We start from the raw sequence: 115343 nt of genomic DNA on the forward strand, positions 1-115343 counted from the left end.
AGAAGGCGCATCCGGACGTGTTCGACATCCTCCTGCAGGTGCTCGACGAAGGCCGGTTGACCGACAGCCAGGGCCGGGCGGTGGACTTCCGCAACACCATCCTGATCCTGACCTCCAACCTCGGCGCGGGCGGTGACAAGGATTACGTGATGGCCGCGGTGCGCTCCGCGTTCAAGCCGGAATTCCTGAACCGCCTCGACGATGTGGTCATGTTCCACGCCCTGGACGAGGAGCAGTTGGAGCACATCGTGGACATCCAGCTGGACCAATTGCAGAAGCGGCTGTCCCAGCGCCGGCTGAAGCTGGACGTGTCCGATTCGGCCCGCTTCTGGCTGGCCGTGCGCGGGTACGACCCGGCCTACGGCGCGCGGCCGTTGCGGCGGCTCATCCAGCAGGCCATCGGCGACACCCTCGCCAAGGAACTGCTGGCGGGCGAGGTGCAGGATGGCGACACGGTGAAGGTCAATGTCAGCCCCGACGGTGACACGCTGATCGTCGGCCGGTAGTCGATCCGGCGATTCGCGCCCCGCCCGGGCTTCGGCTCGGGCGGGGCGTTTTCGCGTGCGGGCGCGAAATTCGCCGCCCGGAAATCCACACCGCTCGGTCGAGTTCGCGGCCCGCCCGGGTCCGGCCGCATACCCTGGAGGCCATGACTGATCCGAGCGATCCCTGGTCGCGGCGGCCCGATGGCAATCCGGTGGACGGTCCGACCGAGAAGGTCGGCAAGGCGCCCGGTCCGTTTGGGCACACCTCGGAACCCGGTGAGGCGTACGGATCGGCGGAGACCGTGAACTATCAGGCGCCGACCGAGTATTTCGGTCAGCCGCCCGGTCCCAACCCCACCCAGGTCTTCCCGCAGCACGATGCCGGCTGGGGCGCGTACGACAGCGGGACCGGGTATCCGCCCACGGCGACATACGAATCCGCGCAACCGGGCTACGGCGGCGGTCCGCTGCAGTATCCGCCCGCCCCGGGTGGTCCGGGCGGCTATCAGCCCGCGGGCTTCCCGCAGCAGCCCGGCCCGCAGCCGCCGAAGAAGAAGACCGGCCTGTGGATCGGGCTCGGCCTGGGCGCGATCCTGCTGGTCGCGCTGGTGGGCGTACTGGTGGGAGCCCTGCTCTCGGACAAGGATTCGGCGGACTCGACCGCATCCGGCGGCACCACCTCGAACAATCCGCTGATCATCGTGCCGACCAAGCCCGGCAGCGGCGGCACCTCCTCGCTGCCGCTGCCCAGCGGCATTCCGCAGATCCCGGGCCTCGGCGATATCGACGACCTGGGCGCGAACATGGGCACCATCGCGAGCAATGACGGCAAGACGCTCACCATCACGTCACTGTCGGGCACTACGGTGACCGTGAAAACCGATGACAAGACGCAGGTGATCTCGCTCGGCAGTACGAAGGTGGCCGATCTTCCGGTAGGTGAAATGGTGATGGTGCAGGGCGACAAGAACACTGACGGGTCGATCCAGGCCAAGATCATCATCAGTACTTCGCTGCCCGGCGGAACGCGGTGAGTAAAAAGGCTGGCGCAGCGGGCATTCAGTCCCTCGGCTGGATAGGGTAGGCGGCGATGACGGCAATATGGTTCGGGTTGGCGGCGATCGCGCTGGTGGGTGCGATCGTGCTGCTCTATTTCGATCGGCTGCAACGGCAGCGCACCGGGCACGTCCGGCAGGTCTGGGCGAAATCCCAGGGCTACACCTATGTTTCGGTGGAGCCCGCGCTCGCCTCCACCTGGCGGCGCGGCGCGCTGGCCAAGCTGGGGTACCTGTCCGCCGTGGACGTGGTGTCCGGAAACCGCAAGGGCGAGAAGTTCGTCCTGTTCGATCTGGAGGACGCCGCCACCCTGGTCGCGGTGCGCCGGCAGATCGGCTCGGACATCGATATCGACCTGCGGCTCAAGACCGCGGCCCCGCCCAAGGACCACGATCTGGAACTGCTGGGCGCCATCGGCGACCGGGTGGTGTTCGCCACCAATCCGGATATCGCCCGGCACGCGGTGGATCAGCGCATGGTGGCGTTCATCGAATCGCTGCCCGACACCGTGCAACAGCTGTGGTCCGAAGGCAATTGGACGCTCGGCATGCTGCCGGTCGGCGCCGTCGCCAAGGACTGGGAGATGGCCATCGACGCCGTGCTGCGGCTCTCCGGCCTGCTGCACGTGCTGCCCCCGGTCAACTCCGCCGATCGCGCCCGCGACGAGCTGCCCGAACCCGGCGGCCCGATATCGGTTTCGGACGACGAGGACTACGACGGCCACGACGAGTTCGGCGACTTCGGCGACGAACGCCCGCGCGCGGCGCGCGGTCCCGAACCCGAGGACGCCGCCGACGAATACGGCCCGCTGGTCAACGACATCGCGGGCGAGGACGCTGAGGAGCCCGAATCCTGGCGTCCCGCACTGAAAGTCGTCCCCGATCCGCGAAACCGCCCGCGTCGCAACTGGCCTCCCGCCCCCGAGGACGAGGAGGACCTGGACGACGAGGACCGCGATCGCCCCGCCCGCCCGCGCGGGGACGACTGGGACGAACGCGCCGAATGGCGGGACGAGGAACCCGAGGACGATCGCGAGCCCGAGGAGGGCTGGCGCAAGGATCAGGGCCGCAGCGCCCCGCCCGGCGGGCCCTTCCACCCGGGCTTCCGCCCGTACCAGGGACCCACGCCCCGGTGACCGGGAGCGTTCCGGCCGCCGCACTTTCCTCGAGTCATCGGGCCGCCCGCCGTCACGGCGGGCGGCCCGCTCTCGCCCGATCGAGCGGCCCCGGAACGCGGGGGCAGGATTCTCCGGCGATTGCGCGTGTATTCACCTCGGCGGTGCGCGCGAAGCACCAGAATGGGTGCGCAGTCTCGGTCATCGGCGACCGTGCCCGTGAGTCCCGAGTGATGGGTTGTCGATGACCGAGAGCTCTCCCGTTTCCCGCCTGCCCGGCGCGCACCGCCCGGTGGCCTTGGTCACCGGTCCCACCTCCGGCATCGGTCTGGGATACGCCTCGCGGCTGGCCTCGCTCGGCTACGACCTGGTGCTGGTGGCGCGCGACGAACAGCGGCTGGCGGCGCTGGCGCACGAGGTGGAGACCAGATACGGGGCGCGAGCGGAGATCATGCCCGCCGACCTCGCGAAAGACGAGGATCGGGAACGCGTCGCGGCTAGACTCGCCGCAGGTGTCGAATTTCTGGTCAACAATGCCGGTTTCGGTACTTCGGGCGAATTTTGGACTCTCGCACCGGAACTCCTACAGTCTCAACTGGATGTGAACGTCACCGCCGTCATGCGGCTCACCCACGCGGCCCTGCCGCCCATGCTGCACGCCGCCAACGGCACCATCGTGAACGTGGCCAGCATGGCCGGGCTCGTCGCGGGCAGGGGATCGACCTACTCGGCCTCCAAGGCGTACGTCGTATCCTTCTCGGAAGGGCTGGCAGGCGGGTTGGCCGGAACCGGAGTCCGGGTACAGGCACTGTGCCCCGGACTCGTGCGCACCGAATTCCACGAGCGCGCCGGACTCGCGACGGCCGGCATGCCCCGGCCGCTGTGGCTGGGCGTGGACGAAGTCGTGAACGGTTCATTGCACGATCTCGAGAAGAACCGGGTGATCAGTGTGCCCGGCCTGCAGTACAAAACGATCGCCGCGGTCACCGGACTGCTCCCGCGGTCCGTGCTGACCCGCCTCAACCAGGGCCTGTTCAACGCACGCGGAAGGACATGAACACAGCAATGCAGGTAACCACGACCGACCGGGACAGACTCGCCGAACTGGTACGCGAACTCGCCGTGGTACACGGCAAGGTCACCCTGTCCTCGGGCAAGGAAGCCGACTACTACGTGGATCTGCGCCGCGCCACCCTGCACCACGAGGCCGCGCCGCTGATCGGCAAGCTGCTCCGCGAACTGGTCGCGGACTGGGACTTCGAATCGGTCGGCGGGCTCACCATGGGCGCGGACCCGGTCGCGGCGGCCGTCATGCACGCGCCCGGCCGGCCGATCAATGCCTTCGTGGTCCGCAAGGCCGCCAAGTCGCACGGTATGCAGCGCCAGATCGAGGGCCCGGACATCGTGGGCAAACGGGTGCTCGTGGTGGAGGACACCACCACCACCGGCAACTCGCCGCTGACCGCCGTGCGCGCGCTGCGCGACGCCGGCGCGATCGTGGTCGGCGTGGCGACCGTGGTGGACCGGGAGACCGGCGCCGACGGCATCATCGCGGCCGAGGGTCTGGAATACCGGTCCATCCTGGGGCTCAAGGACCTTGCGCTGAGCTGAACTCGACGTAGCTGTGGGCTGAACTGGTCACCTGAGTTAGCCTGAGGTGGTCATATTCTTCGATGGTGAAGGGTCGTGTGAGTCACCTGTGGTGAGCATTGCAATCAATCAGGGTCATCAGAATGTTGCGATGCTCGGCATCGGCGCTTACCGGCCCCAGCGCCTGGTCAGCAACGCCGAGGTGTGCGAAACGCTGGACTCCACCCCCGAGTGGATCTTCGATCGCACCGGCATCAACAACCGGCGCTGGATCAGCGGCGACGAGACCCTGCGCAGCATGGCGGTGGCGGCCGGCGATCGCGCGCTGAACAACACCGGCATCGACCGGTCCAAGATCGGCGCGCTCATCCTGTGCACCTCCAGCTGGCTCAAGCTCACCCCGCACGGCGCGCCGACCGTCGCCGCCGACCTGGGCATGAACGGCATCCCCGCCTTCGACCTGACCTCGGGCTGCGGGGGTTTCGGCTACGGCCTGGGCGTGGCCGCCGATATGATCCGCTCCGGTTCGGCCGAGTACATCCTGGTCATCGGCGCCGAGACGATGACCGTGGGCCTGGATCCCACCGATCGCGGCACCGCCATGATCTTCGGTGACGGCGCGGGCGCGGTCGTGGTCGGTCCCGCCGAGGAGAACGGCATCTCGCCGACCGTATGGGGTTCCGACGGCGAGAACGCCGAGGCCATCGCGCAGGACGTGGACTTCCTGCAGTTCATGGAGAAGGCCCAGCGCCTGCAGGGCACCGATCCGGCCGTCGAACCGGTGGGCCGCATGTCGCTGCACATGGAGGGCCCCAAGGTCTTTCGCTGGGCCGCCGTCACGCTGCCGCGCGCGCTCTCGGGCGTGATCGAGAAGGCCGGCGTGGCCAAGGACGATATCGAGGTCTTCATCCCGCACCAGGCCAATGCCCGCATCAACGAGCTCATGAAGAAGAACCTCGGGCTCGCCGACGACATCCCGATGGCCAATGACATCGAGAACACCGGCAACACCTCGGCCGCCTCGATCCCGCTGGCCATGGAGGAGATGCTGGTGACCGGCAAGGCCAAGGGCGGACAGCTGGCGCTGCTGCTCGGCTTCGGCGCGGGCCTGTCCTACGCCGGCCAGATCGCCGTGCTGCCCCCGGCCCCGGCCGAACCCTCCTTCTGATGGCCCGCCCGTTCCGCGCCGCCTTCGTCGGCGCGGCGGCGGTGACGGTGTTCGGCGCCGTCACCGGCCGCGACAGCTTGCAGTGGGCCGCAAAGCCTTTGCTCATGCCGCTGCTGGCGGCCGACGTGGTGGCCAACGGGTCCGAGCTGGATCCGGTGGACCGCGGCGTCCTGCTCGGCGCGCTGACCGCCGCCACCGTCGGTGACGTGCTGCTCATCGAACCGGACAACGATCGCCGATTGGTCGCGGGCGCAACGTCTTTCGCGGTCATGCAGACCGGGTACTCGTGGCTGTGGTTCCGGCGCGGCGCCCGTCCGCGTGCTCAGGTGGCCGCCCCGCGGCTGGCCGCCTGGCTGGGCGCCGGTGCGCTGCTGCGGTTCCGGGCCCCCACGGTCGCCGCGCCCCTCACCGCCTACGGCGCGACACTGGGTACGGCCGCCACGCTGGCGTCCGATCCGGGGCTGGCGCCCGGTGCGAAGAACATCGCGGGCCTGAACTTTCCGGGTCGCGATCCGCGCACGCGGCTCGGCCTGGGCGCAACGCTGTTCACCCTGTCCGACGGCCTCATCGTGCTGCGCCGGATCTTCGCTCGCGGCGAGCGATCCCGGCGCGTCACCGAGGGCGTCATTCTGGGTACTTACGCTGCGGCCCAATACCTGCTGGCCGACCCGCGCGCGCATCGCTGATCAGTTGGTGCTGGTGACGGCGGTGGGATTCCAGTCGCCGTCCACGATCTGCTGATCGGGCCAGTAGGTGCGCAGGGTCAGGTTGAAGTCACCCGACGCGGGGGCGGGCAGCCAGTTGGCTTCCTTGTCCTGACCCGGGTTCTCGCGCTGAATGTAGATGTCGACCGACCCATCGGCATTCTTGGTCAGCCGGTCGCCGCGCACCGCGAAGCGGTTGATCGGGTTCTCGACGAAGAAGCCCTTGCCGTTGTACATGGTGACCGACCAGAAGCCGCGCACCGGCGGGATCTGATCGGCGTCGAAGTGCAGCACGTAGTTGCGGTCCGATTCGAGTTGCGCGTTCTTCTGGTCCACGTAGGTCACCGGGTAGATGGCATCCTGCGGCAGATTCGCGCCCAAGCCGAGGTAGGCGACGAGGGCACGGCTGCTGTAGTCGGTGCCGTAGTCGCCGATATCCTTGCGCTTCGTCTGCCAGCCGTTGACCGGGGTCTCGTGCGGCTTGGTTTCGATCTGGCTCAGGGCCTTCGGCCACGCCTGCTCCCAAGCGGCGGCGTCGGCGCTCGGCAGCTGGGACAGGTCGAGCTTCTTGTCCGGGCTCCAGCCGATTTTCGCCAGCTGCTCGAGCAGCGTCTGATCGCCGGGCCGGGGCTGGGTGTGCGAGAGGCTGGAGTAGTACAGGTCCCAGTATTGCTGCGGGGTCAGGTTGTGGATGTAGTCCGCGACCGGCTGCCGGGCCGGCCAATCCGGATGGATATCGGTGTTCTGCGGTGCGGTGTAAGGCTTTCCGTACGAGCTGAGCGGTACGACGCTCGTCTTCTCCTGCAGGGCAATCACATTCGGCACGTCGTCCGGTCCGTCGACCGAGACGCGCCCGATCATCCAGCCGGCGTCGGTGGGCAGCCGGTACTCGTGCACGCCGGCGGGCAGGGTGCCCTGCCAATGCGGGCCGACGATCGCGAATTCGTAGCCCTTGCCGGCGTCGGGAATGGTGCGGGAGCCGGGAGCGCCGTCGACATTGGTCCACATATCCAGCACCGGGAACAGGTGGTAGCGGTCGCCCATGGCGGGCACGGTGACCACCAGCGGTTCGGCGGCCACGTCGAAGAGCATCGAAGTGTAGAGGGTATCGACATTGGGTTTCACCACCGCGGTGAAATCGGCATCGGGCAGGAAGGCCAAGGGCGCCAACTGATTCAGCGGCGCCATGCCCTTCGTCGGGTCCGGGGCGGCGACGTTCGTCATCATTCGCCGGGTGAGCTCCACCGAGACCAGCGGATAGGTGTAGACGTAAGCGTTCACCATCGCTTCGTCGCTATTGCCGGATGCGGCAGGGGTGGTGGTGGACTTGGTGTCCGAGGAATCCGACGAGCAGGCCGCCGCGGCGGCGGCCACGGCGAGTATCGCGAGCAGCGCGATCGCGGTGCGGGCGTGCGCGAACTTCGATGATCTTGCCAACGCATCCTCCATCAGTTGGTTTCGCCGGAGTGCGACGTGAATCAGCTCACGTATAGCTAATTCTCAGCAAGGCTAGCGTCGGATTGATGAACGACGATTCAATCAATGAAATATTGGCGTGTCAGACCAGTGTTTCGAGGATGGGCAGGGCCTCTGGCGAGTGTGACCACCAGTCGGTATGACCGAGGAAATAGTCCTCGTAGGCAATTTCGGCATTCTTCTGGTTACCGCCGGGAACGACACTCAGGAAGTAGTCGATCTCGGAGAGTTCGTATTCGGCGTGCACCAGCGGCAGCAGGGCGGGCAGGGCGCGGCGCTCCGGTGCGGTGAGGGGACGCACGCGTTCGTACGCTTCCAGCAGGGCGCGCACCTGGTCGGCCCGGACGTGCGCGGGACCGCCGTCGCGAATCGAAATCCAGTCCACGGCACAGCGTTCGACGGCGATGGCCAGGTCGTGCACGGCGGTGGTGCGATCGCACAGCCCGAAGTCGATGACGGCCGACACCTCCGCCGGTGCGGGTGGCGCGGCGGCCGGTCCCGAGCCGTCCTGGTTCGTGCGTTGTTCGCGCCACAGCAGATTGGTGCCGTGCCAATCATTGTGCGTCCACAGCGGTTTCAGGTCGGCGAGCAGCGGAAACAGGCGGTCGTGGGCCGGGAGCTGCACGCGCTCCATCTCCGCCCGCCAGTCCCGGGCGGCCAGAAAGGCGGCGAGAGCCGGACGTTCGGCGGCCCGATCCGCCACCGCCGCAAGGGGATCCACGGCGGCGAAGATCGAGAAACCACCGAGCAGCGGGCGCGGCGGCCGGGCCGGGGCATCGTATCCGGCGGCCGCCAGGTGCAGCCGGGCCAGCATGCGACCGGCCGCCGCCGCGTCGCCGGTCGAGAGGTAGGGCGACCAGGAGAAGACGCCCGCGTACCGGTCCTCGCCGTCGCCGAATTCCTGTACCTCGTAGGTGAATTCACCGAATTCGGTGGTGCGCGGCACGGCGGGGACCGGGATGCCGCGGGCGCGCAGGTGGTCCATGAACCGGTGCTCTTCACCCAGCGCCGCCGCATCGCGCAGGGTGCGGGGCAGGCGTTTGACGATGACCGCGCGCCCGTCCGGCAGCCGCACCCGCGCCGTCGCCGACAGCGGGCGCGGGCTGCGCCATTCGATGACCGCGTCCGCGCCGACCACCTCATCCACTTCCGTGGAAGTCAATGGCGGCCAATCGGGTTCGACCAGCGGGTCGTGGCCCATGCCGTAGACGCGGCCATCGGTCATGGGCGGGTCAGACCTCCCGGCGGCGTCCGGCGACCACGAGTATCGAGGTCACCAGGGCCGCCGACAGGAAGGCGAACAGGGAGGCGGAGGTCCACCAACCCGGATGGAATCCGATGGCGTCCTGCGCCTTCGTCCAGAAGTCCGCCCACCAGCTGATCGAACCCGGATTGCACAGTTGGTACACCACGAACCCGATCGCCCACGGCAGCAACATGATCGGCCGGGCCGGGGAGTTCTGATCGAGGTCCCAGAAGCCGCGCCCGCGCCCCAGGAAATAGTCAACGATGAGCACGGCGCTCAAGGGCACGAACACCGAGCCGATCAGGTACAGGAAGTTGGCGTAGGAGCTGAAATCGTGGACCGGCAGTGCCAGCAGTGTGACGGCGACACCCACCAGCCCGGCCAGGATGCGGCGGTCCACGCGCGGCAGCAGGTTCTGGATGGACATGGCGGTCGAATAGATATTGGCGAAGGACTGATCCGTCTCGCGCAGCACCAATACGGCGAAGAACGCCCAGCCCGCGGTCACGCCCAGGAAGGTGTCGAAGATCTTGTCGGGGTCACCGCCGGCCTGCAGGATGGCGATGATGCCGAGCAGATAGCACCAGCCCTGGCCCACCGAGTAGCCGAGCACGGTGGCCCCGGCGGCGGACTTCACCGAACGCGAATGCCGGGTGTAATCGGCGGCCAGCGGCACGAACGACACGGACACGGCGAGCGCGCTGTCCACGGCGGGGAAGAATCCGCTCCAGCTGGTGCCGGGCATTTCCGGAACCGGTTGCCGCAGTAGCTGAATCGTGAAATACACCAGCGCGATGCCGACCGCTACGGTCACGTACTTGCGCAGAATGTGCAGCACCCGCAGCGGCCAGATGGCCATGACGGTCGAGAGCAGACCCGCCGCGATGATGACCAGCCCGTGCGGGACCTTGCCGTCGGTGAGCGCCGAGACGCCGAGCGCGATGACGGTCAGCTCGAACACGCCCCAGCCGATGCACTGCACGATATTGGCGGCGGTCGGCAGGTAGGACAGCTTCGTCCCGAACAATCCGCGCAGCACCGCCATGGCGGGCGCACCGGTGCGCGCACCGACGGCTCCGGCTCCGGCGACCATCAGAATGCCGACGACCGTGCCGACCGCGGTCGCCAGCAACGCCGCCGCGATCGACAGCGGCGGGTGCCCGACCGGCATCAGTACGGCCGCCGCACCGCTGAACCCGAGCAGGCTGACCCCGATATTCAGCCAGAATGCCGATTGATCGCTGAAGCTCAGCGTCCGCGGCGGCTCGGTGTCGAGCAGCAGCGGGGCTTCCTTGCGCTCGTCGGGTGTCACATCGGCAGTGCTCATGAGCTGTGATGCTACGGCGCGGACCGGACGAAACGGGCGGTCCCTTCCCTTCGGTCCCGGGTGTGCCCGCCGCGCGGTAGCGCGGCGGGCACGAGGTTTTTCGGAGCGGATCAGAGGCAGATGATGATGCGGCGGCGGTCGGCGGGGTCCACGCGAATCGAAATCGTCTTGCCCACGCCGATTTTCGGGCGCGCCACCGGTTCCAGGTCGAAGACGACGCTGCCGTGGTACGTCTCCGACCCCGGCACCACGAGTTCCAGATCCAGCTCGGTCAGCTCGGTCCAATGGTCGGTCGGGCTCAGCGGGTGCACGCCCTCGATGTTCGCCCACCCCTCCAGCCCGTGCCGCAGCAGTTTCCGGTCCGCCCGCGACGGCCGCTGCGCCAGCAGCATCCCGATGCCGAGGAAGCTTCCGAACAGCCCGACCAGGGCAATGCACTGATAGGGCACCGTGCCGGGCGGGCTGTGCTGAACGACGAATCCGAGCCAGAGCCCGAGAGCTATGAGGTACGCGGCGGTGACGCCGAGAATCGTATGGAGCATGCGCCGGTGGTCCATGACAACCTCCACCACGGCTTTTCGGAACTCCAGTTTAGTCCGGAATGCGCAGCGCCGTGAGCGCATCCAGATCGAGATCGAGTTCCATTCCGGCCAATTCGAGCCGCGCGCGCCCGCTTTGGACGCCGGTCACCTCGTAGTAATCCTCGCGCAGCCGATGCGTGGTGATGCGGACCGGATCGTCGGGGTCGATCAGCCAGTACTGCTCGATCCCGACCGCCGCGTACTCGACCAGTTTCATGATGCGGTCGGTGCGCCGCGAGCCCGGCGCCACGATCTCGATGGCCGCCAGCACATCCGCCGGCGCCACCCGCGCCGGATGCGTCGCCCCGGCCGTACCCCCGACGACCAGCAGGTCCGGGGTGCGCACCGTCGGCGGCGTGCCCTCGTCGATCAGCAATTCCACCCGGGCCAGCGCCGCCACCCGGCGCGGCAGCGAGGGTTCCAGCTGTGCCGCCAGCCGCCACACCGCGAGCTGATGCCGCGGCGGCTGCGGCGCCACCACCAGCACCCCGTCCACCAATTCCCGGCAGAGCCGGTTGTCGGCCGGTAGCTGGGACCACTCCGCCAGCGTCAATAGGTGATCAGGCCAGGACGCAACCGTTTTCCGGGCTTCCGCGGAGCTGGACCTACGCATGCGCCCAGTCTTCCACGCCCGGCAACCGCACAGCGATGTTTCAACTCTTCAACCGCAGAACGGCGAGTACCCGCCGATGGTGCGCGTCCGACGGCGGCAGGTCCAGTTTGGTGAAGATATTGCCGATGTGCTTCTCCACCGCGCGTTCGGTGACCGTGAGCGCTTGCGCGATAGCCGAATTGGACAACCCCTGCGCCATGGCCTCCAGCACCTCGCGTTCGCGCGGGGTGAGGCGGGCCAGCGAATCCTGTTGCCGGGAAGCGCCCATCAACTGGCTCACCACCTCCGGATCGAGCGCGGTGCCGCCGGTGGCGACGCGCTGCAGGGCGTCCACGAAATCGCCCACATCGGCGACCCGGTCCTTGAGCAGGTACCCGACGCCGCCCGCGCCGGACGCGAGCAGCTCGGTGGCATAACGGGTTTCGATCCACTGCGAGAACACCAGCACGCCGGTCTCGGGGTGGCTGCGGCGCAGGGCCAGCGCCGCCAGCAAACCCTCGTCGGTGAAGGTCGGCGGCATCCGCACGTCCACCACCGCCACATCCGGTCGCTGCGCGCCCACCACATCGGACAGTCCGGACGCATCGCCCACGGTCGCCACGACTTGGTGGCCGCGCTCGGTGAGCAGGGCGGTCAGGCCGTCCCGCAGAATCGCATTGTCCTCGGCGATCACCACGCGCAGCGGAGCGCTCGTAGCGGGATTCACCGTGTCCTCCATTCCCATCGGCCGTTCACAGCGGCCCCGCGATCGGCAAAGTCATGGTGACCACGGTCGGCCCGCCGGCCGGACTGTCCACCAGCAGATAGCCGTCCACCGAGCGCGCCCGCGCCGCCAGCCCCGAAAGCCCGCCCGCCACAACGGTTTCCCGGGTGCCCGCGACCGGTTGCAGAGCGCCGCCGTGCCCGTTGTCGCGCACGCTCACCGCCAGCGAGCCCGCGCCGGTGGGCAGCACAGACACCCAGATCCGATTGGCTCCAGCGTGTTTCACCACATTGGTCAGCAGCTCCGCCACCGAGAAGTAGGCGATGGCCTCGATCGCGGGGCTCGGCCGGTGCGGCAGGAAGACCCGCAGCTCCACCGGAATCGAGCACCGTGCGGCGAGGGTCTCCAAGGCCGGCTCCAGCCCGAGTTCCAGTGCGGGCGGATGGATTCCGCGCACCAGCTCACGCAGTTCGGTCAGCGCTTCCTTGGAGCTGGCCCGCGCATCGGCGATCAGATCTCGTGCGTCGCCGCCGGCCGCCAGCCGCTCCTCGGCCCGCCCCAACGCCATGGCGATGGTGACCAGCCGAGCCTGCGTGCCGTCGTGCAGATCGCGTTCCAGTCGCCGCAGGGTGGCGGCGGAATCGTCCACGGCGGCCCGGCGGCTCTCCCGCAGTTCGGTGATCTGCAGGTCGCGGTTGGTCGGTCCGAGCAGCGTGGCCGTCAGCCAGCCCTGGACCAGGCACACCGCCCGAACCACCCACGGCATCAGCCACAGCGTGATCCACCCGAGCAGCGAGAAGGCGATCACCTTCGGCCAGGTATCGATGAACACGTCCCCGAACTGGGCGAGCGCGTGATGCTCCACCCCGTCCGCGTCCACCTGGCTCGGATAGCCGATGGCCCACGCGATCGGGGACAACGCCGTGAACGCCGCCACCAGCATGGCCATCAGCACCACGTAGCCGGTGAACAGCGCGATCAAGACCTGCGTGGCCAGGAATACCAGTGCCCGCCATGCGGTCCGATCGGTGAACGCGCTCTTGAAGAACCCGATCAGCCCGGTCGACCGGAACGGCGGCGGCGCGGCCACCGCCCGCCCCAGCAATGTCCGTGCCAGCCCCCGATACACCGTCCCCCACACGCGTCCGCCCAGTAGCACCAGCGCCACCACCGGAATCCCGATGAGGAAGATCGAAAGATAAAGCCCCCCACCCCAACCCAGGAACAGATAGGCGGCCGCCATGCCGCCCAGCACGAAAGTGCAGACCAGATAGGCGAATTCCTTCCACGTCCGAGCCCGGAACGGCGCCGTCAGCATCGCCTTCGCCACCACCGCCGTCCGCTCCGCAGGTGTCACCGCATCCGCGAACCCCGCAGCGCCGGAACCGGGGAACCCACCCGTGCCGAACTCTCCGCCACCACCCGTGCCGAACTCTCCGCCACCGGGCGTGCCGAACTCTCCGCCACCGGGCGCGCCGAACTCTCCGCCACCGGGCGCGCCGAAATCTCCGCCACCGGGCGCGCCGAAATCTCCGCCACCCGTCGCGCCGAAATCTGCACCACCCGGCGCGCCGAACCCTGGCGCACCCACCGCCGGCTCGAAGCCCGCCCACTCCGAACTGTCCACGTCGGGTGTCGCGTCCAGCACCTTCGTCGCTGTCGGCCCAGGTAGCGCACCGCCTTCTGCCCCGCCCAGCACCCGTGTCGGCATCGGCCCCGCAGCTGCCGACGGCTGCCCACCCGGCGGCGTCCCGTACCCGAGCGCCATCGTCGGCTGATACTCGGACCGTGCGCCCGGATCCAACGCGAGGGTCGGATTGCCGCCCACCCCCGCTGTCCCGTGCCCGGATCTCGAACCGCCGCCCCACGGGTTCGGCGCGAGCTCGGCGGCCGGATCGGTCCCGCGCGATACCGCTTCGAGTGCGCGGGGCTGATCGATCGGCGCTGCCGAGTCGACGGTGCGGGTGTCGTTCGCGGCGGTCGCTGGGTCGAGTGCGCGGGTGTCGTTCGTAGCGGTCGCTGGGTCGAGTGTGCGGGTGTCGTTCGTAGCGGTCGCTGGGTCGAGTGTGCGGGTGTCGTTCGCAGCGGTCGCTGGGTCGAGTGTGCGGGTGTCGTTCGCAGCGGTCGCTGGGTCGAGTGTGCGGGTGTCGTTCACAGACGCCGCCGGGGCGAGTTCGCGGGTCGGTTGATCGCCCCGGCTCGCGGACTTCCCGCGGTCCAGGGTGGGTCGGTCGGCCGCAGGGCTGGGGTTTTCCGCCGGTTCGGTCATGTCTCCCATCGTCTTCACCGTACGTCCCGCCCGCGATGGGGCAGCCCGGCGAATCGAGGGTGTGGCTAGCCCCACCCCGGGCGCGCGGCATCGCCCGGGGCGACTTTCCGGTCGCGACCGGGCCGTGCTCCGCGCCGTACCCGAACGCGATTCCCGTTCCGGTCCTCGGCGTCACGAACTCGGTGCGCCGCCCGTCACGTGGTCCGGCGGCTCGGCGCCGCGGCCGCCGCGCTCGGTCCGGCGCCGACGCTGCTCGCCGCGTCGTCCTCGCCCCCTTGCTCGGTCCGGCGTCTGCGGTGCTCGCCGCGCCGTCCACGCTCGCGGGAGCGGGCCCGGGACCTAGCATCGTGTGCATGACGTTCGAATCGTCTCCGCCGGAGGTCCCGCCGCCGGGCTACGGGCAGGTGCCCGGGTACTACCCGCCGCCGCCGGATCATCCGCAAGCCACCGTCGTGCTGGTGCTCGGCATTCTGAGCTTGATGTTCTGCCAGCTGCTGGGCCCGGTCGCCTGGGTGATGGGGCGGCGGGCGCGGGACGAGATCGACCAATCGCGGGGTGCGATGGGCGGGCGCGGCATGGTGATGGCGGGGTACGTGTGCGGCATCGTCGCCACGGTCCTGCTGGTGCTCACGGTCGTCGTGGTGGCCTTCGCGCTGGTGATCATGCTGGTGGCCGGTTCGACCCCGAACTGACGCCACTACCATGACCGGGTGAGTTCCGCCCCGACATCCGACGAACCGCTGGCCCCCGGTCCCACCGAATGGGGTGAGCATCCGCACGGTGTCGGGCCGTGGCGCGCGGAGTTCGGGACCGAGCCGCCGGCCGATCCGCGCTTGGATCCGGAGCTGATCGAGCACGGCGATCGGCGCAATGTGGTGGACGCCTACCGCTATTGGACGCGGGAGGCGATCGTCGCCGATATCGACCGGCGGCGGCATTCGTTCCATGTGGCGATCGAGAATTTCGGGCACGACGCGAATATCGGCACGGTGGTGCGGACGGCGAATGCCTTCGCGGCGGCGGCGGTGCACATCGTCGGGCGCAAACGGTGGAATCGCCGGGGCGCCATGGTGACCGATCGCTATCAGCACATCGAACATCACGCCGAGATCGGCGATCTGCTGCGCTACGCGGCCGAACACGACCTCACCGTGGTGGCGGTCGACAACGTCCCGGGTTCGGTGCCGCTGGAAACCGCACGCCTGCCGCGCAATTGCCTGCTGCTGTTCGGGCAGGAGGGCCCGGGCGTCACCGAGGCGGCGAAAGACGCTGCGGTGCTTACCGTCTCCATCGCCCAGTTCGGGTCCACACGCAGCATCAATGCCGGGGTGGCGGCCGGAATCGCCATGCACGCCTGGGTGCGCCAGCACGCCGATCTCACCCACGCTTGGTAGCGCGGCGAGGTGTGTGAGCTGAAGAGGTAACAAATCAGCCACGAATATGGGCGTCCGACTGGCACGATAAGTCCTATGACTACGCGGACCGGGCGCAACATCGAGCCGAACGCTGCGCTGTGGTCGGAGCGCGCGGACCTGGCGGAGTCGGCCATCGTATCCCGGCATATCCGGACCCTGTGGGCGATTCCCGGAACCCAGCTCGGCGTGGTCGGGTGGCCCGCGACCAAGCGGGAACGCGCCTTCGCGTTCTGGCACTACTGGTGGCAGGCGCACCTGCTGGACGTCGCGGTCGACGCCGCCAATCGCGCGCCCACCCCGGCCCGGCATCGCCGCTTGTGGGCGGTGGCCCAGGCGATCCGGATGCGCAATCTCAGCGGCTGGACCAACAACTACTACGACGATATGGCCTGGCTGGCAATCGCTTTGGAGCGCGCCGAGCGCACCCAGAACGTCACCGAGGTGCGCGGCGGGCTGCTGGCCCTGGAGAAGGAACTGCTGGCCGGGTACGTCCCGGAGTATCACGCCGTCCCGTGGCGCAAGCAGTCCGATTTCTACAACGCCCCCGCGAACGGCCCCACCGGCATCCTGCTGGCCCGGCTCGGCCGCTACGCCTTGGCCGCCGAAATCGCCGATTTCATCGACGACTCCTTGCGGGACAAGGAAACCGGTCTCATCTTCGACGGCATCCACCTGCCCGCCGGCGAGGTCGAGACGCCCGTCTACTCCTACTGCCAGGGCGTCACGCTCGGCCTGGAAACCGAATTGGCCGTGCACACCGGCGAACCCCGGCACGCCGAACGCGCGGTGCGCCTGATCGCCGCCGTCAACGAGCATTTCGTGGCGGGCGGCGTGGTCAAGGGCGAGAGCGGCGGCGACGGCGGCCTGTTCAACGGCATTCTCATCCGCTATCTCGGGCTGGCCGCGGTCATGCTGCCCGGCGACGGCGACGAGCACATCGAAGCCCGCCGCACCGCGGCCACCATCATTCGCGATTCCGCCACCGCCGCCTGGGAGAACCGCCTGGAGGTGGAGGGCGAACCGCTCTTCGGTCCCGACTGGAAACGCCCGGCCCGACTACCCGGGCTGGCCGGAGCCGGTGCGCTGGAAGGCGGTTCGGTGACCGGCTCGCGCAGCCCGGAACGCGATCTGTCCGTGCAGCTTTCCGGCTGGATGCTGATGGAGGCCGCGCACACGGTCACCGCCGCCGGACTCTAGGCGCTGCGCCGCACCTGCGGAATCGGCACCGTGGCGGGTTCCTCGTCGAGGTCGAAATCCTCGGCCGGACGCGACATTTCCAGGCGGTACTGCCGCACGCCCACCAGCGTGCCCAGGATCAGCCCGACCACCAGCGTCCCGATCACCGCGGGCATCAGCCACGAGATGTTCTCGATGAAACTGCCCGCGTAGTACCCGACCAGCAACAGCACCGGCGCCCAGATGATCGCCCCGATGGTCGAGGCCACCGTGTACTTGCGATGCTCCATCCCCGCCGCGCCCGCCACCAGCGGGCACAGCGTGCGCACCCACGGAATCCAGCGCGCCACCAGCACCGCCAGGAACCCGTGCCGGTGCAGCAGCTCCGCCACCCGCGCCAGATTCCGGGTGTTGATGTACTTGCCGTTCTTGCGCGCCACGATGTGATGCCCGGTGCGCTGCCCGACCACGTACCCCACCTGATTACCGGCGATGGCCGCGATCATGGTGCCCACCGACAGCGCCCACACGTGCGCTTCGCCGCCCGCCTGGGAGGCCAGCACCACGCCGGCGGTGATCAGCATGGAGTCACCGGGCAGGAACAGCCCGATGATGAACGCGCACTCCAGGAACACGAAGGTCAGGACGACCGTCCAGACGAGCACCGGCCCGGCTGTCTCGAGCGGCCCGAAGCTGCCCAGTGCGAGGTTTAGCGGGGTGCTGGACACCGTGGGCTCAGCGGTTCGGCTCGTTCGTCGCGGCGACGAACTCGGGGTCTTGCGGGGCCTTGGCGCGGTTGATCAGGTTCTTCACCACGTGGATGATGCCGGGCAGGATCGAGACGAACACGATCAGCAGGAAGATGGCTTCCACGTTCTTGCGGATGAACTCCACATTGCCCAGGAAGTAGCCGAGCACGGTGACGCCGCCGCCCCACAGGATGGCGCCGACGATGTCGAAGGTGACGAACTTGCGGTAGTCCATCTTCGACACGCCCGCCAGCACCGGCATGAAGGTGCGGACGATGGGCACGAAGCGGGCCAGAATGATGGTCTTCGGCCCGTGCTTCTCGAAGAATTCGTGGGTTTCGGTGACGTACCGCTTCTTGAAGAAGCGGGTGTCCTCCTTGTTGAACAGCGCGGGCCCGATGGCCCGGCCGATCCAGTACCCGGACTGGTCGCCCAGGAACGCCACCAGGATGACCGCGGGCAAAAGCACCCAGATGGAAACGACCGGGTTCTCCTGGGCGCTCAGCAGACCGCCAGTGAACAGCAGCGAGTCGCCCGGCAGGATCGGGAAGAGCAGACCGGTCTCGATGAAGACGATCGCCAAGATCGCCGGAAGCACCGCGTTCTTCAACCACGTGTCCTGCAGCAGGTACATGGGGTCGAGAATCTTGGGCATCGACAGGGTGGTCGTCACGGCATCGGATACGGCCAGCAAGGTCACGGCCACCACCCTACCGGTGAAACGGACGTCACACCGAACGTCGAAGCAAGCTCACAAAGTTGTCAGGGATGTGAGGGCATTTGCCCGGCAAAAAGGGGCCTCGCCTATGGTGTGGCTGACAGAATTTGTTGTAGCCAGCACACACCATCGGAGGTCATTGTGCCCATCGCGACTCCGGAGATCTACGCCGAGATGATTGCTCGGGCCAAGGAGAACTCCTTCGCGTACCCCGCCATCAACGTCACCTCGTCGGAGACGATCAACGCGGCCATCAAGGGTTTCGCGGACGCGGGCAGCGACGGCATCATTCAGTTCTCTACCGGCGGTGCGGAATTCGGTTCCGGCCTGGGCGTCAAGAACATGGTCACCGGCGCGGTCGCGCTGGCCGAGTTCGCGAATGTCGTTGCGGCCGAGTACGACGTGACCATCGCGCTGCACACCGACCACTGCCCGAAGGACAAGCTGGACACCTTCGTGCGCCCGCTGCTGGCCATCTCGGCCGAGCGCGTGAAGAACGGTCTCAACCCGCTGTTCCAGTCGCACATGTGGGACGGCTCGGCCATCCCGATCGACGAGAACCTGGAAATCGCGAAGGAACTGCTCAAGCAGGCCCACGCCGCGAACATCATCCTCGAGGTCGAGATCGGCGTCGTCGGCGGTGAAGAGGACGGCGTCGAGAACGCCATCAACGACAAGCTCTACACCTCGCCCGAGGACTTCGAGAAGACCATCGAGGCGCTGGGCGCGGGCGAGAACGGCAAGTACCTGCTGGCCGCCACCTTCGGCAATGTGCACGGCGTCTACAAGCCGGGCAATGTGAAGCTCAAGCCCGAGGTGCTCGCCGAGGGCCAGCGCGTCGCGGCCGCCAAGCTGGGCCTGGGCGCGGACGCGCAGCCGTTCGACTTCGTCTTCCACGGCGGTTCCGGCTCGCTGAAGTCCGAGATCGAGGACTCGCTGCGGTTCGGCGTCGTCAAGATGAACGTCGACACCGACACCCAGTACGCCTTCACCCGCCCGGTCGCCGGCCACATGTTCGGCAATTACGACGGCGTGCTGAAGATCGACGGCGAGGTCGGCAACAAGAAGGTCTACGACCCGCGTTCCTACCTCAAGAAGGCCGAAACCTCGATGGCCGCGCGCGTCGTCGAAGCCTGCAACGACCTGAAGTCGGCGGGACGCTCGATCAGCGCCAAGTAAGGTAACTCCGAGCGGGGAAAACCTCGCGCATGTGCGGCGAGCCTGCCGCGGCGGTCGAAAACCCGTCGCGGCGAGTTCGTTTCGGTGACTTTCGAGGTGCAGGGCATGACTCTCGATGTGCGGGTCCTCGGGCCTGTGCAACTGCTGGTCGACGGCCGTCCGGTTACGGTCGGCGGCCCGAAGCCGCGTGCGTTGCTGGCCGCGCTGACCGTGAACCGGCGGCGCGCCGTGTCGTCGCAGGCATTGGCGGACATCGTCTGGAACGACGAACCGCCCGACTCGTATCAGGCGAGCCTGCAGGTGTTCGTCTCCAATATCCGTAAGACGCTGCGCAATGCGGGCGTCGACTCGGCGGCGGTGCTGCGCACCGAATCCTCGGGATACCGGCTGGAGATCGAGGACGCCGACTGCGATCTGGGCCGGTTCGAGAACATTCGCCGGGCCGGGCAGGAGGCGGTGAACGCCGGCAATCATGCCGCCGCCGCCCGCCTGTACGCGGATGCCTTGGCGGAGTGGACCGGTCGCGCGCTCGACGATCTGTCCGGCCTGTCGTTCGCGGAGAGTTTCGCGACCGCCATGGACGAGGAGCGGCTGCTGGTCGCCTCGGCCCGCATCGACGCCGAGATCGCCTGCGGGCGGGCGTCTTCGGTGGTGGGCGAGCTGGTCTCGATGACCAATGCGCATCCGCTGCGCGAGCCGCTGTGGATGCAGCTGATCACCGCGCTCTATCTATCCGGCCGCCAGGCCGACGCGCTGGAGGCGTGCCGGCGGGTGCGTGGCGTGCTGTCCGACGAACTGGGCATCGATCCGGGTCCGGCGCTGGTGGCCCTGGAACAGAAGGTGTACCGGCAGGAGCCGTTGCAGACCGGGCAGATGGCCGAGGTGGATCGGATCGCCAAGGCCATGACCGAGACGGTGACCGAGATGCCGCGCGCGGTGCGGGCCGGGCAATTGCGGCTGCCGGACGGGCGGATCGCGCCGATCGGGACCCAGGGCATGAAGATCGGCCGGATGACCGACAACGATCTGGTGCTCGACGATCCCAAGGCCAGTCGCTATCACGCGCAGATCATTCCGAGCCGGGCCGGGCTGCTGATCAAGGATCTGCATTCGGCCAACGGCATCTACATCAACGAGGAACCGATCGAGAGCGCCGCGGTGCTCGCCGACGGGAACGAGATCCGGATCGGCACCACGGTGCTGATCTTCCAGGCGCTGCACTGAAATTCTCGGCGAGTACCGGGGATTCGCGGGCGGTCGCGGGTAGGGTCTCGCTCCGGATGTGTCCGGTGTGACCGAATGGCGAGAGGTTGAGGCATTGGCCAAGCGACTGCTGGCCGTGATGGGAGCGGTGGTCTTCACCACCGGCGCGCTGGTATCGGCGTCCCCCTCCACGGTGCGGGCGGAAACTGGTGAATCCGGTGCGGCGCAGGGCGTTCCGGGCGTCGGGCCCTGTAAGAGCGATCCGGCCCCGGTGCACGAATCGATCGTTCCCAAGAATCTCGAGGTGCCGATCTCGTATCCGGCGGTCACCGTCGATCCGGGACCGCCGAAAGAGATCGTCAACCGGGTCGAGATGGAGCTGCCCGCCGATCCGTGCGTGAGCCCGTGCCCCGACCTCACCGACGGCCCGGCCGCCGCGCCGAGCGTCTTCGAACAGCTCGGCCTGCCGCGCCTCTATCTGCGCCCGCAGCCGTTCTATTTCGCCTTCCCCAACCCCAACCCCCAACCGGTGCCGCCCGCCCCGGAGCCGGTGACCCCGGCCGTCGAAGCGGCCGCGCAGGCGCCCGCCCGGCCCATGCCGCAGGTGTCGCGGGTGCGCGAGGTGGCCAAGCTGACCGGCGCCAATTCCATCAACCGCACCGACAAGCGCTGGCAGGTGCAGGGCACCGACCTGGGCATCATGTGGGAGAGCAAGCCGGGCGAGATCGCCATGGCCTTCGGCGACACCGTCGGCGCCAACTTCCATCCGCCGGGCGGCATGGGCGACGACTGGCGCTCCAACTTCCTGGCCTTCAGCACCGACCGCGAGCTGAGCGACGGGGTCACCATCGACCGGATGGTGACCGATTCGCGCTGCCACGCGGTGGAGCTGCTGTCCAGCAAGAAGCTCGACAATGTCGAGATCACCACCATCCCCACCTCGGGGTTCGCGCTCGGCGACCGGCAGTACATGAGCTACATGTCGATCCGCACCTGGAACAGCATTCCGGGCACCTGGTACACCAACTACGGCGGTCTCGCCTACTCCGACGACGGCGGCGAGCACTGGACCAAGGATCCGCATGCCAAGTGGGAGAACATCTTCGGGGTCTCCAACTTCCAGGTGGCGTCGATGGTGCCGCAGGGCGACTACGTCTACATGTTCGGCACCGCCAATACCCGGCTGGGCGCGGTCGGGCTGGCGCGGGTGCCGAAGGATCAGCTCCTCAACACCACCGCCTACCAGTACTGGCGGGACGGGTCCTGGGTGCCGGCGGTGAACGGGTTCGTGCACCTCAGCGAGATCGCCGAGGCGCCGGCGGCGGAACTGTCGGTGCGCTACGACGCCGACCGCAAGGTGTGGCAGATGGCGTATCTGGACACCGCCAAGGCGTCCATCGTGGTGCGCGAATCGGATACGCCGCAGGGCGTGTGGTCACCGGGCGCGCCCATGGTGAGCGCACTCCAATTCCCGGAGCTGTACGGCGGTTTCATCCATCCGTGGTCGACGGGCCAGGATCTGTACTTCACCATGTCGACCTGGAACGACTACAACGTCTACCTGATGCACGCCGAAATGAACTGAGCCGCAGACGAAGAAGGGCGGTCCGCACCGAATGTGCGGACCGCCCTTCGTTTTTCGAGCCTTCGTTTTTCGAGCCTCAGCTCAGGCGCACCTCGGCGATGGCGCGGCCGAAGAGCTTCTTGCCCTCCGAGGTCGCGCCCAGCACGATGGTGGCGGCGCCGGATTCGGCATCCACCGACTTCACCTTGCCGGTGAATTCGACGATGGTCGGGGAGGTGGGCTCCACCGCGACGTAACCGGAGAACCGGACGCTGAACTTGCTCAGCGCGGACGGATCGCCCAGCCATTCCACCAGGTAGCCGGCGGTCAGGCCCATGGTGAGCATGCCGTGCGCCACCACGGTGGGCAGGCCGACCAGCTTGGCGGCGGCATCGCTGAAGTGGATGGGGTTCGGGTCGCCCGAGACGCCCGCGTAGTTGACCAGGTCGCCGCGGGTGACGGGCACCTTGGCGGCGGGCAACTCGGTGCCGGCGGTCAGGGTGGCGGCCTGCGGGGTGGTGTGCACCGGGCGGGCGGGGGCGGGGGCCTGGGGCTCGCCCACCTCTTCCGGGGCCAGCAGGATCAGCCCGGACGGGTCGGTGAGGTCGCGCTCGGCGTCCGCCACATGCCCGTGCATGACCACACCGGCGACCGTCTGCACGGTGGCCGGATCGATCTCGACGCCCTTGCGGGCCACGATGGTGGTGGTGGCGACCAGCACCGGCAGCGCCTCGGCATCGGCCAGGGTGACCTTGATGGTGATGAAGTCGTTGTCGCCGAACGCGCGAATGCTGTCCACCGCGACGTCGACGGCCAGGTGGTCGTCGGCCAGGATCGGGCGGTAGTACTCGAAGATCTGATCGGTCTGCAGGATCTGCGACACGTCGTATTCGGTGAGCACGGTGCCGATCAGCGAGCGCGTGGTGGCGGCGCCGATCACCGAGGCGAAGGTGGGGGAGGCCAGCAGACTCTCGTAACCCAGCTTGCGGGCGTCGGTCTCGTTGTGATGACCCGGATGGTCGTTGCGCACGGCGCGCGCGAACTCGCGGATCTTCTCGCGACCGACGTCATAGTGATCGCGAACTCGAAAGTGCCGGCCGACCAGTGCGGTGGCGGCGGCGGCTTCAGCCGTCTCCGGCATGGTGTTCAGCTCCCTGCAATTCGAAAACCGGTGGGCCCGCGCGGCTTCGGCGACGCACACGACAACACCGGCGAGGTCCCGCCGAGGCGTCGAAAGCCGGAGGGCAGGCCCAGACAATCCGGGCCATGTTACCGACGTGGTGGTCTGTTGACCAGGTGTATGTGATGTTCATCGCGAGGGTGGGCGTCAATGCGTCAGGCTCACAGGAAAGCCACCGGAGACTCCCAGAAATGGGGGGCGGTGGTGTGGCCGGGCGGGCAAAGCCCGCACGAAAAATAGTGGGGTCGCCTCGTCTGCCGTCCCCGGCTGTGGTCCCCCTGTCGGGAGCCGTCGCCTCGCCTTCCGGCGTCGTTCCGGCCGTTGTCGCGTTCCAAAGCCGCGACTCGGGACGAGTGGCACATGAGTGCGGGGATTGTGGGCGTGTTTCCGCGCTCATGTGCCACTGATCTTGGGCGGGGTGGTTTCCCGGGGTGGTGTTTCAGATTGGTGAGGGGTGGGTCAGTTCTGGGGGTCGCAGACCTTCCAGTCGCCGTCGGTTTGGCGGAGGTCGAAGGTGCGGGCGGATTGCTTGCCGGGGTCGGCTTCGGTGTAGACCGTCGCGGAGGCCATGGCGGTGTCGCCGGTGATCTTGATGGCGTCCACGCTCTTCACGACCGGGATGCTCTTCTGTTCCTTCGAGGTCTTGTAGACGCCCGCGAACTGCTCCGCCGAGATCTTCGAATAGAAGTCGTGCTGGGTACCGCAGGTGATCCCGCGCAGCTTCTCCAGATCCCCACTGGACAACCCGTCCGTATAGGTGCTGATCGCCCGCTTGACCTTCGCCTCCGGCGAGTTGTCGGTCCCACCCGACGTCAACCCGACCACAGCCCCGATCACCACGACCACAGCCAGAATCGCCCCACCGATCAACAGCAACTTCTTCTTCGACCCACCGTCCGCAGGAGCATCCACCCCACCCGCCGGCACCCGCTGCGGCTGCGCGATCTGCTCCACCCCAGCGCCCTGCTGCTGCACACCGCCATCACCATCGACCGGCCGCCGCGGCGGCGCACCCGCCTCCCCCGCAGCCGGAATCCGCTGCGGCGGAGCAATAACCCGAGGCTGCGGCCGCCCGACCTGCGGCCCACCCTGGTTCGGGCCACCTTGATTCGGGCCGCCCTGGTTCGGCCCACCCTGGTTGGGGCCACCTTGGTTCGGCCCACCCTGCTTTGGGCTTCCTTGGTTCAGGCCGCCTTGGTTAGGTCCAGCCTGATTGGGACCCGCCTGATTGGGGCCACCCGGCCGACCCGGTCCCTGCGGTCCGCCCTGACCGGGGCCTTGCGGTGCACCCGCCCCGACCCGCTGCGGTCCGACCGCGCGCGGTCCACCCATCGGCGAGACGGGCGCGGTCGGCTGATTGTCGGCGGGCGACGGCGCACTACCCGGCCGCCGTGGCCCCATCGGCGGACGCGGCGGCGCGGGCCGAGTCTCCTCGACACCCGCACCCTTCGAATCCTGAACCGGCGCACCGCTACCCGGCGCACCGCTACCCGGCGCACCGCCCGGCGCGCTGATGCTCGGCACCCCACCCGGCGCGGCCCCACGCGGCCCGGCATTCCGCGGACCGGAGTTCCCACGTGGCGTCACGGGCGGCTTGCTGACCGCCCGCCCCTGCGGCCCGGAAACCCGCATCTTCTCGGTCGGCGCATCCCCGGAGACCACGGGCAGCATCGTCGTGGCCGCATCATCCGCGTTCGGAAGCTTCTGAATAGCAACAGTTTTCGCGTCCTCGGCCCCTGCGGTGCCGCTCACGTCGGTCCGGTCCGCGCCTCCGGATGGCCCTTCGGCCGTCTCGTCCCCAGCGTCCGATCCGCCGTTCGCACCCGCCGGTCCGCCGGTCCGCCGGTCCGAATCACCCTGCGGGCCGGACTGTTCCGGCTTGCTTCCGGCGCCCGGTGCGCCACCAGCCGCCGCCGGTCCGGATTTCGCAGTCGAAGGGTCCGATGCGCCTGCGGTATTCGAAGCTCCGGGCTGCGCGGCCTTCGCGCTGTCCGACGTACCCGGACGCCCCGCAGCCGCGTTTCCGCCCTGCGGCCGGACAGCCTGGAATTGCATGGTGGCATCCGCGTCCGTCACCGCGGACTGCCCTGCTCCGGACTGACCAGTGGACGAGCCGGGCCCCCGCACATCGCCCTGCTGAGTGCCCCCGGTTCGATTGCCCTGCCCGGCGGCCGCATTCGGATTGCCCTGCCCGGTGGCCTGATTGGGATTTCCTTGTCCAGCCGCCGGATTACCCTGCCCTGCCTGGGGAGATTGCCCGGCAGGGGCGGCGGGTCCACGCGCAGCGCCTTGCGCCGGGCCGCCGGAGCGCTCGGCCGGACCTGACGCGGCCTTCGGAGCGCCTTGTCCCGCAGCGGCTCCCGTGCCCTGGCCGGGGCGTCCGCCCAAGCCGGTATTGGGCCGTCCACCGGCCTGCGGCGGTTCGTACTGGATCGTGGCGAATCCGGGCTTGCCCGCCGGACCGGAACCTCCGGTCGCGCCTGCGGCACCGGCTGGGGTCGAACCACCGCCTGCGGCACCGGAATTCGCCGGACCGGAGTTACCGGGGCCTGCGTTGCCGGCATTGCCTTCGGCATTCGGGTTTCCGGGGCCGGACCCTGCCGGATCGCCACCAGTCCTGCCGGTCCCTGCGGGTGCGGCCGGGCCGGCGGTGGGCGGGGTGCCGCCGGTGGGGATCACTTCGGTGGCGGCGGTGGGGGAGACCACGGGGGTTGTCGGCATGGCCGCGGTGGATTCGGCGCGGGTGTCGCGTCGTTCGCCGGGGTTCTTCTGGGCGGCCGTGGAGTCGGCCTTGTCGGTGGGGTGCGCGACAGTGGCGTCGTCGGAGTTGTCGCGGGCCGGGGCTGCGGCGGGCGGGGCCGACACGCCCGGGGTGGCGGGGGTGGCGGTGGTGTCCGGTTCGGCGGCCGCGCCCTGGGCTGCCTTGCGGGCAGAGTCCTGCGGCTGCTGGTCGTCTTTCGGCTCGGACACGCGCTACCCCTCGGTTCGGCTGAACTGTGATTCGACGGTCAGCCTACTGAGCATTCGGGCAGTCGGTGCAGAATGATCGGCATGACCTCCTTCGGTGATCTACTCGGACCGCAGCCGGTATTGCTTCCGGAAAATATCGACGCCGAGGGGGCGTTGCTGGAAAACCAGGATCCGGTGCAGGTCGCGGCACAGTATCCGTCCGCTTCCATCGCCTGGGCCTACCTGGCCGAGGCCGCGTTGCAGCGCGGCGAGAACGAGACCGGCGAGGTCAACCACGACATCATCGCCGCCTACGCGTTCGCGCGCACCGGCTACCACCGCGGCCTGGACCTGTTGCGCCGCAACGGCTGGAAGGGCTTCGGCCCGGTGCCGTGGAACCACGAACCGAACCAGGGCTTCCTGCGCTGCGTGGGCGCGCTGGCTCGCGCCGCCCGCGCCATCGGCGAATCCGACGAGTACGCCCGCTGCCTGGATCTGCTGGAGGACTGCGACCCGCGCGCGGCCGCGGAACTGGGCCTCGACTGAGTCCTGCGGACTTGACGACCGGATTCAGCGACACCTTCGACGCCGCCAAGGAGAGCGGCGCGGCCCGGATGCGCAAAGCCTCGGGCCGGGTGCGCTCGTCCCTGCTGCCGATCGTGCAGTGCGCGATCGGCGCCGGCCTGGCCTGGCTGATCGCGCACGACATCATCGGCCACGAACACCCGTTCTTCGCCCCGATGGCGGCCATGATCTCGATCGGCGTCTCGTTCGGCGCCCGCCTGCGCCGCGCGGTGGAATTGATCGTCGGCGTGGCCGTCGGCATCGGCGTCGGCGACCTGTTCGTCTCCCAATTCGGTTCCGGCGTCTGGCAGATCTCGCTGCTGGTGCTGGCCGCCATGAGCACCGCGGTCTTCCTCGACGGCGGCCCGGTGATCACCATGCAGGCCGCCAGTTCGGCCGTGCTGGTCGCCACCCTCATCCCGCCCAGCAGCGGCGGCTCCGGCCTGCGCATGGTCGATGCCCTGGTCGGCGGCCTGGTGGGCATCATCGTGGTGGCGGCGATTCCGTTGCATCCGGTGCGCCGCGCCCGCCAGCAGGCCGCCGACATCCTGAACGTCATGGGCACCGCCCTGGTCGAATGCGCCGACGGCCTGCTCGAACACGACGCCACCAAGATCAAGAACGCACTGGAGGCGGCGCGAAAGACCCAGGCCCCCATCGATTCCCTGCGCAATACCCTCGAGGGCAGCTCGGAGATCATCCGGATCTCCCCGCTGTACTGGAACTCCCGCACCCGCCTGGACCGCCTGCGCCAAGCCGCCGACCCGCTCGACAATGCCGTCCGCAATGCCCGCGTCCTGCTCCGCCGCGCTCTCACCTCGGTCCGCGACGACGAGGTGCTGGACCCGCGCCTCATCCAAGAGGTAGCGAAACTCGGCCAGGCCGTGGACGTGGTGCGCCGCATGATGCTCGCCGACCCGGGCGATCAGCCCGACGCCGCCGAGGCCACCCGCGTCCTGCGCACGGTCGCGAAGGGCGCCACCAAGGACCTGGTCGACAACGCGGGCGTGTCCGCGCACGTGGTTTTCGCGCAGCTGCGTTCCATCGTGGTCGATCTCATGCAGGTCTGCGGCATGCGCCGGCTCTCCGCCATCGCACTGCTGCCGCCCACCGTCGTCCACCCCTACGTCACCCCCATCGACTGACCCGCGTAGACCCGTCGCCACCTGCGGGATCGCGTACCTGATCAATGAGTAGTGCACTACTCGGGTGTATCCGCCTGTGCCGCTCTACCGTTCGAGATAGTTCGGGCCGGCGAGGGGTTGGTCCGGCTCCGGTTTCGCGGCGGCGGGACGTATCGAACTACAGCCAGAACCGTGTCAGCGTCCCGCCGTAAGCGGGCCAGCGCGAAGGAATTCCGGACAGATCGAACAGCCCGTGCACGGCGTCGAAGAACAGCGCGTTCAATTCCGGCACGAACAGCAGCGCCACCAGGATCAGCACCCCGTACGGCTTGATCTGATCCAGCGACCGTCGCGTCTGATAGCTCAGCGACGGTTCCAGAATCCCGTAGCCGTCGGTCCCCGGCACCGGGATCAGATTCAGCACGGTCGCCGTGATCTGCAGGAACGCAAGGTAACTCAGCCCGAACCAGAACGCGGCATGCTCGTTCGCATCGCCCCAGATCTTGATGATGATCAGCAGGACCACCGCGCACGCGGCATTCGCGGCGGGCCCCGCGGCGCTCAGAATCCGCTGCGTACGCGGGCTGAACGCATGCGAGTGCACGTACACCGCACCACCCGGCAGCGCGAACCCGCCGATCGCGATGAACAGCACCGGCAGCGCGATCGACAGCAGCGGATGCGAATACTTCAACGGGTTCAAGGTCAGATACCCGCGCAGCTCCACCTCGCGATCCCCGGCCCGCCACGCCACATACGCGTGCCCGAACTCGTGCAGGCACACCGAGACGATCCAGCCCGCCACCACCATCAGGAAGACGCCGAGCTCCGCCTGCTTGGACAGCAGTTCCGAATTCCAGGCCAGCACCCCGCCCGCGACGGTCAGCGCGACCACGAGCAGGAAGACCGGCGAGGGCCGCACGGCCCCGGGGGCACGGCGCATCGCGAAATCTTGATTCATCGGACTCCTTGTGTGGGACCCCGGTTTTCGAGCCGCGGGGACGCTGTCAGCGTACGAGCAGCCACGGTTCGTGGTGGCGGTAGAACGTGGAGCGTTTCACCACCCGGTCGGTGGTGATGCCGTCCCGGGTCACCACCGCGCCCGGCGTGCCCAGCTGCATGGCGCGCCCCTCGACCCACTTGCGCTTGCGCAGCCCGCGCGGCACGGTCGCGTGCAGGCCCGGCATCGCCAGGGTGGGGGAGACGTGCAGGGCGCTGACCTTGCCGGTGAACAGCCGTGTGTCGTCCACGTACGCTTCGCCTTCGAGCTTCTGCCCGTTCATGCCGACCAGGGTGGCGCGGCCGATGAGCACCTTGCCGGTGTCGTCGCGGATCAGCGGCGTCTCGGTGGCCTTGCCTTCCAGCGCGCGCTTGGCGGCGGCCGATCCGGTGCCGGTCTCGTAGGCCCGCGAACCGTAGGTGCGATCGACCGGCACGTAGCCGATCTCGACGTGCAACCGTTCGGTCCGCAGCAGATGGGTGAGCACCGCGGCCAATCCGGCGTCCTCACCGAGCACGATCAGGCGCGGCAGGCTGTCGGCGGCCATCACCGGAAGTAGCTCGTCCAATGCCGAAGCCTCGGGGATGGCCGAAGTCTGGGTCAGGGGGAGCGAAGCCAATGCGATCGGAACCGGTGCGCCATCGCAGCGGAGAACATGGGTACTCAACTGCGGTACACCCTCCTCTGACCTGACATGTCGATCGCCTCGCTGCGTTCTCGCGGACCCCCGGCCGGTCCGGCTCCCCGTGCCACCATAACCCTGACGCTTATGGGTCGCTGGCTTCGCTGCTCACCCGTTACGTCGGATTCGCCGGACCCGGACCGCGAACCAGGGGGTATGTGGGCATCGCGTAAACTGTGCCTCCGGCCACCGCCTTCCGACGGCGGGTAGCTGCAGCACCGCAGTGCTGCGCGTCGATCCCGTAGGAGACTTCTGATGCCGGCAATCGTGCTGATCGGCGCCCAGTGGGGCGACGAGGGCAAGGGCAAAGCAACGGATCTGCTCGGTGACAGGGTTAATTGGGTCGTCCGCTACCAGGGCGGCAACAACGCCGGTCATACCGTGGTCCTGCCCAATGGTGAGAGCTTCGCGCTGCACCTGATTCCGTCGGGCATCCTGACGCCGGGTGTGACCAACGTCATCGGCAATGGCGTGGTGGTGGATCCGGGCGTGCTGCTCGCCGAACTGGCCGGTCTGGAAGAGCGCGGTGTGGACACCTCCCGCCTGCTGCTCTCCGCCGACGCGCACCTGATCATGCCGTACCACGTGGCCATCGATAAGGTCACCGAGCGCTTCCTCGGCAACAAGAAGATCGGCACCACCGGGCGCGGCATCGGGCCGTGCTACCAGGACAAGGTCGCCCGCGTCGGCGTCCGCGTCGCCGACGTGCTGGACGAGAAGATCCTCACCCAGAAGGTCGAAGCCGCACTGGAATTCAAGAACCAGGTGCTGGTGAAGATCTACAACCGGCGCGCGCTGGATCCGCAGCAGGTCGTCGACGAGGTGCTGGAGAAGGCCGAGGGCTTCAAGCACCGCATCTCCGATACCCGGTTCCTGCTCAACCAGGCGCTGGAGAACGACGAGACCGTGCTGCTGGAGGGTTCGCAGGGCACCCTGCTGGACGTCGACCACGGCACCTACCCGTACGTGACCTCCTCGAACCCGACCTCCGGCGGTGCGGCCGTGGGTTCCGGCGTGGGCCCCAACAAGATCGGGGTCGTGCTCGGCATCCTCAAGGCGTACACCACCCGCGTCGGCTCCGGCCCGTTCCCGACCGAGCTCTTCGACGAGTCCGGCGCGTACCTGGCCAAGACCGGCGGCGAGGTCGGCGTGACCACCGGCCGCGCCCGCCGCACCGGCTGGTTCGACGCCGTGATCGCCCGCTACGCCACCCGCGTCAACGGCATCACCGACTACTTCCTCACCAAGCTGGACGTGCTCTCCAGCCTCGACACCGTGCCGATCTGCGTGGCGTACGAGATCGACGGCGAGCGCGTGGAGCAGATGCCCACCACCCAGACCGAATTCCACCACGCCAAGCCCATCTACGAAGAGATGCCGGGCTGGTGGGAGGACATCTCCGGGGCGCGCACCTTCGAAGACCTACCGGCCAATGCGCAGGCGTACGTCAAGCGGCTCGAAGAGCTGTCGGGCGCACGGGTGTCCTGCATCGGCGTGGGTCCGGGGCGTGACCAGACCATCGTGCGGCACGACATTCTGGCGTAAACGCCTGAGATAGAACGAAACTCGCGCCCGCTGCTGATGCAGCGGGCGCGAGGTGTTTCGGAGGCGCGAGGTGTTTCGGAGGCGCGAGGTGTTTCGGAGACGCGAGGTGTTTTCGTGAGGCGCGAGGTGTTTCTCGCGACGCGGTTCTGGGGTGTGTCTCCCAACACTTTTCGGGGGTTCGGGGGCGGAGCCCCCGAGAATCTCTCCCTCCCCGGTCAGTAGAGCGGCGCCAGCGGCGCGAGTGGGTCGGCGGCGTGGGGCGTGAGCGCGGCGTAGGCGGCTGCGATCGACTTCACCGCCAAGCGGATATCGGATTCCTCGTGGGTGAAGGGGAGGCGGATGAAGCGCTCGAACGCTCCCTGGACGCCGAAACGTGGTCCGGCGGCGAGCAATACGCCGTGATTCGGGGCGATGGCGGCCAAGGCGGTGGAGACCGGGGCGGGGAGCTGCGCCCACAGGGACATGCCGCCCGCGCCGGGGGAGACACGCCAGTCGGGGAGTTCCTCGGCGATGGATTCCAGCAGGGCATTGCGGCGGGAGAGCAGCTGTTCCCTTCTGGTGGTGAGGATCTGGTCCTCGTGCTGGAGCAGATAGACGGTGGCCAGCTGATCCATCACCGGGGTGCCGAGGTCGACGGTGGAGCGCGTGCCGAGCAGCTTCGCGATCAGCGATTGATTGGCGCGCACCCAGCCGACGCGCAGGCCGCCCCAGAACGATTTCGACGCCGAACCGATGGTCACGATCTCCGAACCGCGGGCGAAAGACGCTGCGGGCGGCATGATCTCGTCGGTCAGGTGGAGATCCACCATGGATTCGTCGACGATCACCGTCATGCGGGTCTCGCGGGCGATGGCGGCCAGTTCGGCACGGCCCTCGGCATTCAGCAGCAGGCCGGTGGGATTGTTGTAGTCCGGCACCAGATACGCCACGCTCGCCGCGGTCTGCCTTGCCGCGCTGCGGATTCCGTCCATATCCCAGCCTTCGGGCCGCATCGGCACCGGGACCGGCCGGGCCCCCACATCGCGAATGGCCTCAATTGCGTTGGGGTAGCTGGGATGTTCGATCAGCACGCGTTCGGCCGGGGTGGTGAGCACATTCAGCAGCAGGCGCAGGCCGTGCTGCGCGCCGAGCGTGACCAGGATCTGTTCGGGATCGGTCGGCAGCCCGCGTTCGGTGTAGCGGCGGGCCAGGGCCTCGCGCAGCATGAGCATGCCGACCGGGTCCATGCCGTGCGTGCCGAGATAGGTCGGAAGTCCTTGCAGCGCAAAGGCGTACGCGTCGGTCATCTCCGCGGGTGCGGACATGGCGGCGAAGGTCATGTCGATGGTCGGCACTTCCGGCTGCGCCATCATGGCGAGCAGGCTGCGGGCCGGTTTGGTGCCGTCGTGCACGACGGTCGGCGGCAGGGCGACGGTGCTGCGCGAGCCCTGCCGGCTGATCAGATACCCGTGCTCGCGCAGCAGCGCGTAAGCCGAGGTCACCGTGGTGCGGCTGACAGCCAGGGTGGTGGCCAGATCGCGTTCGCTGGGCAGCGCCACCCCCAGCGGGGCGCGCCCATCGTGGATCAGCAGCCGGATGCTCTCCGCCAATGCCACGTACGCCGGCCGGGTGGACCGTTTGCTGTCCGCCGCGGCCCCCGGCTCGTCCTGCCGCCACCGGCCCAGGTCGCGCGTGAGGCTGGCCGCGCCGATCACTCGTGTCGCCATACAGTCCAGTATCGGGGCACTGGATATTTTCTTCAACCCCCGACCAGTCCACTATTTCCTCATGATCGCTCTGCTCACCTCCTTCGCGGTGGTCGCGGCCTTCGCCGCGATCGTCTACCTGTTCGCCCCCGCCTCCGGTGAACGCTGGGGCGTGCTGCTCGAGCGTTACCGCCCGCACGCCCCCATGTCGGACTGGTCGGTCGCCGATTACGAAGCGTCCCGCCAATACTCGGACCTGGCGGCCGCCCGATCCCGGCAAGATCCCGAACCCCCTTCCCTCGCCCAACGTCGGTCGGCCGGCTTCCCCGACCTGTCCCGCATCCCCTGCCGTGAGGAAGCAGTCCAGTTCTAGGAAACTGGCCTCAAGCCACCTGGTTGGACTGGACCGCACACCTACCTTCAGGCCGTCGAATGCATCCACCCCACGCCGCCGCGCCCGACCGGGCGCGGCGGCCTCATGCTGCCCGGCCCGCCCCAACCGGCCACGCTGAAACCGGCCACGCCGAAACGCGGGACACCGACGACGCTGGGCCGCAGTCGAACGCGCCCTCGCCGAGGCCGCCGGCAGCGGCGGGGAACGGTCCAGCCGAAACTCGCCGCGCGGATCTGCGGTCCTCGAACTGCGATGAGCGGCCATTGGAGATCGCTCGGGGGCGCGGGCTGTCGGAGGCCACTCGTGCCGGGGCGCACTCGGCGGACGACCGTGGCCGAATGCCGCCGGAAGTTGTCGGACCCGTGGTGCAGACTGGCGTTATGTCCGCACCGGCCCGCCCTTTGGCCTCGGCGGCGCTTTTCGATACCGCGATCGGCACCTGCGCCATCGCCTGGAGCGCCACCGGCGTCCTGCGTTTCGCACTGCCCGATCCGGACGCGGCCACCACTCGCAGCTACATCCTGCGCCGCCACCGGCTCGCCGAGATCCGTGAGGCCGAGCCGACTCCCGTCATCGCCGATGCCATAGACCGAGTCCGCGCTCACCTTGCCGGCGATCTCGACGATCTGCGCGCCATCCCCCTGGACCTGTCCGCGCTAAACGACTTCGACCAGGCCGTCTACCGCATCACCCGTGCCATCGACCCGGGCCACACTCTCAGCTACGGCACCGTGGCCAACCGCATCGGCGCCCCCGGCGGTGCTCAGGCCGTAGGTCAATCCCTGGGCCGCAACCCTATCCCGCTCATCATCCCCTGCCACCGGGTGCTGGCCGCCGACCATGCCCTGCACGGCTTCTCGGCCCCCGGCGGCGTCACCACCAAACAGCATCTCCTGGAAATCGAACGCACCCCCGGCTTCGGCGAACCCACCCTGTTCTGACCGAGCCGATCGCCCCGCGTTCGAAAACCGCAACGTGCTTCGCATAACGTTTCTTCACAGCGAAGGTCACAATTCAGTATTGCCCGAAATTCGCTTTCAAACTCGAACCCCTTGTCGCACACTCGATTCTGTCGACAGCACGAAAGCATCCATTGCGCACGAACGGCCCTCGGCCGGCACGTGCGGCAGCCGAGGTTATGCGCGGCCCCGGCTACCGTCGAAGAATCCGATCGGACCGCCCTGACGGTTCGATCGGATTCCGGCATCCAGGACGCTCCCGCTCAGCCGGCATTCCCTGGAACACCGAAACAGCGCCCGCACCAACATCCGTTGGCGCGGGCGCCCCGCATGCCGGGTGAGGTTCGACCACCGGACGGTCGCCTGGCGACTTAGAACGCGGCGCCGAGGAATCCGCCGACCGCGCCGCCCGCGATACCGCCGGCAACGCCACCGACTACCGCGGCCGGGATGCCGAGGGCGGCAGCACCGGCGGCAGCGCCGACGCCCGCACCGATGAGCCCGCCACCGATCGGTCCACCCACTACGTCGATGGGTGCTGTCCAAGGCGCGACCGCCACACCGGCGGCGCCGAGCGCGGATCCGATGCCCGCGCCGACGGCCGCGCCCACGATGCCGCCCGGTACCGCACCGGCGATCGCCATGGGTACGCCGGCAGCGATCGCACCGCCGACCGCACCGGCCGCGACTCCCGCGATGGTCCCCGCCGCGATCCGATCCGACCGGCTCGGGTTGATGCCGATCGAGTTGAACCCGGTAGCAATGGCCGCTTCGGTATTCGCGGCCGCCTCGTTCACGGGAGTGAGCACATTGTCCGGAACATCATCCGGCACAGCCGAAGTGAAATCCCCCAACCGCAGCGTCCGCGGCGGCGGAGCGATAGGCGCCACCGGAACCACCGGCCCCGGCACATGCAATTCCTGCCAATTGATCGCGGGCACCGCCTGCTGCGGCTGCGGCACCGCCCGGAAGTTAGGCGGCACAACATAATCCGCCCCCGGAACCGGCCCCGGCTTCACCGGCGTAGTAACCCCCGGCTGCACCTGCCCCGGCCGCTGCACCCCGGCCTGCTCCGCCTGCCGCCCCACCCCCGGCTGCACCGTCTGCGCACCGAGCGACCCGCCCAAACCACCGGACGGCAGCGCAGCCCCCGGCTGCCCCGCCGCGGCCCCCGGCTGTCCCGCCTGCACTCCTGGCACCGAACCTCCCGGTACCCCACTCCCCGGCGCAGCACCCGGAACCGCCTGCGCCCCAGGACCGGTCGTAACCCCAGCCACACTCCCCGCCGAACCACCCGGCGCCACCCCCTGCGGATCAGTCGTCCCGGAGCAAGCCACCGCCAACGCCAGCGGAATCACTCCCACCACCGGCAACAGCGCCCGCCGCGCCCCACGACCACCGACTACCCGATCCCGACGCATCACGCCGAACACCACCTTCACCACTCGATTTCACCGGCCCGATCAGGCCGAACAACAACGAGACCCGTCACCACCGGCAACGCCTCCCGCCCGATCCGCTTCTCTCACCACGTAATTCGCACCCACCCCCACCCCGGCGCTCCCCACCCCCAACTTCGCGCAACCCCACCCGCGTGTCGCACCCACCCGCCGCCCGAAACCCACGAACCGATCGCGCGGACACGCCGATCCCGCCCCAACCGATTCCCGCCGACGATGAATCGACATGCGATCGAGCGGCGACCTGGAACTCCCCCTCGCCGCAGTTGCCGTGCGCAGGTGCCGACCGACCACCCGAATTCGAGCGTCCAGTAACCGCAAGCGGATTCGAAGCCGAGCGCTCGCGACGCTGAGAGGAGCGCTGTGAGACCGGGCGTCCTCTCGAACGTCCGCCCAGCCCCCGACGTCGCACCGGTTGGCTTGTGCGGGAGGCGAATCAGATGTCGCTGCCGGTCGGGTGGCGGTCAGAGGTTCGCGCCGGCCCAGAGGCCCGCTCCGGCGCCGCCGGCCACACCGCCGATGAGGGCGCCGACGGCTGCGGCCGGGAGGCCCACGGCCGCTGCGCCGGCCACGGCGCCGATCGCCGCTCCGATGGCGGCGCCGCCGGGGGCGGCCAGGGCTGCGGCGCCGGCGAAGGTGGCGATCGCGGGGCCGGCCGCTCCGATGATCGCGCCCGGGATGGCGCCGGGGCCGCCGGTGGACGCCGCGCCGGCGACCGTGCCGATGGCGGCGCCCACCGCGGCGGCCGCGACCGGGATGCCGACGATGCCTACCGTGCCGACGACCGCGCCGACACCGGCGCCGATCAGGCCGCCACCGACACCGCCGGCGATAGCGGCCGGAATACCGGCCACAGCGGCGCCGACCAGTGCGCCGCCGACGGCGCCGGCCGCGGTGGCGGCGGCGATCTTGTCGGAGCGACTCGGGTTGATACCGATGGACTTTCCGCCGGTCGCGACGGCGGCTTCGGCATTGGCCGCGAAGTCGTTGACCGGGTCGAGGATGTCGCTGGGCACCTCGTCCGGGACCTCGGTCATGAAGTCGCCGATGCGCAGGGTGCGCGGCGGCGGGGCGATGGGGGCCACCGGCTCGACGGGTTCGGGGGCGTGCAGCTGCTGCCAGTCGATGGCCGGGGCCGGTTCGGTTTCCACCGGGATGGGGCGGTGGGAGGGCGGGACGGCGTAGTCGGCCTGCGGGGCGGGGGCCGGGGCCGCGGGTTCGACGGTGGTGCCGGGCTGGCGGCCGCCGGAGTTGCCGGGGCTGTTGACGCCGGGCTGGGCGGGGCTGGTGACGCCGGGCTGCGGGATGGCTTGGGCGACGCCCGCGCAGGCGATGGCGATGGCCAGCGGCAGCGCGCCCATGGCGGGGCGCAGGGCGTGGCGGAGCACGCCGGTATTCATTTCTCGATGCCGACGAGTCACGCCGAAACACCACCCTCATCAGATCTGGAACTGTCCCCCGCGGCTCGGAGAGGGCCGCTTGGCTGACCTGGAACGGTCAGTTCGCGAGGATGGTAGCTGATTGGAAACTGTTGGTTCCAGATCTGATTTCGAGGAAGCTATTACCGACGTTGCCGGGCGAGACGTATCCCACACTGCACTGGCAGAACGCGCACGATACGAGCCGCGAATCTCACGCTTCGGATTTGCCGAAAGATGACCCGCCCCGCATCAGCTCGGCGAGCGCCTCCCGATCGGTCACGTCGAGCTTGATGCACGCGCGATACAGATGCCCCTCCACCGTGCGCACCGACACGGTCAGCCGATCGGCGATCTGCCGGTTGGACAACCCGGCCGCGACCAGATTCGCGATCTCCCGCTCCCGGGCCGTCAACGGCAATGGTTGCGCGGACTGCCGCAACGCGGGCGTACTGGCCCCGCCGCAAGCCGCCGCCAGCCGATTAGCGGTGGCCGCCGATTCGAGCAATCGCCGCCGATCACCCGCCCGCTCGTGCGCGGACGCGGCCTGCGCGGCGGCGTCGGCCGCCGACAACAGCACCCCGATCGTCTCGAATTCCGCTGCGGCAGCGTCCAATCCGGGCCCATCGTGCGCCGCCACCGCGACCGCGTGCCGGGCCTGCGCCTGCACCAGCCGCCCGTCCACCCGCGCCGCCAGATCCGCGAGCCGCCCGGCCACCGAGTGATCCCCGAACCGCGCCGCGGTATGCAATGCCATGGCCTCGATGGCGTGCTGATGCGACCGCGCCGCCGCGTCGGCCGCCCCCAGCGCGAGCCGGATGGCGGGCGTCGCGGTGCCTTCCGCCGCCGCCTGCCACGCCTTCGCGATCTCCAGCTGCGGCTGATACACCGCACTGTGCCGCCCGCCCCGCTCCTCCGCGAGCGCGATCGACTCCGCCGCCTCGGCCGCTCGCCCGAGCGCCGAATACGCTTCCGCCAGCCGCAATCTCGCGGGATACATCCAGGTCGCCGCCCCCTCCATGGTGAGCGCCGCGAGCGCCTGCTCGAGATTGTCGATGCCCTGCGGGAACCTTCCCTGCGCGACGTCGACGGTCCCCTGCAGGATCCGGCTCATCCCCCACGCGTGGTACTGCCCGGCCGACGAATACGTGTAAGGGCTGCTCGCACAACGCCTCGCGTCCTCGAGCTCCCCGGTGAGCGTGAGCGCCAGCACTTCCGCGTGCGTCGACATGAACCGGTTCAGCCCGTCGATATGCGATTCGATCTGATGCCCGCGCTCGGCGTACTGCCGCGCCGCTTCCCCGCGCCCCATGAACGCCAGCGCCAGCCCGCCCCCGAAGGCCGCCCACCACACCGCCCACGGCGGCGCGCCTTCCGCGTTCATGACGGGTTCGGCGAGCTGGAACGCGTCGTCGAGCCGGTTCTCGTGGACGGCGCACGCGGAGGCCAGCCCGTCGAGGGTGAGCGCGGTCTTGGGATGTTCGACCCGGCTGCGCACCGACGCCAGCACTTCCTCGGCCCGATCGGCATCGCCCATGGACCAGAACAGATTCGACACCCGGGTGCTGCCCCACCGCACCAGCTGCACTTCGTTCAATTGATCCGGATCGAACCCCGCCAGAGTCCGTTCGGCCTCGATGCGATGCCCCTGCCACAGCAGCGCCCGCGCCAGCAGATCCGCCGCCTCGACCCCGCCCCGCCGTTCCACCGCGGCCCGCGCGAACCGTTCGCCCAGTGGCAGATTCGCCAAGGCGATGGCATCGGCCGCCGCAGCTTCGAACAATTCCAGATCCGCCGATTTGTCACTGTCCAAAGCCAATTCGGCCAGGCGGATTCGATCCGACGCCGAGGGGATGGGCCGTTCCCGCAGCGACGAATACAGCCGCCCGCGCAACCGGCGTGCCGACGCGATCCCCAGCCGTCGCCGGATCACCTCGCCGAAGAGCGGATGGTTGTACCGGACCAGCAATTGGTGACTGTTCTCGACAATCCTTATGGCGCCGCGGTTTTCGGCCGCCTCGACCGCTTCCGCCCCTGCCAGCTCCGACAGCACATCCAGGTCGATCGGTTCGCAGAAGGTCAGCAACTCGAGTACTCGCAGCACCGGCTCCGGCAGCTGCTCCACCCGATCCTCCAGCAGCGCAGCCAATTCCGAGGTGACCGCGGCCCGCCCGCGCAATTGCCACACCCCGTTGACCTGCCGCAGCGTCCCCGCTTCCAGCGCTCCTTCGACCAGGTGCCGCAGGAAAAGCGCGTTCCCCCCGGACGATTCCCACATCAGGTTGGAGGTGAACCCCTCCAACTGCCCGCCCAGCATGGATTCCACCAGTTCGACGCTCTGCCGCTGGGTGAACGGCGACAGGTCGATGCGCAGCAGATGCCCGTCCTTCCACAGCGAGGTCACCGCGTCCGGCACCGGCACCCCGCTGCGCACGGTGGTGACGATCCGCGCGGCCTTGTCGATGGCCAGCTGCAGCAGCAGCGTCGCCGACAGCTGGTCGAGCAGATGCGCGTCGTCCACGCCGATGATGGTGTGCCCGTCCGCGAGCAGCGCCTCACGCGCCGCGGCCATGAAGGTCACCGGGTCGTGGGCCGTGTACACCCCGACCATGTGCGCGAACACGCCCAAGGGGATGGATCTGGCGGATTCGGTGCCGGCCACCCAGCGGACGTTGCCGCCGACGGCGGCGGTGGCCTGCCGCGCCAGCGTGGTCTTTCCGACTCCCGCGTCACCGGTGAGAACGGCGCCGACGAAGTCGCCGCCGCTCAGCGCCGACCTGATCGATTCGAGTTCGCCCTCGCGTTCGACCATCGGCCAATTCCGAGCCATGGCTCAACTGTAGTGCGCCGACCCATAGTGAGCAGGGGAAACGAAAGGCCCGGAGACGGTGGATTACTCGTTGACCAGGCGCAATCCGGGGCTGCGGACTTGCCGGCGGTCCACCAGCCAGACCATGACGCTCTGGTCAGCGGCCGGATCGAGGGTTTCGACCTCGACCTCCACTTCCCCGCGCAGCGGATGGTCGATACGCAACACGCCCGAGCGCGCGTAGGTGACCACGTGCTCGCGCCAGCGGCGTTCGAACTCGGGGAAGCGCTGCAGGGTGGTGATCATGGTCTCCAGCGAGGGGTCGTCCGGGAACCGGAAGCGGCTCTCGCGCAGGATCGACGCCACCATATCGGCGGCATCGGACCAGTTCAGGAAGTATTTCGGCGCGTCCGGATGGGCGAACAGGTAGTAGGCGAAGTTGCCGTGCCCCTCGTCGCCGAGCAGGCCGAGCGGTTCGGTGAAGTCCTTCCAGGCCGGATTCCAGGCCAGCAGGTTGAGCCAGCGCCCGACCACGAAGGCCGGGGTGGGGTGCATGGCGTCGACGACGGCCTGCACGGTCTCGGTGACGCGTTCCCCGGCCTGACCGCTGGACGGGCAGGTGGCCTTCTGTTCCATGTTCATGGCCAGCTTGCCGAAGTGGTGGCGTTCGACTTCGTTGAGCCGCAAGGCTTCCGCGAGCGCGCCGAGCACCGCCATGGAGGGATTGGTGTCCCGGCCCTGCTCGAGCCGGGCCAGGTAGTCGACGCTCACGCCCGCGAGCGCGGCGACTTCCTCGCGCCGCAGTCCGGGGGTGCGCCGGCGCCGCCCGGCCGGCAGCCCGACGGCCTCGGGCTGCAGCTGGGCGCGCCGGGCGATGAGAAAATCAGCGAATTCGGAACGGGCCACCCATCCATCATGCCTGGACCGGAGTCCGCTTATCCCAGCCCTGCCAATGCCAGGATAACGACGGTGTGGTTAAGCGGACCGAAGTCCACTTATCGTCATTCGCATGACGACTTCCACCCAGACCCTCACCGCCGGCTCCTGGACCCTCGACGCCGCCCACTCCTCGGTCAACTTCACCGTCAAGCACCTCGGCATCTCCAAGGTCCGCGGCCGCTTCAACCGCTTCGAGACCGGTTTCGTCGTGAACGAGTCCGGCGAGGCCGCCATCGAGGCCACCATCTACTTCGATTCCTTCGACACCGGCAACTCGTTCCGCGACGACCACGTCCGCAGCGCCGAGATCCTGGATATCGCCAACCGCCCGCACCTGACCTTCCGCGTCCCCGAGCCGGTCAAGGTCGGCGAGGAGTTCGAGGTCACCGGTGAGGCCACCATCGGCGGCATCACCAAGCCGGTCACCCTCGAGGTCGAGTGGGGCGGCGTGCAGACCTTCCAGGACGGCACCAACCACGCCGGCTTCTCCGCCACCGGCACCATCAAGCGCAGCGATTTCGAGGTGGCCCCGGCCCTCCCGAACGCCATGCTCTCCGACAAGATCGCCATCGAACTCGACATCCAGCTCGTCGAGCCCCAGGCCTGATCGCATCTCGTTCGCGAAATGCGAAGGGGCGGCACCCGATCCGGGTGCCGCCCCTTCGGCGTTCCAGCGGGACTAGGCCCACACCTCGTCGATCGGGGTGCCCGCGTTCGGCGGCGGGGTCGGGGTGCCGCCGGGGGTGCGGGAGAAGCGGGGGGCGGGGGCGTGCTGGACGACGCCGTCGATCTCGATCAGGCCGGAGCGGGCCTGGATGTGGGGGTTCTGTTCGGCCTCGGTGAAGGTGAGGACGGGGGTGGTGCAGGCGTCGGTGTGCTCGAAGACGGCCCACCACTCGTCGCGGGTCTTGGTCTTGAACTTGTCCGCGAACAGCTTTCGCAGCTGGTCCTGACCGGCGGGGTCGAGCTGGTGGGGGAGGCCCTCGGGGGAGATCTCCAGGCCCTTCAGCAGTTCGGCGTAGAACTGCGGTTCGATGCAGCCGACCGCCATGTACTTGCCGTCGGAGGTCTCATAGGTGTCGTAGAACGCCATGCCGGTGTCGAGCAGGTTGGTGCCGCGCTCGTCCGACCACAGGCCCATGCCCTTCATGCCCCAGATCATGTGCGAGAGGGCGAGCGCGCCGTCGACCATGGCGGAGTCGATGACCTGGCCCTTGCCGGAGGTCTGGCGTTCCACCAGTGCGGCCAGGATGCCGAAGACCAGGAACATGGAGCCGCCGCCGAAGTCGCCGACCATGTTCAGCGGCGGCACCGGGCGCTCACCCTTGCGGCCGATGGCGTTCAGCACGCCGGTCAGCGAGATGTAGTTGATGTCGTGCCCGGCGCGGTCGGCCAGCGGTCCGTCCTGGCCCCAGCCGGTCATGCGGCCGTACACCAGTCGCGGATTGCGTTCCAGCGCAAGCTCGGGACCCAGGCCCATACGCTCGGTGACGCCGGGCCGGAAGCCCTCGATCAGCACATCGGCCTTCTCGATCAGCCCGAGCACCCGCTCGATATCGGCCGGATCCTTCAGATTCGCCTCGACGATGGTGCGGCCGCGCCACTGCGGGCGCTCCATGAATCCGGGGAACTGCCCGGGCCGCTGTACCCGGACCACGTCCGCGCCCAGGTCGGCGAGCAGCAGCGCCGCGTGCGGACCGGGGCCGATACCGGCCAGTTCAACTACCCGCACGCCCGCGAGCGGGCCCTGCTTGGCGGTGGATGGAGTGCTCACGTCCCTGCCTCGGTTCATCGTCGATCCTGCGCACCGGATCACAACACCGGTGTTGACGGTATGACAATAACGCGCCCGCAGCGGGTGTCGGGGCGGTGGTCCACAATGTGCGGTAGCGAGAGTGGAGGGCTGTGGCGTGAGTGCGTCGGGTGAGGTGCTGGTCGGCCTCGCGATTCTGGTGGGCCTGCTCGGGGTGATCGTGCCGATCCTGCCGGGGGTGATCCTGATCGCCGGCGCCATTCTGGTGTGGGCGATCATGACCGGCGGAGCGGCGGCCTGGACCGTATTCGCGGTCTGCACAACGTTTCTGGTGATCAGCGGGGTGATCAAGTACACGTGGCCGGGGCGCAAGCTCAAGGAGGCCGGGGTGCCGAACCGCTCGCTGTTCATCGGCGCGGTGCTCGGCATCGTCGGGTTCTTCGTGGTCCCGGTGGTCGGCCTGTTCCTGGGATTCGTACTGGGCGTTTATCTTTCGGAACTACAGCGCATCCAGCAGCAGCAAGCGGCGTGGCAGTCGACGGTGCACGCGCTCAAAGGCGTCGGGCTGTCGATGCTGATCGAGCTATTGGGAGCCCTGCTGGCAGCGGGAGTCTGGCTGGCCGCCGCCATCGTCGTCTAGCGCATCGGCGGCCGCAGCCCGCGATCGATGATCGGCAGCGGAAGAGTGTCGTGCGGAGGCGGTTTCGGCAATTCCGAGCGATGCAGCCGCAGCGTCGGCGCTTCCGGCCCGAACAGCGGCAACGCCGGCGCGGGCTCGGTGCGGCGGTCCTTGGCGGGCAGTCCGTAGAACAGCCGGGCATTGTCTTCCAGCACCCGGTGCAGATCCCCGCCCACCGCATTGGCGATCAGATCGATATCGGTATTGCGGAACGGCCGTCCCGCCCGCGTCCCCGGCAGATCCGAGCCGAACATGAGCGCTTCGGGGTTCACCGCGTGAATCTTGCGCAGCGCCATGCCCACATCCATCGACACCCGCCCGAACCCGGACGCCTTCACCTTGGCCCCGCGATCCACCAGATTCAGCAGATACGGCAGGCAGTCGTCGCTCATCCCCATGTGATCGATGGACAGCTTCGGCAGTTTGGTGATGACCGGTTCCAGCGACCCCAGCATGGACCCGTCGATGTACAGCTCCACATGCCAGCCCGCCAGCTCGTAGGCCCGCAGTGCCAGCATGGTCAGCCCGACGATATCCCCGCCGCCGCGCTTGAGATTGAACCGGACCGCCCGCACCCCGGCCCGATTCAGATCCATGATCTCGGCGTCGGTGGCGTCGATGTGCAGGTTCGCCACCCCGACCCAGCCCTCGCCGAGTTCGGCGAGGGCGGCCCGCAGAAAGCTCTGATCCGTGCCCTGGAAAGACCCGCTGACCACGGCCCCACCGTCGATATCGAAGCGCCGCATGCGGTCGCGATAAGCCGGGATGGGGTACGGGTCGGGCAGGTAGCCCTCGTTCTCGATCAGCGGGAACCGCGGATCGATGATGTGGACATGGGCATCGAACACTTGATCAGCATGCCTCAGAACGGTGACAAGTGTGGATGACCTTGTCCGCCTGGTGGATCGAGCCTGGTCAGGCTGGTGTGGTCAGGACGGGTTGGTCACCTTGTCCGGTTCCGACGCCCGCAGCATGTCCTCGCGCTCGACGACCTTGACCCGCTCGCGGCCTTCCGGCTCGCCGAGGGCGCGCTCGTGCGCGTCGAGGCGGTACCAGCCGGCCCAGGTGGTGAACGGAATGCCCTTGCCCTCGAGGAAGGTGGTGACCGCGTCCAGCTCCGGCTCGGCGGCCGGGGTGAAGTTCGCGGCGTCGTCGAGCAGGCAGGCGATGGTCTCGTTGGCGTCGCCCTTGGTGTGGCCGATGAGGCCGACCGGACCGCGCTTGATCCAGCCGGTCACGTAGGTAGCGGGCATGTAGCGATCCGCGCCGTCGGCGTCCTCGTTCACCAGCACGCGCCCGGCCTCGTTGGGCACGGTCCCGGCCTGGTCGTCGAACGGCAGCGCCGGGATGTTCTGCGACAGGTAACCCACCGCGCGGTACACGGCCTGGATGTCCCAGTCCTTGAATTCGCCGGTGCCCTTGCAGTTTCCGGTGCCGTCGAGCTGGGTGCGCTCGGTGCGCAGGCCCACGACCTTGCCGTCCTCGCCCAGGACCTCGGACGGGGATTCGAAGAAGTGCAGGAACAGCTTGTGCGGGCGGTTGCCGACATCGCGGATCGCCCACTGCTCCAAGGTATTGCAGATCATGTCGACCTGCTTGGAGTGCCGGCGCGCGGCCTCGGAGCCCTCGTCGTAGTCGATGTCCTCGGGATCGACGATGACCTCGATGGTCGGCGAGTGGTCGAGCTCGCGCAGCTCGAGGGGCGTGAACTTGGCCTGCGCCGGGCCGCGGCGGCCGAACACGTGCACCTCGAGGGCCTTGTTGGCCTTCAGGCCTTCGTAGACGTTCGGCGGGATCTCGGTCGGCAGCAGCTCGTCACCGGTCTTGGCCAGCACGCGCGCCACGTCCAAGGCCACGTTGCCGACGCCGAGCACGGCGACCTTCTCGGCGTCCAGGGGCCAGGTGCGCGGCACGTCCGGGTGCCCGTCGTACCAGGACACGAAGTCCGCGGCGCCGTAGGAACCGTCCAGATCGATGCCCGGAACCTCCAGGGCCCGGTCGGCATTGGCGCCGGTGGAGAAGATGACCGCGTCGTAGAAACGCTGCAGGTCCTCGAGGGTGATGTCGACGCCGTAGTCGATATTGCCCAGCAGGCGCACCTGCTCCTTGTCGAGCACCTTGTGCAGGGCGGTGATGATGCCCTTGATGCGCGGATGGTCGGGGGCGACGCCGTAGCGGATGAGACCGAACGGGGCGGGCATCCGCTCGTACAGGTCGATGCTCACATCGGCATCGGATTTCATCAGCGCGTCGGCGGCGTAGATTCCGGCCGGGCCGGCGCCCACGATCGCAATGCGGAGCGGGCGGGTCGCTGCACTCTGTTCGGTCATTCTTACGCGCACCCTTTGATTCGATACTTCAGGTCTTGGTCTTTGTTTCTTAGCTTAGGCTAAGTTGCGACCGGGTTCGGGGGTCCCGGGGACTCCCGACGCTGCAGCGTTGCTGCGTGGTGTTGCTATTCCCGCTTCGGCGGGGGAATTGCGCTGATTCTATCGGTGGTAAGGACCCGTACCCGCGAGGGTGCGGTGAACCACACGAATGCCCGCCGATCCGACAGGCCGGTGCCGTGCTCGATCCGCCCGCGCCGGGCAGGCATGATCTACCCATGAGTGACGTCGATGACCAGCCGGTTCCGATCGATCAGGACGAAACCCGGACCATGCTGCCGTTCCTGGTGGCGGCGGTGGTGATCGTGCTCGTCATCCTCGGCATCGTGATCGCCGCGCTGGTGTCCCCGGCTGAGAAGAATGTCACAGATTCCGATCGATTGGCCATCGCCGCCCGCACCTTCACCGACTCCCGCAGCGGCACCGACGTCATCGACAAGTCAACGGCCTGTTCGGGTTTCGACGAGGCCAAGTCCCCGCTCGCGGGCAAGCCCGGTGAACAGGGCGGCAAGTACGCGTACGTGAAGCTGGTCGACCCGCGGGTCGAAGGCGAGAAGGCGACCGCCCTGGTCACCTGGCGGGCCGGTGACCGGGAATCCACTACCACCTGGCACTTCAGCAAGCAGGGTTCGGCCTGGTTGGTGTGCGATTCGTGACACGGTTCCGGAGATCGGCGAACAGTTTGACAGCCGGGCCCGGTACCCGGCACTCTTCTCCCAGGTCATGAGTACCAGCGCCAAGCCCCGGCTGGCTGGTCGGCAACCCTCCTCCGCGGTGGGGTGCTCCGGGTGACGACCTGGCTGTGCATCGGAAAAACGATGCGGCAAGTGCGGATTCACAGGAGGTTGAAGTGAGCTACGCGGGTGACATCACGCCGAAGCAAGCGTGGGAACTGTTGCGTGACAATCCGGATGCGGTGCTAGTCGACGTGCGCACCGAAGCCGAATGGCGTTTCGTCGGCGTGCCCGACACCAGCGGCATCGGCCGCCCGACCGCGCTGATCGAGTGGGTGGACGTCACCGGTACGCCCAATCCGCGCTTCGTGGATCAGCTCAAGGGCGTGCTGGCCGAGCGCGGCGCGGACTCCGACGCCCCGGTCATCTTCATCTGCCGGTCCGGTCAGCGCTCCATCGGCGCGGCCACCGCCGCCACCGCCGTCGGCTTCGAGCCGTCGTTCAATGTGATCGAAGGTTTCGAAGGCGCACTGGACGCGCAGGGCCATCGCGGCGTCGTCGGCTGGCGTGCCGACGGCCTGCCCTGGCGGCAGTCGTAACCGGTCCGGGTCGATAGGAGACAGTCATGATCACCGGTGGTTCGTTCGACCGTCCGCTTCCCGAGGGCGTCGGCCCCGCCACGATCAGCGTGCGCGGCGGCACCCGGCGCTCGGGTTTCGAGGAGACCTCGGAAGCGCTGTTCCTGAATTCCGGATTCGTCTACGAGAGCGCCGAAGCGGCCGAGGCGTCGTTCACCGGCGATATCGAGCACTTCGTGTACTCGCGCTACGGCAATCCCACGGTCGCCATGTTCGAGGAGCGGCTGCGCCTGATCGACGGCGCGGAAGCGGCCTTCGCGACCGCCTCCGGCATGTCCGCGGTCTTCACCGCGCTGGGCGCGCTGCTCGGCGCGGGTGACCGATTGGTCGCCGCCCGTTCGCTTTTCGGCTCCTGCTTCGTGGTGGCCAACGAGATCCTGCCGCGCTGGGGCGTGGAGACCGTCTTCGTCGACGGCGAGGATCTGAACCAGTGGGAGCAGGCGCTGTCGGTGCCCACCCAGGCCGTGTTCTTCGAAACCCCCTCCAATCCGATGCAGACCCTGGTGGATGTGCGTGCGGTGGCGGATCTTTCGCATGCCGCCGGCGCGAAGGTGGTGCTGGACAACGTCTTCGCCACCCCGCTGCTGCAGAAGGGCTTCGACCTCGGCGCGGACGTGCTGGTCTACTCCGGCACCAAGCACATCGACGGCCAGGGCCGTGTGCTCGGCGGCGCCATCCTGGGCTCGCAGGAGTACATCGACGGCCCGGTCAAGAACCTCATGCGGCACACCGGCCCGGCATTGAGCCCGTTCAATGCCTGGACGCTGCTCAAGGGCCTGGAGACCATGCCGCTGCGGTTGCGCCAGTCCGTCGATTCGGCGCTGCGCATCGCGGAATTCCTGGAGCAGCATCCGGCCGTGGCGTGGGTGAAGTACCCGTTCCTGAAGTCGCACCCGCAGTACGAGCTGGCCACGCGGCAGATGTCCGGCGGCGGCACGGTGATCACCTTCGAGCTGAAGGCCCCCGAATCCGAGGGCAAGAAGCGGGCTTTCGAGGTGCTCAACGGTCTGCGCATCATCGACATCTCCAACAACCTCGGCGATGCCAAGACCCTGATCACGCACCCCGCCACCACGACGCACCGCGCCATGGGGCCGGAGGGGCGGGCGGCCATCGGCCTGACCGACGGGGTGCTGCGTATCTCGATCGGCCTCGAGGACGTCGAGGACCTGATCGGCGATCTGGATCGCGCGCTGGGCTGATCCATCGAACTCCGGAAGCCGGGACCGTCCTCGTGACGGTCCCGGCTTTCTTCGGCCTCAGTCATTGACAGCATGCTGTCAAACATGACAGGATGCTGTCATGACCAAGACAGTGCACCTCGCCGTTTACGACACCTTCTCCGACTGGGAGACCGGCCACGCGACCGCGCACCTCAATCGCGGCCTGTGGCATCGCGAGCCGGGGACCTGGCAGGTCAAGACCGTCGGCCCGACGACCGAACCGGTCACCTCCATGGGCGGCTTGCGCGTCGTCCCGGATCTCGCGCTCGCGGACCTCTCGCCCGCCGACAGCGCGCTGCTGATCCTGCCGGGCTCCGACACCTGGGAAACCGGTGCGCTGAAAGACTTCTCGGACAAGGCCGCCGAATTCCTCGCCGCCGGCGTCCCGGTCGCCGCGATCTGCGGAGCCACCTTCGGCCTGGCCGCCGCGGGCCTGCTGGACGACCGCAAGCACACCAGCAATGCCGCGGAATACCTTGCCTACAGCGGTTATTCGGGCGGTGCGAACTTCGTCCACCAACCGGCCGTCGCCGACGGCGCGCTGATCACCGGAAGCGGCGTCGCCCCGGTCGATTTCGCCGCCGCGATCTTCGCGAAGCTGAACATCTACGAGTCGCAGGTCCTCGAAGCCTGGATCAGGCTGTACAAGGACAACGATCCGGCCGGTTTCTTCGCCCTCGCCGAGTACGAGGAGAGCCGCGCGGCGGTCGCCGGATGAGGCCGGCCGAGCAGCAACTCTTCGCCACCTCGGCGGTCACCACGTTCAAGCTGAACGGCCAATTCCTCGCCATCGCAGAGGAATTGGCCCGCCCGGCCGGTATCACCGTGGCCTGGTGGATGGTGCTCGGCGCGGTACTGCGCGAGCCGCTGCCGGTCGCGGGCATCGCCCGGGAGATGGGCATCACCCGCCAGAGCGTGCAGCGGGTGGCGGATCTGCTGGTGGACAAGGGTTTCGCCGAATACCGCCCCAACCCCGCGCACAAGCGCGCCAAGCTGGTGGCGGTCACCCCGGAGGGCCGCGCGGCGGTGGAGCGCATCAACCCCCAGCACGCCGCCTACGCGAAACGGCTGGCGGCCGAGCTCGGCGTCGATGCCATGCGCGACATCGCCGCCGCCCTCACCCGCCTCTCCGCCGCGCTCGACGCAGTCGGCCTACCCGAAATCGACTAACCCCCCGTCATTCCGGCATGTTCTCAGCCGGAATCCACATGGTTCGCCGGGGTAGTGGATCCCGGCTGAAAGCACGCCGGGATGACGAGGTATCAGCCCAGCAGGGAGAGCGGATCCCTGGTGTGCCCCACCAGTTCCGCGACGGAGTCGAGGATGAGGGTCGGCCGGTACGGGTACTGCTCCATGGTGGCGCGGCTGGAGATGCCGGTGGTCACCAGCACCGTCCGCATCCCGGCCTCCATGCCCGAGATGATGTCGGTGTCCATCCGGTCGCCGATCATCACCGAGGACTGCGAGTGCGCCCCGATCCGCCGCAGCGCCGACCGCATCATCAGCGGATTCGGCTTGCCCACGTAGTAGGGCTCCTTGCCGGTGGCCCGGGTGATGAGCGCGGCCACCGAACCCGTGGCGGGCAGGATGCCCTCGCGCGAGGGCCCGGTGGCGTCGGGATTGGTGGCGATGAACCGCGCCCCCGCCGCGATCAACCGGATCGCCGTGGTGATGGCCTCGAACGAGTACGTCCGCGTCTCGCCCAGCACCACGTAGTCCGGATCGCTGTCGGTGAGCACGTACCCGATCTCGTGCAGCGCGGTGGTGAGCCCGGATTCGCCTACGACATAGGCGGTTCCGCCCGGCCGCTGCTCGTTCAGGAAGGTCGCGGTGGCCAGCGCCGAGGTCCAGATGGACTCGATCGGGATCTCCAGGCCGGTGTGCTTCAAGCGCGCTTGCAGATCGCGCGCGGTGTAGATGGAGTTGTTGGTGAGCACCAGGAACGGAATGTCATTGCTGCGCAGTTCGGCGAGGAACTTGTCGGCCCCGGGCACCATGTGGTTCTCGTGCACCAGGACGCCGTCCATGTCGGTGAGATAGGACAGGATGGGATCAGCTGTGGTGGTCACCCGCCCGAGTCTAATTTGCCTTCGCGTTGCTGTCGGGTGAAGTCACCCCTGCCACATTCGTTCCCCGCTTTTGGACATATCGTGCGATGAGAGATGGTTCACCACGGGTGGGCCATCCGGGCGGGAGGTTGGCCCGCATGACACAAGCGCAGTACAGCGACAGGAGTGGCGCGTGAAGGACCTCAAGCTCGGATACAAGGCGTCGGCGGAGCAGTTCGGTCCCCGGGAACTGGTGGAACTCGCGGTTTCGGTGGAGGAGCACGGCCTCGACAGCGCGACGGTGAGCGATCACTTCCAGCCCTGGCGGCACAATGGCGGGCACGCCCCGTTCTCGCTGGCCTGGATGGCCGCGGTGGGCGAGCGCACCAATCGCATTCAGCTCGGCACCTCGGTGCTGACCCCGACCTTCCGCTACAACCCGGCGGTCATCGCGCAGGCGTTCGCCACCATGGGCTGCCTGTACCCGGATCGCATCATGCTGGGCGTCGGCACCGGCGAGGCGCTGAACGAGATCGCCACCGGCTTCCAGGGCGAATGGCCGGAATTCAAGGAGCGTTTCGCGCGGTTGCGCGAGTCGGTGGATCTGATGCGCGCGCTGTGGACGGGTGATCGCGTCGACTTCGACGGCCAGTACTACAAGACCGTCGGCGCGTCGATCTACGACGTCCCCAAGGGCGGCATCCCGATCTACATCGCGGCGGGCGGCCCGCTGGTGGCGCGGTACGCCGGGCGCGCCGGCGACGGTTTCATCTGCACCTCGGGCAAGGGCATGGAGCTCTACAACGACAAGCTGATGCCCGCGGTGGCCGAGGGCGCGGCCAAGGTCGGCCGCACCGTCGAGGACATCGACCGGATGATCGAGATCAAGATCTCCTACGACACCGATCCCGAACTGGCGCTCGAGAACACGCGCTTCTGGGCCCCGCTCTCGCTCACCCCCGAGCAGAAGCACTCCATCACCGACCCGATCGAAATGGAAGCCGCCGCAGACGCTTTGCCCATCGAGCAGATCGCCAAGCGCTGGATCGTGGCGAGCGATCCGGATCAGGCCGTCGACCAGATCAAGCCGTACCTGGACGCCGGCCTGAACCACCTGGTCTTCCACGCCCCCGGCCACGATCAGCGCCGCTTCCTGGACCTGTTCGCCGCCGATATCGCCCCGCGCCTGCGCGCGCTGTAACCGGTTTACCGACTCGGTTTCTGTGGCACTCGGCACGAATGCCGCGTGCCACGGAAATCAGTACATAGCGGTCGGTAGTCTTCCGGTTATGGCTGCCGCACCGGTTTCGAGTGTGTACATCGCGTCGCCCGAGGGCGACACCGGCAAGTCCACCGTGGCGCTCGGCGTGTTGCAGGCAATGGCCGCCACCACGCCCCGCGTCGGGGTGTTCCGGCCCATCACCCGTGATGCCGACGGGCACGACTACATCCTGGAATTGCTGCTCGAGCATTCCACCGCGGATATCGACTACGACCAGGCCATCGGCGTCACCTACGAGCAGGTGCACGCGGACCCGGACGCCGCCATCAGCGAGATCGTGATGCGGTACCACGCGGTCGCCAAGCTCTGCGATGCCGTGCTCATCCTGGGCAGCGATTACACCGATGTCGCAAGCCCTTCCGAACTCCGCTACAACGCCCGCATCGCGGTGAACCTCGGCGCGCCGGTGTTGCTGGTGGTGCGCGGATCCGACCGCACCCCGGCCGAACTGGGCCAGCTGGTCGAGCTGTGCCGCAGCGAACTGGTCTCCGAGCACGCCAAACTGGTCGCGGTCATCGCCAACCGCTGCGAGCCCGAGCAGATGGCGCAGGACGCGGCCGTGCTCAAGCAGGTCGCGCTGGTGCCGTCCTGGACTCTCCCCGAGGTCCCGCTGCTGCAGGCCCCCACCATGGCGGAGCTGTGCGAGGCCATCGACGGCGAAATCTACAGCGGCGACCCGGAATTGCTGCAACGCGAAGCCCTCGACGTGATCGTCGGCGGTATGACCGCCGAGCACATTCTGGAGCGCCTCACCGACGGCGTCGCCGTCATCACCCCCGGCGACCGCTCCGACGTGCTGCTCGCCCTGGTGAACGCACATGAGGCGGAGGGCTTTCCGTCGCTGGCCGGCATTCTCATGAACGGCGGCATGCAGCCCGCGCCGACCATCGCCCGGCTGATGGAGGGCCTCAAGCCCCGTCTGCCGATCCTGTCCACCGACCTGGGCACCTTCGAGACAGCCAAGGCCGCCGCCCGCACCCGCGGCCGGGTCTCGCTGTCCAGCATCCGCAAGGTCGACACCGCGCTGGCGCTGATGGAAGAGCATGTGGATCCGCGAGATCTGCTGGAGCAGATCGAGATTCCGATCCCGAACATCGTGACCCCGCAGATGTTCGAATACCAGCTCATCGAACGCGCGCGCGGCGACCGCAAGCGCATCGTGCTGCCCGAGGGCGACGACGACCGCATCCTGCGCGCCGCCGGCCGGGTGCTGCAGCGCAAGATCGCCGATCTGACCATTCTGGGCGACGAGGCCGCCGTGCGCGGCCGGGCCGCCGAGCTGGGCGTGGACATCGAGGCCGCCGAGGTGCTCGATCCGCGCACCTGCCCGCTGCGCGACGAATTCGCCGAGGAGTACGCGCGGCTGCGCGCCCACAAGGGCATGACGGTCGACCGCGCCCGCGAATTCATGAGCGACATCTCGTATTTCGGCACCATGATGGTGCACATGGGCGTCGCCGACGGCATGGTCTCGGGCGCGGCGCACACGACCGCGCACACCATCCGCCCGTCCTTCGAGATCATCAAGACCGAACCGGGCGTCTCCACCGTGTCGTCGGTGTTCCTGATGTGCCTGGCCGATCGCGTCCTGGTCTACGGCGACTGCGCCGTGGTCCCGGACCCGACCGCCGAGCAGCTCTCCGATATCGCCATCTCCTCGGCCCGCACCGCCGCCCAGTTCGGCATCGACCCGCGGGTGGCCATGCTGTCCTACTCGACCGGCGAATCCGGTTCCGGCGCGGACGTGGACAAGGTGCGCGCGGCCACCAAGTACGTGCACGAGCGCGCCCCGCAGCTGCTGGTGGAGGGCCCCATCCAGTACGACGCGGCCATCGAGCCGACGGTGGCGCGCACCAAGCTGCCGAACTCCGAAGTGGCTGGGCAGGCAACGGTTTTCATCTTCCCGGACCTCAATACCGGCAACAACACCTACAAGGCCGTGCAGCGCAGCGCCGGCGCGGTCGCCATCGGCCCCGTGCTGCAGGGTCTGCGCAAGCCGGTCAACGACCTGTCGCGCGGTGCGCTGGTCGCCGACATCGTGAACACCGTCGCGATCACCGCGATCCAGGCGCAGCAGGAGGCAGCACAGTGAAGGTCCTGGTGATCAATTCCGGGTCGTCGTCGATCAAATACCAGCTGTTGGAACCGGATTCGGCCGAGGTGGTGGCCTCGGGCATGGTGTCGCGGATCGGGGAGAGCCTGCCCGCCGACGCGGTGACCATCGAACATCAAAGCGACGGTGAGACTTTCGAGCACCGGGGCGAGATCGCCGATCACGCGGCCGGACTGCGGGCGGTGTTCGAGCTGTTCACCGCCAGCGGGCACGACCTGGCCGCCGAGGGACTGGGCGCGGTCGGGCACCGCGTGGTGCACGGCGGCGAGGTGTTCTACGAACCGACGCTGATCACCGACGACGTGGTGCGGGCCATCTCCGATCTGTCTTCACTTGCGCCGCTGCACAATCCGGCCAATGTGGTGGGTATCGAGAGCGCTCGCGCGTTGCTGCCGGGGGTGCCGCAGGTGGCGGTGTTCGACACCGCCTTCTTCCATCGCCTGCCCGCCGCCGCCAAGACCTACGCCATCGACGCGAAAGTCGCCGCCGCGCACGGGGTTCGCAAGTACGGCTTCCACGGCACCTCGCACGAGTACGTCTCCGGCAAGGTCGCCGATTTCCTCGGCCGGGAGCGCACCGACCTGAACCAGATCGTGCTGCACCTGGGCAACGGCGCATCGATGTCGGCGGTGCGCGGCGGTCGCGCCGTGGACACCACCATGGGCCTCACGCCCCTGGAGGGCCTGGTCATGGGCACCCGCTCCGGTGATCTGGACCCGGGCATCATCTTCCATCTGATTCGCACCGCCGATATGGATGTGAACGATGTGGATGCCCTGCTGAACCGGCAATCCGGCATCAAGGGCCTGTCCGGCGTCAACGACTTCCGCGAGCTCGGCCGCCTCATCGAAAACGGCGACACCGCCGCCAAACTCGCCTTCGAGGTCTACATCCACCGCCTGCGCCGCTACATCGGGGCGTACCTGGTGGAGCTGGGCCGGGTGGACGCCATCACCTTCACCGCCGGGGTGGGGGAGAACGACGCCAAGGTGCGGGCCGCCGCGCTGGCGGGGCTGGAGCGCTACGGCATCCGGGTGGACGAGGCCCGCAATACCGCGAAAGACCGTGCCGCCCGTCGCATCTCCGCCGACGACTCCGAGATCGAGGTGCTGGTGGTGCCGACCAACGAGGAACTCGCCATCGCCCGGGCGTCGGCGCGGCTGGTCGCCTGACGCTTCACGAAAACATCACGATGCGCTTGGCAAGGTAGTCCCCGGATCCGGTTCCTCCGGTCCGGATCCACCGGAACCCGTGTCGCATACGCACAACCGCGGTGGGAACGAACTTCCCTCGCCGATCCCATGACCCGAAGGCTGCCCCCAAGGGTCACCGCGGTAGCGACACGGGGCCCTTCCGGTCCGCATCCCGGGATGGCAAGGCTGGCGTCAGAACCAGGATTTCGCCCGCACCGCGTTGGCCAGGTCCACCAGGTTGTACCGATGCCCCCGCTCCGGCGCCGACCGCGCCAGCCCGCGCAATCCGGTCTCGATCCCCTGCCGCAGCACCCGTTCCGTGAACGGCCCGCCGAACAGCTTGGTATCGGCCGACTTCGGCGTGTTCCCCGCCTGTAGCCACCCCAGCGCCGTCCCCAGCACCAGCACCCGCAATTGCGCGGCCCGGCTCTCCCCGGGCGGCAGCGCCTGCACCCGGGCCGCCGCCACGTGCAGCGTCGATTCCGCCAGTTCGTGCACCGGGGCCGAAGCCAGCAGCATCAGCACCGCCGTCATCCGCGCCTCGGCGTAATGCCGTGAGGCGGGCGGCACTTCGTCCAGGGCGTGCACCGCGTCCTCGGTGCGCCCGGCCGCCGCCAGCTGCCGCGCCAGCCCGAAGGCCGCGCTCACCACGCCGCGGTCGGTGCGCCACACGGTGTCGTAATACTTCTCCGCATAGCACCGCCACTGCTCGGGATCCTCCGAATCCCAGTGCTGCAGAATCAATTCCGCGGTCGCCGCCAATGCCAGCTTGGGCGCGATCTCACCCGGCAGCGCCTCCAGGACCGCGTCGAACCGGCTGAACGCCCGCTCGTAATCCTGTTCCAGCAGCTCGGACATGCCCAGATACCAGTCGATCCGCCAATCCACGGCGGGCGGTTCCGGCCGGTCGTCGAGCCGCCGCAGCAGCATGCGCGCCGCCGCCGCTTCGTCCAGATCCAGATGCGCCCGGACCTCGGCGAGCGTCACCTCCAGCTCGAAACTCTCGGGCGCGCCGCCGGGTTCGGCCGCCGCCCGCTGTCGGGCGTGCCGCAGTTCGTCGAGCGCGTGCCGCGGTTCCGGATGCGCCGCACCCGCCAGCAGCGGCGCGGACGGATCGGCGGAATCGACGATCGGCACCGGCAGCGCGGACACCACGTCGCGCGGCTGCAGCAGTGTCCCGCGATCGAGCCCATCGATCAGCCCGTCGGTCTGCGCCACCAGCTCGCCGGTCCCGAAACTGGTGCGGGGCGGGCTGAACAGCGTCGACAGCTGCGGATGCTCGGTGCCGGTCTCGACCGCGAGAATCTCCCGCAGCACGCCGGTGAGCTGCCCGGCCAGCACCCGCGCGGACGGGAAGCGCCGATCCGGATCCGGGTCGGTGGCGCGCAGCAGCAGCCGGTGCAGGAACTCGTGCTTGGCCAGCACGGGCTGGGTGGCGGGATCCGGAATCCCGTCCACGTAAGCGCCTTTCACCATCGGCATGTTCAGCACCAGCACCGCGAGCGTGCGGCCCACCGTGTACATGTCCGAGGCCACCGTGGGCCCGGTCTGCGCGATCTCCGGGGCCTGGAAACCCCTGGTGCCGTACAGGTTTCCGTATGCCTCGAACTGCGCCACCGCACCCAGGTCGATGAGCTCCACCCGGTCGGTGGTCACCATGATGTTGTCCGGCTTGAGATCGTTGTAGGCCAGCCCCACCGAATGCAGATAGTCCAGCGCCGGCAGGATCTCCAGAATGTAGGCGATGGCCTCGGTGACCGGCATGCGCGCCGGTTTCGCGTACTGATCGAGCAGATCACGCAGCGAATGCCCGCCCACGTACTCCATCACGATGTACCCGACCGGTGTCCCGTCCGGCCCCGGATGCTCCACGAAATTGTGGATCTTGACGATGCTCGGATGCACCACCTCGGCCAGGAACTGCCGCTCGGCCAGCGCCACCGCCTGCGCCTCGGCGTCACCGGCGTGCAACAGGCCCTTGAGCACCACCCACCGGTCGCTCACATTCCGGTCGATGGCCAGGTAGATCCAGCCCAGCCCGCCGTGCGCGATACAGCCCTGGATCTCGTACTGCCCGGCCACCCGATCGCCGGGATACAGCGAGGGCCGGAAATCGTAAGGCGCGCCGCAGGTCTCACACGTGCCCACAGTGTTCGCCGCGTGCATGGGCGTGGCCCGCCCCACCGGCTTGCCGCAGCGCCAGCAGAACCGCCGGCCCTCGGCCACCATCGGATCGGCGAGTACCGCCGCTTCCGGATCGACCGGTTCCACCGCCGGAATCTGCACCAGCCCGGCCCCGAGCCGCCGCACCACCGGCCGCGTCCGCGCCATCCGCGCCGTCCGCTGCGAGGGCCGCGTCGGCGTCCGCACCTCGCCCTCGGACTCGCGTCCCGAAACCGCTTCGCGCGCAGCCGAATCGGTCCAGTTCCCGCGCCGGGGCCCCGCCAGGCCCTGCGTACTCGGCCCGGTGCCGCGCGGCGCGGCCTCCGTCCAAGCCCAGCCCTGCGTGCCCGCGACCGCTTCGGTCCCGGGCGCGTGCCCGGAATCCTCTTCCGCCGCACCGCCTTCGCCCGGCCGGGGATGCACCTCGGTCCGCAGGAACGTCTCGGTGCCGATCGGGCGATGAAACGCCGCGGTGCTGTCCTGCGCCGCCTCGTCATCCGGGACCGGCGCGTCGGCGTCGCGGTCCGATCCGGGTTCGGGGGAGGGGGTCTCGGTCATGTCAGTCCTGATACCTCGGCAGCGGCGGCACGGCGGCGTCCCCGAGCGCGGCGGCCAGCCAGCGCCGGTACAGCCGGTTCCAGGTCCCGTCGCTGCGGATCCGTTCCAGGGTCCCGTTCACGAATCGCACCAGATCGTCGGCGCCCTGCGCGATCCCGATCCCGTATTGCTCGGTGGACAGGTTCGGCCCCACCACCTCGGTCGCCGGATCCTGCACGGCGAGCCCGGCCAGCACGGTGTCATCGGTGCTCACCGCCTCGACCTGCCGCTGCTGCAACACCACCAGGCAATCGGCCCAGCTGGGCACGGTGAGAATCGAGGCGGCCGGCTGCTGCCGGCGGATCCGGTCCAGCGAGGTGGTCCCGCGCACCACGCAGACCCGTCGTCCGGCCAGATCGGTGAGCCCGCCGATCCCGGAATTGTGGGTGGTCAGCACCCGCTGATGCGCCTGCAGATACGACGTGGAGAAGGTGACCCGCTGCCGCCGTTCACAGGTGATGGTCATGGTCTTCACCACCACGTCCACGGTGTGCTCCTGCAACGCCCGCTCCCGGTCCGCGGACCCGAGAATGCGGTATTCGATGAGCTCCGGATTCCCCAGCAGATCCCGCGCCAATTCCTTGGCGATGTCCACGTCGAACCCGTCCAGCGCGCCCGTCGTCGGATCCCGGAAGCTGAACAGATTGCTGCCCGGATCCAGCCCGACCACCAGCCGCCCGCGCGCCCGGATGGCATCGATGGCCGAACCGGCGCGAATCCCGTTGGGCCGCAGGCTCGCCGTCGGATCCGCGCAGGTCTCGGTATCCGGCGGCAACGGTGCGTGGGTCTGCGCCGCCACCGCGCCCGACGGCAGCGGCGGTTCCACATAGCTCGGCGCCCGGGTGGACACCGGCGGCGCGGTGGCGTCCTCGCCGCAGCCGGTCAGCACCACCGCCACCATGGCGAGCGCGGCGGCCGAGACGATCCGGACGGGTCTTCGGCTCATCGGTACTCCCGTAGTCGAGGCCAGAGCCCGGCCGCGATGAGCACGGCCGCCGCCGTGCTCAGCACCAGCGCGCCGGGCGCGAGCAGGTCCAGTGCGCGAGCCGCCCGGGAGGTATTGGCGCGCAGCGTGTTCCGGGTATCGGCGATGCCGTCGCCGAGCGCCCGGTCCAGCGCGTCCACCTGCGCGGTGGCCTCGTTCGCACCCGGGCCGGTGGCGACCGCCCCGGCCCCGATGAAATCGCCCTTGGACAACGCGTCGTTCATCCGCTGATGCGCCGCCTTCCAGCGGTCCAGGGCGGCGTTCGCGGTCTTCACCTCGGCGGAACCCGGTGCGCCGGAAGGATAGTCGGCCAGGATCCCGCGCAGCTTCGCGATCGCCGCGTCGTAGGTGTTGTCGTAGCCGGCGCTGGTGTCGCGCCGCACCAGCTTCAAGGTCTCGGCGGTGCGCGCCTGCTGCGCCAGGATCCGGCTCTCGGTCAGGCTGGCCGCGGGCACGCTGCCGCTGTCGCGGGAATCGGTGGTGGCCACCGCCGAGATCACGCCCGCGATCACGGTCCAGCCCAGCAGCGCCACCATGGTCGTACTGGCCAGCAGCAGACCGAGATTCAGCACGCGATGCCAGCGCCGGAACAGGAACAGCTGAGCCGCCACCAGCGCCGCCACCGCCAGCAGCGGCAGTGCGATGGCGGGCCACGGCGGACGCACGTGATTGTGCTGCGTCGCGGCGATGGCGCTCTCGCGATGCTCCTGCAGTTCCTGCGCCATCGGCAGCAGCGTGGCCTGCATGAGATTGGACGCCTCGCTCAGGTAGGCCGCGCCCACCGGCTGCCCGCCGCGATTGTTGGCCCGCGCGGTCTCCACGATTCCGGTGTACACCGGCAACCCGGTGGCTATCACGGTGCGCAAATGCGTGTCGCTGTCGCGGTCACTGCGATTGGATTGCGTCACCAGCTCGGCCCCCGCCTCGCCGACCGCCTGGTTGTAGCGGTCCCGCACCGGTTTGGGCTCCAGCCCGCCGGAGATGAACGCGGTGCCCGCCGAGGCGTCGGCGACCGAGAGCGAGGTGTAGAGCCGCTGGGCCGAGTAGGCATCCGGCTCGGCCTGATCCAAAAGCACGTCCAGCGCGTGTTGCCGATTGGTCACCGCGGTCGCCGTGACCACGCCCGCGGCCACGCACAGGCTCAGCAGGATCAGCCCGACGGCGATCAGTTTCGCCGGTGAGGACTGCGCGAACGCCCGCATCTCGGTGGTCGCCAGCCGTTGGCGCACGGCCGCCGCGGCGGCACGAGGCGACAGCTCGTCGAGCCGCAACTGCTCCGTGCGAGCCATGCTCACCTCCCACTGACCGAAACCGAACGATCGACTTGTTGATGTCGAATGAGCTTATTGTGGACGTACCGGTGCCGTGACGCGGGAACACGATGCGTTGCGCCACGACCCCGGTTCGGAGGATGGAGCGAAGCATGCGTGGTGACGGTGACGGCTGGTCCGAAAGCCCCGACGGCACGCGCCAATGGGGTCGATTCGGGGCTGCCGGGCTGTTGCTGCGGGCTCCGCTGGCGGGTGGTGGGTCTGCCGTGCTGTTGCAGCATCGAGCGGCGTGGAGCCATCAGGGCGGCACCTGGGCATTACCCGGTGGGGCGCGCGACAGTCACGAGACCACCGTGCACGCCGCGGTCCGGGAGGCCGAGGAGGAGGCGGGCATCGCGGCCGGGGCGATCCGGGTGCGCGGCACCCGCGTGACGGCCACCGCGCCGAGCGGCTGGACCTATACGACGGTGGTCGCCGACGCGGCCGAACAGCTGGCCACCGAGGGCAACCTGGAGAGCGAGGCGCTGGCCTGGGTGCCGGAGGCCGAGGTGGACGCCCGGCAGCTGCATCCCGGGTTCGCCGCCGCCTGGCCGGCCCTGCGCGCCACGCCCACCTTGATCGATCTGGAGGATCTGCCCGATCCGGACGCGGTGGCGGCGGCGTTGCCGCGCACCGTGGATCTGGCGGGCGACGGGTTCCTCTGGTTGCAGACCCAGGGCCTGGGCAATGGCCGCCGGGTGCGGATCGGCGCGGGTGAAACGGCATCCGGCAGCGCCGAATTGACCGGAAATGTGTTGTTCCTCACCTTGGCACAGGTGTTGTCTTGAGGGCGTGAGCCCACGTGAGATTCCCACGTACTGCCGGATCTGCGAACCGCTCTGCGGGCTGATCGCCACCGTCGAGGACGGCAAACTGCTGCAGTTGCGCGCCGACAAGGAACATCCGCTCTCCCGGGGCAATGCCTGCCCGAAGGGCATCGCGTTCACCGCCGTCCAGAACGATCCGGACCGGGTGCTGTATCCGCTGCGGCGCACCGCCACCGGCTTCGAACGGGTCGGCTGGGACGAGGCCCTGGACGATATCGGCGCGCGCCTGCGCGGGATCATGCGCGAGCACGGCCGGGAGAGCCTGGGCTGGTATTTCGGCAACCCGTCCTCTTTCTCCTATTCGCACACCCTGTGGATAGTCGGCTTCCAGCTGGCCGCGGGCCTGCGCCACGTCTATTCGGCGGGGTCGCAGGACGTGAACAACCGCTTCGTCGCCAGCCATCTGCTCTACGGCTCGCTCACCTCGGTTCCCGTGCCCGATCTGGACCGCACCGAATTCCTGCTCATGCTGGGCGCGAATCCCGTTGTCTCGCATGGCAGTGTGATCAGCGTCCCGCGCATCCGCGAGAAGCTGACCGCCATCACCAAGCGCGGCGGCCGCGTGGTCGTGGTGGATCCGCGTCGCACCGAGACCGCCCGCCTCTTCGAGCATGTCGGCATCCGCCCCGACGGCGATGCCTGGCTGCTGGCCTCGCTGCTCCAGGTCATCTTCGCCGAGGGCTTGGAAGACACGGAAGCCCTGCGCCGTCAGGCTGCCGGTGTGCGCGAATTACGCGCCGCCGTAGCCCGTTTCACCCCGGAAGCCACCGCTGAGGTCACCGGCCTGGACCCCGACCGCGTCCGCATCCTCGCCCGTGATCTGGCCACCGCTGGTTCCGCGGCCGTCTACGGCCGCACCGGCACCTGCCTGGGCCGCCACGCCACCTTGGTCGCCTTCCTCATCGACGCACTCGCCGTGGTTACCGGAAACCTCGACGCCCCCGGCGGTTCCGTCTTCGGCAAGGAACTCGTCGCCGTCTCCGAACTCAACGCCCGCCTCGGCTTGATCGGCTACGGCAAATCCCGTTCCCGCATAGGCGATTTCCCCGATGTCCTGGGCACCTTCCCCGCCGCCATCATGGCCAAGGAGATCACCACTCCCGGCCCCGGTCAGCTCCGCGCCCTCTTCACCTCGGCGGGCAATCCCGCCTCCTCGGTCCCCAACCCGCGCGAATTGTCCACCGCCCTGGACCAACTCGACCTGTTCGTCTCCATCGACCTCTACGTCAACGACACCAACCGCAAAGCCGATTACATCCTCCCCGCCACCACCTTCCTGGAACGCGACGACATCCCCCTCCCCTTCGCCGCCCTGTCCCCAACCCCGTACACCCAGTACACGGAACGGGTCCTGGAACCGGCGGGTGAAGCCCGCGAGGAATGGCAGATCATCGACGCCCTGGCCACCCGAATCGGCGTCACCCCCTTCACCGCCGGCCCTGCCCGTCCGTTGGGCCGCCTCTTCAGCACCCTCCGCCGCAAACTCCCCGGCGGCTCCACCCTCCGCCCCACCCCCACCCTCCTGGTGGACCTGGCCCTCCGCACCGGCCCGTACGGCGACCGCTTCGGCCTCCGCCGCGACGGCCTCTCCCTCGCGAAACTCCGCCGCCACCCCCACGGCCTGGTGCTGTCCGACTCCATCCCCACCGGAGTCCTCCGAAAAGTGGTGCAACACAAGGACAACCGAGTCCACCTGGCCCCACCCGAGATCACCGCCGAACTGACCACCCTGACCGCACCCCCGACCGACCCGTCCTACCCCCTCCGAGTGATCGGCATGCGAGAACTCAAATCCCACAACTCCTGGATGCACAACGCCGAACCCCTCATGCGCGGCTCCCGTCGCCAGCAAGCCCGCATCCACCCCAAAGACGCAGCCGCCGCCAACATCCCCGACGGCGCCCCCTGCCGCATCACCTCCCCCCACGGCTCCATCACCGTCCCCATCCTCCTCACCGAGGACATGACCCCCGGCACCATCGCCATCCCCCACGGCTGGGGCCACCGCGGCGGCTGGCACCTGGCCAACGCCGCCGGCGGAGCCAACGTCAACGACCTGACCTCGACCAACCTCGAAGACATAGAACGCCTCGCCGGCATGTCCAACCTCAACGGCATCCCGGTCCGCATCGAACCGGTTGTTCTTGCCGAGCATCGACCGGACCAGGCGGTTTAGTTAGCGACACGCCAAAATGCCGAGGCCACAACCGATATCGTGGCCGACATCTCCGCTCTCGTTGCGACGTCCCGATCCGCGTCGCAACAGGAAAGGAGGTGTGGATCAGATGCATGACAAGCAGAAGAAAACCCCAGTCAACTGGGCGGCCGTCCGGGCTATCGCCGCAATTGCTGGGGCTCTCTTCAATCTCGTCCGGCTGATGCTGGAGCGAGACTAATCCGATCCATGGGGTAGGCCGTCAAACACCACTCTGGCGGCCTGCCCTGCATCACTCGCGTGATGAGGCCATGCTAGCGCAGCGGGCAATGTCAAGAAGCCGTGTTGTCGAGGATTCGCTGCTTCAACGCGCGCGCCGCTGCTTCCGGATCACGCGCTTCGGTAATCGCTCGTACCACCACGATTCGGGTGGCACCGGCGTCGAGGACTTCCGGCAGCCGCACGTCATCGATGCCGCCGATGGCGAACCACGGTCGGCGGGTGTGGGAGTCGGCGGTGGAGCGCACCAGGTCGAGGCCGGCGGCGGTGCGGCCGGGCTTGGTCGGGGTGGTCCAGACGGGGCCGGTGCAGAAGTAGTCGATGTGTTCGTCGATGGCGGCGAGGCCGGCCTGGGCGCGGTTGTGGGTGGAGCGGCCGATGACGACGTCCGGTCCCAGAATGCGGCGGGCGTACCAGGGCGGTAGGTCGCCTTGGCCCAGATGCAGGACGTCGACCCCGGCGGCGAGGCCGATATCGGCGCGATCGTTGCAGGCCACCAGCGCCCCGTGGCGGCGCGCGGCGGCTTTCAGTTCGGCCAATACGCCCAGCTCGGCCTTGGCCTCGAGAGTGCCGAACTGCTTCTCGCCCGCCGACCCCTTGTCCCGGAGCTGGATGATGTCCACGCCCCCGGCCAGCGCCGCGTCCGCGAATTCGGCCAGATCCCCCTTCTCACGCCGGGCGTCGGTGCACAGGTACAGCCGCGCGTCGGCGAGACGTTCACGCGGTGGTACGGGCCGGTTCGGATGGGAGGGCTGCACGCCTCCGAACCTAGTCGCGCTAACGTTGGATGCGAAACGTGCCATGCCTCCGGTGGCGGTCGACGATGCGGTCGCGGACCCTCGGACCCGGCGTTCGGCCGGAGAATCCGGAGCGATGCGTGCGACCCGTGGTCGCGAGCTGATGTCGCCGGGCCCGCCCGGTATGCCGCCGCGGCGGTGTGCGAGCGGGTCGCGGAACGAGCCGGACGTGGCGGGAATGCCACCGGACGGCGCGAGTTGATACAGCGTGAGGTGGAAGCAATGCGGACTCTGGCCGTCGTCGGCGGCGGTGTGATCGGCCTGTCGGTGGCGTGGCGCGCTGCCGAGTCGGGCTGGACGGTCACGCTGTACGACCCGGCGGTGGGTTCGGGGGCTTCCTGGGTGGCGGGCGGCATGCTCGCCCCGTTGTCCGAAGGCTGGCCCGGCGAAGACGCCGCCCTCGAATTCGGCGCGGCCTCCCTGTCCCGCTGGCCCGCCTTCGCCGCCGACCTGCATGCGATCACGGGCACCCATTTCTTCACCGCCGACCGCACTCTCACCGTCGCCCTGGATGCCGCCGACGCTGCTGACCTGCGCACTATCGCCGATTGGGTGAATACCCGCACCGCACCGCCGTCAGCACATCCTGAAGTCCGGGCGGGGGCGGTCACCGGCACCGATACCGAAGTGGGGGAGCGGCTTTCGGCCACCTCACCCGAACCGGAGGGGCCGGCGCTGCGGCTGCTGGATCGTGCCGGCGTGCGCGCGGCGGAGCCCGGCCTGGGCCGTGGCATTCGCGCCGCGCTGTTGTCGGTCGCCGAACCCGCTGTCGATAACCGGGCGCTGGTGACTGCCCTGCGAGCCGCGTGTGCCGCGGCGCGCGTGAAATTCCGGTCCGAGCGGGTCGAAGAGCTGGCCGATCTCCCGCACGATCGCATTGTGCTCGCCGCCGGAGCCGCATCCGCTCAGCTGTGGCCGGGCCTGCCGGTGCGTCCGGTGAAGGGGGAGATTCTGCGCTTGCGCCGTCGCCCCAGCGCCCCGCCGGTGCCGAACCACGTCATCCGCGCCCGCGTGCACGGCCGTCCTATATATCTTGTGCCCCGCGCCGACGGAATCGTGCTGGGTGCAACACAATACGAAGTGGGCTTCGATACCGCCGTCACCGTGGCCGGCGTGCGCGACCTGATCACCGATGCCGAGACGGTGTTCCCCGGCCTGGGCGAATACGAATTCGCCGAGGCCACAGCGGGTTCCCGCCCGGGTTCCCCGGACAATCTCCCGCTGATCGGCTACCTCGACGACCGCGTGATCGCCGCGACCGGCCACGGCCGCAACGGCATTCTCGACACCCCCGTCACCGCCGCCGCGGTGACGGCCCTGCTCGCGGACGCCGAACTCCCCGAGGCCCGCGCGGCCGCCCCGCAGCGTTTCGATCAGGTCGCCGCGGTTCCCCGCCCGGCCGAGGCGCTCGCTTTGTCCGCACACTTGGAGCGGCGGTCCACCGCCGACCCGTCTTCTCCGGAAGGAAACTAGATGACCGCGATTCCGGTCGGTGTCACCGTGAACGGTGTCGATCACGAGTTCGCCGAGAACACCTCGGTGCGTGAGGTGCTGGAGACCCTGAACCTCCCGTGCCAGGGCGTGGCGGTGGCCGTGGACGGCGCGCTGTTCCCCAAGTCGCGCTGGGACGAGCCGGTCGGCCGCGGCTGGGAGCTCGAGGTGCTGACGGCGGTGCAGGGTGGCTAGCCCGCTGGTGATCGCGGGCCGCGAGTTCGGTTCCCGCCTGATCATGGGCACCGGCGGCGCGGACAACCTGCACGTGCTGGAGGAGGCCCTGGTCGCCTCCAAGACCGAGCTGACCACGGTCGCCATGCGCCGGGTGGACGCCGCGGGCGGCACCGGCGTGCTGGATCTGCTCAAGCGCCTGGAGATCGCCCCGCTGCCCAATACCGCCGGTTGCCGCTCGGCCGCCGAGGCGGTGCTGACCGCGCAGCTGGGCCGGGAAGCCCTCGAAACCGATTGGGTGAAGCTGGAAGTCATCGCCGACGAACGCACCCTGCTCCCGGACGTCATCGAATTGGTCAGCGCCGCAGAGCAACTGGTGGACGCCGGTTTCACCGTCCTGCCCTACACCACCGACGATCCGGTGCTGGCCAAGCGCCTGGAGGACATCGGCTGTGCCGCCGTCATGCCGCTGGGCGCGCCGATCGGCACCGGCCTGGGCATCGGCAATCCGCACAATATCGAGATGATCGTGGCCGCCGCGCAGGTCCCGGTGATCCTCGACGCGGGCATCGGCACCGCCAGCGACGCCGCCCTGGCCATGGAACTCGGCTGCTCCGCGGTCCTGCTCGCCACCGCCGTCACCCGCGCCCGGCAGCCCGCCCTGATGGCCGCCGCCATGGCGCACGCGGTGGAAGCCGGTTGGCTGGCAAGGGAAGCGGGCCGCATCCCCAAGCGCTTCTGGGCGCAGGCGTCGTCCCCGTCGCTCTGAATCGTCCCGAACGGTGAACCCGTGACCCCCGCCACTCGTATGTGAGGGTATGCCCGGTGTGTGGTGGGGGACGGGTCATCCTCGAGGAGGACGGGACGCGCGACCTGTGAGCTATGGCCCGGGACCGGTTCTCGAGGAAGACTGGTCCCCATGATCGAACTGAGGGGCCTGACCAAACACTATGGCCAGACCGTCGCGGTGCAGGATCTGTCGTTCTCGGTCCGCCCGGGCCAGGTGACCGGCTTTCTGGGCCCGAACGGTGCCGGCAAATCGACCACCATGCGCATGATTCTCGGGCTGGACCAGCCGACTTCGGGTACCGCGCTGATCGACGGCAAGCCGTACCGCGAACTGGCGAATCCGCTCACCAAGGTGGGCGCCCTGCTGGATGCCAAGTGGGTGCATCCGAATCGTTCGGCTCGTTCCCATCTGCGCTGGATGGCGGCCTCGAACAACCTCCCCGGCAACCGGGTCGAGGAAGTCCTGCGCCTGGTCGGTCTGTCGGAGGTCGCGGGCAAGAAGGCGGGCGGTTTCTCGCTCGGCATGTCCCAGCGGCTCGGCCTGGCCGGCGCGCTGCTCGGCGATCCGCAGGTGCTGTTGTTCGACGAGCCGGTGAACGGCCTGGATCCCGAGGGCATTCTGTGGATCCGCCGTTTCATGCAGCGGCTGGCGTCCGAGGGCCGCACCGTACTGGTGTCGAGCCATCTGCTGGCCGAGATGGCGCAGACCGCGGACCATCTCATCGTGATCGGCCAGGGTCGCCTGATCGCCGACACGCCCACCAAGGATTTCATCGAGAAGTCGTCGGAAGCGTCTGTGCGCGTGCGCAGCCCGCAGCTGGATCAATTGCGCAGCTTGCTCACCTCGAACGGTATGACGGTGCGCGAGGACGGCGACGGCCCGGCGCTGATCGTGGTCGGCGTGAGCAGCGACGCGGTCGGAAAGCTGGCCGGCGCCAACGACATCACGCTCTTCGAGCTGTCCCCGCAGCGGGCCTCGCTGGAGGAAGCGTTCATGAGCATGACGGGCGGCGCGGTCCAGTACCACGCCGCGGGCTTCGAACAGGTGATGGGAGGTGCGCTCTGATGGGAGTGCTTGCCGCGGAACGTATCAAGCTCACCTCGACCCGTTCGCCCTGGTGGTGTTCGGTGCTGATCGCCGTCTGGGCGCTGCTGCTGGCGGTGGGTTTCGCCTTCCTGCTCAACTTCGAGATGAGCGAGTACAACAAGCAGGTCGCCAGCGGGAACGTGACCATGTCGGAGCCGCCGAGCGCCGACAATGCCGTCGCCGGACTGGGTTTCATCGGTGTGCCGCCGTTCATCCCGGGTTTCGGCTACATCCTCGTCATGATCGTGGCGGCGCTGGCGGTGACCAGCGAATACCGTTTCGGCACCATCAAGGCCAGCTTCCTGGCGGTCCCGAATCGCTCGGCGGTGCTGGCGGCCAAGGCCGGTTTCATCGCGGTGGTGATGGCGGTGTTCTCGGCGGTGCTGACCTTCCTGAGCTTCTTCATCCTGAAGGGCCTGACCAAGTCCGATGTGGGTGCGGGTCTGAGCCTCAGCGGCGACCTGCGCGTCTTCTACGGCGTGCCGATCTTCATCGCGCTGGTGGTGTTCCTGTCGGTAGGCTTGGGCGCGTTGTTGCGCCAGTCGGCGGCGGCACTGTCGCTGCTGATCGTCTGGCCGACTCTGATCGAGCCGATCGTGAGCGTGTTCGGCAAGGTGGGCAGCAATATCCGGGTGTTCCTGCCCTTCCAGAACGCTTCCCGTTTCCTCGGTCTCTCGGCCGATGAGAACGCACCCTGGCATTGGGGCCAGTGGGGCTCGCTCGTCTACTTCACGGCCTTCGTCGTGATCGTGTTCGCCGCCGCGCTGTACGTGACCAACCAGCGCGACGCCTAGACCCTGCCCGGGGAGCTGCCGGCCACTGCCCGGCCGGTAGCGCCATCGGCCCGATACGGACCTCCGTATCGGGCCGATGTCTTTTTTCCGTGGCCTGCCTTTACCCGGTCGCGGCCGGGATTCCAGGTACGTTGGCCGGGAGAACCCTGTGCGGAAGAAGAACGCTGTGTGAAAACTGTCGCTTCCATCCGGAAGGGCCTAGCCGCCGAACTGAACCGTCGGTAGCATCGCCTCAGCAACCAAAGCACTCAAACATCGGCGGGCTCAACGTTGTGGCCGCTCGCACCGATCGGGAGGTGTCAGGTGGCAATCATTCATCCATCCGAGGATCAAGGCCTGAGATACGCTCTGGGCGTGAGCGAACGACCCTCCGACGGCGGAGACCGCGCGTCCGACGCGAACCGCACCGAAGGTTTGGGCACCGATCGCAACCGGTCGAAGGACGCGACCGGTCCGCGCCCGCAGCAGCCGCGTCCGATCGACCCGGACGTGGTCATTCCGCTGGTTCCGGCGGATCTCGACGAGAACGAGGCCAATCGGCGCCGCGGCCGCTTCCCCGGTCAGCTCTCTTCCCTGATGGCGGCCGCGAATCAGCGTGGCGATCTGATCGGCGCCATCCGCAAGGCCCGCGAGAACCTGCCCGGCGACCCGGCTTTCGGCGATCCGCTCTCGGTCTCCGGTCCCGGCAGCGCCCGCGCCGTGGCCCGTGCCGCGGACAAGCTGGTCGGCGATACGCCCAGCGCGGCAAAGGAATTGGGCCTGGGTGCGCTCCAGGTCTGGCAGGCCATGCTGGAACGCGTCGGCCGGGGCCGCGGCACCCAGGAGATCACCATCATGTTCACCGACCTGGTGGCCTTCTCCAGCTGGTCCCTCGCCGCCGGTGACGAGGCGACCCTGGAACTGCTGCGCCGCGTGGCCAAGGCCATCGAACCGCCCATCGTGGACCGTGGCGGCTCCGTGGTGAAGCGCATGGGCGACGGGGTGATGGCGGTCTTCCCGTCCGCCGATCGGGCCGTACGGGCAGCCGTGGCGGCCAAGGAGAACCTGTCGGGCGTCAGCATCGACGGTTACCGCCCCCAGATGCGCATGGGCCTGCACACCGGTTCCCCCCGCGAGATCGGCGGCGACTGGCTCGGCGTGGACGTCACCATCGCGGCCCGCGTCATGGAAGCCGGCGGCAACGGCAACACCATGCTCTCCGCCGCCACCCTCGATTCCCTCGAACCGGAAACCCTCGAAGAACTCGGCTTCGGCGTAAAGCCCTACCGCCGCAGCTTCTTCGCGGCCCCCCTGAGCGGGGTCCCGGAGGATCTGCGAATCTTCCGTCTCGACGCCGAGTAACGGCTCACATCCAGAGGAAAGCCCCGGCCACTGCGAGCGCCCCCGCGAGGGCGAGCGCCACGGCCAGGGGCTTGGCTGTCTTCCAGGTCGTGTAGGCCCCGCCGAGCAGGAATCCGGCGAGGGCCAGCAGCAGCACGAAGATCACGCTCGAGGACATCGCTCAAGTTTGCAGGAAGCGTGCCGGATCGCCGTACACCGGCTCTGACCTGCACCTCCCGAAATTAACAAGCACGCAGGCTTGATTTTTTCTGCCCTCGATGTGACCCTTGATCCGACCGCGGCGGAGAGGCCGCGCCCCGGACTCGGGTGCACAGGGAGGCCCAGTATGAGTCAGCTCGCCGAAAATCCGGAGCTACTTCGGATCGGCAACTGTTCCGGCTTCTACGGTGATCGGCTGAGCGCCATGCGCGAGATGCTCGAAGGCGGGGACCTGGACGTTCTCACCGGCGACTATCTGGCCGAGCTCACCATGCTGATCCTGGGCCGGGATCGCATGAAGGACGCGAACCTCGGCTACGCCAAGACCTTCGTGAAGCAGCTGGAGGGCAGCCTCGGCCTGGCGCTGGAATCCGGCGTGAAGATCGTCGCGAACGCGGGCGGCCTGAACCCCGCCGGGCTGGCGCAGCGCGTGCGCGAGGTCGCCGAAAAGCTCGGTCTCGCACCGAAGATCGCCCACGTCACCGGCGACGACCTGCTGCCGCGCGCCGCCGAACTCGGCCTCGGCACGCCGCTCACCGCCAACGCCTACCTGGGCGCGTGGGGTATCGCGGAATGCCTGAACGCGGGCGCGGATATCGTCGTCACCGGCCGCGTCACCGACGCCTCGCTGGTGGTCGGCCCCGCCGCCGCCCATTTCGGCTGGAGCCGTACGGATTACGACGCGCTCGCCGGAGCCGTGGTCGCGGGCCACGTCATCGAGTGCAGCACCCAGGCCACCGGCGGCAATTTCGCCTTCTTCACCGAGATCAAGGATCTGGGCCGCCCGGGCTTCCCGATCGCCGAGGTCCGCCGCGACGGTTCCACCGTCATCACCAAGCACTCGGGCACCGGCGGCGCGGTCACCGTGGACACGGTGAAAGCCCAGCTCATGTATGAGATCCAGTCCCCGCGCTACGCCGGACCGGATGTCACCACCCGCCTGGACAGCATTCGCGTCAGCCAGGAGGGCGAGGACCGGGTGCTGATCAGCGGCGTGCTGGGCGAAGCGCCCCCGCCACAGACCAAGGTGTCGATGAACACCATCGGCGGCTTCCGCAACGAGATGGAGTTCATTCTCACCGGTCTCGACATCGAGGCGAAAGCCGAACTGGCGCAACGCCAGCTGGAGTCCTGGCTGCCGGTGCGCCCCGCCGAGCTGGAGTGGACCCTGGCCCGCCTGGACCGCCCGGACGCCGAGACCGAGGAGCAGGCCAGCGCCCTGCTGCGCTGCGTGGTCCGCGATCCCGATCCGAACAAGGTCGGCCGCGCCTTCTCCAGTGTGGCGGTGGAATTGGCGCTCGCGAGCTACGCGGGCTTCTCGCTGACGGCCCCGCCCGGAAACGGTGGCCCGTACGGCGTGTTCAAGCCCGGTTACGTCGATGCGAAGGAAGTTCCGCACACGGCCGTGCTGCCGGACGGCACCGAGGTCGCCATCGCACCGGCCGCCGAGACCCTGACCTTGGCGGATGTCGCGGAACCGATTCCGCCGCAGCCGCTTCCGGCCGGTGAGACCAAGCGCGTCCCGCTGGGCACGATCGCGTTGGCGAGGTCCGGTGACAAGGGCGGTAACGCGAATATCGGCGTCTGGGTGCGCACCGATGCCGAATGGCAGTGGCTGGTCAACGCTTTGACCGTCGACGAACTGCGCCTGCTGCTCCCGGAAACGGCGAAATTGCCCGTCACCCGGCATGTGCTGCCGAACCTGCGGGCGCTCAATTTCATTGTCGAAGGGCTGCTGGGGGAGGGCGTGGCCTACCAGGCGCGCTTCGATCCGCAGGCCAAGGGGCTCGGGGAATGGCTGCGGTCGCGCCACATCGACATTCCCGCGGAGTTGCTGCCGTGAGCGCACGCGACCCCCGAAACCGCCCCGCGCCGGGGCGGTCTCGGGATGACGGGTGGGGCCGCCGCGCTGACGGCTCTTGGGATATCAGCCGTGCGAAATGGAGTGAGACGGCATGACAACCGGATACGCGGATCTGTGGCAGACGCCCGAGCGGCGTGAATTGCGCGCCACCGTACGGGGTTTCGTGGAGCGCGAGGTGCTCCCGAACCTGGACGGCTGGGAGCGCGAGGGCGAGTTGCCGCGTGATCTGCACAAGAAGGCGGGCGCGCTGGGCCTGCTCGGCATCCAGTTCCCGGAGGCTGTCGGCGGTTCCGGCGGCGACGGCATCGACGCCGCGATCGTGTGCGAGGAAATGCATTACGCGGGCGGCTCCGGCGGCCTGTTCGCCTCGCTGTTCACCTGTGGCATCGCGGTCCCGCACATTGTCGCGTCGGGCAATGCCGAGCACATCGAGCGCTGGGTGAAGCCGACGCTGGCGGGCGAGAAGATCGGCTCGCTGGCGATCACCGAGCCCGGTGGCGGCTCCGATGTCGGCCATCTGCGCACCACCGCGGTGCGCGACGGTGACGAGTTCATCGTCAACGGCTCCAAGACCTTCATCACCTCCGGCGTGCGCGCCGACTACGTGGTGACCGCCGTGCGCACGGGCGGCCCGGGTGCGGCGGGCGTTTCGCTGCTGGTAGTGGAGAAGGGCACGCCCGGTTTCACCGTCTCCCGCAAGCTGGAGAAGATGGGCTGGCTGTGCTCCGACACCGCCGAGCTGTCGTATGTCGATGTGCGCGTGCCGGTTTCGAACCTGGTCGGCCCGGAGAATTCCGGATTCGCCCAGATCGCCTCGGCATTCGTGAGCGAGCGCGTCGGCCTCGCCGCGCAGGCGTACGGCCACGCCCAGCGCTGCCTGGACCTCACCCTGCAGTGGGTCCGCGACCGCGAGACCTTCGGTCGCCCGCTGATCTCCCGCCAGGCCGTGCAGAACACCCTCTCGGAGATGGCGCGCCGCATCGATGTGGCCCGCGTCTACACCCACCATGTGGTGGAGCGCGCCGCGCACGGCGAAACCGATCTGATCGCCGAGGTGTGCTTCGCCAAGAACACCGCCGTGGAAACCGCCGAATGGGTCGCCCACCAGGCGGTGCAGCTGTTCGGCGGCCTCGGCTACATGCGTGAGTCCGAGGTCGAGCGCCACTACCGGGATGTGCGCATCCTCGGCATCGGCGGCGGCACCAACGAGATCCTGACCAGCCTCGCGGCCAAGCGATTGGGGTTCCAGTCTTGACCACTCTGCGTAGCACCGTAGACCCGAATTCGGCCGACTATCGGGCGGCCGCCGAAGCCATGACCGCCAAGCTCACCGAGGTCGAGGCCGAGTACGCCAAGAACATCGCGGGCGGCGGTCCGGACAAGATGGCGCGGCATCGCAAGCGCGGCAAGCTGACCGCGCGCGAGCGCATCGAGCTGCTGCTGGACGAGGATTCGCCGTTCCTGGAGCTGGCCCCGCTGGCCGGCTGGGGCAGCGACTTCCACGTGGGCGCCAGCGTCATCGCGGGCATCGGCATCGTCGAGGGCGTCGAATGCATGATCACCGCGCCCGATCCGACCGTGCGCGGCGGCACCTCCAACCCGTGGACGCTGCGCAAGACCCTGCGCATGAACGACATCGCGCTGGAGAACCGCCTGCCGGTGATCGGCCTGGTGGAGTCCGGCGGCGCGGATCTGCCCACGCAGAAGGAGGTGTTCGTCCCCGGCGGGCGCATGTTCCGCGACCTGACCCGGTTGTCGGCGGCCGGAATCCCCACCATCGCACTGGTTTTCGGCAATTCCACCGCGGGCGGCGCGTACATCCCCGGCATGTCGGACTACACGGTCATGATCAAGGACCGCTCCAAGGTGTTCCTGGGCGGCCCGCCGCTGGTCAAGATGGCCACCGGTGAGGAGTCCGACGACGAATCCCTGGGCGGCGCGGAAATGCACGCCCGCACTTCGGGTCTCGCCGACTACCTGGCCGTGGACGAGCAGGACGCGATCCGGCTCGGCCGTAATATCGTCAAGCGCCTGAACTGGCGGAAGGAGGGCCCGGCGGGGCGGCCGCTCGAGGAGATCATCGAGCCGCTCTACGACCAGGAGGAACTGCTCGGCATCGTGCCGACCGACCTCAAGATCCCGTTCGATCCGCGCGAGGTCATCGCCCGCGTGGTGGACGGTTCGGACTTCGACGAGTTCAAGCCGCTGTACGGTTCCAGCCTGGTCACCGGCTGGGCGGAGCTGCACGGCTACCCGGTCGGCATTCTCGCCAACGCCCGCGGCGTGCTGTTCAGCGAGGAAGCGCAGAAGGCCACCCAGTTCATCCAGCTGGCCAACCAGTCGAACACGCCACTGTTGTTCCTGCACAACACCACCGGCTACATGGTCGGCAAGGAGTACGAGCAGAAGGGCATCATCAAGCACGGCGCGCAGATGATCAACGCGGTGTCGAATTCGAAGGTGCCGCACATTTCGCTGCTGATGGGCGCGTCCTACGGTGCCGGTCACTACGGCATGTGCGGTCGCGCCTACGATCCGCGCTTCGTATTCGCCTGGCCCAGCGCCAAATCCGCCGTCATGGGCGGTGCGCAGCTGGCGGGCGTCATCTCCATCGTGGGCCGGGCCGCCAACGAGGCGCGCGGGATTCCGTTCAACGAGGAGCAGGACGCCGGGCTGCGCGCCATGATCGAAGCGCAGATCGAGGCCGAATCGCTGCCCATGTTCATGTCGGGCCGCCTGTACGACGACGGCGTCATCGACCCCCGCGACACCCGCACGGTCTTGGGAATGGCCCTGTCCGCCATTCACAATTCCCCGATCAAGGGCGCCGAGGGCTTCGGCGTCTTCCGGATGTGAGGCCGAAAATGACAGTATCGCAGAGCGATTCCGTGAGGGGCGGCGGTCGGGCGACGGGTGGGCTCACCAATGTTCTGGTCGCCAACCGTGGCGAGATCGCACGGCGGGTGTTCGCGACCTGTCGTCGCATGGGAATCGCGACCACCGCCGTGTACTCGGATGCCGATGCGAACGCCCCGCACGTGGCGGAAGCCGATGCGGCCATTCGCCTTCCGGGCAATACGCCCGGCGAGACCTACCTGCGCGGCGATCTGATCATCGAGGCGGCGCTGGCCGCCGGCGCCGACGCGATCCACCCCGGTTACGGATTCCTCTCCGAGAACGCCGAATTCGCCAAGGCCGTGCAGGAAGCCGGGCTGACCTGGATCGGCCCGCCGGTCGCCGCCATCGAGCAGATGGGCTCCAAGGTCGAGTCCAAGAAGATGATGGACGCGGCGGGCGTGCCCGTGCTCAAGCAGCTGGACCCCGCCGAGGTCACCGCCGACATGCTGCCGGTGCTGATCAAGGCGTCCGCGGGCGGTGGCGGTCGCGGTATGCGCGTGGTGCGCGAACTGGCCGACCTGAACGATCAGATCGAGGCCGCGCAGCGCGAATCCGCTTCCGCCTTCGGTGATCCCACCGTTTTCTGCGAGCGCTACCTGGAGACCGGCCGTCATATCGAGGTGCAGGTCATGGCCGATACCCACGGCACCGTGTGGGCGGTCGGCGAACGCGAGTGCTCGATTCAGCGCCGCCATCAGAAGGTGGTGGAGGAGGCGCCGTCCCCGCTGGTCGAGAAGATCGACGGGATGCGGGCGCGGCTGTTCGAGGCCGCCAAGCTGGCGTCGGAGGCCATCGGCTACGAGGGTGCGGGCACCGTCGAATTCCTGGCCGACGAGAAGGGCGACTTCTTCTTCCTGGAGATGAACACCCGTCTGCAGGTGGAACATCCGGTCACCGAGCAGGTCACCGGCCTGGATCTGGTGCGGTTGCAGTTGCAGGTGGCCGCGGGTCGCCCGCTGCCCGCCAAGCAGCCGGAGATGCGCGGGCATTCCATCGAGGTGCGGTTGTACGCCGAGGATCCGGCGCACGACTGGCAGCCGCAGTCCGGTCCGGTGTACAAGCTCGACATCCCCGGTACCGCGGGCGAATTCACCGTGCTGACCGAACCGGGCGTGCGCCTGGACACCGGCGTGGTGGACGGTTCCGTGGTCGGCGTGCACTACGACCCGATGCTGTCGAAGGTCATCTCGTTCGCCGAAACCCGTGACGAGGCAGCGCATCTGCTGGCTTCGGCGTTGCAGCGCGCGCAGATCCACGGCCTGGTCACCAACCGCGATCTGCTGGTGCGGGTGCTGCGCCATCCCGCGTTCCTGGCGGGCGATACCGACACCGCCTTCTTCGCCACCCACGACCTGGAGAAGCTCTCCGCGCCTTTGGTTTCCGAGGCCGACGAGCAGCTGTTCATCGTGGCCGCCGCGCTCGCCGATGCCGCCGCCAACCGGCGTTCGGCCCGGGTCGGCGGCGGCCTGCCCTCCGGCTGGCGCAATCTGCCGTCGCAGTCCCAGACCAAGTCCTACGACAGCCGCCTGACCGGTAAGCACGAGGTGCGCTACCGCCTCACCCGTGCCGGTCTGGCGGTCGACGGCTTCGAGGGCCTCGAATTGCTCGATGCCACACCGGATTCCGTCACCCTGCTGGTGCCGGGGGAGCGCGGCAAGGTGCGCCGCACCTTCCGCATCGCCCGCTACGGCGATCTGGTGGCCGTCGATTCCCCGCTCGGCCCGGTCGCGGTGCGCCGGCTGCCGCGCTTCGAGGATCCGGCCGATCAGGTGGCCGAGGGCTCGCTGCTGGCGCCCATGCCCGGCGCGGTCATCCGGCTCGGCGCCGAGGCCGGCAGCCGGGTCGAGAAGGGCCAGCCAATCCTGTGGCTGGAGGCCATGAAGATGGAGCACACCATCGCCGCCCCCGCCGCGGGCATCCTCACCGAACTCAATGTGACCGCCGGACAGCAGGTCGAAGTGGGTGCGGTGCTCGCCATCGTGCACACCGACGAATCCGCCGCGGCTTCGAACGACAACCAGGAGTAGGTCATGAGCTTCATCGAAACCGACGAACAGAAGGCGCTGCGGGCCGCCGTCGCGAAGCTCGCCGCCAAATACAACTTCAAGGATTACGCGGGCCCGAAGGCGCGCCGCAACGAGCCGTTCGACGAATTGTGGGACGAGGCGGGCAAACTCGGCTTCCTGGGCGTGAACCTGCCCGAGGAGTACGGCGGCGGTGGCGCGGGCATCTACGAACTCGCGCTGGTGCAGGAAGAACTCGCCGCGCAGGGCTGCGGCCTGCTGCTCATGGTGGTCTCGCCGGCCATCTGCGGCACCATCATCACCAAGTACGGCACCGACGCGCAGAAGCAGCACTGGCTGACCAAGCTGGCCGACGGCAGCGGCAAGATGGTCTTCGGCATCACCGAGCCGGACGCCGGCTCCAACTCGCACAAGATCACCACCACCGCCCGCCGCGACGGCGAGGACTGGATTCTCACCGGGCGCAAGATCTTCATCTCCGGCGTGGATCAGGCCGAGGCGGTGCTCATCGTGGCGCGCACCGAGAACGCCAAGACCGGCAACCTGCAGCCCGCCCTGTTCATCGTCCCCACCGATGCTCCCGGCTTCGTGAAGACGAAGCAGGAGATGGACATCATCGAACCGGACAATCAGTACACGCTGTTCCTCGATGACGTGCGCCTGCCCGCCACCGCCCTGGTCGGCCAGGAGGACGCCGCCATAGCGCAGCTGTTCGCGGGGCTGAACCCGGAGCGCATCATGGGTGCGGCCATGGCGGTCGGCATGGGCCGCTACGCCATCGATCGCGCCGTGCAGTACGCCAAGGAGCGCGCGGTGTGGAAGGGCGTGCCGATCGGTGCGCACCAGGGCATTTCGCATCCGCTGGCCCAGGTGAAGATCGAGCTGGAACTCGCCAAGGTGATGATGCAGAAGGCCGCGTTCCTCTACGACAGCGGTGATGACTTCGGCGCCGCCGAGGCCGCCAATATGGCGAAATACGCGGCGGCGGAAGCCAGTATCAAGGCCCTGGACCAGGCGATCCAGACCCACGGCGGTTCCGGCCTCACCTCCGATGTGGGCCTGGCGGGCATGCTCGCCGCCTCCCGCATCGCCCGGGTGGCTCCGGTATCGCGCGAGATGATCCTGAACTTCGTCGCCCAGCATTCGCTGGGCCTGCCCCGCTCCTACTGATTCCACTCTCCCGCAGGAGTATTCGATGAGTGACGCCACCACCGACGCCCCGTTCGTGCGCTACGAGGTCGAGAACGGTTTCGCCGTACTGACTTTCGATTCGCCGCACAATCGCAACGCCCTGTCCTCCCGCCTGGTCACCGAACTGCTCGACGGCCTGGCCCGGGCGGCGGCCGACGACGCGGTGCGCGGGGTGGTGCTCACCCACACCGGCAATACCTTCTGCGCGGGCGCGGACCTCAAGGAGGCGGTGGACGCCGACCCGGCCGCCGCGGCCGATATCCGCACCCGCTGGATGATCTCCGTACTGCGGGACATTCTCGCCATGCCCAAGCCTGTGGTGGCGCGGGTCGACGGGAATGTGCGGGCGGGCGGCATGGGCATCATCGCCGCATGTGATCTCGTCGTGGCCGGCCACGGCAGCAGTTTCGCGTTGACCGAGGTCCGGATCGGCCTGGCCCCGTTCATGATCTCGCTGACCCTGCTGCCGCGCATGACCGGCCGCGCGGCCGCCCGCTACTTCCAGACCGGCGAGACCTTCGACGCCGCCGAAGCCGAACGCATCGGTCTCATCACCGTCGCCGCCGACGATCCGGTCGCCGAGACCGCCCGCCTGTGCGGTGAACTGCGCAAGGGCGCGCCGCAGGGCCTGGCCGAGGCCAAGCAGCTCGTCAATGCCGACCTCCTCGCCGCGTTCGACCGTTCCGCCGAGGACCTGGCCAAACGCTCCGCGAGCTTCTTCGGCACCCCCGAGGTCATCGAGGGCATCACGGCCTTCATGCAGCGCCGCCCGCCCAGCTGGGCAGAATAGGCAACCATGGCGACACCCCACGAACCCAAGCAGGACCGCAGCCGGGCCACCCGGCAGCGGCTGCTGGAGGCGACCATCGACTGCCTGGCCGAGAACGGCTGGGCGGCCGCCACGGTGGCCGTCGTCGCCGAACGCGCCGGGGTGTCGCGAGGCGCGGCCCAGCATCACTTCCCCACCCGCGAGGACCTGATCACCGCCGCCCTCGAGTACATGTTCGAAACCCGCATGGTCCAGGCCATGACCGAGGCGCAGTCCCTCGACCAGATCGCCGAAGGCGTCGGCCGCACCGAAGCCGTCGTCTCCTCCCTGGTCGAGGGGTACACCACGCCCTTCTTCAAAGCCGCCCTCCAGGTCTGGACCCACGCCTCCGCCGACCCGGTCCTGCGTGAGCGAATCGTCCCCCTGGAAGCCCACTTCGGCCGCACCCAGCACCGCCTGGCCGTCGAAGCCCTGGGCGTGGACGACAAGGACCCGGTGGCGCACCACCTGGTCCAAGCCACCCTCGACATGGCCCGCGGCCTCGGCCTCGCCGACGTCCTCACCGACGATTCCCTGCGCCGCAAGGACATCGTCCAGCAGTGGGCCGCCACCCTGCACACGGCGTTGAACGCACCGCGCTGAATCAGCTGTGCGGCAGCTTCGGCCACGCGGTCGCGGCCAGCGCTTTCGCCGTATCGCACGCGCCGACCCCCTGGTAGACGATCAGTGCGATCTGCTCGGTGAACCGCGAAGTGTCGTCGCCGGCCTTGTATTCGTAATGGGCGCCCAGCCACGGATCCCAGCTCCGGCCGGTGAGCGTCAGCTCGCACCGCCCGGCGTGATCGTCGTCCACGACCGTCTTGCGCCCCGCGATGGTCTCGGTGCCCCCGGTCGCCCCGGGTTTCGATCGCGGCGTCAATCCGGCATGCAGATCGATCCGGGTGCCCTCCGCCTCCCACTGGCAGTGATAGGCGATCGAATCGGCCGCGGCCCGGGCGGTCCGCGCACCCGTCGCGGCCCGCAGCTCGCCTTCGTTCAACAGCGCGCACAGATCCCGCCCGCCCACCGAATCGGACGGGTAGATCAACCGCTTCGCGGTATTCCCGGTGAACGCCGCTACCGCCGCATCGGTGACGATATCCCTTACCTTGCACAGGGTTTCGTCGGAGCCCTGCGCCGTCGAGGTCACCTCCACGCTCACGCCGACCCCGTCGGGCCGCAAGATGAGCTGCACACAATCTCCCGCCCCGCCCAGCTCCGTATCGGCGACCCGCACCGGCCCGCGCTGGACCATCGGGATATCCGCGGTGCGGGCCAGGAACTCCGCCGGAAACCGCGCGATATCGATCTTCGCCGTCACAGTGGACCGCGCCCCACCCGGCAGCCCCAATTTCACGGTGCACCCGGAGAAGCTGTCAGGTTCGATCCCGATCGCGAACTCCCCGCCCGAATCCTGCTCCGCGACCCCGGTGAACATCGAAGGCTCCACGAACGAACACGGATCGATAGCCGCCGGCTCATCGAACCCACCCGCCACCCCACTACCGGAAGTACCTGCGGCAGTACCGGTCTGCTCCGAACCCCACGTACCGACCAGCACCGCCGTCCCCACCGCCACGACGAGTGCCCCGACCGCCCCCAGAATCAGAACGGCCTTCCGCCTCGAAAGCCGCCCTCCGGCAGCCTTCCGGATACTCGCCGTCCCCGACTCAGGCTGTGGCGTAACGCTTTCCGTCCCGAGCGGTGAGAACGGCATTCCCTCGGAATAGGCGGGCGGCCCGATCTGGATCGCGTACTTGGGCTCGGCATCGGCCCGCGCCCACGGCGACTGCCCGGAACCTGATCCGGTGCCTTCCTCTGGCTCGGTCATTGCGGCGACCCCCGTGGCAACGCGAATTAATCACTCAATCTTAGGAATTCGCCCGCCCCGGCGCGTGCCGCAAGAAATGGTGTCACCGCTCCGGGGATCGAGCCGTCGGCAGTGTCGGCCAGGTGATCCGGTGTCGAGGCGCTAGCTGCTGGGCAGGTGCTGCCAGAACATGACGGCGGTGGTCTGGGCCATATTGCAGGCGTCGTCGGCTGACCCGCCGGGTGCGAGCCGGACCTGGACGGTGGCTCGTTCGGTGAAGTTGGAGGCGGCGTCGTCAGCGTCGGCGGCGTAGTTGAAATGGCTGCCCTGCCACGGTTGCCAGGTGCGGCCGTAGGTGGTGACGATGCAGGTTGGGGTGGTGGTGCCGTCGAAGGTGCGGACGACATCGGATTGGCGGCCGACCAGGGGGGTGACAGTTCCGTGAACGGCGACCGCTGAGGTTCGAACCAGGTCGGTGGCGGCCGTCGTGGTGGATTCGCCCGCGGTCCAGGTACAGCGGTTCATGCCGGATCGGGGCTTCCGGGTGCGGACGGAGTCGGGGGTGGGGGTGGCGATTTCGGAGTCGAGGAGGCGGCCGCAGAGGTCCTTGCCGCCGAGGGAATTCGGCGGGTAGTCGATGGTGGCGCCGCCGCCTTCGGTCAGTGCGCGGCCCACCATGGTGGCGACGGCGGTGCGCAGTTCGCAGAGTGTCTTCCGGTCACCGGGGCCTTTGACGGCGAAGGCGGTAATCGAAAGGCGAACGGCAACCCCGTCTTCGCGCGCGATCAGCTGATGGCAGTACTGCGGAGCGGAATCAGGTTGATCGTAGGTGCGGACCGTGGTCTTGCCGGTCGTGAGCACGCCTGGTGTCGCAGCGAGGTCGGCGGCTGTGGCCTGGAGGGATTGCAGGGCCACGATGACGGTCTGGCCGGGCGTGGTGACGGGGGAGTCCGGCAATTCGACCGCACAGGCGTCGAATCCGTCTGGCTCTATGCGTATCGCCCGCCCGCTGGACGTGGTGGCCGTATATTTCCCGAGCGCCGCCGGATCGACGTACGAGCAGGGGTCCAGCCGCCGCAGATCCGCGAAGCCGCCCCGGTTGCTCATCCCTGCGGCTTCAGCGGGTTCGCTGTGGCGGACGGTGATGAGAATCGCCGCCCCGGTTGCCACGGTCAAGGCCGCGACCAATCCGAGAATCAGCCGCCATCGGCGATCTCGCGGCTGCTGCGAGGTGTGGATCAAGACGGTGAACCCCCATTGGATCGGTGACGACACACTGATCGTAGGAATTCGCTGGTTCGATCAGAAACCGAAAGCTTCTGCCAGTTCTATGGATTGGTCGTCCCAGCAGCGTTCTATGTGCTCGCGCTCGTGGTCGGGGAGGTCCGGTCGCCAGCCGACGGTGCGCCAGAAGGCTTCTCGGTGTTCGTCGCTGAGTGGCATGGGTGGGGTCATGGTGACTGCCTGAGACTCGCTGGTCCGATGCTTGTTTCAGGGTAGGACGGGACCATCCGGTGGAAGCGGGGTTCCACCGGATGGTCTTGGTGTTTCAGGAGAGTGGGGTGGTCAGGTCGTAGAGGGTGACGCCGTCCACCTCCTGGGCGGTGAAGTGTTCCTTGACCCAGGTGGTGATTTGGCCGCTGGTGCCGGTGCTGGAGCGGCCGAAGCCGCCCATGCCGTCGCCTTCGCTGTTCGAGCTGCCGGTGATGAAGTAGTGGATCTTCTTGTCCGCCACGTATTGCTGGAATTGGGCGAGGGTGGGCGACGGGTCGCTGCCGTTGAAGCCGCCGATGGGCATTACGGGCAGTTGGGTCGCCAGCTGGAAGCCGGCCGCGCTGTTTGAGCTGACGGTGGCGGCGACCCAGGTGTATTCGGTGCCGCCGTCCCGCAGCAGCGCGGTCACCTGGTCGCTGGGTTTGCTCGCGCCCATGACGCCGCCGACCGGGCCGCCGCCCATCATCGCGCCGCCGGGCTTGCCGCCGGTCGAACTGTCGCCGATTCCGTTGCCGCCGTTCTGGTTGCTTCCGTTCGTGGGACCGCCGCCGGGGCGTGCGCCGCCATTGCGACCGTCGGTGGTGTCACCGCCCGGCCACCGTCCGCCGCCCGGGCCGAACCCGTGTCCGACGCTGGGACCGGCACTGGGGATCGGGCCCTCGTGACTCGCGGTGAGGGTTTGGCCGACGTAGGCCACCGGCCCGGCGAGCCCGACGAACACCGCCGTGCAGGCTGCCGCGACGGCGGCCTTGCGGGGGAGTTTCACCAGTAGGGCGACGGTGCCGAGGATGCCCGCCGCCAGCACCGTCCAGCGCAGCCACGGCAGGTAGGAGCTGCTGCGGGACAACAGCATCCACGCGGTCGCGGTGGTGGCAGCGAGCGCCGCCGCGAGGGCGAGGCGGACCCAGGCGCGATCGCGTTCACGCCACAGCAGGACCGCGCCCGTCGCGGCGACCACGGCGATCGCCGGTGCGAGGGCGACGGTGTAGTACTGGTGGAAGATCCCCTTCATGAACGAGAACACCAGGCCGGTGACGACCAGCCACCCGCCCCAGAGGATGAAGGAGGCGCGGCGCGCGTCGGTGCGAGGGGCCTTGCCGCGCAACAGGAGTGCGGCGGCGAGCAGGATCAGCGCCGCCGGGATCAACCAGGCGATCTGACCACCCTGGGCGGGTTCGAACAGGCGCGTGATGCCGGTGCTGCCCCACATGCCGTTGCCGCCGGTGGGCATATCGCCGCCAGGTCCGACGCTGCCGTGTTCTTCACCGTTGAGCCGTCCCAGCCCGTTGTAGCCGAGGGTCAGTTCGATGATCGAATTGTTCTGTGAGCCACCGAAATACGGTCGATCGGACACCGGCCAAAGCTCGGCGATGAGTACCCACCAGCCCGCGCCGACGATCATCGCCCCACCCGCTGCGAACAATTGCGCGATGCGCTTGCCCAGCTTCGGCGGCCCGGCGATCAAATAGGTCGACGCCAGCGCCGGCACCACCAGCAGCACCTGCAATTGCTTTGCCAGGAACCCCAATCCGATGAACAACCCCGTGAGCACCAGCCACCGCCAGCGCCCGTCCGCCACGGCCCGCGTCATCGCCCAGGCCGCCGCGATCATCAGGAACACCAGCATGGCGTCGGGATTGTTGAACCGGAACATCAGCGCCGCAACGGGTGTCACGGCCAGCACGAGCCCGGCGAGCAGTCCGGCGGCCGCGCCGAAGTTGCGCCGCACGGTGGCCCACAGCAGCGCGACGGACGCCACCCCCAACAGCACCTGCGGCAGCAGCATCGCCCACGAGGACAACCCGAACACCCGGACCGACAGCTCCATCGGCCACAGCGACAGCGGCGTCTTGTCCACGGTGATGGAATTGGCCGCATCGGAGGAGCCGAAGAAGAACGCCTTCCACGACACCGAACCGGCTTGCACCGCAGCGGAATAGAACGAGTTGGCCCACCCGTTGGCGGACAGGTTCCACAGGTAGGCGACGGTGGTCGCGACGAGCAGCGCCGCCAGCGCGGGCAGCTCCCAGCGCGGCCGGCCCCTCATGCCGGTCGCGTCGGTAGCGGCGGGTGGCGAGGTCTGCGGCGGTTCGGTCAATGTCGCGGTCATTCCGCCGCTCCTTCCGCGGCGGCGGGCACATTCCGGACTTCCGGCGCTCCGGCCTGCCGGAATACCCAGCGCAGGCCGACGAATCGCAGCAGGGTCGCGAGTAGGTTCGCGACCACCAGGAACAGCAGTTCCAGATGCACCTCGGCCTCCGGAGCCCAGTGATGCAGCACGAACAGCGATCCACTGGTGAGCGCCAGCCCGACCCCGAAGATCACCAATCCTTGGAAGTGATGCGAGACGGCCCGCGTGGACCCGCGCACCCCGAAGGTGAACGCCCGGTTGGCCGCGGTATTGCCGATGGCGGTGATCAGCAGGGCCAGGAAGTTGGCGGCCTGGGCGCCCGTAATCCCTTGCAGCGCAACATAGAGCGCCAGATAGGCGAGCGTGGAAACAACGCCGACGATCCCGAATCGCACCAGCTGCCCGACCATCCCGAGCGGTACGCCTTCCACCAGCGGCTCCCGCCCGATCGCGGCCCGCAGTTCATTGATCGGCAATCGCCCGGAAGCCAGCGCCCGCCCCACCCGCCAGATCCCGCGCAGATCCTTGCGCGCGGTATCGACGATATCCACCCGGCTGTCCGGATCGTCGATCCAATCCACCGGCACTTCGTGAATCCGCAACCCGATCCGCTCGGCCAGCACCAGCAGCTCGGTGTCGAAGAACCATTCCCCGTCCTCGACCAGCGGCAGCACCAGTTTCGCGACCGGCCCGCGCATGGCCTTGAACCCGCACTGCGCGTCCGTGAATCGCGCCTGCAACGAGGTCCGCAAGATCAGGTTGTAGCACCGCGAGATGATCTCCCGCTTCGGCCCGCGCACCACCCGCGCCGACGACGCCAGCCGCGTCCCGATGGCGAGATCCGAATGCCCCGAAACCAGCGGCGCCACCAACGGCAGCAACGCGTTCAGATCCGTCGACAGATCCACGTCCATGTACGCCACGACCTGCGCATCCGACCGCTGCCACACTTCCCGCAACGCCCGCCCGCGCCCCTTGCGATCCAGGTGCACCACCTGCACCCCGTCCAGCTCGCCCGCGAGGATCCGCGCCACCGCGAGTGTGTCATCGGTGGATGCGTTGTCCGCCACCGTGATTCGCGCCGAGAACGGAAAACTCGTACTCAGGAACGCGTGCAATCTCCGCACGCACGGCCCCAGATCCTGTTCCTCGTTGTAGACCGGCACCACAATATCCACAATGGGCGCGGTCACTGCCTCCGCTGATTCCGCCGCCCCCACGGCGATCGCTGTATCGATCATGGTGTCCAACTTCGACGACCACGCTCCAGCCGACCTGGACCTTCCCTGGGAGGTTACTGGGAGGCGTTCACGCCGACGCCCGTTCCGGCGATTGCGAGCAGCGGGCTACCGCGCCCCGAGGTGCAGTCGCCACAGCGGCGAGACCGGGCCGTGGCCGGCGCCCAGATCGTAGGAGGCTTCCAGGCAGCGGAAGGTCCATTCCTTGGCGAAGGCGACTGCGTCCGGGACGGTGTAGCCGTGGGCGAGGGCGCAGCAGATGGCCGCGGCGAGGGTGTCGCCGCCGCCGTGGTCGTTGCCGGTGGCGAGGCGGCGGGCGGGGAGTTCGTGGAAGGTCTCGCCGTCGAAGAGCAGGTCGGTGCTCTGTTCGGAGGTGCGCAGGTGCCCGCCCTTGACGATGGCCCAGCGCGGGCCGAGGGCGTGCAGGGCTTCGGCGGCCTTGCGGGCGCTGGCGTCGTCGACCACGGTGATGCCGGTGATCAGCCGGACTTCGTCGAGGTTCGGGGTGACGACGGTGGCGAGCGGAATCAGGGTGTGCCGCACCGCGTCCAGGGCTTCGGCGTGCAGCAGCGGATCGCCGTGCATGGAGGCGGCGACCGGGTCCACGACGAGCGGGATGGTTCCGTCGCGCCCGATGCCGACCTCGCGGCACACCTGCGCGACGGCTTCGATGATCGCGGTGGAGGCCAGCATGCCGGTCTTGGCGGCGCCGATGCCGATATCGCTCACCACGGTGCGCACCTGATCGGCCACGATCTGCGGGGGGATCTCGTGAAAACCGCTGACGCCCAAGGTGTTCTGCACGGTGACGGCGGCGACCGCGACACACGCGTGCACACCGCACAGCGCCATGGTGCGCGAGTCGGCTTGAATGCCCGCGCCGCCACCGGAATCGGTTCCGGCGATGGTGAGCGCACGGACCGGCGTCTGGCCATTGGGGGTGAGCGGTAGCAGTTCCACGCCCGTGACCCTACGCGGCCCGGTGGCCGAGGTGACCTGTGTGTCCCGGCCCAACTGGAGCCGCGCGGACCTGCGTCGGAGCCCCCGCCGCTCTCTTGTTAATGAAAACCATTATCATTACGACATGACCTCAGCCCAGCACTCCGCCCCACTGCCCGTGACCGTGCTCTCCGGCTTCCTCGGCGCGGGCAAGACCACCCTGCTCAACCACCTGCTCGCCAATCGCGAAGGCCGCCGGGTGGCCGTCATCGTGAACGACATGAGCGAGGTGAACATCGATGCCGCGCTCGTCGCCGGCCAGGGCCATCTGGATCGCACCGAGGAGAAGCTCGTCGAACTCACCAACGGCTGCATCTGCTGCACGCTGCGCGAGGACCTCATCGAATCGGTCGGGAAGCTGGCGCGCGAGGGCCGCTTCGACCATCTGGTCATCGAATCCACGGGCATCTCCGAACCCATGCCGGTGGCCGCTACTTTCGAGTGGGAATTCGAAGACGGTTTCAAACTCGGCGAACTCGCGAAACTCGACACCATGGTGACGGTGGTCGACGCCTCCACTTTCCTGATCGAGGTGGTGAAGGGTCAGGCGCTGGCGGAGCGCAATCTGCAAGCGGGCGACGGGGACGCGCGCACCATCGCCGATCTGCTGGTGGATCAGGTGGAGTTCGCGAATGTGCTGGTGCTCAACAAGACCGACCTGGTGAGCGCGAATGCCCTCGGCAGTGTGGAGGCGACCATCCGGCGCTTGAATCCCAATGCCCGCATCGTGCGGTCCGCGCACGGCGTGGTGGACCTGAAGCACATCCTCGGCACCGGCCTCTACAACCCCGATATCGCCGCCCAATTCGAGGGCTGGGACGAGGAACTCGCGGGCGGCCACACCCCCGAAACCGAGGAATACGGCATCAGCAGCATCACTTTCACCGCCGACCGCCCATTCCATCCCGAACGTCTGAACAATGCCCTCGCGCAAATGCAGCGCCTGCTGCGTTCCAAGGGCTTCTTCTGGCTGGCCAGCCGCCCCGACCTGGCCGCGCTGTGGTCGCAGGCCGGCCCCAATCTGACGTTCGAACCGGCCGCCTACTGGACCGCCCTGGATATGGAACCCGGGCAGGAGATCGTTTTCATCGGCGTCCACCTGGACCGTCCGCACGTCCGTGACCTGCTGAATTCGGCCCTGCTCACCGATGCCGAGCTGGCATCCGGGCCGCAGTCCTGGCTGCGGTACCCGGATCCCTTCCCGTCCTGGGGCGATGCCCACTCCCACGCCTGATCCGGCTCAATTCGAGATGCCGGGGGTGCGACGCAGGTAGGTGGCGTCGCTGACCTGCTCCAGCAGGAACGCGGCGACATCGGCTCGGGAGATCTTCAGCGTCAAGCCCTTGGCATCGGCCGGAACGTCCCGGTGGTAGCCGCCGGTGGCCGGATCGTCGGTGAACGCGGCCGGTCGCACGATGGTCCAGTCCAGATCGCTGGCCTGCACATAGGTTTCCTGCACCCCGTGGTCGGCGTACGCCTGCCGCAGCAGCATGCCGAACAGGATGTACTTCCACAGGAAGTTCAGGTTCCCCCGGGAATCGCCCACACCCAGCGAGGACATGCACACCAGCCGCTTCACCCCGGTCCGCTCCATGGCCTGGATGATCGTCTTGGTCCCCTCGGCCCGCAGCACTCCCTTGCGCCCCGCACCCAGCGTGACGATCACGGCGTCCTGCCCGAGCACGGTCTGCTCGACCGCCGAAGGATCGAGCACATCACCGACCACCACCGTCAGATTCGGATGCGACACAGTCGAATTGCCCGCCGACCGAGTGAGAATGGTGACCTCGTGCCCGGCCTGCAAAGCCTGCTCGGTGACCTTGCGGCCGACGGTCCCGGTGGCTCCGAAGATTGCGATTCGCATTGCATTCACCTTTCGAATTTCGTTGTCTTGAAGGTGAATTCAGTTTGTCAATCCTCGGTCTCCGCGAACATCGCCATGCGTCTCACCTACATGCGAGAGGGTCTCGGCCTACTCGCTGACGAAGCGGACGAACCCGGCCCATTCCTCCGGAGAGAAGAACAGCTCGGGCCCGCCGGGCTGCTTGCTGTCGCGCACGCCGGTCCGTGCCGGTTCGTGGCAGACCTCCACGCACTGCTTGGCGCCATCGGACCTGCTCGACTTGTACCACTGGCCCGTCGCCGGACTGTTCATGGCGTGTACTCCTTCGCTGTTTGAAACACGAAGTCTCGGGTCCCCTCCTCTGTCAACGCTACAACTCGCATGCCGTCGATCGCCTGACGATATTGGTCGACCTCATCGGCGTCCTCATGGAAGATGCTGCCGATCGCTCCTTCGGCGTAAACCACCGGTGGCAGCGTGATTCCGCTGGCTCCCTTCGGAAATCGCAGCAGGGTGAAAGTCAGCATCGCCAGTCCTGGATGCGGGCCTGCGGCGAAGGGGATGATCCGCACGCTGAGGTTCGTGCGCTCGCCGGCCTCGGCCAGCCACAGGAGCTGTGCGGCCATGACGGACGGGCTTGCGGGGCGGTGCCGCAGAACGGCCTCGGAAAGAAGCACTTCCAGCCGAAAATCGCTCTCGTCCAGCCGGGCCTGGCGGTGAGCGGTCAGCTCGATGCGGCGTTCGACATCCACGGTGGACAGTTCCGGTTCGTTCATCCGGATGATCGCCCGCCGATAGTCGCTGGTCTGGAGCAGGCCCGGGATGATGACCACTTGATGCGCGAGGATCTCCGAGGCGGCGGCCTCGAGGCGGAGAAACTTGGGGAAGTTCGGGGCGATCTGGTCGGAGTACGGACGCCAGAAGCCCTTCGAATTGCCTTGCGCCTTGGCGGCTTTGTCCTGTTCCCGGACCTCCTGCCAGAGGTCGAGCGCCTGCCGCCGAGCCTCCTTTGCCGGGGCGTACAGATCGAACAGGCTCTTGATGTGGATCGTCGCCAGCTTGGTCGGAAGACCGTCCTCCATGCGCATGACTGTTTGCCGAGATGTTTCCAGATGCAGGGCTGCCGCCAGTAGTGACATTCCTGCCTGTGTTCTGAGCTCCCGCATGAAGTTCCCGAAATCCATGCGAGAGACCGTTGTTCCGGCCATTCGTTAGCCTCGCTATCTGGGGAATGTCGACCGTGGACACGTCCGCTTTGGACCTCCGGCTGTTCGCGCTCAATGCCTTTCGTGAGCGTGCTGCCGATGTCAGTCTAAATGTCACCAGAAGTTAGCAACGAGGTTTGCTTCAACCGCCGCGAGGGGAATCGAAATGTCTTGGGAGACTTGGACGTTAGTCCTTCTTATCGTCGCGCTCGTCACCTTGTCGGTGTGGGGCTTCATGGACGCCGCGCCTACACGCAACTCACGGTTTCTTCGCCTGGCGTACATCAAAGGCGAAGGCTGCCTTTATGTCCCGGCGTCCGGAAGAGTCGGATGGCTGCACCAGGGCCGCCATCGAGCGGGCTGGTGACGCAATGCCTTACGTTGTTTCGCAGATCAAGCACGAACGTTTCCCGGAGGATGTCGCCGCGCTGAGGTATTCACGGAGCGTGGAAGCGCTCATGCATTCGCACATGGCATGCATTGCGGGGGACGGTACTTCATCACGGTCCTGCAGTGCGCGACGGCAGCTCATGGGCATCGCTACACATGCCGGTTGGGCTTGGGTCGGCAAGGTCCCGGATACCGACGGGCTCTCCCGGTGAGGGCAGGGCCGCTGCGGTTCGCTGACCAGCGGTGTTGATCGGGTGTTCATTCGGGGGAATCGGCTGGTGAGGGACGCTACCTACGGTTCCGGGCATGACGAATCGAAACCCTCCCGCTTGGCCCGAGACCCGGCGCTTCGCCAAATGGATGTTGGTCCTGCTGTACGGGGCCGGCCTGTTTGTCGTGTTCGCCGTCAAGGACCTCGTCGCGCGGGTGGGCTGAACCTCCCGCATAAGATCGGCTGATCCCATGTTTTTACCGAGAGAAGCCGATGGATCCCGCGGAACTGAGCTTTACGGTGCTGGGCCGCGTCACCGTCCGGCGCGGCCCGCAGGCCATTGCGTCCGGGCGGCTTCGCACCCAGGCCGTGCTCGCCGCGCTTCTTTTCGCAGGTGGTCGCCCGCTCAGCGCGGCGCAGCTGGTCGATGCGGTCTGGGGTGAGGAACTTCCCGGCGACCCCGTCGCTTCCCTTCGCTCCCACGCCCTGCTGCTGCGCAAGCTGGTGGAGCCGGATCGCGCCCCGCGGACCGCGCCCTCCGTACTCGTGTCGGTCGGCGACGGCTATGAACTGCGCGTGGGGCGCGACTCCATCGACGCTTTCCGTGTGCAGGCGCTCGCCGAATCCGCCGAGAATGCCAGAGCTGCACAAGATTTCGAGCATGCGCGCCTCCTGCTGACCGAGGCGCTGTCGCTGTGGCACGGCGAACCCTTGGCGGGAGTGCCCGGCCCGGCCGCGACCGATCATCGCCGACGCCTGTCCGAGCTGCGGGTAAACCTGCTCGAAGCTCGCCTCGACACCGATCTGCAGCTGTCCCGTCATGCCCGGGTGATCGGCGAGATAGCTTCCGCGAGTGCCGAATTCCCGCTCCGGGAACGCTTGCGTGCCCTCTGGATGACGGCCCTGTACCGCTCCGGCCGTCGCAGCGAAGCCCTCACCGTCTACACCGACACCCGCCGGCTGCTGATCGACGAACTCGGCATCGAACCCGGCCCCGAACTGACCGAGCTGCACCGGCGAATCCTCGACGACGAACTCCCGCCCCCACCTCCGCTACCTGTGCCCTCGCAGCCGCAGCCGCAGCCGCTGCCGCAGACGCTGCCGCAGACGCAGCCGCAGCCGCTGCCGCAGACGCAGCCGCTGCCGCAGCCGCAGCCGCTGCCGCAGCCGCAGCCGCTGCCGCAGCCGTCCCCGCAGACTCGGCCGTCGTCGCAGCCGCAGCTGTCGCCGATGTCATCGGAGGCCGGTCAGATGGGATGGAACGGCGCGCACGGCGACCGACGCGAGGTCATACGGCCGGCGCAATTGCCCAGAGGGATAGCCGATTTCACCGGCCGCGAGACACTGCTGAAGGAACTCGGCGAAGCCCTGAATCCGACCGGATTCGCCCCACCGGTGGTGGTTGTCACCGGCATGGGCGGAGTCGGCAAGACAACCCTGGCCACCCGCGTCGCCCTGACGATCCGAGACCGCTTCCCGGACGGTCAGCTCTACGCCGACCTGCGCGGCGTCGACGACCGGCCCGCCGAGCCCGTCGGCGTGCTGGGCGGCTTCCTGCGCGCGCTGGCCATCCCGGACAGCGACATTCCACCCACCGAGCCCGAACGCGCTGCCCTGCTGCGCAGTCTGTCGGCGGACCGGCGCCTGCTCATCGTGCTCGACAATGCGGGCACGCTGGATCAAGTGACGCCGCTGCTGCCGAGCGGACCCGATTGTGCGGTCCTGGTCACCAGCCGTGCGGTACTGCCGCTACCGGGCGCCACCCACCGCCAGCTGGATCTGCTGTCCACCGACGAGGCGCGAAACCTCTTGGCGGGCATCGTCGGTGCGGCGCGCGCAGCCGCCGAATCGGAGTCCGTCGACGCGGTGATCGCGGCGTGCGGACGGCTGCCGCTGGCCATCCGGATCATCGGCGCGCGGCTCGCGGTGCGACCGCGGTGGAGTATCGCCGAGGTGGCGCGACGGCTGGCCGACGAGCGGAATCGGCTCTCGGAGTTACGGTGCGGCGATCTCGCCGTCGACGCCTGCTTCGCCTTCGGATACCGGGACCTGCCGCCCGCGACGGCACGGGCCTTCGCGGAATTGGCGGTCCCCGCCGCGCCCGAGCTGTCGGTCGCCGCCGCCGCGGCGATACTGGGGACGGACATCGGGACCGCCGCCCAGGTCTGTGAGTCCCTGGTCGACCTCGGGCTGCTGCAATCCACGGGAGTCGATCGTTACGGGTATCACGACCTGCTGCGCCTGTACGCGCGCACGGTCGATCCGGAGCTGGACCGGGTACGGGTGCTGTCGCGCCTGCTGGACTATTACCTGGCGACCGCGAAAAACATTGTCGGGCTGCGCTATCCGGGGCATCGGCTCGATTATGTCCCGGCGACCGGGCATTCCGGCGCCGCCATCGAATCCGAAGCGGACGCGCACGCCTGGCTGGATGCCGAGCGCACCGCGCTGATCGCCCTGCACCGGCAGCTCGCCGCCGACCATCCGGCCCTGGTGCCGTCCAGCGTGGATGTGGCCATGCTGATCAGCGAGGCCGTCGACCCCTCGCCGCAATCCGGGCAGCTGGCCGGCGCGCTGCGACGACTGCTCGCCGTCGCCGCCGGATTCGAGGACCGGGAAACGGAACTCCGGGCTCGTGCCGCCCTCGGCCTGGTTCTCGCCCTGGACCTAGGCCAGGGAGCGGAGGCCGTCGGTGTGCTCGTCCCGGCGCGAAATCTGCTGCTTCCAAGGGGAAACAGCCTGCTGCTGGGCTTCGTGGAACACCTGCTGGGCGCCGCCGCGCTCGGCCTCGGCCGGCCGGACGAGGCGATCGATCACATGGCGGCCGCGGTCGGAATCTTCCACGCCCTGGGCGACCCGGCTTGGGAAGGCTGGGCGTGCGCCACCCTCGCGGACCGCTACGGTGATGCCGCAATCTGGGATCAATCCGCGGAATTCGGTGCGCGTGCATCGGAATTGGCGAGACGGATCGGCGGTGCCGCGTTCGAATCGCTGGCACGCAGTCAACTCGGCCGGGTAGCGCTGATGCGCGACGACGACCCGGAGCGAGCGTTGTCGATCTGCGAGGAAGCAGTGCACGCGGCCCGCGGATACGGGCGACGGCTCCTGCTCGGCTGGGCCCTGTACCGGCTCGCGGAGGTAGGTTTCCATGGTGGGTTCTTCGAGCGCGCCGAATCCGCTGCCGCCGAGGCGAGTTCGGTGCTCACCCGCGCCGCCGACCCGATCCGGCGCGGGCACTCGCTGCACTTCCATGCGAAGGCTCTGACGGCTCGCGGACGTACAGCGGAGGCGCGGCTGGTGCGAGCGCAACTCGACGAGCTGATCGCCCGGGTCGGCCCGCTGCCGCCGCTGCCGGATCTGTTCGCCGTTCCGTCGGCGACGCGATAACACCCGCTCCGCGGGGCGTTCATCGAGCGCTCAATGACCGCTCGAGCGGTCCGCGCAGGCTCGGATCGACACCACGGGACACGGGTCGATCCGAGCGCCGCGTCGACGCTCGCCCGTGTCCTCGCCGTGGTGTCCGACCGCCCGCGCCGTTCCCGGCGCTCGGCCCGACACCCGAGGAGACAATGTGAATTACCGGCTGGGCATCGTCGATCAGAGCTTCGTGCCGAAGCAGGTGACCGTGTCGTACGTGGCGATCTGCGCCGGTGCGGTCGACGACGACGTGCTGCGGCGGGCGTTCGCGCTCACGTCCCGGCGTTTTCCGGTACTGCGCGGGCGTCTCGAAGCGCGGGACGGTTCTTGCTACCTGCGGCTGCCGGACAGTGGCTGCGGCGACCCGGTGGTCGAGATCGTGCACGGCACGTTGCCGGACTGGTTGGACGATGTCCAGGCGATCGATCCCATGCGAGCCTTGGCGAAATTGGAGATCGTGCGCGACGGCGAGACCACTGCGGTCGCACTGCGCATCGCACATGCCGTCAATGATGCGCACCTGGGTTTCGAACTGCTGGAAGAGTTCTGGCGCAATGCCGCCGCACTCGGAGCGTGCGTCCCGGTCGCCGATCCCGCCCCGGTGGTTCCGCGCAGCCTCGAGGACCTGCTCGCCGAGCGCGGCATCGACGTCCCGGAATCGGACGTGCCAGAGCTGCGCGGTCTGTGCAGCTTCGCGCCGGCGGGGAGTATCGGAAGGCCGGGGCTGCGTCTGGCCGCCGAGTCGCGAATCATGCTGTCGGCCGCCGAAACCGGTGAACTGCTGCGCCGGGCGCGGGCACACGGGACGACGGTGCACGCACTGCTGAGCGCTGCGATAGTCCGGTCCGAGCGCGCGCTGATCGATGAAATCCCGGACCGGACAGCGCTTCCCATGATCATCGGGCACGCGGTCGACCTGCGTCCGCATCTGACGCCGCCCGCGCATCCCACCGAGGCGACGAACGGTCTGGGCTTCGCGCCCACCATCACCATGTGCGGGGCCGACACCGATCTCCGCGTGCTCGCCGAGAACGTGAAGGCGCAGATCGTGCACGGTATCGACAGCGGGGGAGCGCTGGCCACCATGTTCGCGGCGGCGCGGCTGGACGAGACCGACGTGCTCCCGGCCACCGTCAACATCATCACCAATTGGGGTGTGGTGCCGGCGCTCGCGGTCCCGGGCGGAATGCGGATGGTCGACTTCCGTGGGTTCGCCACCGGCGGCTCCAGGCGGGAGATCAGCTACTTCGTCTACACGTTCCAAGGGCGGTTGAGCATCGACTTCACATTCTCCGAAACCTGCCATTCCCGTTCCCGGATAGCGGAATTGAGTCGTATCCTCGCGGCCGAGATTGCCGTGCTGACCGCGACCGCCGCGGTCGCCTGACACCGGAACGCGGGAGGCCCTCCCCGCAGGGAGGGCCTGTTCCGTTGGAGCTCAGTGGTATTCGGCGAAGAAGCGCTGGATGTCGGCGACCAGGACGTCGGTCGCTTCGTGGGCCGCGTAGTGCCCGGCCGCGTCGTTCGGGCCGCCCTTGGTCGAGACCACGTCGTAGGCGTTCCAGCTGACGATGTTCTTGTGGTCGCGGTCGGCGAAGCGGCGGATGGACTGGAAGTCGCCCTTGAACATGGCCAGGGCGGTGGGGACGGTGGTGGGTTCGGTCGGGTGATCGGTGGTGTGGGCGTCCTCGTAGTAGAAGCGGATCGAGGAGCCCGCGGTGCCGGTCAGCCAGTAGATCGCCACATTGCCGATCACGAAATCGGCGTCCAGAGACTCGCCGAAGAGCTGGGAGTTCCAGCCGAGCAGGCCGAGGGGGGAATCGGCCAGGGCGAAGGCCAGGGTCTGCGGCTGCTGGCTGTGCAGCATGTTGAACGACATCTTGTTCTCGTGGAACCACTGCAGGATGCCGAGCGCTTCCATGTCCTCGGCGGACAGGCCCTCGAACTCCGACGGGTCGCCGGACGGGAACGAGAAGATCTGGGTGACGTGCACGCCGACCACCTTGTCGGGGGCGATGCGGCCGAGTTCGGGGGAGACCATCGAACCGCCGTCATTGCCGATCGCGCCATAACGCTGGTAACCCAGGCGGTCCATGAGCTGCGCCCAGGCGCGGGCGGTGCGGTAGCGGCTCCAGCCGGTGCTGCGGGTCGGGCCGGAGAAACCGAAACCGGGCAGGGAAGGGATGACCAGGTGGAAGGCCGGCTGGTCGGCCGATTCCGGGTTGGTCAGGGGCTCGATGACGTCCAGGTATTCGAGGATGGAGCCGGGCCAGCCGTGGGTCAGGATGACCGGCAGGGCGTCCTCCCGCTCGGAGCGGATGTGCAGGAAGTGGATGTCCTCGCCCTCGATCTCGGTGGTGAACTGCGGGTAGCTGTTCAGCTTGGCTTCCAGTGCCCGCCAATTGAATTCGTTCATCCAGTACTCGGCCAGCGTCCGTACCCGGTCGTTCGGCACGCCGTAGGAGTCGCCGACGCCCGCCAGTTCGTTCGGGTACAGGGCCCGCCGCAGCCGGTCGTTCAGGTCGTCGAGCTGGGCCTGCGGGACGTCGATGCGGAAGGGGCGGATGGCGGTGGCGTTCATCATTCTCTCCTTGTTGGAACGGAATGTTTCGTTCTGTCCTAACCATAACGGAACGGATGATTCCGTTCAAGTGGTATTCTCGATCTCATGCCGAAGATTTCCGAAACCCCAGCTCAGCGCGCACTGCCCGGTCGCAAGGCGCAGGCCGCCCGCAATGACGAGATCATCCTGACCGCCGCGCGGGACGTGTTCCTCAACGATCCGAAGGCGCCCATCTCCGCGGTGGCCGAACGCGCGGGGGTGGGGATCAGCGCCCTGTACCGCCGCTACCCCAGTAAGGAGGACCTGCTGCGCACCCTCTGCTACGACGGGCTGCGCCGCTATAACGTCGAAGCCGAGGCGGCCCTGCAGGATCCGGACGGCTGGCAGGCGCTGGTCGGATTCCTGGAGCGGGTGGTGGACGCCGACGTGCACTCGCTGACCACGCATCTGGCCGGCACCTTCGCGCCCGACGAATCGTTCCTGCCCGAGATCGTGAAGTCCGGTGAGCTGACCACCGAGATCGTCCGCCGCGCACACGATTCCGGTCGCCTGCGTCCCGAGGTCACCGATCTCGATCTGGGTCTGCTGCTGGAAGCGTGCGCCGCCATCACCCTGCCCGGCGCGGAACGGTCCGCTCAGCTGCGCCGTCGCGTGCTCGCCCTGCTGCTCGACGGCCTCGCCACCCCCGGCAGCCTGCCGGGTCCGCCGCCCGCGCCCGGTGAATTCGCCTACCGCTGGCAGCGCGACTGAGCGCCCGGCATCCTCGAAAACCGCTGTGAACAGCCGGAATACCGTGTCAGCTCGCGTGTCAGCGCGCTGTCAGCCGGCTGTCAGCGCGGCCCCCGAAAGTAGTTGTCATGACGAGGAGCACCAACGACTCCCCGCCCACCACAACAACTCTCGAGGAGCCCGCAATGTCCATCAACCTGACCGCCCAGGACAACTCGACCATCCGCACCGCCGCCTACGGCGCCATCTCCCTGCTGGCCGCCGCCAGCCCCAAGCCCGCCAAGGCCGCGAGCGCGGGCACCATCGCCCTCACCTCCGCCACCGGCCTGGTCGGCCACGTCCTGGCCGCCAAGTCCAAGGACATCAAGCTGGAAGGCAAGACCACCGCCGAACTGGCCGACCACGTGCTGCCCGCCCTGACCGCCGCCGTCACCCTGCTGGCCGCCCAGGACAAGACCGAGGCCGACAATTTCCGCGCCACCGTCAACACCGCCATCGAAGCCGCCCACGCCGGCCAGCCCCAGTCCAGCCCCACCATGAACGAAATGACCCGCAAGATCGTCGCCGCTCTCGACGCGGCGTGACCCGTCATGACGGATGCTCGGGTGAGTGGCCGACCGGCGAACGGACACGACGATGCCGTCGATTCTCGAGGATGCCCGTGCGATCCAGGACGATCTGTTCGCGTTGCGGAGATCTCTGCACCGCGAACCGGAAATCGGATCGAACCTGCCACTCACCCAAGCGAAAGTCCTTGCCGCGCTGGACGGACCGCCGCTGGAGATCACCCGCGGCGGCCACGGCGCCTTCCCCCACACCGCTCTGGACCCGGCCCCCGCCCTATGCGAAACAGTCCTGGCCATCCAGAATTTCGTAACCCTCCGCTTCGACGCCTTCGACCCGGTAGTCATCACCGTCGGCCACCTCTCAGCCGCCACCGTCCCCAACGTCATCCCCGCCAACGCCCGCTTCGATGCCACCGTCCGCTGCTTCTCCGAACCGAACCAGACCCGCCTGCAATCGGACCTCCCGAACCTGGCTCACGGCATAGCCTTCGCCCACGGCCTACATGCCCACGGCGAATACACCCTCGGCCACCCCGTCCTGATAAACGCCCCAGCCCAAACCACGTCCGCACTCACCCTGGCCCGCACCCTCTTCGGCCCCGACCTGTCAACCGAACACCCCACGCCCGGCGCCTCCGAAGACTTCGCCTACATCCTCCAACGAGTCCCCGGCACCATACTCACCCTAGGAGCCACCCCGCCCCACCTCGACCCCACCACCGCCCCCGACAACCATTCCCCCGAAGCAGTTTTCGACGACAGCGTCCTATGGCGCCAAGCCGCCCTGCTCACCGAACTCGCCTTGCTTCCCGGTGCCACGCGCCCGACCCGCTGAGGGACGGGCGCGTTTCGTCTTTATCGACGCGGCGCTAGCACGGTCCCGGCATCTGATTGGCGGACCAATTCGCGATCTGCCACGACAGTGCTCCGAATCCCGCACCGATGAGTGCGCCGGGGATCGCGCCGACAACGAAGATCGGCAGACCGGCGAAGAATCCGATCACTGCGCCGATCCCGGCCCGCAGTCCGATCGAGTCGCCGGGCATCATGCACATCGCGATCGGGGTGCCCGACTCGTCGACAGTTACCGCGATTCCCGCCGCCGCGACCGGTTCGGCTGCGACAGGGGTCGCCGAGGCTTGCCCGCCGAACGCTCCGACCAGTGCCCCGATCACAAGAATGCCTAGCAGCGCCAAAACAATACGTTTCATCAGACCGAATCCTTTAGTGATTGTTCTTCGTCATCATCAACACGACCGCCGAATTCGATGGCAGCGTCGTACCAGGCCCCGGTTCGACGGACTGCACCGTCCAATTCGACAGCATCAGAACCATATTCACACCCGGCGTCGCCGAACCGTAGGTCACGTTCGTGAACCCGAGCCGCTTCAGCTCGTCCGCTGCGATCGCGCCGTTCTTTCCCGCAAGCTCCGGAATTGTCAGATCCTTGACCACCGCCGCGGCATTGGACGTGGGTACAACCACGGGCGCGGATGCCTGGGTGGTCTCGGCGGGCGCGGCAGCCAGCGGTGCGGGAGCCGCTGTGGTGGCGGCCTTGTCCTTACCGCCGTCGACGGCGTTGCCGATCGCGCCGAGGAGGACCAAGGCTCCGAACGCGGCCGCGACCCACACCCACCAGGGTGTTTTCTTTTTCGGCGGGACCGGCCGCGGTGGCTGCTGGAACGGCTGCTGCTGGTACGGCTGCTGTGGGTAGGGCTGCGGTTGTTGCGGATGCTGGTAATTCACCGGCCGACCGCCGATACCGGCATGGGAAGAGAAGAGGTATGTCGCATGGAGCTCCCCTGGAACTGATTGATTTCGTGTGCGCTCCCCCCGACAGGAGACGTCGCGTGATCATCTCGCTCGGTTGGGTTATTTGGGAGCGGCACAGAGGAATTGGCACGGAATGTCAGGGGCTTGGGCGCGGAATGGCTGAGCGGAGAAGCGAGGACTTGAACCCCAAGGCTGGTGCCTCGATTCGCTTAGCGGGCGATCCCGAGCCCTGCTCGGTTGCTTCTCCATGCCCTTTCGGGTGGTGACCTCGGCGGGAATCGAACCCGCGTGGCCCTGATCGAGAGTCAGGGTGCCTGTCCAACGCAGCACGAGGCCTTCGTACCCGCTGAGAGATTCGAACTCTCGACATCCTCTTTAAGAGAGAGGAGCTCTACCGCTGAGCTAAACGGGCCGGGTGACGCAGATCGGAATTGAACCGACGAGATTCTGGGTGAAAGCCAGAACGCCCATATCCATCAGAGCAACTGCGCCAGGGGCGGGATTACTTGCTGGGGGTCGAGAACCGTTTGGAGGGAAGGGGTTCGACGGCAGCGCGGAAGGGTTCGGACTGGGGCTTCGAACTCGCGGTCATTGCTGTCTCCTTCCTTGTCGGTGTTGTCTGCAACCATAGCGGGGAGGGTTGTTCGGCGGTATCGATTATTCGGGGGTCGACGGAAGGACGGCGTTGTGAACTGGACTCTCGAGGTTGTGATCGTGCCGGTGTCCGATGTGGATCGGGCGAAGGCGTTCTACAGCGAGCAGGTGGGGTTCGAGGTGGACTTCGACATCAGTCCGGGGGAGGGGATGCGGCTGGTGCAGCTGACGCCGCCGGGGTCGGGGTGTTCGATCGTCATCGGGGAGGGGATGGTGCCGAAGATGGAGCCGGGGTATCTGAAGGGGATTCAGCTGGTGGTGCCGGACATTCGGAAGGCGCACGCGGAGCTGGTGGCGCGAGGGGTGGCGGTGAGCGAGGTGCAGGTGCTGGGGGAAAGCCCCTCGCCGACACCGCATCCGCTCGATAATGTGGGTTTCGTCTTCTTCGACGATCCGGACGGCAACAGCTGGGCTGTCCAGCAGATCTCCGCACGGGCGTAGCTGCTCGCCGGCGGGGATGGCTAGCATCGTCGTTCGTGCGTGTGTTTGGTGGGGGATTTTTGCGAATGCGTTTGCTTGCCGTCGTCTCCGGATTATTGGGCCTGTTGCTCGCCGTGCTGGTGCCGTTGCTGCCGGTGCGGCAGGACCGGGCGAGTCTGGACTGGCCGCAGGCGCAATCGCTGCAGGTGACCGCGCCACTGGTGGACTATGTACCGCTCGATGTGGATGTGAGTGTGCCGTGCACGGCCATTCGGGAATTGCCGAGCGGGACGGTGCTTTCCACCATTCCGGCCGAGGCGCCGGGCGGGCAGGCCAAAGGACTGCTGGTTCGCGTCGAGGATGTGCCGGGGAACGGACGCACGCTGTCGGTGCTGGTCCGCAATATCCCGCTGCTGACGGCGCCGATCTCGCAATTCGCCGGGGCCGGAACCAACTCCGAGGGCGGGGGCTCCGGGGCCGGGGTCGCGCCGAGTTCGGGCGCGGGGACGCTGCCCGGGGCGGCCACCGCACCGGATGCCGGATTGCAGACCGTGCCCGGGCCGGGTGCCGGGACGGGATTGCGACCGGCGGGACAGCCGGAAGGCAGTGGACCGCCGCCCGGTATGGCGCCGCCGCCCGGCAGCACCCCGCCGCCGGGTAGCACGCCGCCGCCCGGCAGCACCCCGCCGCCGGGGAGCACCCCTCCGCCCGGCAGTACGCCGCCATCCGGCATGCAGCCGCCGCCCGGGAGCACTCCACCCACCGGAACCGTTCCGCCCGGCAATGCCCTGAACTCGGGAGCCACCCCGTCGCCGGGTGCGTCCGCTGCACCCAGCGGGTCCGCCGCCCCGAGCGCCGGTGCGCAATCGGGCGCCGGTGCGACCAAGCGGGACAACACATCCGGTGCTTGCGCGCTCACCGTGCGGTCCAACTACACCGAAACAGTCGCCGAACTGACCGGCGTGAAGAAGCCGGACGGTTCGGCCTACCGCGGATCGGTCGATCGTGACATCCGACCGCAGATCGTCGGCGTCTACACCGATCTCGACCAGACCAGACTCGGCGACGCCCGCCTGCACGCCTCGGTGGATTCGCGATTCTCCTCCAGCCCGAGCGCGCTGAAGCTCGCGGCGATCGTGGGCGCGGTGCTGTTCACGCTGCTGTCGCTGGTCTGCCTCTACTTCATCGACGCCGCCGACGGTCGCCGCACGCGGCGTTTCCTGCCCGCCCGCTGGTGGCGGGTCACCCCGGCCGATGCCGTGGTCGCCGGAACCCTGGCGCTGTGGCATGTGATCGGCGCCAACACTTCCGACGACGGCTACATCCTCACCATGGCGCGCGCCTCGCGGGAAGCGGGCTACACCGCCAACTACTACCGCTGGTTCGGGGTGGCGGAAGCGCCGGTCGGCTGGCCGTACGAGATCCTCGCGCAGATGACCCGGGTCAGCGACGCGAGTCTCTGGATGCGGCTGCCGTCCCTGCTCACCGGCATTCTCTGCTGGTGGGTGATCAGCCGGGAAGTACTGCCGCGCTTGGGTGCGAGGGTGCGCGGCAGTCTCTCCGCGCGCTGGACGGCCGCTCTGGTGTTCCTCGCGTTCTGGCTGCCCTTCAACAATGGCCTCCGTCCCGAACCGCTCATCGCGCTCGGCGCGCTGCTCACCTGGTGTTCCATGGAACGGGCCATCGCCACCCGGCGCTTGTTGCCCGCCGCCGTGGCGATCCTGATCGCGGCCTTCTCACTCGGTGCGGGCCCGTCCGGATTGATCTGCCTGGCAGCGCTTTTCGCGGGCGCACGCCAGGTCATCCAGATCCTGATCACCCGCGTTCGCGCCGATGCCGGCGCGTCCGGCGAGACCTGGAAGACGCTGCTCGGCTACGCCTCCCGCCTCGCGCCCATGCTCGCCGCGGGCACGCTGGTGCTCGTGGTGACGTTCGCGGACCACGGCCTGGCCGCGATCCGGGAATCCGCGCGTGTGCGAACGGCGGTGGGGCCCAACAAGTCCTGGTTCGAGGAGTACACGCGCTGGCAGACCCTGCTGTCGCTGAACCCCGATGGTTCGCTGACGCGGCGCTTCGGCGTGCTCGCCATGGTGTTGTGCCTGGGTGTGTGCGTACTCGTCGCGCTGCGTAAGGGCGGTCGGATCCCGGACACCGCACGCGGACCGGTGGCGCGCGTACTCGCGATCGTCTTCATGTCGATGCTGCTGATGATGTTCACCCCGACCAAGTGGACCCACCACTTCGGCGTGTACGCCGGACTGGCGGCGGCGCTCGCAGCGGTGACCACGGTCATATTGGGCCGCAACGGTATTCGCACCCGCTACTACCGTTCCCTCTTCGCGGCAGCAGTCTTGTTCGTACTGGCGATCTGCACCACCGGTTCCAACGGCTGGTGGTACGTGTCCGCCTACGGCGTCTGGTCCCCGAAGGACGCACCGGAGATCGCCGGTATCGGCGTAGCCTCGCTCCTCCTGGTCGGCGTAGTGCTGTGCCTCATCGCGGCGGCCTGGCAATACTTCCGCGAGCCGTACCGGACCCCCGGCAACGAAGTCGGCGCAAGACCCCTCGGCCGCATAGTGATCCGCCCCCTGACCGTGGCAGCGGCCGTCCTGGTGGTCTTCGAGGTGGTCTCCTTCGCCTCCGCCGCCTACGCCCAGTACCCGGCCTACTCGGTGGCGCTCGCGAATCTGCGCACCCTCCAGGGCAAGTCGTGCTCGCTAGCCGATGACGTTCTCGTGGAACGCAATACCTCCGATTCCCTCCTGACCCCCTACACCGGATCGGCAGCCGACGGCCTAGCCGCCGAAAACACCGGCTTCACCCCCAACGGCGTCGGCGACCTGAAGCCCGACGGCCCCAGCGGCCAGAACGCCCCCGACTCCGGCAGCGGCGGCCCGCCCGATTCCGGTTCCGGCGGTGAAGGCGGCGGCCAAGGCCCCGCAGGCGGTGGCCAGGGCGGCCAAGGAAACGGCTCTCAGGGCGGCGGCCAGGGCAATGGCGGTGGCTCCGGGAACGGCCAGGGCAATGCCGGGCAGGGCGGTGGAAGCCAGGGCAGTGGGAGCGGCCAGGGCGGTCGCGGCGGCCCAGGTAATGGTGGTGGCTCCGGTCCTAACGGGGCCGGTCCGGGCGGGGGCGCGCCTGCTGCGCCCGGGATCAACGGCAGTACGGTGATGTTGCCGTTCGATCTGGAATCGTCGCGCACGCCGGCGCTGGGCAGCTACGCGACCGGCGGTCAGCAGACGGCGGCACACCTCGCTACGCAGTGGTACAAGCTGGATCTGGCTGCGGCGCAGCAGGATCCGGCGTATCGCGTGCTGGTGCTCACCGTGGCGGGCCGGATCGGCGCGGGGGAGAATGGGCAAGCGCCCGGTGCTCGCCTGCGGTTGGAGTTCGCGCAGCGCGCCGACGACGGTAGCTTCCGGCAGCTCGGCGAGTTGACTCCGCCGACCGTCGGCGGTGCGCCTACCTGGCGCAATCTGCCGGTGGCGTTGGACCGGATTCCCGCGCAGACCAATGCGATTCGATTGGTCGCCGACACCGATGCCGGTGACCCGACCGGTAAGCAGTGGATCGCCGTCACGCCGCCGCGGCTGCCCAGGCTGGGCACGCTGAACGACGTCGTTGGCGACAAGGACCCGGTGATCACGGATTTCCATGTGGGACTGGCGTTCCCGTGCCAGCACCCGTTCGACACCCGCGACGGCGTGGTGGTCCAGTTGCCGAAGTGGCGAATTCTCCCCGACAAGCTGAATGCCGCGGTCTCCCAGACCTGGCAGGGCGATACCGGCGGCGGCCCGCTGGGCTGGGCGAACCTGCTGGTTCGCACGCGCTCGATCCCGACCTACCTGGACAACGATTGGACCCGCGACTGGGGTGAGCTGCAAGTCCTCACCCCGTATGTCCGCACCTCGCCCGCCGTCATCGGCGTACAGGTCGAAAACCGCTGGGGCTGGGAGAAAGACGCGCCGATCAAGACCAAGTAGAGCGGGCGGCTCCGGCTGCCTCCGGGCCAGGCAGCACCCCGGCCCCATCGGTACTCCAGCCGCGGCGGCACCCCCGCCCCGGTGGTGCTCCGGCCTGGTGGTGCTCCGGCCTGGTGGTGCTCCGGCCTGGTGGTGCTCCGGCCCTGGTGGTGCTCCGGCCTGGTGGTGCTCCGGCCTGGTGGTGCTCCGGCCCTGGTGGTGCTCCGGCCCTGGTGGTGCTCCGGCCCTGGTGGTGCTCCGGCCGGGCGGTAGTCAGGCCCCGGCAGCAGCACCCCTGGGCCCGGCATCCCCTCGCCGGATAGGGGCCTCACCGCCTAGACGCGAAGGATCCGCCCCCTCCCAGCCGGGAGGGGGCGGATCCTTGTATTCGCTTGTCGCAGTAGGCGTCTACCGCATCAGTTCTGCGGAGCCGGCGCCCCGCCACCCGCACCCTGCATCCCGGGCTGTCCGTCCGCCGGCGGCGGAGGCTGCGCGCCCGCGGGGAGCGGCTTGCCGATGTACTTGGCGATATCCGGCATCAGGCGGTTCGCCATCTGCTCCCAGGTGCCCCAGTTGTGGATGCCGTACTCGGGGAAGTCGTAGGTGACCTTGTCGTATCCGAGCCCGTTGAGCTTGGTCTGGAACGCCTTGGTATTGGCCAGGGCGATCGCTTCCAGCGGCATGCCGAGCGTGATGGCGTCCGTCGAAGTCAGATCCTGGCTGGCCGGCATCGCACTGCCGTTGGCGATGTAGAGCTGGGTCCCGTTGGCGATCAGCTGCGGCAGGAACTGGTAGGGATCCATGCGGTTCCACTTGTCGCTGCCCGCCGCGGTCATGCAGTCGATGTTGTATCCACCGGCCGCGAACATGGCCAGCCGCAACGCTTCTCGCATCCCGGGCGCCGACATGTACAGGTACCCGGACAGCGATCCGGCGTACACGAACTGGTCCGGGTGATAGGCCGCCATCATGAGCGCCGCACCGCCGCCCATGGAGAGCCCGAACACGCCGTTGCGAGAGTCGCTGAAGCCCAGCTTGTTTCGCAGCGCGTTCTTCAGATCCTGGGTCAGATAGGTCTCCCAGGCGTAGGTGCTGGTCTTGCCCATGGTTTCGGAGAAGCCGTCGATGGCCGAACCGGAGGGCAGCCCGGTCTGCTCGATGTTGTATCCCGCGAAACTGCTCGGCGCGTCCCAGTCCACATAGAAGCTGGACATGCCGCCGACCGGCATCACCACATTGATATTGAACTTGGTGAGCGCCGCCGGAATGGAGGTGTGCTCTTCCCACCCGTTGAGCGAGCTTTCGGCGCGTTCCCCGTCGAGCAGGTAGACGACCCGGTCGGTATTGCCATCGGCCGCGCGGAAGATGCGGTTCTTGACCGACCCCATGCTGGAATCTACATAGAAGTCGAATCCGGACGAGTCGTAGGACGCCGCCGCGGGTCCGGCCACTACCGCCGACGCCCCGAACGGCAGCAGGGCGGCGACAGCGGTTCCCACCATCGTGCGCTTGAGCCATCCACCCCGGGATCTGTGACGGCGCTCCGGCGCCCTTCGCACAGCCATGCCTCGCATATTTGGTTTTGGCCTTTCCCTTGTGCGCGACCGCACCGGGCCGCTTCCCCTCGATATCGCCGCAGTCGATCACGCGCGGCAGTGCCGTCGCAGCATATCGCGCCTCGGAAGCGGGGTCTCACCGAATCGTCGATAGCTGTTGTGCATCAATGGGGTTGGCGAAACGTCGAAGCAGCGGGTCACCGCGATGGCGGCCCGCTGCTTCGAATCGCGCTGCGAAGGTCAGGAAACGACCGGCAGGTACACCTGGTTGCCGGTGGAGGCGAACTCGGCGGACTTCTCGGCCATGCCGGCTTCGATGGCCGCCACATCGGTGAGGCCCTGCTTCTCCGCGTACTCGCGCACATCGGCGGAAATGCGCATGGAGCAGAACTTCGGACCGCACATGGAGCAGAAGTGCGCGGTCTTGGCGGGCTCCGCGGGCAGCGTCTCGTCGTGGTACTCGCGCGCCGTATCCGGGTCGAGGGACAGCGCGAACTGGTCCTTCCAGCGGAATTCGAAACGCGCCTTGGACAGTTCGTTATCCCGCTCCTGCGCGCGCGGGTGCTGCTTGGCCAGGTCGGCGGCGTGCGCGGCGATCTTGTAGGTGATCACGCCGACCTTCACGTCGTCCCGGTTGGGCAGGCCCAGGTGCTCCTTGGGCGTCACGTAGCAGAGCATGGCCGTGCCCGCCTGCGCGATGATGGCCGCGCCGATGGCCGAGGTGATGTGGTCGTAGGCGGGCGCGATATCGGTGGCCAGCGGGCCGAGCGTGTAGAAGGGGGCCTCCTCGCAGAGCTCCTCCTCCAGCTTCACGTTCTCGACGATCTTGTGCATGGGCACGTGGCCCGGACCCTCGATCATCACCTGCACGCCATAGGATTTCGCGATCGTGGTGAGCTCGCCGAGGGTGCGGAGTTCCGCGAACTGCGCCTCGTCATTGGCATCGGCGATGGAACCCGGGCGCAGGCCGTCACCGAGCGAGAAGGTGATGTCGTACTTCGCCAGGATCTCGCACAGTTCCCGGAAGTTGGTGTACAGGAACGATTCCTGATGATGCGCCAGGCACCACGCCGCCATGATCGACCCGCCGCGCGAGACGATGCCGGTGACGCGCTTGGCGGTGAGCGGGATGTAGCGCAGCAGCACGCCCGCGTGCACGGTCATGTAGTCCACGCCCTGCTCGGCCTGCTCGATCACGGTGTCGCGGTAGATCTCCCAGGTCAGCTTGGTGGGATCGCCGTTCACCTTCTCCAGGGCCTGGTAGATCGGCACGGTGCCGACCGGGACCGGGGAATTGCGCAGAATCCACTCGCGGGTCTCGTGAATGTTCTTGCCGGTGGACAGGTCCATGATGGTGTCGGCGCCCCAGCGGGTGGCCCACACCATCTTCTCCACCTCCTCGGCGATGGAGGAGGAGACGGCGGAGTTGCCGATATTGGCGTTGATCTTCACCGCGAACTTCTTGCCGATGATCATCGGCTCGCATTCGGGGTGATTGTGGTTGGCGGGGATCACCGCGCGGCCGGCGGCGACCTCTTCGCGCACCAGCTCGGCGGGCATGTCCTCGCGGGCGGCGATGTAGCGCATCTCGGGCGTGACGATGCCCAGCCGCGCCCAGGCGAGCTGGGTGCGCGGGCCCTCGACCGCGGGCTTGGTCCAGGAATCGCGCAGCTTCGGCAGCCCGGCTTCCAGGTCGATGACGGCATTGTCGTCGGTGTACGGACCGGAGGTGTCGTACACGTCGAAGTGATCGCCGTTGGTGAGATTGATGCGCCGCACCGGGATTCGCAGGGTCGTGCCGTCGGCTTCGACCTGCTCGTAGTGCTTGACGCTGCCCTCGATGGGACCCGTAGTCACTGTGTCCACGGGGGCTTTGGACCCGTTTCCGGACACGACAGAACCAGATGACATATGAATCCTCCCTACGCCGGCATTACCCGGTCAGGTTCATACGGTCGACGGCCCGCTAGCCGTCCTCTCAGCCCGCTGGTGCGAGCCCCCGTTGGAGCGAAATGATTGCGACCCGACCATACCCAACCCCTTCGGCGCGCCGGAACCGAATGCCCAGGCATATACGATTCCCGCGCTGCGGGCGTGGGATGAGGGTGTGGGGGCTAAGCCCCCAAACCCCCTTAGCGGGGGCAAGCCCCCACACCCCCGCGTGCTGGGCAAGCCCCCGCACCCCCGCCTGCTGGGCAAGCCCCCGCACCCCCGCGTGCTGGGCAAGCCCCCGCACCCCCGCGTACTGGGCAAGCCACCGTGCCCCGAAATGCAGCCTCCGCGTTCGTACGCGGAGGTTGCTCGGTACTTCCTTGTGCCTTACCGCTCCTGGGGGCCGATCGGCCAACCTAGTGCGCCGAAGGCGGCGTTGAGTTCGATTTCGGTCATGGTCGCGAGGGCGTCGAGGCTGGCGATCATGGTGATTACGTTGTCGGTGCGGCAGCCGGTGGGGGTGGGGGCGCCGGGGGTGAGGCGGGCTTTGATCCAGTTGAAGGCGTCTGCCATGCCGAGGGTGGTGAGGGTGAGGTGTTCGCTGAGGTGGTCGCGTTTGTAGTAGACGGAGGTGCCGCCTTCGCACCATTGCCGGACCATGCGGTCGTTGGTGTACCAAGGGACGGCTTCGTCGAAGACGCCCTGGTAGACCATGGTGGGGGCGGTGGGCGGGTTGCTGCCGAGGACGGTGGAGTCGAAGACTTCCTTGATCTCGGGGAGGGCCAGGTAGTCGGCGATGGGGATGGTGAGCATGCGCTGGTAGTCGGTGAACATGAGGTTCAGGACGTTGCGGACCAGGCATTGGTTGGCGGTGCGGTCCATGACCGCTCGGCCTTCCGCCGTCAGGTAGCGGTCGGTGGTTTCGGCGAACTCGGGGTACGCGTTGCGGAGCGAGGCGATGCCGACGCCGATCAGGCTGGCGAACATCGAACCGTTCACGTGCAGCAGCGATTCCACGTCCGAGACGGGCGCGCCCATGGCGATGCCCTGCACGTTCAGTTCGGGCGCGTACGTCGGCTGCATTTCCGCCGCCCATCCGCTGCCCATGCCGCCGCCGGAGTAACCCCACAGGGCGACAGGGGTATTCGCGCCGTCCAAGCCCAGCGGCTGGAACGCCTCGGCCGCGCGAATGCTGTCCAGAATCATGTAGCCGGGCTCCTTCGCCACGGCCAGATGCCCGTAAAGCCCTTCGTAATCAGGCACATTGATCGCATAACCCTGGCTGATGGACGCCGCCAGCTCGAGATACTCGACCGTGGAGTGAATGCCTTCCAGCGCCGGCAATCCGCCGCCCTGCTGCAGCACGTACGAGGGCGCGCAGTTCGGCGAGGTGCTGTCGTAGAAGAACTGATGCGACACCAGCGGCCGGCTGCGAGAAGTGTTGGCCCCCTGCGGAACCGCCACCGTGGTCGCCGCGACCGTCGGCTGCCCGAACAGATCGGTGGTGCGATACAACAACTGCCAGGACCGCACATGCACCGGCAGCACCGTGAGCACGGCCAATTGCACTTCCCGCGATCGCAGAATCGTGCCCGGCGCGGTCGATTCGAACCCGTCCGGCGCTTGATAGAACCCATCCACGTTCAGCGGTAGCGGTTCCGCCCCCGCCGGTGTCGCGCCGGTCCCCACCAGCACCGCACCGGCGGCGGTCAGTGCCGTGGCGAGCGCGGCCGCGGTCAACCGCCGCCACCCCCGCCGTCGGCGATCCCCATTGATAGCCACGTCTGTTCCCTTCCTCATCGACGTGACAGCGATTACAACACGGCGTCCACTTGTCAACAAGATGTCTTTCTGAAACATGCTTGGCTATCGTTTAGGCATGTCCCGCAGCATTCCCGCCGCGGCGCCCGACCGGACCCCCGTGCGGCGCCGCATCCGCGGCCTCGACGCCGACGAGCGCAGCGCCCAGCGCCGCCGTCAACTCCTCGCCGCCGCCACCGAACTGTTTGCCCGGCAAAGCTATTCGGGCACGTCCATCGAACAGATCTGCCAGCAGGCGTACGTCGGCACCAAAGGCTTCTACGATCACTTCGACAGCAAGGAAGCGTGCTACACGGCCCTGCTGGAACAGATCACCGCGCAGATCCAGCAACGCGTCGGAGAGGTGGCGGCCGAGACCGCGGAGCAGGACTGGTCCGACCGCGCCCGCGCCATCCTGTCGGCCTTCGTGCACGCCATCGTCGACGATCCACGCCTGGCCAAGGTCACCTTCGGCGAGGCGGGCGGCATCTCACCCGCCGTCGAAGCCCAGCGCCGCAGTAATCGCCGCTGGTCCGCCGCCTTCCTGAATCAGCAATGGCCCCGGGTGGATTCGCTCGACGAGCGCCAGAGCCTGGCGCTGGCGCTCGCGGTGATCGGCGGCATGTTCGAACTCGTCGCCGACTGGCTGCACCACCACGACGACGGCGAAGCCCCCGACACGGTGGAAACCCTGATCGAGGACCTGGCTCGTTTCGTCGGCGTCGTCAATGCGGGACGAGCTGCGGCGCAGTAGTTTTCGCTTCCGCCGGGGCCTCTTCCAGTCCGATCCGCTTGTGCAGGGCGGCAAGGGGTTTCGGGGCCCACCAGTTGCCGGTGGACATCAGGCGCATCAGGGCCGGGGCGAGCAGGCCGCGGATGATGGTGGCGTCGGAGACTACCGCCAGGGCGAGGCCGATGCCGAAGAGCTTCATGGGGGCTACGTGGGAAGTCGCCACGGCGAGCAGTACCACGGCCATCAAACCCGCTGCGGCGGTGAAGATCCGGCCGGTGCGGGCCACGCCCAGGGCGACGGAGGTGGTGTTGGCTTCGCGGCTGCGGTCCGAGGCCAGCCATTCCTCGCGGATGCGGGAGAGCAGGAAGACCTCGTAGTCCATGGACATGCCGAAGGCCAGGCAGAACATCAGGATCGGCATGAACAGGTCGATGCTGTTGGTGGGGGTGAAGCCGAGCAGACCGGACAGGTGGCCCTGTTCGAAGATCCAGATCATCGCGCCGAAAGTGGCGGTGAGCGAGAGCATGTTCAGGATGAGCGCCTTCACCGGGAGCACCACGCTGCCGGTGAACAGGAACAGCAGGATCAGGGTGATGACCGCGATCAGCGCGCCCGCCACCGGAAGCCGTGAGATCACCGAGTCCATGGTGTCCTCGTTGAGCGCCGCCGCGCCGCCGAACAGGGTGTCGCCGGGGGCGGGCACCGCGCGCAGGGCCGCCAGCTGCTGTTTGCCTTCTTCGGCGTAGGGGGCGACGTGCACGCCCACCGAGAGGTAGGCCCCGTCCGCGCCCGCCATCTGCGGGATGCCGGCGGCGAGCTTGGCCGCCTTCACCGAACCGTCCGCGGCGGTCACCGGGCCGTACACGCCGTCGGCGGACAGCACGCCGGTCACGCCGGGCACCTCGGCCAGTTTCGTCGCGTACGCCCCGAGTTCGCCGGGCGCACCGTGGAATCCGGGGAGCGCGATCACCGCGCTGGACGCCATATCGGCATTGAAATCCGCGCGCAGGGCATCGCCGACCTGGCGGGCCGAGGCGAACTCGCCGATCACGCGATCGTCGGGGGTGCCGAAATGCGCGGACAGGAACGGGGTTCCGAGCAGCAGCAGGATGGCCGTCGCGCCGATGGCGACCGGCGCGGGCCGCCGCATGACCGCGGTGACGAGGCGATACCAGCCGCTGTCCTCCGGACGCGTCACCGGCTTCTCGGGACGGCCGAGCAGGCGGCGCAAGGGTTTCCGCAGATCCCAGGCATTCACGCGATCGCCGAGCAGCGTGAGCGCGGCGGGCAGCAGCAGCACCGAAGCGCCCACGGCCGCGGCGACCACCGCCACACCCGCATAGGCGAAGGATTTGAAGAACGGCTGCGGGAACACGGCCAGCGCGGCGAGGGCCAGCGCCACGGTCAGGCCGGAGAACACCACCGTTCGCCCGGCCGTCTGCACCGAACGCAGGATGGCGGCGCGCGGATCGCGTCCGGCCGCGAGCTCTTCGCGATACCGGCTCACGATGAACAGGCTGTAGTCGATCGCCAATGCCAGGCCCAGCGCGCTGGTCATATTGAGCGCGAAGATCGACACATCCATGACCATGGTGAGCAGCCGCAGAATGCCGAGCGTGGCCGCGATGGCGAACAGGCCGACGCCCAGCGGCAGCGCCGCCGCGACCACGCTGCCGAACACCAGCACCAGCAGCAGACCCGACACCGGAATCGCGATGGCCTCGGCCAGGATCAGGTCCTTCTCGACCTGATGATTGATATTGGCGAAGGTGCCGGCCATGCCGCCGACCCGTACTTCGACGCCGCCGCGATCGCCGTTGAGGTCGTCGCTCAAGGTGTTCGCGAGGTTCTGCACCTCGGTATCGCTGCCGGTGATGGTGGCCATGATGAGGCCGCGCTTGCCGTCCTTGCTCTTCAGCGCGGCGGCCAGGTCGGGACGCTGGGCGGCGGTGGTCCAATACGACTGCACGCCGGTGATGCCGGCGGATGCGCTCAATTCGTCGGTGATGCGCTGGGCTTCGTCGCGCACGGGCTGACTGCCCACGCCGCCGTCGCCGGAGACCATGACGATGAGATTCGGATTGCCGCCGGGGAAGTGGTCTTCGATGAAATCGTTGGCCTGCACCGATTCCAGTTCATCGGTGAGGTAGCCGCCGCCGACCATGTGCGACTTCGCCGTCGCGCCGAAGCCGCCGCAAATGATCATCAGCAATAGCGCGGCCACCAGGACGGCACGCGGGCGCGTCATGGCGAACCGGGCAAGTCTGGTCAGCATCGACGCATACCTCCGAAGTCTGTTGCTTCGGAACGGTAGCGTTCCTGATCTGCCGGGCACGATGGACCGTGACCATGGTCATGTCCATTGCCTTCGGCTATGAAAGAGCAAACGGGCCGCCGAGGCGCGGGCCGCGGCGGCCCGGAATGCGCGGGAGAGGTTCCGAGCCGACCCGGAACGCGAAGCGGGGCCGCGGCTTCGGTGGGACCGAGAGATTGGCGGAACCCCGGACTTCGGTGGAGGGCTTGCCGCTTCGGGGTGTCAGGCTATGCGGCCGCGGACTTCGCCGAGGGTGAGGCGGCCGCCGCCGATTGCCGGGGCGGAGGCGGTGATCACTACTTCGTCGCCGTCTTCGAGGAAGGTGCGTTTCACGCCGTTCAGGTCGAAGGGTTCGGTGCCGCCCCAGCTCAATTCCATGAAGGAGCCGCGCTGGTCGCGTTCGGGGCCGGAGACGGTTCCGGAGGCGAACAGGTCGCCGGTGCGGGTGGAGGCTCCGTTGACGGTCATGTGCGCCAGCATCTGCGCGGGCGACCAGTACATGCGGTTGTAGGGCGGGGACGTCACCGGTTGGCCGTTCCACTCCACGCCGAGCTGGATATCCAATCCCCAATCACCGTCCCGGAGATACGGCAGCGGCTCCGGGTCCTGCGCCGGCAGCGGAATTCGCGCTTCGGCCAAGGCATCCAGCGGCGTCACCCAGGCCGACAGGGAGGTAGCGAAGGACTTGCCGAGGAACGGTCCGAGCGGCTGCGCCTCCCAGCCCTGGATATCGCGCGCCGACCAGTCGTTGACCAGCGCGACGCCGAACGCATGCGCGTCGAAGTCCGCGGCGGCCACCGGCGTGCCCATGGCCGAGCCCGCGCCGACCACGAAACCCAGCTCCGCCTCGATGTCCAGCCGCCGCGTCGGCCCGAAATCCGGTGCGCCGGAATCGGTTTTGAGCTGGCCGGACGGGCGGGTGATCTCGGTGCCGGACACCACCACCGTGCCGGACCGCCCGTGATACCCGATCGGCAGATGCCGCCAATTCGGCAGCAGCGGTTCGCCGTCCGGCCGGAAGATGCGGCCCAGCGCGGTGGCGTGGTCCAGGCTGGCGTAGAAGTCCACGTAATCGGCGATCTCCACCGGCAGATCCAGTTGTACCGCGTGCACCGAATGCACGGCGGCGGCGGGCAATTCCGCGTCCGCGAAGGCCCGCACCCGTTCCCGCACCTCACGCCAGCACTGCGGCCCCTGCGTCATGAAGGCGTTCAGGCTCGGCTGCGCGAACATCGGATCGTCCAGCGCCACAGCCAGATCGATGACGGCATCGCCCAGTCGCGCGCCCACCCGGGGCTGCCCGCCGAGCGGGCGGAACACGCCGTAGGGGAGATGCGTCGGGCCGAATCCGGAATCCGCGGGGACTTCGATCCGTACTCGACTGTTCATGCACCCGTCCTCATATCCACTCGGTGGGACCGCGTCCCGACCAGGTCCAGGCATAACCGGTGTCCTCGCAGGCCAGCGCGCCCTCACCCAATTGCAGCGGGTGGAAGGTGTCGACCATAACGGCGAGTTCGTCGAAGAATTCGAGACCGATGCTGCGCTCGTACGCGCCGGGCTGCGGACCGTGGGCGTAGCCGCCGGGATGAATCGACACCGAGCCCTGGCCGATGCCGGATCCCTTGCGCGCCTCGTAGTTTCCGCCGCAATAGAACATGATCTCGTCGGAGTCCACATTGGAGTGGTAGTAGGGCACCGGGATGGACAGCGGGTGATAGTCCACCTTGCGCGGCACGAAATTGCACACCACGAAGTTGTTGCCCTCGAACGCCTGATGCGCGGGCGGCGGCTGATGCACGCGGCCGGTGATGGGTTCGAAGTCGGCGATATCGAATGTGAACGGGTACAGACAGCCATCCCAGCCCACCGCGTCGAACGGGTGGGTGGCGTAAACCAGTCTGGTGCCGACGATTTCACCGGCGGGCCGGTGTTTGACCAGTACTTCCACATCGGTGCCGGTGGCCAGCAGGGGTTCGGCCGGACCGTGCAGGTCCCGCTCGCAGTACGGGGAGTGCTCCAGCAGCTGGCCGTATTTGGAGAGATAGCGTTTGGGCGGCGTGATATGCCCGGAACCCTCGATCACATAGGCGCGCAACGGCTCCGGACCGGCGGGCAGCCAGCGGTGCGTGGTGGCGCGCGGTAGCAGCACCTGATGGCCCTGATGCATGTCGAGCGCGCCGAAGACCGTCTCCACCCGGCCGGACCCGGACTCGATGTAGACCAGTTCGTCGCCGATGGCATTGCGGTACAACGGCGATTCGCGCAGCGCGGCCACATAGGAGATGCGCACGTCGGAGTTCCCGAGCAGCAGCCGGCGGCCGGTCACCACGTCGGCGATGGTCGGCAGTTCGCCCTGGAACAGTTCGTGCAGCTTCAGATGCCGGTGCCGCAGTGGGTGATTCGGCGTCAGCTGCTGTGACGGCAGCGCCCACACCGACGAATCCACAATGGCCGGAGGCAGACCCCGGTGATAGAGCAGGGAGGAGTCGCCGGAAAAGCCCTCTTCTCCCATCAGCTCTTCGTAATAGAGCTGTCCGTGCTCATCACGATGCTGCGTGTGCCGTTTGGGCGGCACGGATCCCACCTGTCGATAGAACGTCATCGCCGGTCTCCCGTTGACTGATGATCCCTATCCCATCGTAACCATCCGATTGCCGGAGGAACTCCTTTCCAGCCCTTTACATTCGTCCCCGCCGCGGGAACCGCGGCGGGGACGAGAGCCGCGAGAGGTGCGAGTAGCTCAGGCGTGGCGGAGTGCGCGGTAGACGGCCGCGCCGACGAATTCGCCCAAAGT

98 protein-coding genes, 3 tRNA genes and 2 riboswitches (2 of these 103 only partly in view) are annotated in these 115343 nt (G+C 68.3%); of the genes, 53 read left to right on the forward strand and 48 right to left on the reverse strand.

What is annotated here, in order from left to right:
- From clpB to LTV02_RS33160, 7 genes are all read left to right on the forward strand, one after another.
- On the forward strand, positions 1-506 hold the 3' portion of the coding sequence (clpB, locus tag LTV02_RS33130) for an ATP-dependent chaperone ClpB (RefSeq protein WP_233035578.1). 2050 nt of this gene lie to the left of the window's left edge; only the last 506 of its 2556 coding nucleotides appear in the window; its start codon lies off the left edge, out of view; its stop codon occupies positions 504-506.
- Between the two features lie 143 nt (positions 507-649).
- Complete coding sequence (locus LTV02_RS33135; protein ID WP_233035579.1) at positions 650-1519, forward strand: DUF5666 domain-containing protein; 870 nt, start codon at positions 650-652, stop codon at positions 1517-1519.
- A 56-nt stretch (positions 1520-1575) separates the two neighbouring features.
- Positions 1576-2676, forward strand: a complete 1101-nt coding sequence (locus LTV02_RS39530) for a type III secretion system chaperone family protein (protein ID WP_067722347.1) — start codon at positions 1576-1578, stop codon at positions 2674-2676.
- Positions 2677-2899: 223 nt separating this feature from the next.
- The gene (locus LTV02_RS33145) at positions 2900-3712 is read left to right on the forward strand and encodes an SDR family NAD(P)-dependent oxidoreductase (protein WP_233035580.1); all 813 of its coding nucleotides are present in this window, start codon (positions 2900-2902) and stop codon (positions 3710-3712) included.
- A gap of 8 nt (positions 3713-3720) precedes the next feature.
- Entirely contained in the window at positions 3721-4266 is a 546-nt protein-coding gene (gene pyrE / locus LTV02_RS33150; RefSeq protein WP_067722351.1) for an orotate phosphoribosyltransferase, read from the forward strand.
- A gap of 88 nt (positions 4267-4354) precedes the next feature.
- Positions 4355-5413, forward strand: a complete 1059-nt coding sequence (locus LTV02_RS33155; protein ID WP_067722353.1) for a beta-ketoacyl-ACP synthase 3 — start codon at positions 4355-4357, stop codon at positions 5411-5413.
- On the forward strand, positions 5413-6099 hold the full coding sequence (locus LTV02_RS33160; RefSeq protein ID WP_233035581.1) for a lysoplasmalogenase family protein: 687 nt from the start codon (positions 5413-5415) through the stop codon (positions 6097-6099). Before LTV02_RS33155 ends, LTV02_RS33160 begins: the two co-directional genes overlap by 1 nt.
- On the opposite strand, the gene LTV02_RS33165 is transcribed toward LTV02_RS33160, so the two are convergent.
- The 7 genes from LTV02_RS33165 to LTV02_RS33195 all read right to left on the reverse strand — a co-directional run bounded on the left by LTV02_RS33165 (position 6100) and on the right by LTV02_RS33195 (position 14341).
- Positions 6100-7554 carry a DUF1254 domain-containing protein gene (locus tag LTV02_RS33165; protein WP_233035582.1) on the reverse strand — a complete coding sequence of 485 codons (1455 nt, stop codon included), beginning with the start codon at positions 7552-7554 and terminating at the stop codon, positions 6100-6102.
- Positions 7555-7675: 121 nt separating this feature from the next.
- Positions 7676-8818 (reverse strand): phosphotransferase enzyme family protein, encoded by a 1143-nt coding sequence (locus tag LTV02_RS33170; protein WP_233035583.1) that lies wholly within the window; start codon positions 8816-8818, stop codon positions 7676-7678.
- A 7-nt stretch (positions 8819-8825) separates the two neighbouring features.
- On the reverse strand, positions 8826-10166 hold the full coding sequence (locus tag LTV02_RS33175; RefSeq protein ID WP_233035584.1) for a purine-cytosine permease family protein: 1341 nt from the start codon (positions 10164-10166) through the stop codon (positions 8826-8828).
- Between the two features lie 110 nt (positions 10167-10276).
- Positions 10277-10723, reverse strand: a complete 447-nt coding sequence (locus tag LTV02_RS33180; protein WP_067722363.1) for a hypothetical protein — start codon at positions 10721-10723, stop codon at positions 10277-10279.
- A gap of 34 nt (positions 10724-10757) precedes the next feature.
- Entirely contained in the window at positions 10758-11360 is a 603-nt protein-coding gene (locus tag LTV02_RS33185; protein WP_233035585.1) for a Uma2 family endonuclease, read from the reverse strand.
- Positions 11361-11400: 40 nt separating this feature from the next.
- The gene (locus LTV02_RS33190) at positions 11401-12042 is read right to left on the reverse strand and encodes a response regulator transcription factor (protein ID WP_332909605.1); all 642 of its coding nucleotides are present in this window, start codon (positions 12040-12042) and stop codon (positions 11401-11403) included.
- A gap of 49 nt (positions 12043-12091) precedes the next feature.
- The gene (locus tag LTV02_RS33195; RefSeq protein WP_233035587.1) at positions 12092-14341 is read right to left on the reverse strand and encodes a sensor histidine kinase; all 2250 of its coding nucleotides are present in this window, start codon (positions 14339-14341) and stop codon (positions 12092-12094) included.
- Between the two features lie 344 nt (positions 14342-14685).
- On the opposite strand from LTV02_RS33195, the gene LTV02_RS33200 reads away from it, so the two are divergent.
- From LTV02_RS33200 to LTV02_RS33210, 3 genes are all read left to right on the forward strand, one after another.
- Positions 14686-15024, forward strand: a complete 339-nt coding sequence (locus LTV02_RS33200) for a DUF4190 domain-containing protein (protein ID WP_233035588.1) — start codon at positions 14686-14688, stop codon at positions 15022-15024.
- Positions 15025-15042: 18 nt separating this feature from the next.
- Entirely contained in the window at positions 15043-15726 is a 684-nt protein-coding gene (locus tag LTV02_RS33205) for a TrmH family RNA methyltransferase (protein WP_233035589.1), read from the forward strand.
- Between the two features lie 75 nt (positions 15727-15801).
- Positions 15802-16944: a glycoside hydrolase family 76 protein gene (locus tag LTV02_RS33210; RefSeq protein WP_233035590.1), complete on the forward strand. Its 1143-nt coding sequence runs from the start codon at positions 15802-15804 to the stop codon at positions 16942-16944.
- Here the strand turns inward: LTV02_RS33210 and LTV02_RS33215 are convergent.
- Entirely contained in the window at positions 16941-17651 is a 711-nt protein-coding gene (locus LTV02_RS33215; protein ID WP_233035591.1) for a DedA family protein, read from the reverse strand. The two genes, LTV02_RS33210 and LTV02_RS33215, sit on opposite strands and share 4 nt — an antisense overlap.
- A 7-nt stretch (positions 17652-17658) precedes the next feature.
- A complete protein-coding gene (locus LTV02_RS33220; RefSeq protein WP_233041801.1) occupies positions 17659-18327 on the reverse strand; it encodes a DedA family protein in 669 nt (222 codons plus the stop codon).
- Between the two features lie 204 nt (positions 18328-18531).
- Here LTV02_RS33220 and fbaA point away from each other — a divergent pair, with 204 nt between their 5' ends.
- From fbaA to LTV02_RS33235, 3 genes are all read left to right on the forward strand, one after another.
- Positions 18532-19569 carry a class II fructose-bisphosphate aldolase gene (gene fbaA, locus LTV02_RS33225; protein ID WP_067722373.1) on the forward strand — a complete coding sequence of 346 codons (1038 nt, stop codon included), beginning with the start codon at positions 18532-18534 and terminating at the stop codon, positions 19567-19569.
- A 105-nt stretch (positions 19570-19674) separates the two neighbouring features.
- The gene (locus LTV02_RS33230; RefSeq protein ID WP_067722413.1) at positions 19675-20793 is read left to right on the forward strand and encodes a BTAD domain-containing putative transcriptional regulator; all 1119 of its coding nucleotides are present in this window, start codon (positions 19675-19677) and stop codon (positions 20791-20793) included.
- A gap of 94 nt (positions 20794-20887) precedes the next feature.
- Entirely contained in the window at positions 20888-22357 is a 1470-nt protein-coding gene (locus LTV02_RS33235) for a DUF4185 domain-containing protein (RefSeq protein WP_408639437.1), read from the forward strand.
- 76 nt (positions 22358-22433) lie between these two features.
- Here the strand turns inward: LTV02_RS33235 and LTV02_RS33240 are convergent, their stop codons facing one another.
- Positions 22434-23477, reverse strand: coding sequence for a fused (3R)-hydroxyacyl-ACP dehydratase subunits HadA/HadB (locus LTV02_RS33240; RefSeq protein WP_233035592.1), 1044 nt, complete (start codon positions 23475-23477; stop codon positions 22434-22436).
- A gap of 498 nt (positions 23478-23975) precedes the next feature.
- Entirely contained in the window at positions 23976-26486 is a 2511-nt protein-coding gene (locus LTV02_RS39385; protein ID WP_269821578.1) for an Rv0361 family membrane protein, read from the reverse strand.
- Positions 26487-26567: 81 nt separating this feature from the next.
- Here LTV02_RS39385 and LTV02_RS33255 point away from each other — a divergent pair, with 81 nt between their 5' ends.
- Both LTV02_RS33255 and LTV02_RS33260 read left to right on the forward strand, forming a co-directional pair.
- Positions 26568-27011: a DUF3151 domain-containing protein gene (locus tag LTV02_RS33255; RefSeq protein WP_233035593.1), complete on the forward strand. Its 444-nt coding sequence runs from the start codon at positions 26568-26570 to the stop codon at positions 27009-27011.
- 68 nt (positions 27012-27079) lie between these two features.
- Positions 27080-28174: an FUSC family protein gene (locus tag LTV02_RS33260; protein WP_233041805.1), complete on the forward strand. Its 1095-nt coding sequence runs from the start codon at positions 27080-27082 to the stop codon at positions 28172-28174.
- Between the two features lie 157 nt (positions 28175-28331).
- Here the strand turns inward: LTV02_RS33260 and LTV02_RS33265 are convergent, their stop codons facing one another.
- On the reverse strand, positions 28332-29114 hold the full coding sequence (locus LTV02_RS33265; RefSeq protein ID WP_408639294.1) for a site-2 protease family protein: 783 nt from the start codon (positions 29112-29114) through the stop codon (positions 28332-28334).
- Positions 29115-29160: 46 nt separating this feature from the next.
- A complete protein-coding gene (locus LTV02_RS33270) occupies positions 29161-29820 on the reverse strand; it encodes a hypothetical protein (protein ID WP_067722385.1) in 660 nt (219 codons plus the stop codon).
- 270 nt (positions 29821-30090) lie between these two features.
- On the opposite strand from LTV02_RS33270, the gene LTV02_RS33275 reads away from it, so the two are divergent.
- A complete protein-coding gene (locus tag LTV02_RS33275) occupies positions 30091-31380 on the forward strand; it encodes an adenylosuccinate synthase (RefSeq protein ID WP_233035594.1) in 1290 nt (429 codons plus the stop codon).
- A gap of 215 nt (positions 31381-31595) precedes the next feature.
- Here LTV02_RS33275 and yczR read toward each other — a convergent pair whose 3' ends face one another.
- Complete coding sequence (gene yczR, locus LTV02_RS33280; protein WP_067722391.1) at positions 31596-33086, reverse strand: MocR-like transcription factor YczR; 1491 nt, start codon at positions 33084-33086, stop codon at positions 31596-31598.
- Between the two features lie 61 nt (positions 33087-33147).
- Here yczR and LTV02_RS33285 point away from each other — a divergent pair, with 61 nt between their 5' ends.
- Positions 33148-33438: a hypothetical protein gene (locus LTV02_RS33285; protein WP_233035595.1), complete on the forward strand. Its 291-nt coding sequence runs from the start codon at positions 33148-33150 to the stop codon at positions 33436-33438.
- A 359-nt stretch (positions 33439-33797) separates the two neighbouring features.
- Positions 33798-34400 (forward strand): methylated-DNA--[protein]-cysteine S-methyltransferase, encoded by a 603-nt coding sequence (locus LTV02_RS33290; RefSeq protein ID WP_408639295.1) that lies wholly within the window; start codon positions 33798-33800, stop codon positions 34398-34400.
- A 389-nt stretch (positions 34401-34789) separates the two neighbouring features.
- On the opposite strand, the gene LTV02_RS33295 is transcribed toward LTV02_RS33290, so the two are convergent.
- The 4 genes from LTV02_RS33295 to LTV02_RS33310 form a co-directional block, all read right to left on the reverse strand.
- On the reverse strand, positions 34790-35617 hold the full coding sequence (locus tag LTV02_RS33295) for a hypothetical protein (protein ID WP_233041926.1): 828 nt from the start codon (positions 35615-35617) through the stop codon (positions 34790-34792).
- A gap of 725 nt (positions 35618-36342) precedes the next feature.
- On the reverse strand, positions 36343-37278 hold the full coding sequence (locus tag LTV02_RS33300) for a hypothetical protein (RefSeq protein ID WP_233035597.1): 936 nt from the start codon (positions 37276-37278) through the stop codon (positions 36343-36345).
- 232 nt (positions 37279-37510) lie between these two features.
- Entirely contained in the window at positions 37511-40126 is a 2616-nt protein-coding gene (locus tag LTV02_RS33305) for a helix-turn-helix transcriptional regulator (RefSeq protein ID WP_067721207.1), read from the reverse strand.
- Positions 40127-40189: 63 nt separating this feature from the next.
- On the reverse strand, positions 40190-41011 hold the full coding sequence (locus tag LTV02_RS33310; protein ID WP_233035598.1) for a helix-turn-helix transcriptional regulator: 822 nt from the start codon (positions 41009-41011) through the stop codon (positions 40190-40192).
- 103 nt (positions 41012-41114) lie between these two features.
- Between LTV02_RS33310 and LTV02_RS33315 the strand changes: the two genes are divergently transcribed.
- Positions 41115-41651: a YceI family protein gene (locus LTV02_RS33315; RefSeq protein ID WP_067721209.1), complete on the forward strand. Its 537-nt coding sequence runs from the start codon at positions 41115-41117 to the stop codon at positions 41649-41651.
- A 72-nt stretch (positions 41652-41723) separates the two neighbouring features.
- Here LTV02_RS33315 and LTV02_RS33320 read toward each other — a convergent pair whose 3' ends face one another.
- The gene (locus LTV02_RS33320; RefSeq protein ID WP_269821579.1) at positions 41724-42818 is read right to left on the reverse strand and encodes a CaiB/BaiF CoA transferase family protein; all 1095 of its coding nucleotides are present in this window, start codon (positions 42816-42818) and stop codon (positions 41724-41726) included.
- A 136-nt stretch (positions 42819-42954) separates the two neighbouring features.
- Here LTV02_RS33320 and LTV02_RS33325 point away from each other — a divergent pair, with 136 nt between their 5' ends.
- Entirely contained in the window at positions 42955-43437 is a 483-nt protein-coding gene (locus LTV02_RS33325) for a DUF456 domain-containing protein (RefSeq protein WP_233035600.1), read from the forward strand.
- Here LTV02_RS33325 and LTV02_RS33330 read toward each other — a convergent pair.
- Together LTV02_RS33330 and LTV02_RS33335 are read right to left on the reverse strand one after the other, a co-directional pair.
- The gene (locus LTV02_RS33330) at positions 43434-44324 is read right to left on the reverse strand and encodes an amidohydrolase family protein (protein WP_233035601.1); all 891 of its coding nucleotides are present in this window, start codon (positions 44322-44324) and stop codon (positions 43434-43436) included. The two genes, LTV02_RS33325 and LTV02_RS33330, sit on opposite strands and share 4 nt — an antisense overlap.
- An 81-nt stretch (positions 44325-44405) precedes the next feature.
- The gene (locus tag LTV02_RS33335) at positions 44406-45806 is read right to left on the reverse strand and encodes an FAD-dependent oxidoreductase (protein WP_067721213.1); all 1401 of its coding nucleotides are present in this window, start codon (positions 45804-45806) and stop codon (positions 44406-44408) included.
- A gap of 275 nt (positions 45807-46081) precedes the next feature.
- On the opposite strand from LTV02_RS33335, the gene LTV02_RS33340 reads away from it, so the two are divergent.
- The 5 genes from LTV02_RS33340 to LTV02_RS33360 all read left to right on the forward strand — a co-directional run bounded on the left by LTV02_RS33340 (position 46082) and on the right by LTV02_RS33360 (position 49568).
- On the forward strand, positions 46082-46519 hold the full coding sequence (locus LTV02_RS33340) for an Rv0361 family membrane protein (RefSeq protein WP_067721214.1): 438 nt from the start codon (positions 46082-46084) through the stop codon (positions 46517-46519).
- 63 nt (positions 46520-46582) lie between these two features.
- A riboswitch (SAM riboswitch) is annotated at positions 46583-46699 on the forward strand.
- A gap of 14 nt (positions 46700-46713) precedes the next feature.
- Complete coding sequence (locus LTV02_RS33345; protein ID WP_067721215.1) at positions 46714-47136, forward strand: rhodanese-like domain-containing protein; 423 nt, start codon at positions 46714-46716, stop codon at positions 47134-47136.
- Positions 47137-47162: 26 nt separating this feature from the next.
- On the forward strand, positions 47163-48377 hold the full coding sequence (locus LTV02_RS33350) for an O-succinylhomoserine sulfhydrylase (RefSeq protein ID WP_233035602.1): 1215 nt from the start codon (positions 47163-47165) through the stop codon (positions 48375-48377).
- A 100-nt stretch (positions 48378-48477) separates the two neighbouring features.
- Positions 48478-49116, forward strand: a complete 639-nt coding sequence (locus tag LTV02_RS33355) for a type 1 glutamine amidotransferase family protein (protein ID WP_233035603.1) — start codon at positions 48478-48480, stop codon at positions 49114-49116.
- Positions 49113-49568, forward strand: coding sequence for a MarR family winged helix-turn-helix transcriptional regulator (locus LTV02_RS33360; RefSeq protein WP_233035604.1), 456 nt, complete (start codon positions 49113-49115; stop codon positions 49566-49568). The genes LTV02_RS33355 and LTV02_RS33360 overlap by 4 nt, the downstream gene beginning before the upstream one ends.
- Positions 49569-49660: 92 nt before the next feature.
- Here LTV02_RS33360 and LTV02_RS33365 read toward each other — a convergent pair whose 3' ends face one another.
- Positions 49661-50425: an HAD-IIA family hydrolase gene (locus LTV02_RS33365; protein WP_067721246.1), complete on the reverse strand. Its 765-nt coding sequence runs from the start codon at positions 50423-50425 to the stop codon at positions 49661-49663.
- 214 nt (positions 50426-50639) lie between these two features.
- Here LTV02_RS33365 and fgd point away from each other — a divergent pair, with 214 nt between their 5' ends.
- The 3 genes from fgd (at position 50640) to LTV02_RS33380 (ending at position 55013) form a co-directional block, all read left to right on the forward strand.
- Positions 50640-51647, forward strand: a complete 1008-nt coding sequence (gene fgd / locus LTV02_RS33370; RefSeq protein WP_067721219.1) for a glucose-6-phosphate dehydrogenase (coenzyme-F420) — start codon at positions 50640-50642, stop codon at positions 51645-51647.
- Between the two features lie 88 nt (positions 51648-51735).
- On the forward strand, positions 51736-53820 hold the full coding sequence (pta, locus tag LTV02_RS33375) for a phosphate acetyltransferase (RefSeq protein WP_233035605.1): 2085 nt from the start codon (positions 51736-51738) through the stop codon (positions 53818-53820).
- Positions 53817-55013 (forward strand): acetate kinase, encoded by a 1197-nt coding sequence (locus tag LTV02_RS33380; RefSeq protein WP_233035606.1) that lies wholly within the window; start codon positions 53817-53819, stop codon positions 55011-55013. Before pta ends, LTV02_RS33380 begins: the two co-directional genes overlap by 4 nt.
- A 213-nt stretch (positions 55014-55226) precedes the next feature.
- Here LTV02_RS33380 and LTV02_RS33385 read toward each other — a convergent pair whose 3' ends face one another.
- The 3 genes from LTV02_RS33385 to LTV02_RS33395 are packed head-to-tail and all read right to left on the reverse strand — an operon-like array spanning position 55227 to position 60068.
- On the reverse strand, positions 55227-57755 hold the full coding sequence (locus LTV02_RS33385) for a serine/threonine-protein kinase (RefSeq protein ID WP_233035607.1): 2529 nt from the start codon (positions 57753-57755) through the stop codon (positions 55227-55229).
- Position 57756: 1 nt separating this feature from the next.
- Positions 57757-58740, reverse strand: coding sequence for a glutamate ABC transporter substrate-binding protein (locus LTV02_RS33390; protein ID WP_233035608.1), 984 nt, complete (start codon positions 58738-58740; stop codon positions 57757-57759).
- On the reverse strand, positions 58737-60068 hold the full coding sequence (locus tag LTV02_RS33395) for a hypothetical protein (protein WP_233035609.1): 1332 nt from the start codon (positions 60066-60068) through the stop codon (positions 58737-58739). Before LTV02_RS33395 ends, LTV02_RS33390 begins: the two co-directional genes overlap by 4 nt.
- A 134-nt stretch (positions 60069-60202) precedes the next feature.
- On the opposite strand from LTV02_RS33395, the gene LTV02_RS33400 reads away from it, so the two are divergent.
- Together LTV02_RS33400 and LTV02_RS33405 are read left to right on the forward strand one after the other, a co-directional pair.
- Positions 60203-60877, forward strand: coding sequence for an NUDIX domain-containing protein (locus LTV02_RS33400; RefSeq protein ID WP_233035610.1), 675 nt, complete (start codon positions 60203-60205; stop codon positions 60875-60877).
- A 4-nt stretch (positions 60878-60881) separates the two neighbouring features.
- Entirely contained in the window at positions 60882-63092 is a 2211-nt protein-coding gene (locus LTV02_RS33405; protein WP_233035611.1) for a molybdopterin-dependent oxidoreductase, read from the forward strand.
- A 311-nt stretch (positions 63093-63403) separates the two neighbouring features.
- Here LTV02_RS33405 and thiE read toward each other — a convergent pair whose 3' ends face one another.
- Entirely contained in the window at positions 63404-64108 is a 705-nt protein-coding gene (gene thiE / locus LTV02_RS33410) for a thiamine phosphate synthase (RefSeq protein ID WP_233035612.1), read from the reverse strand.
- Positions 64109-64369: 261 nt separating this feature from the next.
- Between thiE and LTV02_RS33415 the strand changes: the two genes are divergently transcribed.
- From LTV02_RS33415 to LTV02_RS33440, 6 genes are all read left to right on the forward strand, one after another.
- On the forward strand, positions 64370-65620 hold the full coding sequence (locus LTV02_RS33415) for an FAD-dependent oxidoreductase (RefSeq protein ID WP_233035613.1): 1251 nt from the start codon (positions 64370-64372) through the stop codon (positions 65618-65620).
- Positions 65621-65833 carry a sulfur carrier protein ThiS gene (gene thiS / locus LTV02_RS33420; protein WP_067721228.1) on the forward strand — a complete coding sequence of 71 codons (213 nt, stop codon included), beginning with the start codon at positions 65621-65623 and terminating at the stop codon, positions 65831-65833.
- Between the two features lie 43 nt (positions 65834-65876).
- The gene (gene thiG, locus LTV02_RS33425) at positions 65877-66581 is read left to right on the forward strand and encodes a thiazole synthase (RefSeq protein ID WP_233041807.1); all 705 of its coding nucleotides are present in this window, start codon (positions 65877-65879) and stop codon (positions 66579-66581) included.
- Between the two features lie 150 nt (positions 66582-66731).
- Complete coding sequence (locus tag LTV02_RS33430) at positions 66732-67667, forward strand: ABC transporter ATP-binding protein (protein ID WP_067721230.1); 936 nt, start codon at positions 66732-66734, stop codon at positions 67665-67667.
- Positions 67667-68482: an ABC transporter permease gene (locus LTV02_RS33435; protein WP_233035614.1), complete on the forward strand. Its 816-nt coding sequence runs from the start codon at positions 67667-67669 to the stop codon at positions 68480-68482. The genes LTV02_RS33430 and LTV02_RS33435 overlap by 1 nt, the downstream gene beginning before the upstream one ends.
- A 576-nt stretch (positions 68483-69058) precedes the next feature.
- Positions 69059-69823 carry an adenylate/guanylate cyclase domain-containing protein gene (locus tag LTV02_RS33440; protein WP_233041808.1) on the forward strand — a complete coding sequence of 255 codons (765 nt, stop codon included), beginning with the start codon at positions 69059-69061 and terminating at the stop codon, positions 69821-69823.
- Positions 69824-69827: 4 nt separating this feature from the next.
- Here the strand turns inward: LTV02_RS33440 and LTV02_RS33445 are convergent, their stop codons facing one another.
- A complete protein-coding gene (locus tag LTV02_RS33445) occupies positions 69828-69980 on the reverse strand; it encodes a hypothetical protein (protein ID WP_169815439.1) in 153 nt (50 codons plus the stop codon).
- A 168-nt stretch (positions 69981-70148) separates the two neighbouring features.
- Between LTV02_RS33445 and LTV02_RS33450 the strand changes: the two genes are divergently transcribed.
- From LTV02_RS33450 to LTV02_RS33480, 7 genes are all read left to right on the forward strand, one after another.
- Entirely contained in the window at positions 70149-71864 is a 1716-nt protein-coding gene (locus LTV02_RS33450; RefSeq protein ID WP_233035615.1) for an acyclic terpene utilization AtuA family protein, read from the forward strand.
- Positions 71865-71976: 112 nt separating this feature from the next.
- Positions 71977-73140, forward strand: coding sequence for an acyl-CoA dehydrogenase family protein (locus tag LTV02_RS33455; RefSeq protein ID WP_233035616.1), 1164 nt, complete (start codon positions 71977-71979; stop codon positions 73138-73140).
- Positions 73137-74741 carry an acyl-CoA carboxylase subunit beta gene (locus LTV02_RS33460; protein ID WP_233035617.1) on the forward strand — a complete coding sequence of 535 codons (1605 nt, stop codon included), beginning with the start codon at positions 73137-73139 and terminating at the stop codon, positions 74739-74741. Before LTV02_RS33455 ends, LTV02_RS33460 begins: the two co-directional genes overlap by 4 nt.
- A gap of 8 nt (positions 74742-74749) precedes the next feature.
- Entirely contained in the window at positions 74750-76810 is a 2061-nt protein-coding gene (locus LTV02_RS33465; protein WP_233035618.1) for an acetyl/propionyl/methylcrotonyl-CoA carboxylase subunit alpha, read from the forward strand.
- Positions 76811-76813: 3 nt separating this feature from the next.
- Positions 76814-77977 carry an acyl-CoA dehydrogenase family protein gene (locus tag LTV02_RS33470; RefSeq protein ID WP_233035619.1) on the forward strand — a complete coding sequence of 388 codons (1164 nt, stop codon included), beginning with the start codon at positions 76814-76816 and terminating at the stop codon, positions 77975-77977.
- A gap of 25 nt (positions 77978-78002) precedes the next feature.
- Entirely contained in the window at positions 78003-78788 is a 786-nt protein-coding gene (locus LTV02_RS33475; protein ID WP_233035620.1) for an enoyl-CoA hydratase family protein, read from the forward strand.
- 6 nt (positions 78789-78794) lie between these two features.
- Positions 78795-79409 carry a TetR/AcrR family transcriptional regulator gene (locus LTV02_RS33480; RefSeq protein WP_067721236.1) on the forward strand — a complete coding sequence of 205 codons (615 nt, stop codon included), beginning with the start codon at positions 78795-78797 and terminating at the stop codon, positions 79407-79409.
- A gap of 1 nt (position 79410) precedes the next feature.
- On the opposite strand, the gene LTV02_RS33485 is transcribed toward LTV02_RS33480, so the two are convergent.
- The 5 genes from LTV02_RS33485 to thiD all read right to left on the reverse strand — a co-directional run bounded on the left by LTV02_RS33485 (position 79411) and on the right by thiD (position 86439).
- Positions 79411-80244 (reverse strand): hypothetical protein, encoded by an 834-nt coding sequence (locus LTV02_RS33485; protein WP_233035621.1) that lies wholly within the window; start codon positions 80242-80244, stop codon positions 79411-79413.
- 534 nt (positions 80245-80778) lie between these two features.
- A complete protein-coding gene (locus LTV02_RS33490; RefSeq protein ID WP_233035622.1) occupies positions 80779-81891 on the reverse strand; it encodes a hypothetical protein in 1113 nt (370 codons plus the stop codon).
- 274 nt (positions 81892-82165) lie between these two features.
- Positions 82166-84220, reverse strand: coding sequence for a glycosyltransferase family 39 protein (locus LTV02_RS33495; protein WP_233035623.1), 2055 nt, complete (start codon positions 84218-84220; stop codon positions 82166-82168).
- Positions 84217-85482, reverse strand: coding sequence for a bifunctional glycosyltransferase family 2/GtrA family protein (locus LTV02_RS33500; RefSeq protein ID WP_233035624.1), 1266 nt, complete (start codon positions 85480-85482; stop codon positions 84217-84219). The genes LTV02_RS33495 and LTV02_RS33500 overlap by 4 nt, the downstream gene beginning before the upstream one ends.
- Before the next feature lie 105 nt (positions 85483-85587).
- On the reverse strand, positions 85588-86439 hold the full coding sequence (thiD, locus tag LTV02_RS33505) for a bifunctional hydroxymethylpyrimidine kinase/phosphomethylpyrimidine kinase (protein ID WP_067721240.1): 852 nt from the start codon (positions 86437-86439) through the stop codon (positions 85588-85590).
- A 124-nt stretch (positions 86440-86563) separates the two neighbouring features.
- Here thiD and LTV02_RS33510 point away from each other — a divergent pair, with 124 nt between their 5' ends.
- Positions 86564-87712, forward strand: coding sequence for a GTP-binding protein (locus tag LTV02_RS33510; protein WP_233035625.1), 1149 nt, complete (start codon positions 86564-86566; stop codon positions 87710-87712).
- A gap of 6 nt (positions 87713-87718) precedes the next feature.
- Here LTV02_RS33510 and LTV02_RS33515 read toward each other — a convergent pair whose 3' ends face one another.
- The 3 genes from LTV02_RS33515 to LTV02_RS33525 all read right to left on the reverse strand — a co-directional run bounded on the left by LTV02_RS33515 (position 87719) and on the right by LTV02_RS33525 (position 89505).
- Positions 87719-88342 (reverse strand): NAD(P)-dependent oxidoreductase, encoded by a 624-nt coding sequence (locus LTV02_RS33515; protein ID WP_233035626.1) that lies wholly within the window; start codon positions 88340-88342, stop codon positions 87719-87721.
- A 108-nt stretch (positions 88343-88450) separates the two neighbouring features.
- Positions 88451-88633, reverse strand: coding sequence for a DUF397 domain-containing protein (locus tag LTV02_RS33520; RefSeq protein ID WP_233035627.1), 183 nt, complete (start codon positions 88631-88633; stop codon positions 88451-88453).
- Entirely contained in the window at positions 88630-89505 is an 876-nt protein-coding gene (locus LTV02_RS33525) for a DUF5753 domain-containing protein (protein ID WP_233035628.1), read from the reverse strand. The genes LTV02_RS33520 and LTV02_RS33525 overlap by 4 nt, the downstream gene beginning before the upstream one ends.
- 717 nt (positions 89506-90222) lie before the next feature.
- Between LTV02_RS33525 and LTV02_RS39390 the strand changes: the two genes are divergently transcribed.
- The 3 genes from LTV02_RS39390 to LTV02_RS33535 all read left to right on the forward strand — a co-directional run bounded on the left by LTV02_RS39390 (position 90223) and on the right by LTV02_RS33535 (position 94931).
- Positions 90223-90351 carry a hypothetical protein gene (locus LTV02_RS39390; protein WP_269821580.1) on the forward strand — a complete coding sequence of 43 codons (129 nt, stop codon included), beginning with the start codon at positions 90223-90225 and terminating at the stop codon, positions 90349-90351.
- A gap of 49 nt (positions 90352-90400) precedes the next feature.
- Positions 90401-93514, forward strand: a complete 3114-nt coding sequence (locus LTV02_RS33530; RefSeq protein WP_233035629.1) for an AfsR/SARP family transcriptional regulator — start codon at positions 90401-90403, stop codon at positions 93512-93514.
- A 184-nt stretch (positions 93515-93698) separates the two neighbouring features.
- On the forward strand, positions 93699-94931 hold the full coding sequence (locus LTV02_RS33535; protein WP_233035630.1) for a phthiocerol/phthiodiolone dimycocerosyl transferase family protein: 1233 nt from the start codon (positions 93699-93701) through the stop codon (positions 94929-94931).
- A gap of 51 nt (positions 94932-94982) precedes the next feature.
- Here the strand turns inward: LTV02_RS33535 and LTV02_RS33540 are convergent, their stop codons facing one another.
- The gene (locus tag LTV02_RS33540; protein ID WP_233035631.1) at positions 94983-96125 is read right to left on the reverse strand and encodes an epoxide hydrolase family protein; all 1143 of its coding nucleotides are present in this window, start codon (positions 96123-96125) and stop codon (positions 94983-94985) included.
- Between the two features lie 87 nt (positions 96126-96212).
- Between LTV02_RS33540 and LTV02_RS33545 the strand changes: the two genes are divergently transcribed.
- The 3 genes from LTV02_RS33545 to LTV02_RS33555 all read left to right on the forward strand — a co-directional run bounded on the left by LTV02_RS33545 (position 96213) and on the right by LTV02_RS33555 (position 98237).
- Positions 96213-96857 carry a TetR/AcrR family transcriptional regulator gene (locus LTV02_RS33545; RefSeq protein ID WP_233035632.1) on the forward strand — a complete coding sequence of 215 codons (645 nt, stop codon included), beginning with the start codon at positions 96213-96215 and terminating at the stop codon, positions 96855-96857.
- Between the two features lie 107 nt (positions 96858-96964).
- A complete protein-coding gene (locus tag LTV02_RS33550) occupies positions 96965-97420 on the forward strand; it encodes a hypothetical protein (protein WP_233035633.1) in 456 nt (151 codons plus the stop codon).
- 52 nt (positions 97421-97472) lie between these two features.
- Positions 97473-98237 carry a peptidase dimerization domain-containing protein gene (locus LTV02_RS33555; RefSeq protein ID WP_233035634.1) on the forward strand — a complete coding sequence of 255 codons (765 nt, stop codon included), beginning with the start codon at positions 97473-97475 and terminating at the stop codon, positions 98235-98237.
- A 34-nt stretch (positions 98238-98271) separates the two neighbouring features.
- On the opposite strand, the gene LTV02_RS33560 is transcribed toward LTV02_RS33555, so the two are convergent.
- The 5 genes from LTV02_RS33560 to LTV02_RS33580 all read right to left on the reverse strand — a co-directional run bounded on the left by LTV02_RS33560 (position 98272) and on the right by LTV02_RS33580 (position 99667).
- Complete coding sequence (locus LTV02_RS33560; protein WP_233035635.1) at positions 98272-98613, reverse strand: hypothetical protein; 342 nt, start codon at positions 98611-98613, stop codon at positions 98272-98274.
- A gap of 13 nt (positions 98614-98626) precedes the next feature.
- The gene (locus tag LTV02_RS33565; RefSeq protein WP_233035636.1) at positions 98627-99148 is read right to left on the reverse strand and encodes a PASTA domain-containing protein; all 522 of its coding nucleotides are present in this window, start codon (positions 99146-99148) and stop codon (positions 98627-98629) included.
- A gap of 287 nt (positions 99149-99435) precedes the next feature.
- A tRNA-Glu gene (locus LTV02_RS33570) sits at positions 99436-99511 on the reverse strand.
- A 4-nt stretch (positions 99512-99515) separates the two neighbouring features.
- A tRNA-Lys gene (locus LTV02_RS33575) sits at positions 99516-99587 on the reverse strand.
- 4 nt (positions 99588-99591) lie between these two features.
- A tRNA-Glu gene (locus LTV02_RS33580) sits at positions 99592-99667 on the reverse strand.
- Between the two features lie 195 nt (positions 99668-99862).
- Between LTV02_RS33580 and LTV02_RS33585 the strand changes: the two genes are divergently transcribed.
- Both LTV02_RS33585 and LTV02_RS33590 read left to right on the forward strand, forming a co-directional pair.
- Positions 99863-100270 carry a VOC family protein gene (locus LTV02_RS33585; protein WP_233035637.1) on the forward strand — a complete coding sequence of 136 codons (408 nt, stop codon included), beginning with the start codon at positions 99863-99865 and terminating at the stop codon, positions 100268-100270.
- 65 nt (positions 100271-100335) lie between these two features.
- Positions 100336-104232 (forward strand): arabinosyltransferase domain-containing protein, encoded by a 3897-nt coding sequence (locus LTV02_RS33590; RefSeq protein WP_233035638.1) that lies wholly within the window; start codon positions 100336-100338, stop codon positions 104230-104232.
- Between the two features lie 395 nt (positions 104233-104627).
- Here LTV02_RS33590 and LTV02_RS33595 read toward each other — a convergent pair whose 3' ends face one another.
- The 3 genes from LTV02_RS33595 to LTV02_RS33605 all read right to left on the reverse strand — a co-directional run bounded on the left by LTV02_RS33595 (position 104628) and on the right by LTV02_RS33605 (position 109481).
- Positions 104628-105713 (reverse strand): alpha/beta hydrolase, encoded by a 1086-nt coding sequence (locus tag LTV02_RS33595; protein WP_233035639.1) that lies wholly within the window; start codon positions 105711-105713, stop codon positions 104628-104630.
- Positions 105714-106007: 294 nt separating this feature from the next.
- Complete coding sequence (thiC, locus tag LTV02_RS33600) at positions 106008-107678, reverse strand: phosphomethylpyrimidine synthase ThiC (protein WP_233035640.1); 1671 nt, start codon at positions 107676-107678, stop codon at positions 106008-106010.
- A riboswitch (TPP riboswitch) is annotated at positions 107670-107781 on the reverse strand. It overlaps the preceding gene by 9 nt.
- A gap of 305 nt (positions 107782-108086) precedes the next feature.
- Positions 108087-109481 (reverse strand): lipase family protein, encoded by a 1395-nt coding sequence (locus tag LTV02_RS33605; RefSeq protein ID WP_233035641.1) that lies wholly within the window; start codon positions 109479-109481, stop codon positions 108087-108089.
- Positions 109482-109578: 97 nt separating this feature from the next.
- Here LTV02_RS33605 and LTV02_RS33610 point away from each other — a divergent pair, with 97 nt between their 5' ends.
- Positions 109579-110253, forward strand: a complete 675-nt coding sequence (locus tag LTV02_RS33610; RefSeq protein ID WP_233035642.1) for a TetR/AcrR family transcriptional regulator — start codon at positions 109579-109581, stop codon at positions 110251-110253.
- On the opposite strand, the gene LTV02_RS33615 is transcribed toward LTV02_RS33610, so the two are convergent.
- The 4 genes from LTV02_RS33615 to LTV02_RS33630 form a co-directional block, all read right to left on the reverse strand.
- On the reverse strand, positions 110225-112507 hold the full coding sequence (locus tag LTV02_RS33615) for an MMPL family transporter (protein WP_233035643.1): 2283 nt from the start codon (positions 112505-112507) through the stop codon (positions 110225-110227). The two genes, LTV02_RS33610 and LTV02_RS33615, sit on opposite strands and share 29 nt — an antisense overlap.
- Positions 112508-112768: 261 nt before the next feature.
- Entirely contained in the window at positions 112769-113935 is a 1167-nt protein-coding gene (gene fahA, locus LTV02_RS33620; RefSeq protein WP_233035644.1) for a fumarylacetoacetase, read from the reverse strand.
- A gap of 10 nt (positions 113936-113945) precedes the next feature.
- Positions 113946-115151, reverse strand: coding sequence for a homogentisate 1,2-dioxygenase (locus tag LTV02_RS33625; RefSeq protein ID WP_233035645.1), 1206 nt, complete (start codon positions 115149-115151; stop codon positions 113946-113948).
- 138 nt (positions 115152-115289) lie between these two features.
- On the reverse strand, positions 115290-115343 hold the 3' portion of the coding sequence (locus LTV02_RS33630; RefSeq protein WP_233035646.1) for a TetR/AcrR family transcriptional regulator. The gene runs 573 nt beyond the window's last position; only the last 54 of its 627 coding nucleotides appear in the window; its start codon lies beyond the right edge, outside the window — the gene reads right to left on this strand; the stop codon is at positions 115290-115292.

This window comes from Nocardia yamanashiensis (assembly GCF_021183565.1).
GTDB lineage: Bacteria > Actinomycetota > Actinomycetes > Mycobacteriales > Mycobacteriaceae > Nocardia > Nocardia yamanashiensis.

Coding starts and splice junctions, on each gene's coding strand:
- LTV02_RS33290 (WP_408639295.1), top strand. CDS start 33,798: ATGCCGCCGGAAGTTGTCGGACCCGTGGTGCAGACTGGCGTTATGTCC.
- LTV02_RS33590 (WP_233035638.1), top strand. CDS start 100,336: ATGCGTTTGCTTGCCGTCGTCTCCGGATTATTGGGCCTGTTGCTCGCC.
- thiS (WP_067721228.1), top strand. CDS start 65,621: ATGACCGCGATTCCGGTCGGTGTCACCGTGAACGGTGTCGATCACGAG.
- LTV02_RS33360 (WP_233035604.1), top strand. CDS start 49,113: ATGAGGCCGGCCGAGCAGCAACTCTTCGCCACCTCGGCGGTCACCACG.
- LTV02_RS33520 (WP_233035627.1), bottom strand. CDS start 88,633: ATGAACAGTCCGGCGACGGGCCAGTGGTACAAGTCGAGCAGGTCCGAT.
- LTV02_RS33210 (WP_233035590.1), top strand. CDS start 15,802: ATGACTACGCGGACCGGGCGCAACATCGAGCCGAACGCTGCGCTGTGG.
- LTV02_RS33550 (WP_233035633.1), top strand. CDS start 96,965: ATGACGAGGAGCACCAACGACTCCCCGCCCACCACAACAACTCTCGAG.
- LTV02_RS33480 (WP_067721236.1), top strand. CDS start 78,795: ATGGCGACACCCCACGAACCCAAGCAGGACCGCAGCCGGGCCACCCGG.
- LTV02_RS33175 (WP_233035584.1), bottom strand. CDS start 10,166: ATGAGCACTGCCGATGTGACACCCGACGAGCGCAAGGAAGCCCCGCTG.
- LTV02_RS33395 (WP_233035609.1), bottom strand. CDS start 60,068: ATGGCTCGCACGGAGCAGTTGCGGCTCGACGAGCTGTCGCCTCGTGCC.
- LTV02_RS33390 (WP_233035608.1), bottom strand. CDS start 58,740: ATGAGCCGAAGACCCGTCCGGATCGTCTCGGCCGCCGCGCTCGCCATG.
- LTV02_RS33160 (WP_233035581.1), top strand. CDS start 5,413: ATGGCCCGCCCGTTCCGCGCCGCCTTCGTCGGCGCGGCGGCGGTGACG.
- LTV02_RS33610 (WP_233035642.1), top strand. CDS start 109,579: ATGTCCCGCAGCATTCCCGCCGCGGCGCCCGACCGGACCCCCGTGCGG.
- LTV02_RS33495 (WP_233035623.1), bottom strand. CDS start 84,220: ATGACCGCGACATTGACCGAACCGCCGCAGACCTCGCCACCCGCCGCT.
- LTV02_RS33560 (WP_233035635.1), bottom strand. CDS start 98,613: ATGAAACGTATTGTTTTGGCGCTGCTAGGCATTCTTGTGATCGGGGCA.
- LTV02_RS33435 (WP_233035614.1), top strand. CDS start 67,667: ATGGGAGTGCTTGCCGCGGAACGTATCAAGCTCACCTCGACCCGTTCG.
- LTV02_RS33400 (WP_233035610.1), top strand. CDS start 60,203: ATGCGTGGTGACGGTGACGGCTGGTCCGAAAGCCCCGACGGCACGCGC.
- LTV02_RS33540 (WP_233035631.1), bottom strand. CDS start 96,125: ATGAACGCCACCGCCATCCGCCCCTTCCGCATCGACGTCCCGCAGGCC.
- LTV02_RS39530 (WP_067722347.1), top strand. CDS start 1,576: ATGACGGCAATATGGTTCGGGTTGGCGGCGATCGCGCTGGTGGGTGCG.
- LTV02_RS33220 (WP_233041801.1), bottom strand. CDS start 18,327: ATGCCCAAGATTCTCGACCCCATGTACCTGCTGCAGGACACGTGGTTG.
- LTV02_RS33185 (WP_233035585.1), bottom strand. CDS start 11,360: ATGCGTAGGTCCAGCTCCGCGGAAGCCCGGAAAACGGTTGCGTCCTGG.
- LTV02_RS33485 (WP_233035621.1), bottom strand. CDS start 80,244: ATGTTCACCGGGGTCGCGGAGCAGGATTCGGGCGGGGAGTTCGCGATC.
- LTV02_RS33180 (WP_067722363.1), bottom strand. CDS start 10,723: ATGGACCACCGGCGCATGCTCCATACGATTCTCGGCGTCACCGCCGCG.
- LTV02_RS33445 (WP_169815439.1), bottom strand. CDS start 69,980: ATGTCCTCGAGCGTGATCTTCGTGCTGCTGCTGGCCCTCGCCGGATTC.
- LTV02_RS33530 (WP_233035629.1), top strand. CDS start 90,401: ATGGATCCCGCGGAACTGAGCTTTACGGTGCTGGGCCGCGTCACCGTC.
- LTV02_RS33255 (WP_233035593.1), top strand. CDS start 26,568: ATGACCTCCTTCGGTGATCTACTCGGACCGCAGCCGGTATTGCTTCCG.
- thiG (WP_233041807.1), top strand. CDS start 65,877: ATGGGCACCGGCGGCGCGGACAACCTGCACGTGCTGGAGGAGGCCCTG.
- LTV02_RS33625 (WP_233035645.1), bottom strand. CDS start 115,151: ATGACGTTCTATCGACAGGTGGGATCCGTGCCGCCCAAACGGCACACG.
- LTV02_RS33475 (WP_233035620.1), top strand. CDS start 78,003: ATGAGTGACGCCACCACCGACGCCCCGTTCGTGCGCTACGAGGTCGAG.
- LTV02_RS33135 (WP_233035579.1), top strand. CDS start 650: ATGACTGATCCGAGCGATCCCTGGTCGCGGCGGCCCGATGGCAATCCG.
- fahA (WP_233035644.1), bottom strand. CDS start 113,935: ATGAACAGTCGAGTACGGATCGAAGTCCCCGCGGATTCCGGATTCGGC.
- LTV02_RS33200 (WP_233035588.1), top strand. CDS start 14,686: ATGACGTTCGAATCGTCTCCGCCGGAGGTCCCGCCGCCGGGCTACGGG.
- LTV02_RS33415 (WP_233035613.1), top strand. CDS start 64,370: ATGCGGACTCTGGCCGTCGTCGGCGGCGGTGTGATCGGCCTGTCGGTG.
- LTV02_RS33470 (WP_233035619.1), top strand. CDS start 76,814: ATGAGCTTCATCGAAACCGACGAACAGAAGGCGCTGCGGGCCGCCGTC.
- thiC (WP_233035640.1), bottom strand. CDS start 107,678: ATGTCATCTGGTTCTGTCGTGTCCGGAAACGGGTCCAAAGCCCCCGTG.
- LTV02_RS33145 (WP_233035580.1), top strand. CDS start 2,900: ATGACCGAGAGCTCTCCCGTTTCCCGCCTGCCCGGCGCGCACCGCCCG.
- LTV02_RS33275 (WP_233035594.1), top strand. CDS start 30,091: ATGCCGGCAATCGTGCTGATCGGCGCCCAGTGGGGCGACGAGGGCAAG.
- LTV02_RS33230 (WP_067722413.1), top strand. CDS start 19,675: ATGACTCTCGATGTGCGGGTCCTCGGGCCTGTGCAACTGCTGGTCGAC.
- LTV02_RS33455 (WP_233035616.1), top strand. CDS start 71,977: ATGACAACCGGATACGCGGATCTGTGGCAGACGCCCGAGCGGCGTGAA.
- LTV02_RS33555 (WP_233035634.1), top strand. CDS start 97,473: ATGCCGTCGATTCTCGAGGATGCCCGTGCGATCCAGGACGATCTGTTC.
- LTV02_RS33305 (WP_067721207.1), bottom strand. CDS start 40,126: ATGGCTCGGAATTGGCCGATGGTCGAACGCGAGGGCGAACTCGAATCG.
- LTV02_RS33355 (WP_233035603.1), top strand. CDS start 48,478: ATGACCAAGACAGTGCACCTCGCCGTTTACGACACCTTCTCCGACTGG.
- LTV02_RS33385 (WP_233035607.1), bottom strand. CDS start 57,755: ATGACCGAGACCCCCTCCCCCGAACCCGGATCGGACCGCGACGCCGAC.
- LTV02_RS33285 (WP_233035595.1), top strand. CDS start 33,148: ATGATCGCTCTGCTCACCTCCTTCGCGGTGGTCGCGGCCTTCGCCGCG.
- LTV02_RS33340 (WP_067721214.1), top strand. CDS start 46,082: ATGAGTGACGTCGATGACCAGCCGGTTCCGATCGATCAGGACGAAACC.
- LTV02_RS33170 (WP_233035583.1), bottom strand. CDS start 8,818: ATGACCGATGGCCGCGTCTACGGCATGGGCCACGACCCGCTGGTCGAA.
- pyrE (WP_067722351.1), top strand. CDS start 3,721: ATGCAGGTAACCACGACCGACCGGGACAGACTCGCCGAACTGGTACGC.
- LTV02_RS33510 (WP_233035625.1), top strand. CDS start 86,564: ATGACCTCAGCCCAGCACTCCGCCCCACTGCCCGTGACCGTGCTCTCC.
- LTV02_RS33515 (WP_233035626.1), bottom strand. CDS start 88,342: ATGCGAATCGCAATCTTCGGAGCCACCGGGACCGTCGGCCGCAAGGTC.
- LTV02_RS33240 (WP_233035592.1), bottom strand. CDS start 23,477: ATGCCGGAGACGGCTGAAGCCGCCGCCGCCACCGCACTGGTCGGCCGG.
- LTV02_RS33335 (WP_067721213.1), bottom strand. CDS start 45,806: ATGACCGAACAGAGTGCAGCGACCCGCCCGCTCCGCATTGCGATCGTG.
- LTV02_RS33195 (WP_233035587.1), bottom strand. CDS start 14,341: ATGGGAGACATGACCGAACCGGCGGAAAACCCCAGCCCTGCGGCCGAC.
- LTV02_RS33300 (WP_233035597.1), bottom strand. CDS start 37,278: ATGAATACCGGCGTGCTCCGCCACGCCCTGCGCCCCGCCATGGGCGCG.
- LTV02_RS33500 (WP_233035624.1), bottom strand. CDS start 85,482: ATGATCGATACAGCGATCGCCGTGGGGGCGGCGGAATCAGCGGAGGCA.
- LTV02_RS33365 (WP_067721246.1), bottom strand. CDS start 50,425: ATGGACGGCGTCCTGGTGCACGAGAACCACATGGTGCCCGGGGCCGAC.
- LTV02_RS33465 (WP_233035618.1), top strand. CDS start 74,750: ATGACAGTATCGCAGAGCGATTCCGTGAGGGGCGGCGGTCGGGCGACG.
- LTV02_RS39390 (WP_269821580.1), top strand. CDS start 90,223: ATGACGAATCGAAACCCTCCCGCTTGGCCCGAGACCCGGCGCTTCGCC.
- LTV02_RS33545 (WP_233035632.1), top strand. CDS start 96,213: ATGCCGAAGATTTCCGAAACCCCAGCTCAGCGCGCACTGCCCGGTCGC.
- LTV02_RS33440 (WP_233041808.1), top strand. CDS start 69,059: ATGGCGGCCGCGAATCAGCGTGGCGATCTGATCGGCGCCATCCGCAAG.
- LTV02_RS33615 (WP_233035643.1), bottom strand. CDS start 112,507: ATGCTGACCAGACTTGCCCGGTTCGCCATGACGCGCCCGCGTGCCGTC.
- LTV02_RS33430 (WP_067721230.1), top strand. CDS start 66,732: ATGATCGAACTGAGGGGCCTGACCAAACACTATGGCCAGACCGTCGCG.
- LTV02_RS33525 (WP_233035628.1), bottom strand. CDS start 89,505: ATGGATTTCGGGAACTTCATGCGGGAGCTCAGAACACAGGCAGGAATG.
- LTV02_RS33265 (WP_408639294.1), bottom strand. CDS start 29,114: ATGAATCAAGATTTCGCGATGCGCCGTGCCCCCGGGGCCGTGCGGCCC.
- LTV02_RS33315 (WP_067721209.1), top strand. CDS start 41,115: ATGACGACTTCCACCCAGACCCTCACCGCCGGCTCCTGGACCCTCGAC.
- LTV02_RS33260 (WP_233041805.1), top strand. CDS start 27,080: ATGCGCAAAGCCTCGGGCCGGGTGCGCTCGTCCCTGCTGCCGATCGTG.
- yczR (WP_067722391.1), bottom strand. CDS start 33,086: ATGGCGACACGAGTGATCGGCGCGGCCAGCCTCACGCGCGACCTGGGC.
- LTV02_RS33450 (WP_233035615.1), top strand. CDS start 70,149: ATGAGTCAGCTCGCCGAAAATCCGGAGCTACTTCGGATCGGCAACTGT.
- pta (WP_233035605.1), top strand. CDS start 51,736: ATGGCTGCCGCACCGGTTTCGAGTGTGTACATCGCGTCGCCCGAGGGC.
- LTV02_RS33595 (WP_233035639.1), bottom strand. CDS start 105,713: ATGGTGGGAACCGCTGTCGCCGCCCTGCTGCCGTTCGGGGCGTCGGCG.
- LTV02_RS33350 (WP_233035602.1), top strand. CDS start 47,163: ATGATCACCGGTGGTTCGTTCGACCGTCCGCTTCCCGAGGGCGTCGGC.